This is a genomic window from Falsiroseomonas sp. E2-1-a4 (genome assembly GCF_051433165.1).
GTDB lineage: Bacteria > Pseudomonadota > Alphaproteobacteria > Acetobacterales > Acetobacteraceae > Falsiroseomonas.
In genome coordinates this window covers 1-111,160 of the sequence record NZ_JBHMFS010000009.1, presented here as the reverse complement: position 1 = coordinate 111,160, position 111,160 = coordinate 1, and the positions used below count along the sequence as shown (strand labels likewise).

Genomic DNA, 111,160 nt, shown 5'->3' with positions numbered 1-111,160 from the left:
TGGTGAAATGGTCCCGTCGGTCATCGGGGATGTGCTTCGGAATCGCCAGGTTCCACGCCTGGAGCTCCTTCAGCCCCATCGAGACGTTGGAGCGGGAGACGCCGAGGGCGTCCACGATCTGCTCCGCATTCAATGGCTCGGGCGAGACATACAGCAGGGCGTAGATCTGCCCGACGGTGCGGTTGATGCCCCAGCGACTGCCCATCTCACCGAAGTGCAGCACGAAGGCCTGGACGAGGGGTGGGAGTTTCATGGCCATCCGACATTTCAGGAATTTCTGAAATATCGGATGGCGCAGGATTACGTCAATGGATTCCGATGCGGTGAGGCTTACGGCGGGCAGGCGCCCGCCGGGGATTCAGCCCTGCCGCCGGGCGGTTCAGCCCTGCCGCCTGGGCGGCTCAGCCCTTGTGCAGCGCCCGCATATTGGCCGCCACGCGGCGCCGGGCCGGGCGCAGGGCGGCCGCGGCCACGACATCCGACCGGGCACCCTGCATCACGGCGCGGCCGGCGGCGAAGGCGCCATCGGTGAACGCCTTCTGCTTTTCCGCCACCATTTCCGCCAACGCCGCGCTGGCGCCGGCCGGGTCGGTTCCCAGCTGCATGCTGCGCAGCGCGAACACCCAGCCGGACTGCCAGGCGAATAGCGCGTAGGCGGCGGGATTATTCACAGCGCGGCCAGGACCGCTTCGGCCTTGGAGACCTCGAAGGCGCCAGGCGCCTCGACCGCTACATGCGTCACCTTGCCGTCCTTCGCCACCAGCACGAAGCGCTGGCAACGCAGGCCCAGGCCGCGGCCCATCAGGTCCAGCTCCAGCCCCAGCGCTTTGGTCAGCACGGCCGATCCATCGGCCAGCATCACCACCTGGTCCGTGATGCCCTGGTCCTTGGCCCAGGCACCCATGACGAAGGCATCGTTGACGGACATGCAGGCGATGGTGTCCACGCCCTTGGCCATCAGCGCCTGGGCGTTGGTAACGAAGCCCGGCAGATGCTTGGCGGAGCAGGTGGGGGTGAAGGCGCCGGGCACGCCGAACAGCACCACGGTCTTGCCCTTGAACAGCTCCTCCGTCCCGATTTCCTTCGGCCCCTCGGCGCCGGCCTGGGTGACCTTCACGGACGGGATCGCATCGCCAACCTGGATCGTCATTACCCAATCTCTCCTCAGCCAATGTGGCTGCTTAGTGCAGATCGGCCCGATCCGTCCATGCAACAGAGCCGTGCGACAGGCCATGCAACGCCAAGCGCTGCTTGCGGGGGCGGGGGCGTGTCGCCATGTTCAACGGCATCATGGCCCAGCGCGATCCCTCTCCCCCGAAAGAAATCCTCGCCACGGATGCGGGCGAGGACGGCTACCTGACCGGCCAGTTGCTGGTGGCCATGCCCGGCATGTCCGACCCGCGCTTCGCCCGCAGCGTGATCTGCCTGTGTGCCCATTCGGCGGAGGGCGCCATGGGCATCGTGCTGAACCAGCCCTTGGCGAAGCTGACCTTCGATGACCTGCTCGCCCAGCTCAAGCTGGACCCGGTGCCCCCCGCCCGGCGCATCCGCCTGACCCAGGGCGGCCCGGTGGAGGGCGGTCGCGGCTTCGTGCTGCACACGGCGGATTGGGAGACGGAGGGCAGCCTGAAGGTCGCCGCCGACCTGGCGCTGACCGCCAGCGTCGAGATCCTGAAGGCCATCGCCGAGGGCGGTGGGCCGCGCGAAGGCGTACTGGCGCTCGGCTATGCCGGCTGGGGCCCGGGCCAGTTGGATGACGAGATCCACGGCAATGCCTGGCTGAACGTGCCGGCGGATGAGGCGCTGCTGTTCGCCGAACAGCCGGAACAGCTGTGGCGCGCGGCGATGGCCCGGCTGGGCATCGACCCCTCCGCCTTGTCGGGCAGCGCCGGGCACGCGTAGATGCATGCCCTCAGGCGGCGGGCGGCCGCTACGCGGCCTTGCCTGCGCGCCTGGCACTGACGCGCCCGGCGTCGTGGCTGGTCCGGGCGCGGGCCGCCTTCGCGGCCTCGGCTCGCCAAGTGGCGAGCCGCCTGCGCTGGACTTCACCAGCCTGACGCCGCACACCTTGCCCATGGCCCCCGCGCCCCGGATTCGTCTGCTGCCCGAGACCACCGCCAACCGCATCGCGGCCGGCGAAGTGGTCGAACGCCCGGCGGCGGCGGTGAAGGAGCTGGTCGAAAACGCGCTGGATGCCGGCGCGCGCCGCATCACCGTCACACTGGAAGACGGCGGCATCGGCCGCATCCTGGTGGAGGATGACGGGCACGGCATGGGCGAGGCCGACCTCGCCATGGCCCTCGAACGCCACGCCACCTCCAAGCTGGCCGAGGAAGCGATGCTGTTCCGCATCGCAACCCTGGGCTTCCGGGGGGAGGCGCTGCCCTCGATCGGCGCCGTCTCCCGCCTCACCCTCACCTCCCGCCTGATGGACGGCGCGGCGCATGTCATCAGCGTGGAGGGCGGGCGCAAATCCGCGGTCGGGCCGGCGGCCGGCGCGCCCGGCACGCGGGTGGAGGTGCGGGACCTGTTCTTCGCCACCCCGGCCCGCCGCGCCTTCCTCCGCACCCCGCGCCATGAGGCCGAACAGGCGGTGGAGGCGGTGCGGCGCCTGGCCATGGCCTGGCCGGAGGTGGCCTTCCGGGTGGAGGTGGAGGGGCGCATCGCCCTGTCCCTGCCGCCCACGGACCGGGACGGCCGCGTCGCCGCCCTGCTCGGCGCGGAGTTCGCCGCCGCCGCGGTGCCGGTCGAATCCGAGCGGCACGGCCTGCGCCTGTCCGGCCTCGCCGGCCTGCCGACGCACCACACCGCCACCGGCGCCGCGCAGCATTTGGTGGTCAACCGCCGCCCGGTGCGGGACCCGCTGCTGCGGACGGCGCTGCGCGTGGCCTATCGGGACATGGTGCCCGCCAAGCGCTTCCCCGTCGCCGCGCTGTTCCTGGAGGTGCCGGCGGAGGCGGTGGATGTGAATGTCCACCCGATGAAGACGGAGCTGCGCTTCCGCGACCCCGCCGCGGTGCGCGGCCTGATGATCTCGGCGCTCGGCCGGGCGCTGGCCGTGGGCGCGGGCGGCGCGGCGCCGGAGGATGTGGCGGTACCGGCCTGGGATTCGGGGGCCTGGAACGCCCCCGGCTTTGCGGAGGCTCTGGCGCCCGGCCCCGGCAGCTTCCCCGGCTGGACGCCCCCCACCGGCCCGCTGCCGCAGCGCCCGCGAACAGCCCACCTGCCGCTCGGCTTCGCCCCCGCCCAGCCGGCGCCGGCGCCCGAGGCGTTCGGCCCAGATTTTGGCACAGAAGGCCCGCTCGGCCGGCCGCTCGGCCAGATTCTCGAGACCTATGTGCTGGCCGAGGCGCCGGACGGGTCCCTGGTGCTGGTGGACCAGCACGCCGCCCATGAACGCCTGACGCATGAGGCGCTGCGCGCGCAATTGGTGGAAGGCGGCGTGCGCGCCCAGCCGCTGCTGCTGCCCGCGGTGGTGGAACTGCCCGCCGCGGATGCCGCGCGGCTGCTGGACCAGGCGCCGGCGCTCGCCCGCCTCGGCCTGGAGATCGAGGGGTTTGGCGGCCCCGGCGCGCTGCTGGTGCGCGCCATGCCGGCACTGCTCGGCGCGCCCGACCCGGCACCGCTGCTGCGCGACCTGGCCGAGGAGCTGGCCGAGATGGATGAGGCCCTGGCGCTGGAGGCGCGGCTGGATGCGGCGGTGGCGCGGCTGGCCTGCCACGGATCGATCCGCGCCGGGCGGCGGCTGGGGGGCGCGGAGATGGCGGCGCTGCTGCGCCAGATGGAGGCGACGCCGCGCGCCGCCACCTGTTCCCACGGCCGCCCCACCGTGCTGCGCTTCGGGAAGGCGGAGCTGGAGAGGCTGTTCGGACGGCGCTGATTGCGGGCAGGATGGGCGCAACGACTACGGGAGACGTGCCGATGACCGATTCCGCCCCGCTGATGCAGCTGATCTATGCCTCCCGCCCCTTCGGCTTCTCCGGCGACATGCTGGACGACATCCTGATGGCGGCGCGCCGCCACAACCGGCGGGACGGGCTGACCGGCGCCCTGATCTGCCGCGCCGACCTGTTCCTGCAGATGCTGGAAGGCCCGCGCGACAAGGTGACCGCCACCTTCGGCCGCATCCTGCGGGATGACCGGCACCTGGAAGTCTCCCTGGTCTGGTCCGGCGACGCGCCGGCCCGGCTGTTCGGGGAATGGGACATGCTGGACGACCCGGCGCGGAGCTGGATGTGGAGCCGGGAGGATGTGCGGGGCGGGGCGGTGGTGCGCGCCTCGGCGGCGGAGGCGCGGGCGGTGTTTCAGAGGGTGGCGGGGGAGGTTGGATAGGCAGACGTTGAAGATCTGACATCAATTTCCACAATCAGCCGTCTAGACTCGAACATCAGAGATCTTCGAAATAGAGAGGCTTATCTCAGACAGACTTCGCAAAGGAGGAAAACAAGAACGTGGCGAAGATAGTTGACGAGGTTTTACGCGGCACCCACCTCAGACAGCACCCAAATGAGCGACCCATACTAGTGCCATTTCTGCACAATTTTGACGTCACCTGGGCGCATGCATCTAACTCCCACAATACTAAAATATCGGCATATTTTTGCGTCCTGATGATTTGGTTCAGCAACAATTCGGTATCGATGGCGAGGTACTTCTAGTCGTTTGCAGTTTTCCCACTACACAGCCAAGAACCCTTCAGGCAATTGAGCGGATCATGGAGACCGAGCCGGCGCGCGGTCGGGTCGATCCTACGCTATTTCTCCTGGCCACGCCGGATAGAACCGCGCCAGATTTTCTAAAGCGACACGCCTCGTTAAATTCGCAGGCTCGTGTCCCGGTTGTTCTTAACTCCGACGACCTCCAAGCTGGCGCGAGCGATATCTGGCTGGTCCGCCGAGCAATCAGCGCTCAGCTTTACTCCAGAGATTTATTCAATGAACAACTTCCACTTCGCAGTGATTTGTATTTCGTCGGTCGCGATAAAATGGTCGCCGACCTTCTGACATCCATTAAGCAGAGCCGCAATCGCGGGCTTTTTGGTCTTCGAAAGACCGGCAAGACTTCCGCGCTTTTTAAGGTTAGGCGGCTCGCCGAGAGAGATCGCATCGTCACCTTATACTACGACTGCAAAGATCCAGAAATTCGATCGATGCGCTGGAACGAATTTCTCGTTAGGATAATGTCAGATCTTAGGTCCAGAGGCTTCAGTACAAGACGAGCTCACTCTGGACGCGAGCATGTTTCGGGCCAATTTAAACGACTCATTGCTGCGAATTCATCGCGCGGGCATGTCTGCATCATCTTTGATGAAATCGAATACGTGTCTCCGCTAGCAAAGCTCGACATTCATTGGCACAAGGACTTTGTGCCGTTCTGGCAAACATTGTGGACAACACAAAGCGAAAGCCGCACTCTCTCATTTTTGATTTCAGGAGTGAACCCGACAGTTGTTGAGCTCGACGAAGTTGATGGAGTTCAAAATCCCGTTTTTGGCATCGTTTCAGCTGACTACCTCACTGGCCTCTCGTCTTCTGAGGTTAAAATGATGCTGGAACAAATAGGTAAGCGTATGGGGTTGGTGTTCGGCAATGAGGCTGTAAGCTACATAGTAGGCCGTTACGGCGGCCACCCTCTTCTTACGCGAATGGCGTGCTCATATATGCACACGTTTGTTCAGGGACGGGGGCAGGGCAGGCCGGCTAACATCACGGAGGCTCTACTTAAAAGCACCGAGCAAGATCGCGAGGATGAAATTTCATTTTATTGCAGGCATGTCATTTCCGAACTTCGCCAGTTTTATCCTGACGAGTATCAAGTCTTGGAAATGCTTTCGTCGGGCAACGTAGCTGGATTTTTGGAAACCTCTAAGGGAGCCGACCACGTAAAGCACATCGTGGGCTATGGGCTGATTGATGGGTCTCAAAAGCAGAAGCCAACCATTAAGCTGCCTGTGGTAAGTCGCTTTATCAATATTGAGCGCGCACGCAGATCGGGCACATCGGCCGAGCCTTATATTGTACCTGAAGCGTCCCGCGCCGCGTGGCTTCAAACCCGAATTGCACGTATTACCGCTGATATGCGTCAGATGGAGCGCCTAGCTAGCACCAGAGGCTATCCTTTTCTCTATGGGGAGAATGGATTCCCGGAGGCCGAGCGCTTTAACTCAGCCAAAGTTGTTTCTAGCCGCACCGATTTCGAAAGCTTCGTGAATATCTGCAACCGCTGCTTTGTTGATCCCATCGAGCGGCACTGGTCCTCTAAAGGTATTAAACAATATTTTTGGAACGATGTCAAAACCGCTTATCCCGAGCTTTGGCATGCGCTTCTAAGAATAAAACTTTACCGCAACGACAATATGCACCTTGAGCTTACTCAGGTCGTAGAACAGAGGCTTCGGGATATGCTTGCTCAAGATTTCTTGGGGACGGTGCCAAACAGGTTGGACGGCACGTATTTTGCGCTGCAACAATTCGTTCTCAACGGACTTTTTGTGGGTGCCCAAATAGAGCTAGACAAGCTGATCTAAGTCTTTTGCTTTGCGCAACAATTACCTGACTGGCCGCAGGAGGACGCACGGCACGCGTGACCGCTTATTGACGCGCTTCGGTGCCGAAGACGATGCCGTCGCGGCCTTCGACTTAAAGAGTTCCGCAATGAGGCCCGGCCGCAGCTAGCCTCCGGCTTGGAGGCATCATGGTCTAGCGATGGCGCCAGCGTGGAGGTTGACTTATGCCGCTCCGCCCCCCCACCACTTCCCCATGCCCAAGCTCCAAGCCGCCCAAATCCCCGTTACCCCCTTCCAGCAGAACTGCGCCCTGATCTGGGATGCCGAGACCCAGCGCGGCACGGTCATCGACCCGGGTGGCGATGTGCCGCGCATCCTGGCCGCCATCGCCAAGGCGGGCATTGCCATCGACAATATCCTGCTCACCCATGGCCATCTGGACCATGCCGGCGGGGCGGATGCGCTGCGGGCGGCCCTCACGGAAAGCCAGGGCGCGCCGGTGCCGCTGGTCGGGCCGCACCGGGATGATGCCTTCCTGCTGTCCGGCATCGCCGCCCAGGCCCGCCAATACGGCATCCCGGACCTCCAGAACGCCACGCCGGACCGCTTCCTGGAGGAAGGGGAGACGGTCCAAATCGCCGGCCAGGATTTCGGCGTGCTGCATTGCCCGGGCCATGCGCCGGGGCATGTGGTCTTCGTCAACCAGGCGCTCGGCTTCGCGGTGGTGGGGGATGTGCTGTTCCGCGGCTCCATCGGCCGCACGGATTTCCCCTATGGGGACCATGATGCGCTGATCCACGCCATCGTCACCAAGCTGCTGCCGCTGGGGGATGAGATGCGGTTTCTCTGCGGGCATGGGCCGGGCTCCACCTTCGGCGAGGAACGGCGGACCAACCCCTTCCTGCCGCGGTAGGGCGGGGAGCCCCCACCCGTTGCGGCAGCGCCGCAACCCCCCGCAGCGCGGGGGAGGGCTTTAACGGTCACCGCCGGGCGGCGGCGCGTTCGCTCATGATGCAGGCGAAGACCACCACGGCGGCGCCGGCCAGCATGGCCAGCACCGGGATGCGGCCCCAGAAGGCAAAGTCCCAGGTCAGGCTCCAGACCAGGCCGGAATAGCCGAAGGGCGCCAGGCGGCTCGCCGTGGCGTGCCGGAAGGCTTCCGCCAGGCACACCGTCGCCGCGCCGACGATCAACCCGTTGCCCACCATCTGCGCCAGGCTCAGCGCGGTGGGGGTGGACCAGTGGCTCAGCCCCAGCGGCAGCATCACCGCGAAGCCGAGCACGGAGGGCCAGATCAGCACCCGCCCGATCCCCGGCTCCGTCCGCAATTGCCGGTTCAGCACGAACACCGCCGAGTAACAGAAGGTGCCGCCCAGCGCGTAGAGGTAGCCCAGCACGGGCGCGCCACCGGCCATCCCCGCCAGCCCCGGCGCCAGCCCGATCGCGACCCCCGCAAATCCCACCGCGCACCAGGCCCAGGCCACCGCCGGCGGCCGTTCCTGCAGCAGCCAGGCGGACAGCGCCAGCACCAGGAAGGGGGAGGTGAAGAACACCAGATAGCCCTCCGCCAGCGGCAGCAGGCTGAAGGCCTGGAAGAAGCAGATGGCGCTGCCCAGCATCACCAGCGCCCGCGCCGCATGCAGCCGCGGAAAGCGCGTGCTCAGCACCCCGCCCCAGCCGGGGATAAGCGCGCGGGCGCACAGCACCACCAGCAGCAGCGTGGCGAAGCGCACCAGCAGCACCTGCCACACCTCATGCCCGTCCGACAGCAGCTTGCTGTTGGCATCGAGCAACCCGAACAGCCCGATGCCCGCCAGCATCAGCACCGGACCGCGCACGTCGTTCTCCCCCTGGATCGTGCGCGGGTATGCCCTCGGCGCGGGGCGCAAGTCCACCAGCGCCGCCGCGCATGGCAGGGCTGCACCCCATCCGCGCATGCCACCTTCCCACCGCCGCCGAGACAGGGCACAAGCCGCGGCGCCATGACCCCCCAACTCGCCTCCGTCCTCATGCCGCTGATGCGCGGCATCGACCCTGAACGCGCGCATGACCTGGCGCTCCGAGGGCTGCGCTTTGGCCTCGCCGGGGCGGATCGCAGCGCGGATGACCCGGTGCTGGCGACGCGCGCGCTGGGTCTCCATTTCCGCAACCCGATCGGCCTGGCCGCCGGCTTCGACAAATCGGCGGTGGCCATCGCGCCGCTGATGCGGCTGGGCTTCGGCTTCGTGGAGGCCGGGTCCGTCACGCCCAAGCCGCAGATCGGCAACCCGAAGCCGCGCCTGTTCCGCCTGGCGGAGGATCGGGCGGTGATCAACCGCATGGGCATGAACAATGGCGGCCTGCCCGCCTTCCTGGCCCGGCTGGCGCATCTGCCGGCCAACCGCCCGGCCGTGCTCGGCGTGAACATCGCCATCAACAAGGATGGCGCGGCGCCGCTGCGGGATTATCCGGCGCTGTACGCGGCCGTGGCGCCGTATGCGGGCTACGTCGCCATCAACGTCTCCTCCCCCAACACCCCCGGCCTGCGGGACCTGCAGGGGGAGGCGATGCTGCGGGACATCCTGGCCGCGGTGGTGGCGGCGCGGGATGCGCTGACGGGTCCGCGCCCGCCCATCCTGGTGAAGATCGCGCCGGATTTGTCCCCGGCGGCGGTGGAGCCGATTGTTGAGGCCGCGGTGGCGCATGGCATCGCCGGCCTCATCGTCTCCAACACCACCATCGCCCGCCCGGCGCCGCTGCGATCCGCGCTGAAATCCCAGGCCGGCGGCCTGTCCGGCCCGCCGTTGCGCGCGGCATCCACCGAATTGCTGCGCCGGGTGGCGCGGCTCGCGGCCGGGCGGGACCTGACGCTGATCGGCTGCGGCGGGGTTTCCAGCGGGGCGGATGCGTTGGAAAAGATCAAGGCCGGCGCCGCGCTGGTGCAACTCTATGCCGCCTTCGCCTATGACGGTCCGGCGCTGATCCCGCGCATCAAGCGGGACCTCGCCGCGGCCTTGCGGCGGGAGGGGTTCAAGAATGTGGCCGAGGCCATCGGGGTGGATGCACGATGATCATGCTGGACGGGGTGGCGGCCCTGGCGGACCGCTACGATGGCTTCATCCTGGACCTTTGGGGCGTGGTGCATGACGGCCGCAAGCCCTATCCGGGCGTGGCGGATGCGCTGGGCAAGCTGAAGGCGCGCGGCAAGCGCATCGCCTTCCTCTCCAACGCACCGCGCCGGTCCTTCGTGGTGGATGACTTGCTGACCGGCATGGGGCTCGACCGCGCGCTGTGGGACGGCACCATGACCTCCGGCGAGCTGGCCTGGCGGCACCTGAAGCACCGGGACCGCGCGGATTTCGCCGCACTCGGCACCAAGGCGCTGCATATCGGGCCGGAGCGGGATTTGTCGGTGCCGGCGGAAACCGGCGTGGAGCTGGTGGGGTCGGCGGAGGAAGCCGATTTCGTGCTGAACACCGGCCCGGAACCCGCCCGCGGCAACCATGACATCGAGCCCTATCGCGCCACGCTGGCCGCCTGCGCCGCGCGCCGCCTGCCGATGCTCTGCGTCAATCCGGACCGGCATGTGATGGTGGGCGAAGACCGGGTGATCTGCGCGGGCGCGCTGGCGGATCTGTACGCGGAACTTGGCGGGCCGGCCGCCATCGAGATCGGCAAGCCGGACCCGGCCTGCTACCCGCCGGTGCTGGAATTGCTGGGCATCACGGACCGCGCCCGCGTGGTCGCCATCGGCGACAGCCCGCATACGGACTTGGCCGGCGCGCAATCGGCGGGTATCGATGCCGTCTGGGCGCTGACCGGCCTCGCCGCCCACGCGCATGGCACGAAGCCGGACCCCGCGTTATTGGCCCAGGTCGCGGCCAGTGAAGGCGTGCGCCCGGTCGCCGCGCTGATGGGGCTGCGCTGGTAGCCTGAGCAGGGGTGGGTTGCGCCGGCTGGGTGTGGGCCGGTGCAGCGGGCGGGCCTACACTCCCGCGCTGTAAACCCTCCCCAGGCTGCTACCCCCCCTCGCCCACCGATCTGGCTGCTGGTCGCGATCATTGGCATCGGGCCCTTCACCATGCAGGTGCTGGTGCCGTCCCTGCCGGCGATGGGGCGCGACCTCGGCGCCAGCACGGCGACCGTGCAGCTCACCGTCACGCTGTATCTGCTGGGGGTCGGCGCCGGGCAGCTGATCTATGGTCCGCTGTCGGATCGCTTCGGCCGCCGGCCGCTGCTGATGGGCGGCCTGGCGCTGTATGCGGTGGCGAGCCTGGCGGCGGCACTCGCCCCGGGGATCGAGGAATTGCTGGTGGCACGCGTCGCCCAGGCCGTGGGTGCCTGTGCCGGGGTGGTGCTGGTGCGCGCCGTGATCCGCGATGTCTGGTCGCGGGACGAGGCGGCGAGCGTGCTCGGCTACGTGACGATGGGCATGACCATCGCGCCAATGATCGCCCCGATCCTCGGCAGCCTGCTGGAGCAGAGTTTCGGCTGGCGCGCCAGCATGGTCGCCTGCCTCGGCTTCGGCCTGCCGCTGGCGCTGGTCGCCTGGCTGCGGCTGGAGGAGACGCTGCCGGCGCCGCAGCCGCTGCCCGGGCTGGGCGCCATATTGCGCGCCTATCGCAGCCTGTGGGCGATTCCATCTTTTCGCGCCTACACGGCACTCACAGCCTGCGCCACCGGGATCTTCTTCGCCTTCCTGGGCGGCGCACCCTATGTGGTGGTGCAGGGCATGGGCTATTCGCCGGTGCAGTTCGCTCTGGCCTTCGCCGCGATTTCCATCTTCTTCGCCGCCGGCAATTGGCTCGCCGGGCGGCTTTCGCGGCGGCTCGGCATTCTGCGCATGCTGGGCGTGGGCACCATGATCGCCACGGTCGGCGCGGTGAGTGCGGCCATCGCCATGGTGGTGCTGCCGCCGCATATCCTGGTGTTCTTCGTGCCGATGGCCATCGTGGCGGTGGGCAATGGCATGACCCAGCCCAACGCCATCGCCGGGGCGCTGAGTGCCCGCCCGCAGCTTGCCGGCACTGCATCCGCCCTGGTCGGCGCCTTGCAGATGGGCTTCGGTGCGCTGATGACCTTCGTGGTCGGGCTGGTGGAGTTCGGCAGCGGCATCGGCACCTCGCTGACCATGGCGGCAACCGGCGTGGCCTGCCTGATGGCACTGCGCGGGGCGCGCCGGGCCGGCGGCTGAACAGGGGAGAAGGCGGCGATGGGCGACAGCTACATGCGGGAACAGGCCGAGGCGCTGGCACAGCATCTGCGGCTGACAGATGGCAAGTCCGGCTATGTCGAGGCCACGGCCGATGGCTTCCAGGTGTTCCTGCGCCGCAAATGGCCGGGCAAGCAGTTGCCGACCTGGGACGGGCTGCCGGTGGAGTGGATCGAGAATCTCGGCACCCACAAGACCCGCGGGCGCTGAACCTACCGGGCGGGCGCCGCCTCCGCGGCCAGCATCTCCGTCACCGCAGCGCCAAAACCTTCCAGCGGGATCGGCACCGCCACCGTCTGCCGCTGCGCCGCGGCGACGAAGCTCAGCCGCAGCGTGGTCGCCGCCCGCAGCGTCGCCAACACCTCATCCGTGACCACCGTCGCGGCATAGACGCCGGAGGCATTGCTGCTCTGGAAGGGCAGGCGCTGCGGCGCGGCCTCATCCGTCTGCCAGGCGATGCCGCCCTGCAGCCAGGTGCCGTGCGGTAACTGGAAGATCAGCGCCAGGGACCGTGATTCGCGCTGCCGGGTCAGCAGGATCTGCGCGAGCGGCGTGTTCTGCGGCCGCAGCAGCACGGTGGTGGACACGCGGCAGGCGCGCGGCCCCTCCGCCGCCGCCTCGTTGCAGGCCATCGCCCAGCTTGGCACCGCCTCCGCGGCGGGAAGAGGCGGGGCGGGTGGCGGCGGCAGGGGCGGCGGCGCGCCCCGCTGGGCCCAGGCGGGCTGAGCCAGGGCAGGCTGGGCCAGCAACAAGGCGGCCAGGAAGGCCCAGGCTGCCCCGGCCACTGTCAGGGCCGCGTGCGGCGGGTGGTGCGGGCCGCGGCCGCCGGCGGCGTCGCGCCGGCCGGGCGCCCGGCATCGAAGCCCAGGAAGCCGATATCCGGCTGCGCCGTGCCGCCATTGCCGGCCCATAGCTGCGCCCCCACCGGCTGCGCCCCCACCGGCTGCGCGGCCAGCGCCGGCGGCGTGTTCATGGGCGCGCGGACCGTGGCGCCAGGCGGCGGCGCCGCGCCGAGGCGGGCGGCGATGGCCGCGGCGGGGGAAGGCTGGCCCGGCACCGAAGGCGGCGGCGGGGCGGACATGCGGGTGCGGTCACGGGCGGAGAGCAGGTAGAAGGCAATCTCGTTGCGCCCCTGGTCCACCGCGGCATCCAGCGGCGACAGGCCCAGTGCATTACGCGATTCGATATTCGCACCGCGCGCCACCGCGTCGCGTGCCGCGGGCAGGTCGCCGCGGGCGACGGCATCGAACAGTGCCTCATTCGGCGAAAGCCCCGCCGCCGCCGCACCGGCCGGGATCGGCGCCGGGGTGGTCCGCGCCGCCAGGCCCGGCAAGGCCGGAGCGGCCGCGCTGGGCGCCCGCTGTGTTTCGGCCGGCCGGATCATGCCTTGCGCCAGCGCGGCAGGCACCAGGGGGGGCAAGATCAGGGGGGCCATCAGCGTGGCCAGCAGGGGAAGGCGGAGGGATGCGCGCATGGCGGTGAAACTAGGCAGTTTCAGGCCCGCGAGGAAGGGCATGCGGCCCTCCTCACCCGCTTTTGGCCTGCATAGGGCACCGGCAGCCCAAATCAGCCGCAACCCTGGCCGCGATAGCTGAAGGTTTCCACCCGCGCATCGCGCAGCGTGAAGGTCAGCTCGCACCCCACCTGCACAATGGCGGGCGGGGCGGGCCAGTAGCCGTAGCGCGGCCCCCAGGGGCCGAAGGCGGGGCCGTAGAAGGTTGGCGGCGGCGCCACCGCCACGGCACGACGCTGCTCGAACTGCAGGAAGCGCCGCCCCTCCGCCTCATGCACCCGCACCGGCACGCCGAGGGCGGCAACCAGATCGGCCTCCCCCCGCCCGACGAAGGTGGACAGGCGCTGATCCAGCGTCGGACCCTGGGCGCAGGCGGCGAGGAGCAGAAGGGCGGGCAGCATTCGCATGTCGCCCATATGGGCGCAGCCGGCGGCGGCGCCCAATCATCAGGCTGCGAGGCTCAGCGCCCTTCGCGACGCCAGGCGAGCAAGGCCAGCCCCAGCACCAGGGGCAGTGCCAGCCAGGGCGGCAGCAGCGGCAGGGCGGTGATGCCGGTGACGCTGTGGTCGCCATTGCGCCGCAGCCCGATCCAGCCTGCCCCGGTGCCACCGACCCCTGCGCCGCCTTGCGCGTCGCGCCCGATCGCGACGCGACGCAGCTCCGGCACCAGCGGCGCCGCGCCCGTGCCGAGCCAGCGCGTGGCGCCGCCCGTGGCGGCGACCAGCGCGGCAAGCGGCGTGGCATCGGCGCGGAGGTCGGCGACCTCCATCGGGTTCGGCGCCTCGGCGGCGGCGAAGGCGGTGCGGCGGCCATCGCCGGCCTGCCAGACGCCGGCCTGCATCGCCGGCCGTTCCATCACCGAACGCCCGGCGCCGCGCAGCTCCGCCGGGTGGCGGGTGATGCTGCCGTCGGGAGCGGTGACGGTGATCTCCGGCGCGGCGGCGGGATCGAGGCTGCGGCGGGTGACGGTCAGCGTGCCCCGGTCGATCCGCGCCGTCAGATCCTCCTCCTCCAGCTCCGGCTCCTTCATCGTCCAATGGGCGATGCGGCGCAGCAATTCGCCCTGCGGGCCGCCGCCATCATGGCCGCGCGACCACAGCCAGATATGGTCCGACAGCACCAGTGCCACGCGGCCCTCCCCCACCCGGTCCAGCACCATCAGCGGCGAGTCGCCCGGCCCCTGCATCACGGTGCTGCCGGCCCGCGCATCGGCGCGCAGCGCGCGGTACCAGCGGCCCCAGGTGGCCTCCGCCAGATTGGCGCCCTCGGGCGTGAAGCTGTTGGCGCCCGGCAGGTTTTCCGTCACCGGATGCCGCGCGCCCAACTCCGTGACAAATGGCCGGAAAGGCTGTTCCAGCAGCGCCGCCTGCGCCGAGCCCAGGCCCACCTGCGGCCGCGCCGGCAGGATCTGGCCGAGCGGCGTGGCAGCCAGGCTGGTGGGCCCGGCGAATTCCGGCCCGACGGACAGCAGCAGCGCGCCGCCGCCGCGGACGTAATCGGCGATGTTGCGCAGGTACACGGGTGGCAGCAGGCCCCGATTGCCGAAGCGGTCAAAGACGATCAGGTCGAACTCGCGCAGCTTCACCTGGAACAGCTCGCGCACCGGAAAGGCGATCAGCGCCAGCTCGTGCAGCGGGGTCAAATCGTCCTTTTCCGGCGGGCGCAGGATGGTGAAGTGGACCAGGTCCACATTCGGGTCCGCCTTCAGCAGCCGCCGCCAGGTGCGCTGCCCGGCATGTGGTTCGCCGGAGACCAGCAGCACCCGCAGCCGGTCGCGCACGCCGTTGATGGCGATGACGGTGCGGTTGTTGAGGTCGCTGACCTCGCCGGCGCGGGTTTCCGCCGTCAGCTCCACCACGGTCTGCCCGCCGCGCTCGATCGGCACGGAGATACGGTGCTCGCGCCCGACCGGCACGGATTCGACGCGTGGCGGCTGGCCATCGCGGCGGATGGACAGCCGCGCGGCGCCGGCAAAACGGCCCGCATCGGGTCGCGCGCCGAGATCCTCCACCACCACGCGCAACTCCACCGGGCGGCCGACGATGCCGAAGCCCGGCGCCTCGATCACCCGGATGCGGCGATCCACCTCGCCGGGCTGGCCGGGCAGGATCTGGTGGAAGGGCGCATCCAGCGCCGGGGCGGGGGGCACGTCGTGCACCTGGCCATCGGTCAGCGCCATCACCCCGGCCAGGCGGGCGCGGGGAATGTCGGCAAGCGCGCGTTCCATCGCGGTGAACAGCCGCGTGCCCTGGTTGCCGCCCTCCGGCACCTCCACCGTGCGGAGTTCGAGGTCCGGCAGGCGACGGGCACGCGCCTCGATCTCGTCGCGGGCGGCGGTGATCTGTTCGGGGCGCGCATTCAGGCCGGCGCTGGCGCTGCGGTCCACCAGCAGCAGCGCGATATCGGGGCGCATCTGCCGCGTCTCCTCGACCAGCCTTGGATTGGCCAGTGCCAGCAGCAGCGCGGCGAAGGCCAGCGCCCGCAGCCAGGCGCCCCGCGCCGGCTGCCAGCGCCGCGCCCCGGCCGCATCCCGCGACAGCCGCAGCAGCGCCGGGGCCAGCGCCAGCAGCGCCAACACAGCAAGACCGGCGAGCAGCCAGAGCGGAATGACGGGCGCGAAGTCGATGCCGGCGAGGGCCTGATCCATCGGTTAATTCCCCAGCCGTTCCAGGATGGCCGGCACATGCACCTGGTCGCCCTTGTAGTTGCCGGTCAGCGCGTACATCACGAGGTTGGTGCCGAAGCGATAGGCCAGGATGCGCTGCCGGTTGCCGCCCGGGATCGCGGCATAGGGGTTGTTGCCCCGCGCATCGATCGCCCAGGCGGAGGCCCAGTCATGCCCGCCGATGATGACCGGGCTGACGCTGTCATTCGCCCGGTCCTGGTCCCGCGCCACCCAGACCGTGCCGCCGGCGAAGCGGCCGGGCAGGTCCTGCAACAGGTAGAAGGCGCGCTTCAGCACATGATCCTCCGGCACCGGGGCCAGCGGCGGCACGGTCAAATACCGCGTCAGCCGGCGCAAGGCGGCGGCAGCACCGGGCGTGAAGCCAACGCCCGAGCCTTCATCGCGCGTGTCGAACAGGATAATGCCGCCATTGCGCATGAAGCCGTTCAGCGCCGCCACGCCCGCCGGATCCGGCTGCGCCGCATCGCCGGTGACCGGCCAGTACAGCAATGGGTAGAGGGACAGATCATCCCGCCCCGGCACGATCGGCGCCGGTTCCGCCAGCGCGGCCGCGGTGCGGCGATTGACGAAGTCGGACAGGCCAAGGAGGCCGGCGCGGCTGATCTCATCCACCTGCGAATCGCCGGTGACGACATAGGCCAGCCGCGTCGCCAGCGCCGCATCCCCCTCCTGCGCCTGGGCAGGCCCGGCCAGCAGCCCGAGCGCCAGCAGCGCCCCCGCCACCACCCGTCCGGGCCGGGCCAGCACCCCGCGCAGGCCGAGCGAGACCAGCAGATCCGCCACCAGCAACAGCATCGCCGCCGCCAGCAGCCAGGGGCCGAGGTCGCGTTCCACCGGCACCCCGCCGATCGCCCGCATGGTGGTTCCCGCGGGCGCCGCAGCCGCCAGCCGTGGCGCCTGCACGCCCGCGCCGAGGTTCAGCGCACGGCGATGCGCGCCGTCGCCGCTGGTGCCGGAGCCGTACCAGCCCGGTGGGTGCCGCGGCGAAGGTGCCTCATTCTCCACCCGCGCGGCCGGAATCGGCTGCGCGCCCGGCGAGGGCGGGCCGAGTTGGCCGAAGCCGTCCAGGGTTTCCATCGGTGCCAGCGGCGCCTCCCCATCCGCGCCGCCAATGCCGGCGGACAGCGCCACCAGCCGGCGCAGCATGTCCACGAACAGACCGGATAGCGGCAGGGACGACCATTCGGCATTGGCCGTCACATGGAACATCACGATCCGCCCGGCGCCGCGAGTGTCCCAGGTGACCAGCGGCGTGCCATCCGCAAGCCGCGCCCAGGTGTGCCCGGACAGCCGGGCGGAGGGTTCGGCCAGCACCTGGCGTTCCACCGTCACCTCCGGCGTCGGCTCCAGCCCCTGGAAGGGTGAGCCTTCCGGGAAGGGCGCCAGCGCCTGTGGCCGGTCCCAGGACAGGGCACCACCCAACTGCCGTTCCCCGGCGCGCAGCGGCACCGGCAACAACCCGTCCGGGTTCTCCGCCAGCCGCGGCCCGGCGAACCGCACCAGCGTACCGCCGGCCTCGATCCAGGCGGTGAGTTCATCGCGTTCGCGCCCCGCCGCCACCGGGCGATCGGCCAGCACCAACACCGAGAGCTGTCGCGCCAGCAATTCCGGCACGCTGCCGCGGCGCAGCTCGGCATGCGGGGCCAGGGCGCGGTCCAGGTAGAACAGCTCCCCGATCAGCGGCACATCGGCCGCCGTCGCCTCGCCGCCCGCGATCAGCCCGACCGGGCGGCGCCGAAAGCGTTCATCCAGCAGCACCGTGGCATTGGCCCCGGCGATGCCATCCAGATCCAGCCGCACCACCTGGTTGCGGATTTCCAGTGGCAGCGGCAGCGCGGCCTCGGCCCGGGTCGCGCCGGCCAGCACGGTGATCTCGGCGCGCGCCAGGGTGCGGCCATCGCCGGTGCGGGCCAGCACGGCCGCCTGGCTCGGCACCGGCAGCGGCGTGGTCAGCACGGTCAGCGCCAACTGGTCGGCCTCGGCGCGCGGGGGCGGCAGCAGGCGGGTCGGGCGACCTTCGCTGCGGGCCACCACCAGGGCGCCACCCTCAGCCAGCGCGGTGGCGAGCGGGGTGAAGGCATCGCCCTCCGCCGCATGTTCGATGCCATCGGCCACATACAGCGCGGCAAAGCTGCCTTGATGCTTCGACCACCAGCCAGCCAGGGCCGCCAGCGCGGCGGCGCGGTCCGGTGCCCAGGGTTTCGGGCGCAGCGCCACCAGCCGGCCGCGCAACTCCTCCGCCGGCATCAGCGCCGTGATGCGGGGCGTCTCCGCCAAGGCGGGAGGCGCGGTCAGCAGCAGGGTGGTGCGGCGGCCTTCGCGGGCGGCGACGTCGAGCTCCGCCTCGGCGGCGGCCATGCGGTCCGGCCAATCGGCGGCGGCGGCCCAGCCATCATCGACCACCACCAGCAGCGGTCCCTGCCCGCCGCCCCCCGCCGTCGGCCCCCAGATCGGCCGCGCCAGGCCCAGGATCATCAGCGCCGCAGCCGCCAGCCGCAGCGCCAGCAGCCACCAGGGGGTGCGGGCGGGCGTCTCCTCCGGCGCCGGCAACTCCTGCAACAGGCGCAGCGCGGGAAATTCCTGGCGTTTCGGCGCCGGCGGCGTGACGCGCAGCAGCCACCACAGCACCGGCAGCGCCGGCAGGGCGAGCAGCAGCCACGGGGCGGCGAAGGTGATCGGCCCGAGGCTCAACATGGTCCGAGGCTCAGCATTCTGGTGTCCTCATCCCGGAGCCAGCCGCTGGTGCAAAGCCAACAAGGCGGCTTCCGGCGGATGGTCGGTGCGGTGCGTGGCGACGGTCCAGCCCGCGGCGGCGGCCAGCGCGGCCAGGCCCTGCCGGTGGCGGGCGACGCGTTCGGCATAGATCGCGCGCACCGATTCCACCCGCGGCACCAGCGTGCCGGGGGCGCCGGGCAGCACGGATTCGAAGCGGACCCGCCCGGCATAGGGCAGGGTCTCTTCCGCCGGGTCGATCACCTGCAGCAGATGGCCGCGCACGCCCTGGCCGGCCAGGCGCGAGATCAGGCGGCGCGTCTCCTCCAGCGGGTCCCAGAAATCGCCCAGCAGCACCGCCCTGGCATGGCGCGCCAGCCGCGCATCCTCCGGCCTTGGCGCCATGCTGCTCAGCCCATCGGCAATCTGCGGCAGCGCGCCGCGGCCGGCATAGGGGCGTGGCAGGCCAAACAGCCGCACCCGTTCCCCTCCGCGCAGCAGCAGCGCCGCCAGCGCCAGCAGCAGCAGGTCTGCGCGGTCCGCCTTGGTCGGCAATTCGCGGCCGCTGCGCCAGGCCATGCCGGGATCGGCGGCGCGCCACAGCGCCACGGTCTGCGCCGATTCCCATTCGGTCTCGCGGATGAACAGACGGTCCGACTTGCCGGATTGCCGCCAGTCGATCCGGCTGGCCTGGTCGCCCGCGACATAGGGCCGGAACTGCCAGAAGGCCTCCCCGGGGCCGGAACGCCGGCGTCCGTGCACGCCGGGCATGACGGTGGCGGCCACGCGCTCCGCCTGCACCAGCAGCGGCGGCAGCCTGGCGCCGAGCTGTTCCGCCCAGGGTACGTTGAGGCGGGCCGGGTTAACCAAGCTGCGCCTTCAGCGTATCCAGCACCTCACCCAGATGCACGCCATCCGCGCGGGCGGCGAAATTCAGTGCCATGCGATGGCGCAGCACCGGCTCCACCAGCGCCTCCACATCCTCCAGGCTCGGCGAGAGCCGGCCTTGCAGCACCGCCCGCGCACGGGTGGCCAGCATCAGCGCCTGCGCCGCGCGGGGCCCGGGGCCATAGGCCAGGTGGCGGCGCACCGCTTCGATCTCGGTGGTCTCGGGCCGGGCGCTGCGGACCAGGCGCAGGATGGCCTCCAGCACCTGTTCGCCGACCGGAAGGCGGCGGATCAGCAATTGCGCGGCGGACAGCTCCGCCCCGGTCATCGCCGGCACCGCCTTCGCCTCCTTCGCGCCCGTCGTCGCCAGCAGCATGGCGCGCTCGGCGGCGAGGTCGGGGTAGCTGACGTCGATCTCCAGCAGGAAGCGGTCGAGCTGGGCTTCCGGCAGCGGATAGGTGCCTTCCTGCTCGATCGGGTTCTGCGTCGCCAGTACATGGAAGGGTGCCGGCAGGGCATGCACTTCGCCGGCGATGGCCACCTTCTGCTCCTGCATCGCCTGCAGCAGCGCGGATTGCGTGCGCGGGCTGGCGCGGTTGATCTCATCCGCCATCAGCAACTGGCAGAAGACCGGGCCCTTGATGAAGCGGAAGGATCGCCGGCCATGCACATCCTCCTCCAGCACCTCGCTGCCCAGGATGTCGGAGGGCATGAGGTCCGGCGTGAACTGCACCCGCCGCGCATCGAGGCCGAGCACCGTGCCCAGCGTCTCCACCAGCTTGGTCTTGCCTAAGCCCGGCACGCCGACCAGCAGCAGATGGCCGCCGGAAAGCAGCGTGATGAGCGTGCGCTCCACCACCTGTTCCTGGCCGAAGATGACACGGCCGACACCTTCGCGGACCCGCGCCAGCCGCAAGGCCAAAGAATCGGCCTCCTGCAGCAGAGATTCCGCCTCGGCAGCGTCAACCACTTCCACCATGCGGGTCAGGCTCCCTATATGCGTCAGGTCCGATATGGGTCGAGTATCCACTCCACCCATCCCGGATGCCACATCGCAGTGCATCAATCGCAAGATCATGGTGTCGCGGGCGGCGGAGACGGGAACCGGGGCGAGTTGGTCGTCAGCCCCGGGGCCGAGGCTTTTTGCCCACGGTCACAGGCGCGGAATATATTGATGAGCGAAGCACGATCCGGAGCGACTGAGGCGGCGCAAGGGCATTCCCCGGCGCGCCTTGTCAGCACCGCCAAACCGGGCGTCGGCCGCATGCCGCCGCTGCGGACCGAATGTGGCGATTTTTCCATGCGAATCGCGCGCGATGGAAGCTGGCACTACAAGGGCAGCCTGATCGGCCGGAAGGAACTGGTCTGCCTGTTCGCCTCCGTCCTGAAGCGGGAGGAGGATGGCAGCTTCTGGCTGGAAACCCCGGTCGAGCGTGGCCGGATCGAGGTGGAGGACGCGCCCTTCGTGGCGGTGGAGATGTGGTGGCGCAGCTGTGCCGACCCCTTCGTGCCCGCCGGCGTCCCCGCCGCCGAACCGCGCCAGTGCCTGACCTTCCGCACCAACCTCGATGAGATGGTCACCGCCGATTCGGATCACCCGATCCGCGTCACCATCGACCCCCGCACGCGGGAGCCACGCCCCTACATCACCGTCCGCCCGGGCCTTGAGGCCCGCATCAACCGCGCCGTGTTCTACGAGCTGGTGGCGCTGGCGGAGCAGGAGGAGGTGGATGGCCGCGCCAAGCTCGGCGTGTGGTCACAAGGCGTGTTCTTCCCGATCGATGATGTGCCGGTGCTGGCCGCGGACCCGCCGCCTGCCCGCCGTGGCCGAACTTCCCCTCCACGCAACGCGGCCCGCAACGCCGGGATGCCGGCGGCCGAGTGACATTGCTGCTGCCCTCGCGCCAACACATCACGGCGCGGCTCTCCGACCCCGCGTTTCTGTCCCGCGCCGGCGCCACCGCCTTCGACGATGCGGAGGATGCGGCCGGTCGCCCCGGCGGCCCGGTCCCGGCGGCCGTGCTGGTGCCGATCATCTGGCACGCGACGGGTCCGGGCGTGTTGCTGACCCTGCGTTCCACCCGTCTCGCCGCCCATGCCGGGCAGGTCGCTTTTCCCGGCGGCCGGATCGAGCTTGGCGAAACGGCCGAGCAGGCGGCCCTGCGGGAAGCGGCGGAGGAGGTCGGGCTCGACCCGCGCCTGCCGGTGGTCGCCGCCACGCTGCCCGATCACATGACGGGCACCGGCTACCGCGTGACCCCGATCGTCGCCTTCATCGATCCGCCGGTGGTGCTGACGCCAGACCCCTCCGAGGTGCAAACAGTGTTCGAACTGCCCCTGGCGCTGCTGTTCGACCCCACGGCGCCCACCCGGCGCCGCACCGAATGGCGCGGGCGGATGCGGGAATACTGGGTCTGGCCGCATGCGGAACATCTGGTCTGGGGCGCCACCGCCACCATCCTGATGAATCTGTCGCGGGTGCTGCGGCAGGACTGATCCGGTCCTGCCCTGCACGGCGCATGCGGGGTATGAGGCTTCATGGCCATTCTTCTTCTGTTGCTGCCGCTGGTTGCCTGGCTGCTCTGGCTGTGGCTCGGCCCCACCGGGCGCAGGCCGCCTCGGGCGGTGCTGGTGGCGCTCGGCATCACGGTACTGGTGGGCGCCGGGGTGGGGCTCTGGGTGCGGCTGAACGAGCAGGACATCACGCGCGGCGTCTATACCCCGCCCAGCCTCGGCCCGGATGGGCGGGTGCTGCCCAGCCGGCTTGACCCCGTACGTTGAACGACGCGCCGCACCACCGCATCCCGCCCCCCGCCTTCCTGGCCGAAGCCGCGCCGGCCGCCGTGCTGGCGGCGCTGCCCGGGGCGCGGGCGGTAGGCGGTTGCGTGCGGGATTCGCTCGCGGGCCGGCCGGTGCAGGATGTGGATGTCGCCGCTCCCCTGCCGCCGGAGGCGATCGCGGAGAAGCTGCGCGCGGCCGGGCTGAAGGTGTTCGAGACCGGCCTCGCGCACGGCACCGTCACCGCCGTGCTGCACCGCCAGCCCGTGGAGGTCACCGCGCTGCGCCGCGACCTGGTGACGGACGGCCGCCATGCAGAGGTCGCCTGGACCACCGATTGGCGGGAAGATGCGGCGCGGCGCGACTTTTCCTTCAATGCCATGTCGATGGATGCCGAGGGCCGCATCTGGGACTATTTCGGCGGCCGCGAGGATTTGGCGGCCGGCCGGGTGCGCTTTGTCGGCGATGCGGCGACCAGGCTGGCGGAAGATTATCTGCGCGCGCTGCGCTTCTTCCGCTTCTGGGCCCGCTACGGGCAAGGGGCGCCGGACCCGGCCGCGCTGGCCGCCATTGCCGATGCCGTGCCGGGGTTTCGCACCCGCATCGCGCCGGAACGCATCTGGATGGAGTTGAAGCGACTGCTGCCGGCGCCCGATCCCTCCCGCGCGCTGGCGCTGATGGCGGAATGCGGGCTGCTGGATGCGGTGCTGCCGGAGGGCACGGTGCCGGACCGGCTGCGGCGGATGATCCCGCTCGGCCTGCCTGCGGACGCGCTGCTGCGCCTCGCAGTCCTGCTGGCGGAGGATGCGGATAGCGGCGCGCTCGCCACCCGCCTGCGCCTGTCGGGTGAGGAACGAGCGAGGTTGGCGGTGCTGCACCGCCCGCCCGCCCCGCCCATACCGGCCACCGCCGCCGGCTTCCCGCTGCGCGCCTGGCGGGCACGATTGCAGGCGGCCGCGCGCCAGGTAGCGCCGGCGGAGCCGCTCTGGGTGGCGCAGGCCCGCCTGGGTGGGGAAGGCTGGGACGCGCTGCGGCAGCTTGTTGCGCCCGGCGATGCGGAGCCGGAATTTCCGCTGCTCGGCCGCGACCTGATGGCGCTGGGCCTGCCACCCGGCCCCGGCCTGGGCAGCCTGCTCGGCACGCTGCGGGCCTGGTGGCTGGCCGGGGATTGCCGGGCGGATCGGGATGCGCTGCTGGCCGAAGCCGCGCGGCGCCTGGGGGAGCCCGGCACGGGGTCCTGACGGCCAACCCCCTCGCCCTCCGCCCATCCCTGCTCTACACGGCCCGCATGGCCCGCCCCGCCTTCGATGCTGCCTCCCTGCCGCTGATCCGCCGCCTGTGGCGCGAGCATGTGCGCCATCATCCGCGCGCCCTGGCGCTGGCCGCGATCTGCACGGTTGGCGTCGCCGCCACCACGGCGCTGTATCCGCTGGTGATCCAGCGCGCCTTCAACCTGTTTGCGGCCGGCGAGTCCGGCGTGGTCTGGATTCTGCCGCCGCTGATCATCGCGGTCACGCTGGCCCGGGCGCTGACGATGTATGGCAAGGCGCTGGCCACCCAGTCCGTGGTGCTGGGCGTCATCGCCGGGTTGCAGCGGCAATTGTTCACCGCGCTGACCCGCGCGGACCTCGCCGCCGTCGCCCGCGACGCACCCGCCCGCCACGCCGCCCGCTTCACCACCGATGCGGCGCTGATCCGGGAGGCCTTGTCGAAATCCCTAAGCGGCATCGCGGATGTGCTGACGGTGCTGGGCTTGGTTGGCTCCATGCTGTGGATCGACTGGCAGATGGCGCTGCTGGCCTCGCTGCTGTACCCGATCGCCGCCGTACCGATTCTCCGCATCGGCAAGCGCATCCGCCGGGCCTCGTCGGGCATGCAGGATCGGGTGGGGGAGACATCCGCCTTGCTGGTGGAGAGCTTCGCCGCCGCCCGCGTGGTCCGCGCCTACCGGCTGGAGGAGGCCGAGGAAATTCGCGCCTCCCAGGCCTTCGAGCGGCTGCGCGATAGCCAACTTGCCATCGCCCGGTCCCGCGCCCGGCTGGACCCGGTGCTGGAGGCGATGGGCGGGATCGCGGTAGCCGCCGTGCTCGGCTTCGTCGGCTGGCGCGTCTCGACCGGCCTCGGCACCATCGGCGATTTTACGGGATTCGTCGCGGCGCTGCTGATCGCCGCGCAACCGGCCCGAGCGCTGGGCAACCTGAACGCGGCGTTGCAGGAGGGGCTGGCCGGCCTGTCCCGCAGCTTTGCAAGCATCGACGAGGCGCCCCGCATCACCGACCGCCCCGGTGCCGCGACCCTGCCGCCGGGTGAGGGCAGCGTGGCCTTCGAGGCTGTGGGCTTCGCCTATGACGGCGTGCCGGATGCGGCGCTCACCGGCCTCAGCTTCGCCGCCGCGCCCGGCCGCACCGTGGCGCTGGTTGGCCCCTCCGGCGCCGGGAAGTCCACCGCACTGGCGCTGGTGCCGCGGCTGTATGAGGTGACGGCGGGGCGCATCGTGATTGACGGCGCCGATATCCGCGACGTGACGCTGTCCAGCCTGCGTGATGCCATCGCCTATGTCGGCCAGGACGCCACGCTGTTTGACGACACCGCCTTCGCCAACATCGCCTGCGGCCGCCCCGGCGCGACCCCCGAACAGGTGGAGGATGCCGCGCGCGCGGCGGCGGCACATGATTTCCTGGCGGCGCTGCCGCAGGGCTATGCGACGCCGCTCGGCACCCAGGGATCGCGGCTTTCGGGCGGGCAGCGGCAACGCGTTTCGCTGGCGCGCGCCCTGCTGCGAAACCCCCGCGTGCTGCTGCTGGATGAGGCGACCAGCGCGCTGGATGCGGAGAATGAGGCGCTGGTGCAGCAGGCGCTCGCCCGTCTGCGGCAGGGCCGCACCACGCTGGTCATCGCGCATCGCCTGTCCACGGTGCGGGATGCCGACCTGATCGTGGTGATGGAGGGCGGGCGCGCCGTGGAACAGGGCACGCATGCGGCGCTGATGGCGGAAGATGGCCTCTACGCCCGGCTGGTCCGCACCCAGGCCTTCGCGGCATGAGGTCGAAAGCGGAAGCCGCCGCGATGCCGGATCCGGATGCGCTGCACCCGGTGCCGAACAAGCCGCGCATCGTCTTCCTGAAGCCGCTGCTGGCCACCATGCCCGGAATCACCAACTGCGCGGTGGGTGACTTGACCTATTACGACGACCCGCTGCACGCGAAGGACTTCTTCCGCCGCAACGTGATCTACAATTTCCAGGCCAGCGGCGCGCGGCTGGAGATCGGCAAGTTCTGCGCCCTGGCCAGCGGCGTGCGCTTCATGATGCCCGATGCGATGCACGCCATGGCCGGCCCCAGCACCTACCCCTTCGGCATCATGGGCGGCGCCTTCGCCAGCGCCCTGCCGCTGGCGGAATATCCCTGGCGTCCATCCGGGGACACGGTGCTCGGCCACGACATCTGGGTGGGGATGGAGGCGCTGGTGATGCCCGGCGTGCGCATCGGGCATGGCGCCGTGATCGGCGCGCGGGCGGTGGTGACGCGGGACGTGCCGGATTACGCGGTGGTCGCCGGCAACCCGGCCCGCGTGGTGCGCCGCCGCTACACCGAGGAAGATGCTGTGCGGCTGGTGGCGCTCGCCTGGTGGGACTGGCCCGCCGCGCGGGTGGCGCGGGCCATCCCGATCCTGGCCAAGGGCGGCGTCGCGGCGCTGGAGGATTTCGCCGCGGCCGAGAGGTAGCCTACCCTGCCACATCGGCCTCCGGCCGGTCACCGGCGGCGGAGAACTCCGTGTGCCATTCGCCCTTGGCATCCTGGTATTCGATGATCGCCCCCGAATTGCCCGGCACATGCTGCTGCCGCGCCACGTCCCGCGCACGCTGCAGGGCCGCGTCATGGGTGGGGAAGGGCTCGGAGAAGACGTCGCCGAGCTTGTAGGCCCAGCCGCCATCATGTTCGACGACGCGATAATGGATGCGGTCCATGGTAACGCTCCCGCCTCTGTTGCACCGGGCGAACGTGGCCGGGCGCGCACGGGTTCCCTATTCCCGCCGCAACACCCCATCCACCAGCCGGTCGGCCCAGGGGCGGCTCTGGAAATCGGCGCGCAGCGCGCCCTCGTCGTAATTCTGGCGCAGCCAGTCGAGGAAGGGCTTCGGGCCGTGCTGCGCCTGGAAGGCGGCATAGGTCTTGAAGAAGGCGTCCAGGATTCCGGTCCGGCTGGCCGAGACATGGCCGAAGCGCCAATGCAGCTGGTCCAGCGCCGCCTCCACCGGGCGGCCCTGCAGCAACAGCCAGACGCCCGCGATCAGGCCGGTGCGGTCGGCGCCGGATTTGCAATGGATCAGCAGCGGCTCCGGCACCTCCGCCAGCAGATCCACCAGGCGCAGGATGCGGTCCTTGTGGGGGGCGCCGCGGCTTTCGAAAGGTGCATCGGCATGCACCAGGCCAAGCTCCCCGGCCCGCGCCCGGCCCAGCGCATCGCTGCCGCAATTTTGGCGGTGGCCGCGCAGGTTGATGACCGAACGCAGCCCGAAGCGGCGCTTGGCTTCATCAAGCTGCCAGGGCAGTGGGTGGTTGGACCGGTACAGCCGGCCAGGCTCCACCACCCCCCAATTCCGCCAGGGAATGCGCAGCGCGGCGTGGTCGACCAGCAGGCTGTTGATCCAGGCGGCGCGGCGCCCGGTGGAGGAGGAAAGGTTCACCGCCTCGATATGGCCGCTGCGCGCCCGGATGGCCAGACGCCCCGCTATTGCGGCGCCGTCGCCCGGTTCCAGTAGGCGCGCAGCCCCCACCAGACGGCGAGCACGGCGACGACCAGGCCCACCAGCAGCAGCGTGTCGCCCCGGTCATCCAGTACCGCCGCCACATAGCCGGCCAGCGTGCCCGGCAACAGCAGCACGGGCGCCCAGATAAGGGCGGAGGTCACATTCGCCACCTGGAACCGCCATTCCCGCATGCGCGACACGCCGGCGATGATCGGCGCGACGGCGCGCAGCGGGCTGATGAAGCGGGCGATGAACACCGCCCAGATGCCCCATTTGCGGAAGGCGAGCACGCCGCGCCCATACATGCGCCGGTGCCGGCGCGGCAGATGGGTCCGCACGAAGCCCGGCCCCAGCCAGCGCGAAAGCCAGAAGCCCAGCGCATCCCCCACCACCGCGCCCAGGATGGTGGCCAGCAGCACCGGCCAAACCGGCACCACCCCGGTGCCGATCAGCAGGCCGAGGCCCAGCAGCAGCGCCGAGCCGGGCAGGAAGATGCCGATCAGCGGCAGGGATTCGATGAAGGCGATGCCGAAGGCGATCAGCGGCGCCCAGGCCGCATGCGCCTCCGCCCACGCGATCACCGATGCCGTGAAGGCTTCCATCTGCCGGTTTATGCCCCCGCCGGCGGGTTGTTGGCCTCGGTCCGGCGCAGCGCCGCGGCAACGCTGCGGCCGCGGATCGTGGCATAGATGGCATAGATTAGCAGCACCGCGGTCACGCTCAAGAAGCCGGCGCTGATCGGCCGCTCCATGAACACGGCCAGGTCGCCGCGCGACAGCAGCATGGCGCGCCGCAGATGTTCTTCCATCAGCGGACCCAGGATGAAGCCGAGCAGCAGGGGCGCCGGCTCAAATTTCAGCTTGATCATGATGTAGCCGACGACGCCGAAGAACATCACCACCAGCACGTCGAAGTGGCTGTTGTTGATGCTGAACACGCCGATGCAGATGAACAGCAGGATGGCCGGGTACAGAATGGAATAGGGGATCCGCAGCATCGCCACCCACAGGCCGATCAGCGGGATGTTCAGCACCAGCAGCATGATGTTGCCGAGCCAGAAGCTGGCGATCAGGCCCCAGAACAGTTCCGGATATTCCGTCATCAGCCGCGGCCCGGGCTGGATGCCCTGGATGATCAGCGCACCGAGCATCAGCGCCATCACCGAGTCACCCGGGATGCCGAGCGTCAGGGTCGGGATGAAGGCGGTCTGGGCGGCGGCGTTATTGGCCGATTCCGGTGCGGCGATACCCTCGATCGCGCCCTTGCCGAAGCGGGACGGATCCTTCGCGACCTTCTTCTCCACTGCGTAGGACATGAAGGAGGCGATGGTGCCGCCCGCGCCCGGCAGTGCGCCGAAGAAGCTGCCGACGCCGGTGCCGCGCAGCATCGGCTTCCAGGAGGCCTTCCAATCGGCCTTGGTCGGCATCATCGACCGCATGGTGATCTTCTGCGACGTGACTTCCCGGTTGGTGACCCGGCCGATGGAGCCGATTACCTCCGCCACGCCGAACAGGCCCATGGCGATGGCCACCAGGCTGACGCCGTCCGACAGGTAGGGGATGTCGAAGGTGAAGCGCTGCTGGCCGGTCTGCACATCGGTGCCGACCATGCCGAGGCAGAGGCCGAACAGCACCATGGCGATGCCCTTGGCCGGCGAGCCCTGCGCCAGCGTCGCCGCAGCCACCAGGCCGAGCAGCATCATGGCGAAGTAGTCCGCCGGGCCGAAGGACAGCGCCACCTCCGCCAGGCGCGGCGCGAACAGCGTCAGGATGACGATGCCAAGGCTGGCGCCGACGAAGGAGGCGATGGTGGTCATGAACAGCGCGACACCGGCGCGGCCCTGCTTGGCCATCGGGTAGCCATCGAGACAGGCCACCGCAGCGGATGGCGTCCCCGGCAAGTTCAGCAGGATCGAGGCGGTGGAGCCACCATAGGAGGCACCATAATAGATGCCCGCCAGCATGATGATCGCCGTGGTCGCCGGCACATGGAAGGTCAACGGCAGCAGCATGGAGATGGTGGCGAGCGAGCCGATGCCCGGCAGCACCCCGATGAAGGTGCCAAGGAAGACGCCAAGGAAGCAGTAGAACAGGTTTTCAGGCGACAGGGCGACGAGGAACCCCATCCCGAGCATGCCGAGGGTTTCCATGCTCAGTAGCTCCCCCAACGGAAGGCGGGCACGGGAATGCCAAGGCCCTTCGAGAAGACGGTAACGGCCATGACGGCGAGCGCCGCGGCCAGGATGAGGGTGCGGACCGGCCGCAGCTCACGCTCCGCGAAGGAAGAAATGACGACCACCGCGAAGGTCGCGGGCACCAGGCCGAAGGGCTCGACCACAAGGGCGAAACCCAGGCCGGCCCCGATGATGCAGATCAGCGGACGGAAGGACGGAACCGGGAGATCACCCGGACGAAACCAGGCGGGGACCATGATCAGCAAACCGAACACAGCCATCAGTACCCCAAGGCCGGCCGGAAAGGCCCCCGGACCCATGCGGCGCATTTCGCCCAGATTGTAATGAGTCTGCGCATGCCAGAGGAACCACAGTCCGAAGACCAGGAGCAGCAGCCCCCCGATGATATCTGTCCAGTCACGCCGATGCATTCCAGGTCCTCACGCATTGCTTGCCCGGAAGGCGGGACTTCCGAGGAAGATTGTCCCTGCCACATGGGCAACGCATTGCAAAGTGGAAAGTGTCGAGGTTGTCCCGCGACCGGTCATGTCTGCGCGGCGCCCCCTGACCGCATCGGGCATAAAAAAAGGCGCGCTGCCGATCGGCAGCGCGCCCAGCCGCAAGGCCGTGGAGAAGGGTGCTATTCCAGGCGGGCGCCGGAAAGCTGCACCACCTCGCGCCACATCGGCCGCTCCCGCGCCGCGCGGGCGGCGGCTTCCTCGGGCGTGCCGTACAGGGCGCGGGCGCCGGTGCGCAGGAAGCGCTCCTGCATCGCCGGGGTCTCCGACACTTCCTTGATGGCCGCGGCCGCGCGCTGCGTGATGGCGGCCGGCACGCCAGCCGGGAAGGCCATGGCGCACCACGAGGTGACGACGAAATCCGGCACGCCGGCTTCCGCCATGGTCGGCACATCCGGCAGCGTCGGCCAGCGTTCCGCGCTGGTCACCGCCAGCGCCCGCATCTGGCCGCCGGCAATGACCGGGACATAGGAGGCCAGGTTGTCGAGCGCGAAGTCGATATCACCGCCCAGCAGCGCCGGAATGGTCTGCGCCGCGCCGCGGAACGGCACATGCACGGCGTTGATCCCCAGGCGGCTGGTGAACATGGCGCCCGAGAGATGCGGCGTGGTGCCGACACCCGGCGAACCATAATTCACGCCGCCCTGCTTCGCCTTGGCCCAGGTCACGAAGTCCCGCAGATTGGTCGCCGGGATATGCGCCGCCGGCACCGCCAGCACATTGGGCAGTTCCCAATGCATGGAGATCGGCTGGATGTCCTTCTCCGGATCATAGGGCAGACGGGCATACAGGTACTGGTTGATCGACCAGCCACCCACCGTCACCGGACCCATTGTGTGGCCATCGGGGTTGCTCTTGGCGATGGCATCATGGCCGATATTGCCGCCCGCGCCGGGCCGGTTCTCCACCACGAAGGGCTGGCCGAGCTTCTGGGTGAGCTGCTCCGCGAGCAGCCGCGCGAGCACGTCGGTAGACCCACCCGGCGGCCACGGCACGATCACGCGAACCGGCCGGCTGGGCCATTGCGCCTGCGCCAGCGCGGGGCTTGCCAGCGGCAGCAGGGTGGCGGCGAAGGGCGCGCCGAGCGTCGTGCCCAAAAGGGCGCGGCGGCTGATGGTCATTATTGGTTTCTCCTGGACGTGATAGGCGAGGCACAGGATACCGGCAGCAGGCCGCCGCCGCTACCACTCACCCGTCGACGTGCCTGGTTGTTCCGGGTGCCCTGCGAAATGCTGCCGATAGCGCGCGGGTCCGGGCCAGGATGCACTTCGGTATGGCTGGTGTCGCGCATGCCCTTGCCGGCATGGCGGCCCGCCTGCGGGTGGTGCGGGCGCGCCGCCCGCCTGCGCTCCAGCGCCTGGCGCAGGCCCTGCGCGGCGCCCTTCGGCTTGCGGGCATCCCCGGCACGCTTGAACTGGGCGTTCACCCGGCGCAGCGCGGCGGCGAAGACTTGCTTCTTCTCGGACAGCCGCTCCGCCGAGGTGGTGGCGCTGCGTGCCTCTCCCTTGCCGCGGCGCGCGCGGGTTGCTTCGCGCACCAGATCGCGGGCGCGGCGTTGCTGGGTACGAATACGCTCCGCCAGGGCCCGCAGATCCTCGGCCGAAAGCTGGCCCAGCTCCGGATGGTGGCTCGGCGCCACCAGCGTCGCCTCATCATGCGACAAAAGGCGCTGTTCTTCCCTGCGGGTGATGGCCATGCGTGTCGATCCTCCAGTTAGATGGAAGATTGGTAACGTCCGCCTCCGCATCAAGGTTGCCGGAACGTAATCCGGCAACCTTCTCGGCCGGCTCACTCAGGGCCAGCCGGTCTCCGGTGGCAGGGACATCAGGATGGCCTCGACATTGCCGCCGGTCTTCAGCCCGAAGATGGTGCCGCGGTCATACAGCAGGTTGAATTCCACATAGCGCCCGCGGCGCATCAACTGGTGGGCGCGCTCCGCCTCGGTCCAGGGCTCATGCATGCGGTGGCGGACGATGCCGGGATAGGCTTCCAGGAAGGCCAGGCCGACATCCTTGGTAAAGGCGAAATCCGCCTCCACCCCTTTGCCTGGCGTGCGGTCGCCCAGCCAGTCGTAGAAGATGCCGCCCAGGCCGCGCGGCTCGTTCCGGTGCGGCAGGAAGAAGTACTCGTCGCACCATTGCTTGAAGCGCGGGTAGTAGGTGGGGTCGTGGCGGTCGCAGGCGGCCTTGTAGGCGGCGTGGAAGCGGGCGCCATCCTCCACGCTGTGCGGCGCCGCATGGTCCATCGGCGTGATGTCGCCGCCACCGCCGAACCAGGCCTTGGTGGTCAGGATGAAGCGGGTGTTCATGTGCACGGCCGGCACGCGCGGGCTGCGCTGATGCGCCACCAGGCTGATGCCGGTGGCGAGGAAGCGCGGGTCTTCCTCCGCCCCCGGGATCTGCTTGCGGAAATCCGGCGAGAATTCGCCGAAGACGGTGGAGACATTCACGCCCACCTTCTCGAACACCCGCCCCTTCATCACCGCCATGGTGCCGCCGCCACCTTCCGGGCGGGTCCAGGGCGTGCGGACGAAGCGGCCGGCGGGCAGGCCGGCATGCGGGCCTTCGGCCAGTTCGTCCTCGATCGCCTCGAACGCCGCGCAGATCCGGTCCCGCAGGCTTTCGAACCAGGCGCGGGCAGGCTCGACCATCGGATGGCTGGGGGGCTGGGCGGGCGTTTCAGGCATGGCAGGACTTTCCTCGGATGGACGCCCCTTGGCGGGGCGCGCGCCTCCGCCAGATTGGCAGCGGCTTAACCGGATGGCGACCCTTCCGGCTCCAGGATGCTGGCCGGGGGGCGGCGCCCAAGAATTCAGGCACGACAGCGGATGGACACCGCCACAACCCACCCTTTATATGCGGCGCAGCGTCAATTCCGGCAGTGCAGGTTCCCGGCACCCATCGCGCAAGCGAGGAGCCACTCGACCGGCCGGTTTGGTGCACATGTTTCGCGGCGATGCGGGTCGCCCGGCGGGTCCCGAGGAGTGGACCGGCATGGTGCCCTGGACAGCGGGTCAGGCCGATCGGGGTCCAGCCGGTCGGCAGGCCCAAAGGCGGCAGGCGGAGAAGGACGACGAGATGGCCGAAACAATGGTGTCCCCTGGTGGGCCCTCCGGCGCGCCCCACGGGACGCCGCAAGGCGAGACGCGGCGCGATTTCCTGACGCTTACGACAGCCGCCTTCGCGGCGGTTGGCGTGGGCGCCGTGGTGTGGCCCTTCATCAGCTCGATGAACCCGGCGCGCGACGTGCTCGCGCTGGCGTCGACGGAAGTGGACCTCTCGCCGATCGCGGTCGGCCAGGCGGTCACCGTGGTGTGGCGTGGCAAGCCGGTCTTCGTGCGCCATCGCACGGCGGAGGATATCCAGGCCGCCCGCGCCACGCCGCTTTCCGAGCTGAAGGATCCGGCAACGGACCAGACCCGGGTGCAGCAGGACCAGTGGCTGGTGGTGGTTGGCGTCTGCACCCATCTCGGTTGCGTGCCGCTCGGCCAGAAGCCGACCGATGTGAAGGGTGACTACAATGGCTGGTTCTGCCCCTGCCATGGCAGCCACTACGACACCTCCGGGCGAATTCGCGTCGGTCCCGCCCCGCTGAACCTTCCGGTTCCGGACTACAGCTTTACATCTGACACGCAAATCCGGATCGGCTGAAGGCGCCTGGGCGCGGTATCCTCCGCGTCCGCCCTTCGGCATCCACTGGGGAGCCAGGCAAGATGGCCATCGGCCTTCACGACAGCACCATCCAGAACCCCGTGCTTCGCTGGGTCGACCAGCGTCTGCCGGTGTTCACCATGATGCAGAAGGAATACGGGACGTTCCCGACGCCCCGGAACTTCAACTATTTCTGGAATTTCGGCGCGCTCGCCATGGTCACGCTGATGATCATGATCGCGACCGGCGTATTCCTTTCGATGAACTACACGCCGCACACGGCCTACGCCTTCGACAGCGTCGAGCGCATCATGCGCGACGTGAACTACGGCTGGCTGATCCGCTACGTGCACATGAACGGCGCCTCGATGTTCTTCATCGTGGTGTTCATCCATATCTGGCGCGGCATGTATTACGGGTCCTACAAGGCCCCGCGTGAGCTTCTGTGGATCCTCGGCGTCACCATCTTCCTGCTGATGATGGCCACGGCGTTCATGGGCTACGTGCTGCCCTGGGGCCAGATGTCCTTCTGGGGCGCCACCGTCATCACCAACCTGTTCTCCGCCATCCCGCTGGTGGGCGAGAGCATCGTGATCTGGCTGTGGGGCGGCTTCTCGGTGGACAACCCGACGCTGAACCGCTTCTTCAGCCTGCACTACCTGCTGCCCTTCATGATCGCCGGCGTGGTGTTCCTGCATGTGGCGGCGCTGCACATCACCGGCTCCAACAACCCGCTGGGCATTGACCCGAAGGGCCCGCAGGATACCCTGCCCTTCCACCCGTACTACACGGCGAAGGACAGCGTCGGCCTGATCGTGTACTTCATCGTCTTCGCCTTCCTGGTGTTCTTCATGCCGAACTACCTCGGCCATGCGGACAACTACATCCCGGCAAACCCGCTGGTGACGCCTGCGCACATCGTGCCGGAATGGTACTTCCTGCCCTTCTACGCGATCCTGCGCGCGGTGCCGGACAAGCTGGGCGGCGTTTTGCTGATGTTCGGCTCCATCGCCGTGCTGTTCGTGCTGCCCTGGCTGGACACCTCGCCGGTGCGGTCCATGCGGTTCCGCCCGGTGGCAAAGTGGGCGCTGTATCTGTGGCTGGTGTCCTTCTTCGTGCTGATGTGGGCAGGCGCCAAGCCGGCGGAGGAGCCGTATGTGACGATCTCCCGCATCGCCACCGCCTACTACTTCGCCTACTTCCTGGTGATCCTGCCCCTGCTTGGCCGCCTTGAACGGCCGTTGTCGCTGCCCGAGAGCATCGCCATGCCTGTCCTCCGCGGTGGTGGACCGGTGTTTGCGGGCGCCGCGGCGAAGCCGATGGAGAAGGCCTGATGCGCGGCTTCCGCAACCTGATCGGCGCCCTGGTACTGGGCGCCGCCACCACCTTGGGCGCGGCGCTGCCCACCCCGGCCCATGCGGCCGGGGAGGCGATCGTGCTGCCCAATGCCGGCTTCAGCTTCGCCGGCTTCTTCGGCACCTTCGACCGTGGCTCCACCCAGCGCGGCCTGCAGGTGTACAAGGAAGTCTGCGCTGCCTGCCACGGCATGTACCAGCTCTCCTACCGCAACCTGCTGGAGATCGGGCTGAGCGAAGACCAGGCCCGCGCCGTTGCCGCCAGCGTGGAAGTGCGGGACGGCCCGAACGACATGGGCGAGATGTTCGACCGCCCGGCCCGCCTGTCGGACCGCTTCCGCCGCCCCTTCGCCAATGAGCTGGCGGCGCGTGCGTCGAACAACGGCGCCTACCCGCCGGACCTGTCGACCATCACCAAGGCGCGCGCGAACGGCGCCAACTACCTGCATGCGCTGCTGACCGGCTATGTCGACCCGCCCGCTGGCTTCACCGTGGCGGATGGCATGTACTACAACGCCTACTACCCCGGTCATCAGATCGCCATGCCGAACGTCCTGAACCCGGACCAGGTCGAATACGCCGATGGCACCGCGGCGACGGTGGACCAGATGGCCCGCGACGTGACCACCTTCCTGGCCTGGGCGGCGGAGCCGGAGACGGAGCAGCGGCGCGCCATGGGCATCAAGATGATGCTGTTCCTGATCGTCCTCGGGGGCCTGACCTATGCCGTGAAGCGGAAGGTCTGGGCCGACGTGAAGCACTGAAGCCAGCCTCCCGGTTGGTTTTCAGAAGGCTGGTTTGCGCAAGGGCCGCTCCCGCAGGGGGGCGGCCCTTTTCGCTGTTTGCGACAGCGCTTCAAGCCGCGCGCATCCCATTGTAGAAGCCCCGCGCACCGAGGAGCCCTGCCCCCATGTCCGAACCTGTTGCCGAAACCATCTTCCCCGTCATCGGCCTGATCGGCGGCTCTGGCCTGTATGACATTCCGGGCCTTGAGGGCCGCGAATGGAAGCGCATCGCCAGCCCCTGGGGCGAACCCTCAGACGCCATCCTGCACGGCACCCTGGCCGGCGTGCCGGTGCGCTTCCTGCCGCGCCATGGCCGCGGCCACCCGACCCCGCCATCCCGCCTGAACTACCGCGCCAATATCGATGCGATGAAGCGCGCCGGCTGCACCGAGATCATCTCCCTCTCGGCCGTGGGGTCGTTGAAGGAGGAGCTGCCGCCGGGGCATTTCGTCATCGTCGACCAGTTCATCGACCGCACCTTCGCACGCGAGAAATCCTTCTTCGAGACCGGCTGCGTCGGCCATGTCTCCGTCGCCCACCCGGTCTGCCCGCGGCTCGGCGATGCGTTGCAGGCCTCGGCCGAAAAGCTCGGCCTGCCGGTGACGCGGGGCGGCACCTACCTGGTCATGGAAGGCCCGCAATTCTCCACCAAGGCGGAAAGCCTGCTGTACCGGAGCTGGGGCTGCAGCGTGATCGGCATGACCAACATGCCGGAGGCCAAGTTGGCGCGGGAGGCCGAGCTTTGCTACGCGACCGTCGCCATGGTGACGGATTTCGACTGCTGGCACCCGGACCATGAGGCGGTGACGGTGGACCAGGTGGTCAAGGTGCTTTTCGGCAATGCCGACAAGGCGCGCGGCCTGATCGCGGATGTGGTGCCCAGCCTCGGCGCCCCGCGCGGCCCCTGCGCGGCCGGCTGCGACCGGGCGCTGGAACATGCGCTGATCACGGCACCCGACATGCGGGACCCGGCGCTGCTGGCGAAGCTGGATGCGGTGGCCGGGCGCGTGCTGCGGGGCTGAAGGCCCCGCCTACATATCCGGATCGAGCAGGCTGGAATGCACCCAGCCGGCCGGCGTGGTCGCATCGCCGATCAGCACCCAGCCGCCGGGCGCGTGGCCATGCACGGTGAAGACCCGGCCACGTTCCGCGACCCACAGGATCTCCGACTGGCCGCTCGGCCCCGACCGTACCCGCACCGGGCTGAGCACCGTGACGTTTCCGCCGCCGCTTGCCGAATCGACCGTGGCTGGCCTGGGGTCTTCGAAAGGGATGCCGGGCAGCGGGTTTGCCGCAGGCGGTTCGGCGACCGGCGCCGGCCCCGCGATGGCAGGCTGCGCAGCCCCGCAATAGCGCTGCCGCGGCAGCCCCGGCGCGCCGCCGCGCCAGAGGCCTGGCCCATCCTCCATCACCACCATGCTGCGGGAGTTGCGGGCCAGGTCTGGCACCGACTGGCGCCCATCCGGCCCGGCCAGGATGCCCAGCGCCGGGATCACCCGCGCCACCACATCCGCCCCGGCCGGCCCGCCCATCCGGGCGCAAACGGCGAAGGCCCCTGGCTCCTCCAGCGGATAGGTCTCGATGTTGGTCAGTGTCTCGCCGCCCTGGCCGCGCAGATGCGCGCGCAACGCGGCCACCGCGGCCTCCTCCGCCGTGCGGGCTACCTGCTCCGGTTGCGCGGCCTCCGGCGTCACGCCCGGGCCGGTGTTCCAGTCGAGGGAGAGTACGGCCACGGCGCCGAGGGCCAGGAGTGCGAGGGCCGAAATGGCCGGAATGGCCTTATGCATGCTGGCTGGGTCGTTCCTGGCTGGTGCTGCTGCCAAAGACGCACCGTTACGCGAAAGGTTCCGTGCGAAGTCCGCCTGGTTGCCGCGCCGCGCGCCGGCACGTTAGTCTGGCCGCCTCACGGCACGGCGTAGCGTTTCATGTCCCCCGCGACACATTCGGCGCGGCAGAGGCCGGCAGCGGGCTGATGCGGGTTCGTTTTCTGCGTCCGATCGCCCCCGCCATCCTGCTCGCCCACCGCCTCGTGGCGCGTCAGCGCAGCGAGAATGGGGACCGCGGCCTGGCACTGGCGCTGGCTTTCATCGCCGGCGCCATCAATGCCGGCGGGTTCTCCGCCGTCGGGCACTACACCTCCCACATGTCGGGCATCGTCTCCGCCATCGCAGATTTTGCCGCGCTCGGCGCCTGGGTGCTGGTGGGGGCCGGGCTGGTGGCGCTGGTCAGTTTCACCGCCGGCGCCGCAACCTCCGCCTGGCTGATCAACTGGGGAAGGCGGAACGACAGGCGCCGGCAATACGCAATGCCGCTGCTGCTGGAGGGGGTGCTGCTGGCCGGGCTGGGCGCGGCGGGCATGATGGTGGGGCTGAGCCCCTTTGCCGCGGTGGTCGGGGTGCCGGTGCTGTGCTTCATCATGGGGCTGCAGAACGCGACCATCACCAAGGTCTCCGGCGCCCGGCTGCGGACCACGCATGTGACCGGCATCGTCACGGATATCGGCATCGAGCTGGGCAAGCTGGCCTATTGGAACCGGAGCGATGGGCCGGCGGTCAGGGCAGACCGTGCCAAGCTGCGGCTGCTGGGCGCGATGCTCGGCGCCTTCATGGGCGGCGGTGTGCTGGGCGCGCTTGGCTTCAGCCATGTCGGCGCCGCGGCCGCGCTACCGCTGGCGCTGCTGCTCGGCCTGCTCGGCACCGCACCGGGCGCCGCCGCCGCGGTGCTGCGACGGCGGGCACCGTGACCGGCGGGGTTCAGTCCTTCACTTCCTCCAGCCGCACGGCCAGCTCGCCGGCCTGGGCGGCGCCCTCCCGCTTGCGGCGGCGCAGCACGATCGGGACGATGAGGACGATCAGCGCCAGCAGCAGGATCATCCAGAACGGGTAGGACGGCTGCGCCCCGTCCGGGCTCCAGATCGGGATCATGACGAGCAGGGCCAGGCAGATGCCCGAGGTGATGTAATAACCGAGCATGGCGTCAGCCCCCCAGATGCTTGGCGAAGAAGGCCAGTGTCCGCGCCTGCGCGACATCGGCATCGGCCGGCTTGTAGGACCCGCGCTCCTCGCATCCGAAGCCGTGGCCGGCGCCCTTGTAGACGAAGACCTCGACGCCCGGCTGCGCCGTGCGGATCAGATCGACATCCGCCATCGGGATGGAGGCATCGACCTCGCCGAAATGCAGCTGCACGGGGCAGGAGGGGGTTTCGGTGCGGGTGCCGGCGATGCCGCCGCCATACCAGCCGCAGGCCGCCTTGAAGCTGGTGCTGCGCGTGGCGCCCCACCAGGCGATGGTGCCGCCCCAGCAATAGCCGACAATGCCGTGGGCTGCGGTGCCCGGCAGGGCGGCGGCGGCGGCCTCGATGTCCAGCATCGTGCCGCGCTCATCGACCTTGGCGCGCAGGTCGCGGCCGCGGGCCACATCCTCCGCGGCATAGCCGAGTTCCACGCCACGCTCGACGCGGTCGAACAGCGCCGGGCAGATCACCGCATAGCCCTGCGCCGCGAAGGCGTCGCAGACATGGCGCATGTGGCGGTTCACGCCGAAAATCTCCTGCACCACCACCAGGGCGCGCCTGGCGTCCGGCGGGCCGGCGCGATAGGCGTTCAGGCGGTGGCCATCGGCGGCATTCAGCTCGATCTGCATGACGTTTCCCGCGCAGGTTTCGCGCGTTAGTGTTCCTGTATGGGCAAGCTCGTCAACCTCAACCATGCGCGCAAGGCGCAGGCGAAGCGACAGGCGGAGGCGGAGGCCGCCGCCAACCGGGTGAAGCACGGCCGCACCAAGGCGGAGAAGCTGGCGGACGCCCAGGCGGAGGCGCGGCGGGACGCGCTGCTGGATGGCGCGAAGCGGGAATCCGCGGAAGACTGAGCCGATGCAGAACCCCGATTTCGACCCGGCCGCCCATGGCTGGAACATCGTCACCCCCTCCGGCCTGCCGGAGACCGCCAACCCGCTGTGGCAGCGCGGCGCCGAATACGGCTTCCAGGCCCGGTCGGACCACGCCAATGGTCGCGGCGTGATCCATGGCGGGATCCTCGCCACCTTCATGGACCACAGCCTGGGGCTGATGGTGCGCGCGGCGACCGGCGGCGGGATGAACCTCGCCACCATCCAGCTCGACCTGCACTACCTGGCCGCCGCCATGCCGGGGATGTTCCTGGTGGGCTCCGGCGAGATCACCCGGCAGACCCGCAGCGTGGTCTTCGTGCGCGGCACGCTGCGCGCGGGCGATACGGCGGTGATCGCGGCCACCGGCATCTGGAAGCTGCTCGCCCCGCGGTGACGTAGGAGGCCCGGCTGGGCTAGAACCCGCGCAGCGACAGACGGAGAATACGATGAAAATCACCTGGTTCGGGCATTCGGCCTATCGCCTGGAGTTCGGCAACTCGGTCGTGCTGATCGACCCCTTCCTGACCGGCAACCCGGTGTTCAAGGGCGATGTCGAAGCGGCGAGTGCGGGCGCCACCCATGTGCTGCTGACGCATGGCCATAGCGACCATGTCGGCGACACCATGGCGATCCACCAGCGCACCGGCGCCAAGGTGGTGGCGAATTTCGAGATCTGCATGTGGCTCGCCCGCCAGGGGCTGAAGGCCATGGACCCGATGAACACCGGCGGCACCACGCAGCAGGACGATTTTTCGGTGACTCTGACCATCGCTTTCCATTCCTCGGCCGTCATGGACGAGAATGGCGTGACGCAGGATCTCGGCCTGCCGGGCGGGGTGGTGATCACGCCGAAGATGGCCGGGGAGCCGGTGGTCTATCACATGGGCGATACCGAGGTGTTCGGCGACATGGCGCTGATCGGCGAGCTGCACAGCCCGACGGTGGCGATGGTGCCGGTGGGCGACCGCTTCACCATGGACGGCAAGCGCGGTGCCCTGGCGGTGAAGCGCTTCCTGCCCAGCGTCACCACCGCCATTCCGTGCCATTTCGGCACCTTCCCGATGATCGCGCCGGATGCCTCCGCGTTCGAGCGGGAGATGGCGGGCGCCAAGGCAAAGGTGCTGGTGCCGGAGATTGGCGTGGCGTTTACGCTGTAGGGACCAGCGCCATCACCTCCTCCGCCACGGCGAGGGAGGCGGTGAGGCCGGGGCTCTCGATCCCGAACAGGTTCACCAGCCCCGGCACGCCATGCACCGCCGGCCCCTGGATGACGAAATCCTGGCCCGGCGCACCCTTCGGCACGGTCTTGGGGCGGATGCCGGAATAGCCGGGCGCCAGCGCGCCATCCGGCAGGCCGGGCCACCAGCGGCGGATGGAGTCGTAGAACAGCTCCCCCCGCCGCGGGTCCACATTGTAGTCGATCCGGTCGATCCACTCGACATCCGGCCCGAACCGCGCCTGGCCGCCGAGATCGATGGTCAGGTGCGTCCCCAACCCGCCCGGCACCGGCACCGGGTAGATCAACCGGCTGAACGGGGATTTGGTGGTCAGGCTGAAATAGTTGCCCTTGGCGTAGAAAGCACCGGGGATGTGCGCCTCCGGCACCCCCTCGATCCGCCGCGCCAGGCCCGGCGCGTGCAGGCCGGCGGAGTTCACCAGCAGGTTGCAGGACAGCGCCATCGGCTCCGCGCCACCCACCTGTAATTCGATTTGCTGCCCCACGACGCGGCCCCGCAGCACCGGGGCGTGGAAGGCGAACATCGCGCCGGCATCCTCGGCATCGCCCTGCAAGGCGAGCATGTAGGCGTGGCTGTCGATGATGCCGGTGGAAGGGGAGACCAGCGCCGCGGTGCAGGACAGCGAAGGCTCGATCGCGCGGGCTTCCTCGCCCGAGATGAAGCGAAGGTCGTCCACCCCATTGGCGGCGGCACGCTGGCGGATACCTTCCAACTGCTCGGCCTCCGCTTGGCTGGTCGCGACGATCAGCTTGCCGCAGCGGCGATGCGGCACGCCGTGGCTTTCGCAGTAATCGTACAGCTTCCATTTGCCGGCGACGCAGGTCTTCGCCATGAGGCTGCCGGCCTTGTAGTAGATGCCGGCGTGAATGACCTCGGAATTGCGCGAGGAGGTCTCGGTGCCAATACCCTCCGCGGCATCCAGCACCAGCACTTCCCGCCCCGCCTGGGCCAGCGCCCGGGCCACGGCGAGGCCGACAACGCCTGCCCCCACCACCACGCAATCCACCTGGTCCATTGTTGTCCCCCGATCCGTTGGAGGATGGGTATGGCAATTCGGGCCGGAAGGGGAGGGCTCGGGACCAGATGCAGGTTCGATGGCCTTGCACGCACCACCCGCCGAGGCCTAGCGTCAGCGGACCGATCCGAAATCGTTCCATCAGGCTTCACCCACGGGCGCGTGAAGGATTCCCGGATATGACAGCCACCGCCGCAACCCACACCGCCACCATCCTGGCGGCCTGTGAATCGAAATGGGAGGCGAACAAGGCGGATTGCAGCGGTTTCGTGCGCGCTGTTGCCCGGGCTTGCGGCTTGGAACTCACCGGCCAGGCCAATACGATCATCCAGCATGTGCGTACCAACTGGCACAAGGTGACCGACGGCGCGGATGCCTGTGCCAAAGCGACGGCAGGCAATTTCGTGATCGGGGGGCTGGAGGCGACGCCGAACGGCCATGTGGTCGTGGTCGTTCCAGGCCCCCTCAACCGCGGAAAATATCCCACGGCCTATTGGGGCAGTATCGCTGGCGTCGGCAAGAAGAACACGACCATCAATTGGAGCTGGGGGGTGACCGACCGCGACAAGGTCGAATACCGCTCCATAGCACTGGCCGCTGATGTGGTTGCGGGCGGGCTGCCGATGCGGATCATCGGCTGGCGTGCGCCGAAACTGCCAAGGATCGGCTTCTCCTGATGCTGCGGACCCTCGTCCTGGCCGGCCTGCTGGTCGTGGCAGCCGAGGCGCGGTCCGATTCCTGCCACCCCCTGCCGATGCGCCCGACTGCCGACCCCTCCACCTTCGAGGTGGGTGCGTATCGGGTGCGGCTCGACCACCCCGACACGCCGAGCGCCCCGACGATGTGGGAGGGGCCGATCCTTTTCACCGGGCCGGATGCCGCGGTGCCCTGCCAGATTGACCCGCAGACCCTGCTGCTGGCCCCGCTGGCGGCCTTTCAGGGGGGGCTGCTGGTCCTGCCAACCTTCAGCGGCAGCAACATGCGTATTCTCACGCTTGATATGGGGCTTTGCGTCATCCGCCACGTCAGCGCACCGATGACCGGACCTGTGACATGGCAGGATGGCGCGATCCGCGCCGCCGGTCGCCCGGTGCCGCATCTTCCCTGCAGCCGGGCTATCCCTTCAGACGCCGCCACGCCGTGACCTGCAAGGCGGAGGCGTGCACATGCACCACTGCCGGCACGCTGCGCGGCGCCAGGGCTGCGTCCAGGACAGGGGCGATGTCGGCCTCCGTCCGGATGGCGAAACCTTCTGCCCCGAAGGCGCGTCCCCAGGCGGCGAAATCCGGATTCACCAGATCGGCCGCATCGGCGTAGTTGCGGCCGGGGTAGCGGTTGGCGTGGTGCATGCCGATGGAGCCGTAAGTGCGGTTGTCTGACACCAGCAGCACCGGCGCGGCGCCGTGGCGCATCGCCGTGGCAATCTCGTTGCCCGTCATCAGCGCGCCGCCATCGCCGGTGACGGCAATCACCTGGCGCCCGGGATGCCGGATGCTGGCGGCGACCGCCATCGGCAATCCTGCCCCCATGCCACCCACGGCGGACCCAAGGAACATCTGGCCCGGCCGGAAGGGGATGTGGCGGTGCACGAAGCTGGTGAAATTGCCGGCATCGGTGGTCAGCACCGCATCCGCCGTCATCCGCTCCGCCACCGCGACGCAGACGGCGGCGAAATTCACCCCATCCGGCGCGGGGTCCCAGCGCGGCGCTGTCAGGTCGCGATGCAGCCCATGCAGCCGGGCGATCCAGGCGGCGCGGCCGGGTGGGGTCGGCGGCGCGCGCCGGGCCAGCAGCGCCTCGACCAGCTGGGCCGGATCGCAGGCCATGGGCAGGTCGGCGCGGAAGACGCGGTTGAGCTCGGAGGGGTCGGGCCAGACATGCACCAGCGGCATCTGCGGGTCCGGCGCGGTGGGCCAGGTGTAGGATTGGCTGACGACATCGGTCATGCGCTCACCCAGCGCCACCAGCAGATCCGCCTCCCGCAACGCCGCCATCAGCGGCGGCTGCACGCGGTTGCCGATATAGCCGGCGTAGTTGGGGTGGTGGCTGTCGAACAGATGCGGGCGCCGATGCGTCGGCGCGATGGGCAGCGACCACTCCTCCGCAAGGCGCTGCAGCGCGGCGAGGGCCGCCGGCGGGCCATCCATGGCGCCGCCGACCAGCATCACCGGGCGCTGCGCGGCGGCGAGCCGCTTGGCCAATTCCTCCACCTGCGCCGGCGCCGGGCCGGGGGTGGCGCGGATGCGCGGCTTGGCGAGGGGGATGTCGTTGGCCGGCTCGTCCAGCACATCCTCCGGCAGCACCACCGCCACCGGGCCGGGCGTGCCGGATTCGGCCAAATGGAAGGCGCGCGCGATCGCCTCGCTGGCCTGGATGGGCAGATCCACCGGGATCACGGCCTTCACCGTATCCGCCAGGTATTTGCCGTAGTCCTGTTCCTGCAACGCGCCGCGGCCGCGGTCGCGGCGTTCGACCTGGCCGATGATCAGCACCATCGGGATGGCGTCATGGAACGCCGTGTGCAGGCCGATCATGGCGTTGGAGACGCCGGGACCGCGGGAGACCATGCACACCCCCGCGCGCCCGGCCCGCATGCGGCCATCAGCGGCGGCCATATAGGCGGCGCCACCTTCATGCCGGCACACCACCAGCTTGAGCGCGGGCACATCCACCAGCGCATCCGTCAGGCCGAGAAAGCTTTCGCCCGGGACGCAGAACAGCAAATCCACGCCATGCGCGGCGAGGCTTTCGGCGACCAGCCTTCCGACGCTGCGCGTCATTCCGCGGCCGCCTTCGTGGCGTTGCTGCGCCAGACCGGCGTCAGCCAGTGCCGGTACTTCTCGAGTTTTCCGCGCACCGCATCGTTGTAGAGCGTTTGCAGCTTGCGGGTGACGGCGCCCGGCGTGCCGTCACCGATGTCGTAGTGGTCGATCGAGACCATCGGCAGCACCTCCGCGCCGCTGCCGCAGAAGAAGGCCTCGTCGGCGACGTAAAGCTCGGAGCGATCCACATCGCGCTCCACCACATCCATGCCGAGTTCCTCCCGCGCCAATTCCATCAGCGTCTCGCGCGTGATGGATTCCAGGATGTCGGCGGTGACGGGCGGCGTGATCAGCTTGCCGTGGCGGACGATCATCACGCAGGCGCCGGGGCCTTCGGCCACCTTGCCGGCAGCGTTCAGCATGACGGGCGGGCCCATGCCGTTCATCCGCGCCTCGATATAGGCGAGCCGCGAATTGTGATAATTCGCGCCGGACTTGATGCGCGATGGGGAGGCGAGATCGCTGTTGCGGCGCCAGGTGCTGATGGCGCTTTTCACGCCGGTTTCCTGCACCTTCTTCGACGGCATGGCGAAGGCGAGAATGAAGAAGCCGGTGCGGATTTCGCTGGGCAGGTAATGCGTCAGCTCGCCTTCCGCGAAATACACCACGGGGCGGTAGTGGATGGTTTCGCGGTAGTTGCAGGCGCGGATGAGTTCGAGGCTCGCCGCCTCGATCTCCGCATCGGTGTAGGGGATGGTCATGCGCATGATGCGCGCGCCCTGCCGCAGCCGCGCGATGTGGTCGGCGTGGCGGAAGGTGTAAAGCTCCTGCTGCTCCTCGTTCCAGTAGGCGCGGATGCCCTCGAACACATTCTCGCCGCGCAAAACGCATTCGGTGGAGATGTGCATGGTGGCATTGGCCCAGGGCACCAGTTTGCCGTCGAGCCAGGCGTAGTCCGCCGCTTTGCTCATGGGGTTGTCTCCTCCGGATAGGTGATGTCGATCAGCAGATTGCCGTGGACGTCGCGGGTGATGTGCGCGTCGGGGCCGATGACGACAGTGGATTCGCGTTCCTCGACCACCGCGGGGCCGGCGATGCGTTGGCCCACGGGCAGGCGGTAGCGGTCATAGACGGCGCAGGGGGCGAGGCCGGTGGACGCGAACCAGACATTGCGGTGGCCCTTCAGGGCGGGGCCTTCGCCCTTTGGCGGCGTGAAGCCTTCCGGCACCGCGGGGCGGCTGGCCGTGGCGTGCAGGCGCCAGGACAGCACCTCCATCGCCACGCCTTTGATGCGGCGGTCGAACAGGCCGAAGTAGGTTTCGCGGAAGGCGGCCTCCACCGCGGCGGCGTCCGCCGCGCCGGGGATCGGCACGCTGATATCGAAGCCCTGGCCGGCGTAACGCATATCCACGCTGCGGCGGAACTGCACGTCGCCGGGTGCCGCGCCGGCATCGAGCAACATGGCGCGCGCCTCCGCCTCCATCTCTGAAAATTTTGCCGCCACGCCGTCCCAATCCACCGCGGTCAGCCGCTGCACGCCGGAGCGCACCAGGTCGATGGCCGGCGCGGCAACCAGGAAGCCAAGCGCCGAGGCCACGCCGGCGCCCTGCGGCACGATGACACGAGACAGCTTCAGCAGTTTCGCCAATCCATAGGCATGCACCGGCCCGGCGCCGCCGAAGGCGAGCATCGCGTAGCGGCGCGGATCGCGGCCCTTCTCGGCCACATACATGCGCGTGGCGGCGGCCATGTTCTCGTTGACGATGCTGTGGATTCCAGCCGCGGCTTCCAGCGCGCTCATGCCAAGTTTCTGGGCCAGATGCTCCTGCATCGCGCCTTCCACCGCCGCGAGGTCCAGCGCCATCTCGCCGCCCAAAAAATACTCGGGCGAGAGATAGCCCAGCAGCAGGTCGGCATCCGTCACCGTGGGCCGCGTGCCGCCGCGCCCATAGCAGACCGGGCCCGGCACAGAGCCCGCGGATTCTGGCCCGACATTCAGCAGTCCCATCGCATTCACATGCGCGATGGAGCCACCGCCGGCACCGATCTCGATGAGGTCGATCACCGGCACCTTCAACGGCAGGCCGGACCCCTTGCGGAAGCGCCGCACCCGCGCGGCCTCGAAGGTCGAGGCATGTTCCGCCTCCCCCTTCTCGATCAGGCACATCTTCGCGGTTGTGCCGCCCATGTCGAAGGAGATCATGTCCGACACACCTGCGATGCGGCCATAATGCATCGCGGCGGTGGCACCCGCGGCCGGGCCACTCTCGATCAACTGCACCGGGTTGGCCCGCGCATAGCCCACGGAGGCGATGCCACCCGCCGACAGCATCAGATGCAGCGGCCCGCCCAATCCGCGCCGCTGCAACTCCGCTTCCAGCCTCGCCAAATAGCGATCCATCAGCGGCAGCACATAGGCGTTCACGCAGGCGGTGTTGGCGCGTTCGTATTCGCGAATTTCCGGCGCCACATCGGAGGACAGCGTGACGGGCACGCCCGGCAATTCCTCCGCCAGGATCGCGCCGACACGCCGTTCATGCGAGGCGTCGAGGTAGCTGTGCAGCAGGCACACTGCCACCGCCTCTACCGCATCGGCGCGCAACGCACGCGCTGCATCGCGCACCTCGGCTTCCACCAGTGGCACCAATTCGCGCCCCCGCGCATCATGGCGTTGCGTCACCGCATGGCGGCGCGGGCGCGGCACCAGCGGCTCCGGCTTGTCGAGGAACAGGTCGTACAAATCGTAGCGCATCTCCCGCCCCATCTCGAGGCTGTCGCGGAAGCCGCGCGTAGTCACCAGGCCGATGCGCGCGCCCTTGCGCTCGATCACGGTGTTGGTCACCAGTGTCGTGCCATGGACCACCTGGCGCACATCGCCGATCGCGGCGCCCGCCTCTGACAGAATTCGGGAAATGCCCTCCAGGATGGCGCGGCCCGGATCGTCCGGTGTGGTCAGTCGCTTGCCAGTCAGCACACGACCGGTGGCGTCATCCACCAGCACGAAATCCGTGAAAGTGCCGCCGACATCGACCCCGATGCGGTAGGGGCGCGAAACATCCGTCATCCTGATGCCCTCATGCGCCGGGCGGCCGCATCCACGGCCTTGGCTGCGCGGCATATGCCGCGGCGGCCGTTCGGCCGCTCAGCCGGTGCGAAGTGCACCGGCTGCATGGCAAACCTCCCACAGGTCGCTCTCATTCAGGCTTGATCCCCGCCGTCTGCACCACGTCGCGCCAGCGCGCCGTCTCGCTCACCAGCATCGTCCGGAAGCCGTCCGGGCCGAGTTGCAGGCGTTCCAGACCCAGCGCCGGCAGTCGCGCCTGCACCGACTCGCTCGCCATCGCCTTGTCGATCGCCTGCTGGAGCCGCGCCACGATGGGGGCCGGGATGCCGGCCGGGCCGAGCACGCCCCACCAGAAGCCGGCCACCAGATCCACGCCCTGCTCGCGCAGCGTCGGCACATCCGGCATCGCCGGCAGGCGCTGTTCCGCCGCCACGCCGATGACGCGCATCTGCCCGGCGGCGACCAGCGGCGCGGCGGTGGCCATCGCCTGGATCATCGCCTGCACCGTGCCGTTCAACACATCGGGCAAGGCTGCGCCGGTGCCGCGATAGGGCACATGCGTCACCTTCACGCCGCTGCGCATCTGCAACAATTCGATCATCAGATGCGTGCTGGTGGCGGTGCCGCCGGAGGCGATGTTCACCGCCTCCGGCCGCGCCCGCGCCGCCTCCAGCAGATCCCGCGTGGTGCGGAAGGGGGAGGATGTGGCCACCACCAGCAGCGCAGGTGCCACGCCGAGCGTGGCAATCGCGGTAAAGTCGCGCGCCGTGTCGAAGGCCACGGCCTGGCCGGCGGCGGCCTGCACCGCCGGGATCGTCGCCAGCGGCGTATCGCCCAGCAGCAGCGTCAGGCCATCCGGCGCGCTGCGCATCACCGCCTCCGCGCCGATCTGGCTGCCGGCGCCGGCGCGGTTCTCCACCACCACGGGCTGGCCCAGCTCCGCGCCCAGCGGCGTCGCCAGCAGCCGGCCGAGCGTGTCCGATCCGCCACCCGGCGCGAAGGGCACGATCATCCGCAGCGGGCGCGTCGGCCAGTTCGTTTGCGCGTGGGCCGCCAAGGGCGCAGCCGCGAAGGCGGCCGACAGGGCACGACGGGTGAGCTTGATGGTCATTGTTTTTTCCTCCCGTAATCGCGTTGCGCCCCTTCGGGCGTGACGTAGCCATCCGCAACATCGCGCCGCACCGCATCCGGGTCGCGCGAAGCCGGGTCGCCATAACCGCCGCCGCCGCCGAGATGCAGGGTCAGCCGGTCCCCCGGCGCCAGCATGGTGCGGGATTTCGGATGCGGTTTGCGACCATCCTGCAACTGCACCAGCGCCGGAGCACCCGCCCCCGCGCCATCCAGCCCGCCGGCCGGGTGCTTCATCCGGTCCGAGATCAGCGAAAGCCGCACCGGCTGGTCGGTCATCACCTCCAGCTCGATCTCCTGGCCCAGCCCGCCGCGGAACTGGCCCGGCCCGCCACTGTCCACCAGCAGGTCCTTGCGCCAGACCAGGATGGGGGCCGAGGCTTCGAAAGCCTCGATCGAACCCGAGCCGCTATTGGTCGGGAAGGCCGTGGTGTTCAGCCCGTCGCGCGCCTGCGTCGCGCCCATGCCGCCGCTGCCGAACAGCACCTGGCTGAAGCGGTCGCCGCGATCATCCTGCCCGGTATAGACCGGCCGCGGCGCCGGGGAGGCGCTGTCCGCCACCACCAGCTGCGGCGCGATCTGCGCCAGGCATTTGTACAGTGCGCCCGAGAGGAACAGCCCCGTCAGGTGCCGCGCATTCACCGCAGCCGGCCAGCGCGGGTTGAGGATGCTGCCCTCCGGCGCCGTCACGTCGATGGCGCGATAGCTGCCCTCGTTGCGTGGCGTCATCGGGTCCAGCGCGCATTTCAGCGGATAGACGGTGTAGGCGTAGGTGTAGTTCATCACGCTGTTCAGCCCGCGCGCGATCTGCGGCGAGGTGCCGGCGTAATCCACGCTCAGGATGTCGCCCGCGATGGTCAGCGCGCATTGGATGCGCGTCTCCGCATCCTCATAGCCATCGGCGAAGACCGTGCCGTGCCAGGTGCCATCCGGCAGCGCCGCGATCGCCTGGCGCATCGCGCCATCGGCACGCGCCTGGAGCGTCGCCGACAACGCCGTAAGGTCGGCTAGGCCGGTATCGCCCAGAAACTCCACCACGCGCCGGGCGCAGACGGTGATGGCCGTGATCTGCGCCTGGATGTCGCCCATCACCTGGTCCGGCACCCGCACATTGCCGCGGATGAAGCGCACCACCTCCCGGTTCTCCTGGCCTTGAACCAGGAACTTCGTCGGCGGAATCCGCAGCCCTTCTTCGAACACCTCCGTGCAATCCGCCGACCACAGCGTGCCGCCGATATCCGGCATGTGCGAGGTGGCGCCGGCGAAGGCCACCAGCCGGCCCTGGTGGAACACCGGCATCGCCGTGGTGATGTCCAGCAGATGCCCCGTGCCCATCCACGGGTCGTTGGTCATCAGCACATCGCCCGGCCGCAATTCCTCCAGCGGATATTCCGCCAGCATGTGCTTCAGCGTGCGCGGCAGCAGGCCGACGAAGCTCGGGATGCCAATGGAATTCTCCGCCAGGCTGTTGCCCTCCGCATCCATCAGCACCGTCGCGAAATCATTGGATTCGCGCACGATGGTGGAAAACGAGGTCCGCAGCAGCGCCGCCGCCGCCTCATCGGCGATCGAGATCAGCCGGCTCCACAGGATCTGCAGCGTGACGGGGTCGAAATGCATTTTTTCGAAAAGCTCCAGCCAAGGCTGGCAGTCTGACCCCGGCTTGGCGCCCCCGGTAGCAACCCATTAAGGTGCCGAGCCATGAGCCTACCTCAAGGCGTGTCCGGCCTGCCCCTGCAAGCGCTGCGAGTCTTCGACTCCGCCGCCCGCCACCTCAACATGGCCCGCGCGGCGGAAGAACTCGGCGTGACGCAGGGCGCCATCAGCCGCCAAGTGAAGTCGCTGGAGGACCAGCTTGCCGAACCCCTGTTCCTGCGCGGCCCGCGCGGCCTGAAGCTGACGGAGGCCGGGGACCTGCTGGCCGATTACGTGCGGCGCGGGCTGGAGCAGTTGGAGGCCGGGCTGTTCCGCATCGGCCAGCCCCGCTCCCGCACCACCCTGGTGGTCAACGCCGCCCGCACCTTCGCCATGCGGGTGCTGGCGCCGCGCATCGCCGGCTTCACACGGGCGCATCCCTGGATCGAGCTTCGCCTGGAAACCCATCGCTATTTCGCGCAGTTGCACGGCGCCGATGTCGATGTGGCCATCCGCGCCGGTACCGGCGACTGGCCCGGCCATGTGGTGCGCCCGCTGACGCGGGAGGTGCTGTTCCCGGTCTGCGCCCCCGGATACCTGCCCGAGGCCCTGCCGCCGGCGGAGACCATCGCCCAATCCACCCTGCTGCACTACGCCGAGCGCCCGCATTGGCGCGACTGGCTGCTGGCCGCCGGGCTGAACCCGGCGCTGGCCACCCCCGGGCCCCGCTTCGACGAAACCGCCCTGGCGCTGGCCGCCGCCGAGGCCGGGCAAGGCCTGGCCGTTGGCTGGGGCGTGCTGGTCGCGGATGCGCTGGCCGCCGGCCGGCTGGTGCGGCCCTTTGCCGGCACGCTGGATGACGGCACCGGCTACCATCTGGTGATGACCGAAATGGCCTCCCGCCGCTCCACCGTGCAGGCCTTCGGCACCTGGCTGCAGGCGGCGCTGGCGCCGGATCAGCCGGCCGCGTAGCCGCGATAGATGCGCGCCGCCGTGCCATCCGCCTCCAGCCGCGCCATCGCGGTGCGCAGGGCGGCAATCGGCAGGTCACGCGGGTCGGGGTGGGCGGCGAGCCAGGCGGCGGCGGTCTGCAAGGCGGGGCCGGTGCGAACGCCGCCGGAGCGGCCGATGGACACGAACTGCTGGATGATCTCGGGCTCCGTCGCGTACCAGGCCTCGATGCGGCCTTCCGCCAGGGCCAGCGCCAAGTCGCGGCCGGTTTCCAACACCAGCAGGCTGTCGAAGCCGTTCTGCCGCAGGAACACCTCCTGCAGCCCGTTCCGCACCACGCCGATCCGCGCCAGGGCGCGCGCGGCGGCCAGATCCACCACGGGGCGGTCCGCCAGGGTGCCCATGGCCTGCGGCACGTCGATGACCTTCGCCACCCAGGTGAATTGTGCCTCCCGCGTCGCGGTGCGGCCGATCGGGCAGAGCAGCGTGCCAGGGACCTCGCGGGCGCGTTCCACCGAATCGCCGAAGCGCAGGAAGGTGAAGCGCGGCGTGCGGCCGATGGCGATGATCGCCTCCGCCAGGATATCGAGGGTGATGCCGTACCGGTCCGTGCCGGGAAAGGACAGCGGGCGGATGTCGGAGGTGATGACCTCCAGCGGCGCCGCCGCCCGCGCCAGGCGGGGCATCGCCAGCAAGCCGGTGGCGACCAGGCCTCGGCGGGAAAGGCGCAGCATTGCAGCTCCCCTACTGCACAGGCGCCGCCGGGCCGAACACGACCCGGGCGCCGTTGCGGATTTCGCTGGGCAGGCACAGCGCGGCCAGCGCCGGGGCCACCTCCGCCGGCTGGGTCAATTTCGACGAATCCTCGCCCGGCATCGCCTGGGCGCGCAGCTTGGTGGCGACGATGTCGGGGTCGAACAGGTTCACCCGCAGGCGCGTGGTCGCAACCTCCTGCGCCCAGGTCAGCACCAGATGCTCCATGCCCGCCTTGGTGGCGCCGTACATGCCCCAATAGGCCTTGGGCCGCGGTACACGCCCGGTGGTGACGAAGACGGCGCGGCCGGCCTCCGCCGCGCGCAGGGGCGGGTCGCAGGTGCGGATCAGGCGCCAGGCGGCGGTCAGGTTCACGCCCACCGTCTGCGCCCAATCCTTCGGCTCGATATGCGCCACCGGCGTCAGCTTGTTCAGCACGCCGGCATTGTGGACCAAAATATCCAGCCGCCCGAACCGCTCCATGATCGAAGGCCCGATCAGGTCGAGCTGCTTCTCCGCATCCTTGTGCAGGTCCAGCGGCAACAGCGTGGCGCCGCGACCGGAGACGGCGCGGATCGCGTCATCCGTCTCCTCCAGCCCGCCCTGGGTGCGGGCGATGAGGACAAGCTGCGCCCCCATCCGCGCCAGTTCCACCGCCAGCGCGGCCCCGATGCCGCGGGAGGCGCCGGTGACCAGCGCGACACGATTTTCAAGCGGAAGGCTCACGGGATTGTCCTGGCTGGGCGTCAGCGGTTCGCGACCTGCAGCAGCGGCAGCGGACGCTCGGAAGGGTCCTGCTGGTCGAGCAGCGGGATGGCGTAGTCGCCGGTGAAGCAGGCGTCGCAATAGGCCGGTGCCGCCGCATCGCGGCCATCGCGGCCGAGTGCGCGATACAGCCCATCCAGCGAGATGAAGGCCAGGCTGTCGGCGCCGATGATCTTGGCCATTTCCGCGACGTCGTGGTTGGCCGCCAGCAGCTTGGCGCGTTCCGGCGTATCGATGCCGTAGAAGCAGGAATGCGTGGTGGGGGGGGAGGAGATGCGCATATGCACCTCCGTCGCCCCGGCCTGGCGCACCATTTCCACGATCTTGCGGCTGGTGGTGCCGCGGACGATGCTGTCGTCCACCAGTACCACGCGCTTGCCCTCGATCATGCTGCGATTGGCGCTGTGCTTCAGCTTCACGCCGAGGTTGCGGATCTGGTCCGTCGGCTCGATGAAGGTGCGGCCGACATAATGGTTGCGGATGATACCGAGTTCGAAGGGTATGCCGGCTTCCGTCGCAAAGCCCATCGCCGCCGGCACGCCGCTATCTGGCACAGGGACGATCACATCCGCCGTCACGCCGGATTCGCGCGCCAGTTCGGCGCCGATGCGCTTGCGCGTGTCATAGACCGGCGTGCCCTCCACGATGGAATCGGGGCGCGCGAAATAGATGTATTCGAAGATGCAGAAGCGCGGGCTGGACGGCCGCGCGAAGGGGCGGATGGAGCGCACGCCGGAATCGTCGATCAGCACGATCTCGCCCGGCTCCACATCCCGCACGAATTCGGCGCCGACGATATCCAGGCCGCAGGTCTCGCTCGACAGCACGAAGCCGCCGGTGGCCAGCTTGCCCAGCACCAGCGGCCGCACGCCGAGCGGGTCCCGCGCCCCCAGCAGCGCGCCGTTGTGCAAGGCAACCAGGCTGTAGGCGCCCTGCACCTGCTTCAACGCATCGATCAGCCGGTCCATCACGGTGGAGTAGAGCGAGATGGCGATGAGATGAATGAACACCTCGGAATCCGTGGTCGACTGGAACAGGCAGCCACGGCGGACCAGGGCGCGCTTCAGCACATGGGCGTTGGTCAGGTTGCCGTTATGCGCCACGGCGAAGCCGCCGAATTCGAAATCGGCATAAAGCGGCTGCACGTTGCGCAGCGCCGTCTCCCCGGTGGTGGCGTAGCGGTTGTGGCCGAGGGCCGCGTGCCCCGGCAGGCCGGCGATGACCGCCGCATTGCTGAAATTGTCGCCCACCAGGCCGCGGCCCTTATGGGCATGGAACTGGCCCTGCGCGGCCAGGGAGACGATGCCCGCCGCTTCCTGCCCCCGGTGCTGCAGCGCGTGCAGGCCGAGCGCCGTGAGGGCGGCCGCATCGGGGCTGCCCCAGACTCCGACCACACCGCATTCCTCATGCGGATGGTCGTCGTCGCCGATATCCCACTGGCTGGCCTGGGTCATGCGCTTCCTTCAGATCCGGCTGCGCGCGGGGGGGCGAAGCAGCTGGTCCATGCTCGGTTCCTGGCGGCCCGTGCCATCCGGCAAGCGCGGGCGGAAATCATCCGGCAGCTTTGCCACCACCCAGGCCGCGCCCTGTGCCGCGAACGGCAGGGAACGTGCCTGGCGGACCGGCTCCGGCCATTGATCCCGGTCCGGCAGCACCAGCCCAGCCACGATATAGGCGATCACGACTATGAAAGCACCCCGCGCGAGGCCGAAGACCAACCCAAGCACGCGATCCACGCCACCCAGGGCGGAGCGCTGCACATGGCCCGCGAGCCAGGCGGTCAGCAGCTTGAGGATGATCAGCACAACCAGGAACACCGCGCCGACGGCAACGCCGGTGGCCAGCCAGGGCGGTTCCACATATTGCGCGACCAGCGGCGTGACCGCCGGTTCGGCCATGATGCCGGCGATGATCGCGCCCGCCCAGGCACCAACGCCCAGAACCTCGCGCACCAGGCCACGGAAATAGGCGAGCCCCGCAGAAAGCAGGCACACCGCGAGGATGACAGCATCAACCCAGGTCATTGCGGCAGCCTATAGCGGGCAAGCGGGCGGGTGTCATCGTGGCGTGGGAAGGGATACGCCGAGTCGCTTGCGTGTAGCGTCAATTGTAGCTACGGTCGCTTACTGCCGCATCCCGGCAGGTGATCCGCAGGAGTTGGGGATGTTCTTCTCACACATGGTCAGCGGCAGTCTGCCGATGGCACGCCCATGCGGAGCACCCGATGATCCTCGAATGGCACGAAAAGAAGCGCGAACAGAACCTTGCTCAGCACAAGCTCGATTTTCTTGATTGCAGCCTCCTGTTCGAAGGTGACCACTGCATCGCCGAGACTGCACCCGGCAACGATACTGTCCGCTTCCTCGCGATCGGACTGATCCATGGCCGCTACTGTGTTGTGATCTATACGCCGCGGGGTGATGCCTTGCGCATCATCTCCCTGAGGAGAGCCCGAGATGGGGAAAAACGCCGACATCAGGCGCTATTCGGCTGACGAGCTTCGTGCGCTGCGCGCGCGTGGCGAAAGCCGCAGCGACTGGGCCAGGGTCGATGCGACGAGCGAGGCGGAACTCGAACACGCCATCGCCCAGGACGCGGATTGGAAGGACGTGCCCGCCAACTGGCATGAGGCGGCGCGGCCAGCCTCCCCCGTCGCCAAGAAGCTGCTGTCGCTGCGGATCGACGCCGACATCATCGAATATTTCCGCAGCCAGGGCCCCGGCTACCAGACCTGGATGAACGCCGTCCTTCGCGCCTATGTTACGGCGCGGGGCGATGATCCGAAGGGCTGACCGTCACACCCCGTGCCAGTCACGGAACCAGGCGACGAACTTCGGAATACCCTCCGCCAGCGTCGTGGTCGGCGCAAAGCCGACAAGGGCCTGGATGGCGGAGATGTCCGCGAAGGTCTCCTCCACATCCGCCACCGGCCGCGGCGCGTCCTGGATGATGGCGCGGCGGCCGAGGCCTTCTTCCAGCAGCCGCACCAGGGTCAGCACCCGCTCCGCCCGGTTGTTGCCGATGTTCAGCAGCCGCGCGCGTTCGCCATGGCCGGGGGGGTGCGCCAGGCAGCCCAGCACGCCCTGCACGATGTCGTCGATATAGGTGAAGTCGCGCTTCAGCTCCCCGCCCTCATACAGCGTGATGGGCTCCCCGGCCGCGATCGCCTGGGCGAAGCTGTAGTAGGCCATGTCAGGCCGGCCCCAGGGGCCATAGACGGTGAAGAAGCGCAGGCCCGTCTGCGGCAGGCCGTAGATGTGGCTGTAGGCCTGGCCGATCAGCTCATCCGCCCGCTTGGTCGCGGCATAAAGCGAGACGGGCAGTTCCACAGGATCCGTCTCCCGGAACGGCAGGCGCGTATTGCCGCCATAGACGGAGGAGGAGGAGGCATAGACGAGGTGCCGCAGCTTCGGCATGCGCCGCGCTGCCTCCAGCATCACCACATGACCCATGACGTTGGAGGCCACATAGGCGTAGGGGTCGATCATGGAGAACCGCACCCCGGCCTGTGCGGCCAGGTGGATGACCTCCGTGATGTTTTCCATCTCCGGCGCCAGCCCGGCGAAGACGGCATCGCGGTCCGCCAGGTCCAGCCGCAGGAAGGAAAAGCCGGGCAGCGGCTTCAGCCGGGCCAGGCGCGCCTCCTTCAGGGACACGTCATAGTAGCTGTTCACATTGTCCAGGCCGATGACGCGCTCACCCCGCGCCAGCAAAGTGGCGGCGACATGCGAGCCGACGAAACCGGCCACGCCCGTGACGAGAATCGCCATCCGGTCTTCATTCCCTCAAACATGATGGCCAAAAAAGCCGAGCGATCCCGAAAATGATGCCGCGCCGGCGTGCGGCGCAGTAGCGCCGTCAGCGCAGGCTCCGCGTCAAGCCTTGCCGGCGGCCGGCTGATCAACATTCCTGCGCTTGACCGTCTGCGCCGCGAAAACGGCGACAAGATCGGCCAGATGCCCGGTCTCCGACAATTTCAGCCCAGGCAGCGCGGCCGGCGTGCCGCTGCCGCGCGCCACGCGGCGCGGCAGGGTGGCGGCTGTGAAGCCCAGCTTCTGAGCCTCCCGCAGCCGGGTTTCAGCCTGGCTGACCTGGCGTACCTCGCCGGACAATCCGACCTCGCCGAAATAGACCGCGCCCGGGTCGGTCGGCCGGTCGGTGGCCGCCGAGATCAGCGCGGCCGCCACGGCCAGGTCGGCCGCCGGCTCCGCAATCCGCAGCCCGCCGGCGATGTTGAGATAGACGTCGTTCTGGCCGACGCCGAGGCCGCAGCGCGTCTCCAGCACCGCCAGCAGCATCGCCAGCCGCCCGGAATCCCAGCCCACCACCTGACGGCGCGGGCTGCCGCCCGCACTCGGCGAGAGCAGGCACTGCACCTCCACCAACACCGGGCGCGTGCCCTCGATGCCCGCGAAGACCGCGCTGCCGGAAACATTGCCGCGGCGTTCCGCCAGGAACAGGGCGGAGGGGTTGGCCACTTCGACCAGCCCGCGCTCCGTCATCTCGAACACGCCGATTTCGTCCGTGGCGCCGTAGCGGTTCTTGACGGCGCGCAGGATGCGGAACTGGTGGCCACGGTCGCCTTCGAAATACAGCGTGGCGTCCACCATGTGCTCCAGCACGCGGGGGCCGGCCAGCGTGCCTTCCTTGGTGACGTGACCGACGAGGACGATGGCGAAGCCGCGCGCCTTGGCCAGGCGGATCAACTCCGCCGCGCAGGCGCGCACCTGGCTGACGGTGCCCGGGGCCGAATCCAGCGCATCGAGCCAGACGGTTTGGATCGAGTCGATGATGACCAACGCCACATCGCCCTCCCCTTCCAGGCTGGCCACGATGTCGCGCAGGCTGGTGGCGGCGGCCAGGCCCATGGGGCTGTCGGTCAGGCCGAGGCGGGCGGCGCGCAGCCGCACCTGCTCCACCGCCTCCTCGCCCGATATGTACAGGCTGCGGCGGCCGGTACTGGCGATGCGGGCGGCGGCCTGCAGCAGGATGGTGGATTTACCGATGCCTGGATCACCGCCCACCAGCACGGCGGAGGCCGGAACCAAGCCACCACCTAGCACCCGGTCCAGCTCCGCAATGCCGGTCAGGATGCGGGCGGGTGGGGCCGACTTACCCTTGAGGCCAACGAATTCCACCCGCCGCCCGCCGGCCGCCTTGGCGGCAGGACCGGGGCCGCGGGACTCGGTAACTTCCTCGGACAGCGTGTTCCACTCGCCGCAGGCATCGCAACGGCCCTGCCATTTCGTATGGGGGGCGCCGCAGGCCTGGCAGACATAGCGGGTGGTGGGCTTGGCCATGGGGTGTCCGGTACGAGGGGAAACGTCTGATCAGTCGTGGAACGCGCTACCGCCGCAGCTCCATCTGGATCGGCCCTTCCCGTTCCCCGCGCGCGAACTGGTCCACCATGGCGTTGCCCGTGTCGCCCAGGCTTTGCGCCCCGCCACGCCAGACGATCTGGCCCTTGTGGATCATCGCCGCGTCATCGCCGATCCGCCGTGCGCTCGCCATGTCATGGGTGATGGACACCGCCGTGGCGCCCAGCCGCTTCACCACATCGACGATCAGCCCATCGATCACCGCGCCCATGATCGGGTCGAGTCCCGTGGTGGGTTCGTCGAAGAAGATGATGTCCGGCTCCGCCGCGATGGCGCGCGCCAGGCCGACGCGCTTCTGCATGCCGCCCGACAATTCACTGGGCGAAAGGTCGCCGACGCTGGGCGCCAGCCCGACCTGGGCCAGCACCTCCGCCGCCTTGTCGCGCGCCTTGGCCCGGCTGAGGCGGCGCTGGGCGAGCAGCTTGAAGCACACATTCTCCCAGACCGGCAGGCTGTCGAACAGCGCGCCGTTCTGGAACAGCATGCCGATGCGGTCGTTCACCGCCTCCCGCTCCGCCCGCGACAGGGCGGAGACATCCCGGCCATCGATCTCGATCAGCCCGGAATCCGGCCGGATCAGGCCCAGGATGCATTTCAGCATGACGGATTTGCCGGAGCCCGACCCGCCCAGGATCACCATGGAATGCCCGGCGCGGATATCGAGGTCCACGCCGTCCAGCACCGTCTTCGAGCCGAAGGATTTCCGCAGCCCGGCCAACCGGATTTTCGGCACTTCGCTCATCGGCTGAACAGCGCCGCGGTCAGCACGTAGTCCACCGCCAGGATCAGGATGGAGGAGGAGACGACGGCCGAGGTGGTGGCCCGCCCCACGCCCTGCGCGCCGCCGCCGGAATTGTAGCCGGACCAGCAGCCCATCAGCGTGATGATGAAGCCGAACACCGCCGCCTTGATCAGGCCGGACAGCACATCCCACATCTCCAAGAAGTCGAAGGTCGCCTTCAGATAGGCGCCGGATCCGAAGCCCAGCTGCTGCGTGCCGATCAGCCAGCCGCCCATCACGCCCAGCGTATCCGCCACGATCACCAGCAGCGGCAGCGCCAGCGTGCCGGCCAGCAGCCGCGGGGCGACCAGGTATTTCATCGGGTTGGTGGAAAGCGTGGAGAGCGCGTCGATCTGGTCGGTCACCCGCATGGTGCCGATCTCGGCGGCAAAGGCCGCGCCGATGCGGCCGGCCACCATCAGCCCGGCCAGCACTGGCCCCAGTTCACGGGTGATGGACAGCACCACCACATTCGCCACCGCCCCTTCCGCATTGAAGCGGGCGAAGCCGGTGTAGGATTGCAGGGCCAGCACCATGCCGGTGAACAGCGCCGTCAGCGCCACGACGGGCAGGCTGAACCAGGCGATCTCGATGAAGGCCTTGAGGAACAGGCGCCCATAGAAGGGCGGGCGCACCAGATGGCTGATCGCCTCCGCCGCGAACAGGGCGATGGCGCCGGTGCCGCGCAGCAGGCCGATGACGGCACGGCCAATGGCCGCGACCGGATCCAGAATGCGGTTCAAGACTTCAGACGCCGCCAATGTATCGGCGCTGGTAGCGATGGCCGAGCGAGGTCAGCACCTCATAGCCGATGGTGTCGCAACGGGCGGCGATGTCGTCCGGCGTGTTTCCCGGCCCGCCGACCAGCATCAGACGGCAGCCAGGGCGCAGTTCCGGGAAATCGGTCGCATCGAACGTCGTCAAATCCATCGAGACCCGGCCTATGAGCGGCACGGCGCGGCCCTGGAACAGCGCCAGGGATCGGCCGGACAAGCCCCGTAAGTAGCCATCGGCATAGCCCGCCGCAACGGTGGCCACGCGCACATTGCGTGGCGCGGTGTAACCGGCGCCGTAGCCCACCGTGTCGCCGGCCGGAATTTCCCGCACCTGCAGCACCGGCACCTCCAGCACCACCACCTGGCGCATCGGGTTCGCCGCGCCCGGCGTCGGGTTGATCCCGTACAGCGCACAGCCCGGGCGGGCGAGGTCGGAGGCGTAGTCCGGGCCGAGGAAGATGCCGGAGGAATTGGCGAAGCTGCGCTTCACGCCTGGCGCAATGGCCGCCGCGGCGGCGGCGAAACGCTGCGCCTGGCGGGCATTGAGGGGATGCGTCGGGTAATCCGCGCAGGCCAGATGCGTCATCACGAAGTGCAGGTCGAGCCCCGCGAGCCGGGCGCGATCCGCCGCCAGCGCCGCCTGTTCCCCGGCATCCAGGCCAAGGCGGGACATGCCGGTATCCAGGTGCAGCAGCGCCGGGCGCGGCAGCCCATCCGCCCGGCCGGCGGTAGCATGGGCCTCGACATCGCCCAGGCTGTTGAGCACCGGCCAGAGCCCGGCCTGCCCATCCGCCCCCGGCGCGAAGCCGTTCAGCACGATGATGGCGGGGCCGGCGCCAAGCGCGTCGCGCAGCGCCATGCCCTCAATCAGATGCGCCACGAAGAAGGTCCGGCAGCCGGCCGCATGCAGGGCGCGGCCCACCGGCGCGGCACCCAGCCCGTAGCCATCCGCCTTCAACACCCCCGCGCAGGGCGCGCCATGCCGGGCGGACAGATCCCGCCAATTGGCGACAACCGCATCGAGGTCAACGGTCAGCACGCCCTGTCCGGCGTCAGTCACCATAGCCGCCATCATGATGCGTATCGAGGTCGCCGAAGCGGGTGAACTCAGCCTCGAAGAACAGGCGGATGGTGCCGGTCGGGCCGTGGCGCTGCTTGGAGACGATGAGCTCCGCCTTGTTGTGCGCGTCCTCCATGTCCTTCTGCCACTTCTCCACCGCCTCGCTGAATTTCTGCGGGTTGTCGAAGGTCAGCTCCTTCGGCTGGCGCTGCTGGAGGTAGTATTCATCGCGGTAGATGAACATGACAACGTCCGCGTCCTGCTCGATGGAGCCGGATTCGCGAAGATCCGAAAGCTGCGGCCGCTTGTCCTCCCGCTGCTCCACCGCGCGGGAGAGCTGGGATAGCGCAATCACCGGCACCGACAATTCCTTGGCGATCGCCTTCAGCCCCTGGGTGATCTGGCTGATTTCCTGCACCCGGTTCTCCGGCTTGCTGCCCGCCGCGGGGCGCATGAGCTGGAGGTAGTCCACGATGATCAGGTTCAGCCCCTTGGTCCGCTGCAACCGCCGGCAGCGGGTGCGGAGCGCCGAGATGGTAATGGCCGGCGTGTCATCGATGAACAGCGGCAGCGCCTGCAATTCGCGGCTGACTTCCAGAAACTTGTCGAAGTCGCGCTGGCTGATCTCGCCGCGGCGGATGCGGTCACCGGAGATCCGACTTTCCTCGGACAGCAGGCGGGTGGCCAACTGGTCGCAGGACATTTCGAGGGAAAAGATGGCAACGCCACCGCGCGGGATGGCGTTGGGGTCCTTCTCCCGCGCCGCGCGCAGCGTGGCCCGTGCCGCGCCGAACGCCACCTTCACCGCCAGCGCCGTCTTACCCATGCCGGGGCGGCCGGCCATGATCAAAAGGTCCGATGGGTGCAGGCCGCCAAGCTTGGCATCCAGGTCGCGCAGCCCGGTCGAAAGCCCCGCCACGCCGCCGGGATTGGAGAAGGCCTTCTCCGCATGTTGCACCGCCGTAGCCAGCGCGCGCTCAAAGGAAACGAAGCCGCCGCCTGATTCGCCGGCCTTGGATAGGTCGAACAGCGCCTGCTCGGCGCTTTCCATTTGCAGCTTGCCGTCCAGCTCCGGCTCCGCGCCGAAGGCGCGGTTCACCATCACCTCGCCCAGATCGACCAACTGGCGGCGCAGCCAGGCGTCGTGGATGACGCGGCCATACTCGCCGGCATTGATCACGCCCACCATGGCGGTCAGCAACTGACCCAGGTAGGCGGAGCCGCCCACCTCATCCAACAGGCCAGAATGTTCGAATTCCGCGCGCAGGGTCACCGCATCGGCCAGGTGCCCGGCCTCGATACGGCGCTGGATGGCGGTGAAGATGCGGCCATGCACGGCATCGGCGAAATGATCGGCGGCCAGGAACTCCGAAACCCGCTCATAGGCCTTGTTGTTGGCCAGCAGCGCGCCGAGCAGCGCCTGCTCGGCCTCCAGATTGGCCGGCGGCAGACGCTGGGACAGACCGAGCAACCCATCCCCCCCGCCAAAGCCGGCAGAAGGGGGGGCGGACGTAGAGCCGAAATTGTTCATCACCCCACCCTAGCCCACCCACCGAGTCGCGCGCGCCCCACCCAGCCTGTGGATCACTGTGGATAACGGGGGTGAATTTTGGCCAGGGGCGGCGCTGGTGGTTCGCAGGAGGGGCTCTGCCCCTCCCGCACCCTCCCCGCCAGGAGGCAGTGGCCTCCTGGACCTCAGGACCTTGAGTAGAAATGGAGAGGGGCCGGCGGCCCCGCTTGACATGCGGTTCCTCCAGCCCCTGTCTATTTCTACTCATGAATCAATGGGTTTCAAGGGACCACTGTCCCTTGGCGGGTGGGTGCAGGGAGCGTGGAGCCCCCTTCACCGAACTCGCATTCGGTAAGGTCCTCACCCTTGCCAAGGTTGGGGTCGAGGGTTCGAATCCCTTCGCCCGCTCCAATTTTTCCCAACCAAATCATGCATTTAAGGCCTACCTGATGGGGCCGCCGACCCGGAACGTTTGTTCTTGGGGGCCGGATAGGGTGCCGTTTTTCAGTGGCTGTAGGCGGTTTTGGGCGAACTTCGGCGAACAGCTGGGCCGTTCAGCTCGGCCCACACCTTTACGCAACCAGCCTGCTCTCTTGGGGCATCGCTGACGAATAATCTCGTCAGCAATCCGTACCCGGCCGCTTCAGCAGCGGCACGCGGATCATCGCATTTAGCCCGGCGGGCATGAAGTCGAGCGAGACGGAGGAACCTGGCCCAAGGTCCTGTGGGACCGCCCGCTTGAGAAGCCGCGTGCCGAAGCCTTGTCGCACGGGGGCCCCTTCCAGGCGCGGGCCTTGCACCTCGCTCCATTTGATGGTGGCTGAATTCTTTCCGGACAGATCACACGTCACGTTGACGCGGCCTTCAGCACGCGACAATGCCCCGTGCTTGGCGGCATTCATGCCCAGCTCATGCAGACCCAGCACTAGCGCCTGTGCCTGACGTGGCGTGACGACTGCGCGCTTGGCGGCCTCTGACATCTGAAGTGCGACACGGGCTGAGCCCATCTCCTCACTCAGCCATAGCGAAAGTGCCGCGCTGGCGACCGCCTCGAGGCGCGTCGCCTCCCAGCTATGCTGAGTGAGCAGATCATGCGCTCGTGCCAGGGCCTGGAGGCGCATCAGGAAGTTCTGCGCGAAACGCTGCAGGTCGCCAGCCGCACCACGAAGCGTCTGTTCCGCAAGCACTTGCACCGTTGCCAGCGCATTCTTCGCACGGTGGTTCAGTTCCGCGACCAACAGCGCAAGGCGCCGTTCCGCCTGCTTGGCTTCGGTGATGTCCTGAACGACCGTCACGGTGCGGATGGCTCGCCCCTCCGCATCGCGCGCTGCAACAGCTGCGCTGACGCGAACCCAGATAACATCACCACCGGGACGGATGTAGCGCTTCTCTGCCTCGTGGCGACCGGCCGCATCCATCGCAGCCAACGCGGCCGCGTTGATCTGGCGGTCATCAGGATGGCTGACATCATCCGGCCCTAGACCGCCGAGGAGATCGGCCTCCTGTCTGTCCACGATTTCACAGAACCGCCGGTTGACACGGAGATAGCGACCGGTACGCCGATCCACCTCGGTGACCCCAGCCGCCGCCGTCTCGAAGATGGCGCGAAACTCGGCAACGCTCTCACGCAGTGCCGCCTCTGCATCGCGCCGCTTGGTCGTGTCCGTGGCCTGGATCACGAAGAACATTAACTCGCCTTCTGCCGTGCGCACCGCAGTTACTGCCGCATCGGCGGTGCGGACCTCGCCGCTGGCGGTCTTGAATCGGTCCGCTGACAGCACCGGTCCAGCCGCTTCCAACGCGGCGGTGAGGCGACGCGGCCAGGCCTCGCGCATCTCGGGCAGCCCTTCCCAGAAGGGCGCGTCCCAGAAGGGGCGCCCGATTACCTGCTCCCGCGCGATGCCTGCAACCAGCAGCGGCAATTCGTTGATCTCCAGCGTCAGACCAGTTGGCGAGAGTACCGCCATGAACTGGAACTGCTGGTCAAAGATCGCGCGGAAGCGCTCCTCGCTCCGGCGCAGCGCCCGCTCCGCAGCGTCACGCGCCGTCTCGTCCCGCAGAGTCAGCACGGCACCGGTCTGCATCCCGTTGGAGTCGAAGACGGGCTTTGCTGATCCGACAGCAAGAACCTCGGAGCCATCGGGGCGACGGATACGCCAGCGCGCCTCCTCCACCCGTTCCTGGCGCAGCACCGCGCGGGCCAGCGGCAGGTCCTCGGACGGGTATGGCAGGCCATCTTCCGTGCGGAGGTCATAGGCGCTGCTGTAGCCGGGTGGGGTTATTTGGAAATGCGCAACACCGTGCATGCGTGCCGCCGCCTCGTTTATGAAGACGATGCTGCCGGCAACGTCAGCCACTATGACGCCCTCCGCAACCTGATGGAGCACCGCGGCGTAATCCGTGAACGCCAAGGCCGTTTCCCGGGGCCATCCAGTGGCCCGCATCTCGGCGATCTGGGCTCGTGCCTGTGTCACTTCCTCCCGCAGTTTAGTGTTCTCACGCTCGAGTTGCCCCGCTCGCTCATCTGCGGCCCGAATGCGGTCTTGTTCGCTCAAGGCTGAGACCAGAAAAATGCTTGTGCGAAACCACCAATAAGGCGGAGCCATGAAAACGGCACCAACTTTTGATTGTGCTGGTTGCGCAGGGCAATGGCGAAGCTATAAATCGTGTCCATTTTAGACTTCAGAATATTTGTGAGCAGCTTCGCCAGCCAGTCATCTTACATGCTCTGTGGAGCAGCAACAGGCTTTTGCCAAGCGAATCAGACAATCAAGCATGCCAGCGCGACCGAAGGCCCTACCAGCCCGCACCTTGGCGTCGCCGCCCTCCATCACTGCTTCAAGTAGCCAAAACTCAGACAGCTTGCGCATCGCGCTGGGGCTGTCCCTGACGGCTGCCCAGCAGGAGCGGCGGCACCCACACGAGTGCCGCCGCCAAGTCTTACGCCTGGCGGGCGCGTAGGCGCCGAACCAGGCCCAATCCAAAGAGACCCGCGCCGAACAGTGCGAGCGACGCGGGTTCTGGTACCGGCACGGCGCGGATTTCGCCGGCCGCTATGGGCAGCACCACCTTGTAGCCCGGGGTGCCATCCGCCTCACCAGGTCCGAATCCCAGCCCGGTCGCAGAATCCAGCAGCCGGCCGTGCAGAACAATTTCGCGCAGGGTCAGCGGGAGCAGGTCCTCCTTGGTGAAATCCGCAGAGAACAGGGCGTTGTTCGAGAGGTCATAGGTCTGCATGAAGTTCACCAGGCCATTTGGCGCAGTCGGGAAGTCGCCCGAGCCTGGGGGGCCATCGAGGTTCAGGATGATGGGCCCATAGGAAGGCAGACCCTCGGCGAGCTCGATGAAGCCGTCGCCATCGGTATCTTGAGCGAGCGTCGGCGTAACGGAGTCCATCGGGTTGCCAGCCGCATCAAATCGGCCATGGATGTGCTGCACGTGAAGCTGGTTCGGGGTCAGGCCGCTCGCCGTGATGCTGACGGTCAGCATGTCGCCGTCCTGGCTGAGCTTCGCGAGACCCGAGACGCCTGAACCGCTCAGCGGCGTCAGGATGGCCTCGTACAGTATGGGTGCGGCTTGAGCCGGAACGGCGAGCAGCATCACGCCGGCCAGGGTCGACGCCAAGGTAAAACTGCGAACTGCCGAGCGAGACGTCTTGGCAGCCGGCGCCGACTTTGTTTTGAATCGCATACGAAGTCCTCCTGAAACCGGGATGCGGGATCGCAGTCCGGCAAGACTGGATGTGCAAATTTCAGGCCGGCCTCAGAAATACTTCGGAATCGGTGCCTTGGGAGCAAGCGTAGGCTCGGGCAATGCTACTGCGTAAGCCAGGACGACACTCCGGATGGCGTAATAATATTGAAAGACCGCGAGGTTACTCATGTGAAGTTCATAATTATATTATGCATCCGGAAGAAATTGCCCAGTTGAGACCAAGTAAGCATCTCGCAGGGTTGACGCTAGGATTAATCTTGCGAGAGCATGAGCCCAAGCTGCAATGCTGTCCGGGTGGAGGGCCTCGCCGCCAGGTTAAGGCCCGTGCTGGCCCTCGTTTTGCTGGCGGGGCTGCCGCTGATCGCAGTCGCTGGGCTACATGCGCCTGCGCTGTTCGAGGCGCCTTGCCGCGCCGGTGGGGCTGGTGTTCCGCGGCGGCACGTCTTGTTGCTGCTGCTGGAAACCAGCTTTGTCTCAGGCTGGATCAGCGCTAGCCCCTTCCTCACCGGATTAGGCGGTGGCGGTGCTCTGAGCTCCACGAAGGGTCGCTGCGCGGCGGCGCGATGATGGCGCTGGTGATCGTAGGCGGAAGCTTGCTCAGGTCTCAACAGCCGCACAGAGAGGGCATGCCTGCCGCCTGAACATCTGCGCGCAGCGAGCACCGGGCGAAGTTAATGCCGATGGCCACAACCATCGGAGCATCAACATGTATGACCACGATGCCCACCAGCACCCTCAAGCTCAAGCGGACGCCGGACTTTTATAGCTCTGCATGCCGTTCCCGGCGGCCTTTCCTAACCGTCGAGGAAAGGCGGCCTACTTGTTGTGACCTCGACCGCGACCTTCGCCGTGCCCGCGACCATTGCCGTGACCGCGACCTCGGTTCTCGTCGTCGCGCCCGCGCGACCAGGACGGACTGCCATCGCGGTCATCCCGTCTTGCACGGTCTTCGTAAGCCCGCCGTTCGTCGGCACGACCGTCACGATAGGCCTCGCGTCGTTCCTGCTCGGCCCGCCGCTCATCGTCGGCGCGACGATGTCCGTCGTTGCGATTAGGGTTGAGTGCGTCCTCGAGCATGTTTCCGATATTGGGCAATTGGAAATTTTGGGCCGACGCGCCGTGAATCTGGGCGAGCATCAGCAAGCCGGCGAGCGGGATGAGTTTGCGCACAATTTTTTCCTTGCTAAAATGCCGAATTCCGTAGAATGCCTGCACTAATATGAAAGAACCTTAAACTAATTGGACTGATAGCGCAAGAAATTCCTGCAGGCTTCGCGGCACGCCCCACGGTTGAAGGCACGTCTCGGCGCAACATTGTCATTTCCCGAAATCACACCCGCCGAAGATGCGGGCGATCACGGTTTCGGTCATGCGGGTCATCATGGTGGGTCGCTCGAACAGATCACCGCGCTGCCTCGCTTAAGCCCGGTCCACATGATCGTTGGAGTCCGCCCTCGCCGCACCGTATCCTTTCCCGAATTCGGCACGAAGCATGCTGTACAAGGAGGTCGCACGCCCATGTCCCGACGCCCACTCACCGTTGCCCTGGCCGCCGCCGCGCTTACGGCGCTCCTCACTACTGCCCCCGGCGCGCAAGCCCAGCCCTCGCCGGAGGCGATTGTCGATGCCTTCGAGGGAGTTCTCGGCCCGATCCGCAGCCATCGCCCCAGCCACGCCAAGGGCACCTGCGCCGCCGGCCACTTCACCGCCACGCCGGAGGGCGCGCGGTTTTCGGTGGCGCCGGTATTCGACGGGCAGCGCGTTCCGACCGTGATCCGCTTCGGCGTGGGCGTCGGCAACCCGGCGGGCCCTGATACTGGGCGCACCACGCGGAGCCTCTCCATCCGCTTCGAGACGGCGGCCGGCGACATCTGGGACATGGCGAATATCTCGGCGCCCATCTTCGGGTCGCCGACACCGCAGGTGATGGTCGATGGTCTGCTGGCGCGCCGCCGCGATCCCGCGACCGGTCAGCCCAATGCAGAGCGGGTGGCGGCCTTCGTCGCGGCCAACCCGGCTACCACCCTCCAGGGCCGCTGGCTTGCCGCAAGCAACCCGCCGGCCAGCTGGGCCTCGACCCCCTATTGGGGCGTCAACGCCTTCCGCTTCCGCGGCGCCGACGGCGAAGTGCGCCACGCGCGCTGGGTGTTCGAGCCGCGGGCCGGCGTGCAGCGCCTTACGGATGAACAGATGCGCACCTTGCCGGCCAACTTTCTCGCCGATGAGCTGCGCCGGCGGGTGGGCACCGGTCCGGTTGAGTTCGACATGGTACTACAATTCGCAGGCCCCGGGGACGATCTCGTCAATCCTACGGTGGCCTGGCCCGATGACCGGCCCCGGGCCACTGTCGGGCGCCTGACTGTAGCCGAGGTGGCGCCTGGTCCGGGCGGCGCCTGCGACCCGATCAGCTTCCTTATCCTCGACCAGGCGCCAGGGATCGAGTTCAGCGACGATCCGACGCTGCAGGCCCGCGCCGGCGCCTATGCAGTGTCGCTGTCCCGGCGGCTACAATAGTACAAAGCCGCATCGGGCAAGATGCCGTCGGGTATTTCGTGATCCCGCCAGGTGCGCGGATGTCCCTACCGGACGTGCCCCAGGCCGCAGCGGTTTCGCAGCCGTCCGCCAGCGGCCGTTGTGGCCCCGGCGCGCAGGATGGTGGCGCGCGGCTCTTTAGCTGCCCTGAATTGAAGGAAGCATCGGCTCCCTGTATCGCTCTTCCAATACAGGGCGTCATCGCCTGAACTCATCCAGCCCCAGCTCACGCCACATCCAGCCGAAGTCGTAGGCCCCCATCGGATCACTGGCGTCCTGCCGCGCCCCGCCGTTCTCCAGCAGCTTCAACCAGGCCACCACCTTGTCGCGGCCCTTCGCGGTCTTCACCGCGGCACGCGGGGTGCGATTGCCCAAGGCCGGGATGGGCTCGTCGAGCACCCGTCGATAATGATCATCCAGCGCCTTGCTGAACACCTCGCGTTCGATCTCGGGCGGTAGGCCGGAGCCTTGCCGAGGCGAGCCCTTGCCCTCGGCGAGCATATGGTCGAGGTCAACACGCTCGAGCAGCGGCGCACGCACCAGGTCGCCCAGCGCACCCGCCAACAGAGCCTGGCCACGTGCCGCCCTCGCCTCGGAGTTGGCGGTCAGGGACAGGCGCCGCGCCTTCAATTCGAGATTGCCCAGCACCACCGCGCCGTCCTCCATCGTGCTGATGAAGCTGTGCGGGCCGGGCTTCGGCCGAGACTTGACCGCCGCCTTCTCCTCTACCCAATTCCAGAAGCCGGCCTTCTCCTGTCGCAGCCCCGGGACTGCCGACAGAGCCGCGCGCACGGCATCAAGGCGGACACCAGCGGCCAGCGGGAAATGAACCGTGACGAACTCAAGGGGCTCGCCGGCACTGTTGACCACCTCCGAGCGTGAAGGGCGAAGGGCAGCCTTCAACGCGGCATCCAGCCAGAAACTGGTGAACAAGAAGCCGGCGCCGGCCAGCACCAGGTTAAGGTCAGCCGCACCGCCCAGCGCCGCTTCATCCACCTCGACACCGAGCTCGCACGCAAGCTTCGCGGCCTCGGCCGGCGCATTCGCCAGGGTGCGCCGGATCGCCTTCAGCAGTGAGTCACTGGTATCCATGTCGAAAACCATCAGCGCGCCGCTGATGATCGCGCGGTCACCAAGCTGGATCACCCGCGTGGCCAGCCGGTCCCATTGCCGCGCGCCGCGCGAACCGGACTTCTCCATCACCCGCACCGGATCGCCGCCGCGCACCAGGTCGCGCAACATCATGCTCTCACCCGGCACGATGCCGCTCACCTCGAACAGGCTCATCGGCGTGCGGCGGAGCGCGGCGATGTAGTTGCGGGTGGCGACGCTCTCCTTCCAACCGCGACGACGGAGATACTCGTCAGCCAGGTTGCGCCTATCAGGCAGGTCGAGGCCCAGCAGGTCCTCGAACACGGCGCCAAAGACCGTGGACATGGCATGGTCGCCAAGCGCGTCGCCGATGCCGGCAGGTGCGATACTGGCGCCGGCGCAGGCCTTACCGATGTGGCGGTCCAGCAGGGTGCCGAAGGGCTCGCGCCAATGCTCCCGGCGGGACCAGGCCATCAGACCTTCGAGGTTATGGGGTGCAGACACGGTCGATGATCCTCGTCACCGAATGAGGCGGTCCCAAGGTGAACCGCCAGGCGCCGGACGCGCAAGTCGTAGAGCGCTCAGTTAAGGAACAGGGAGTTCACGGCCAGGATTATGGTGCCGCCGCGGGCGATAGGCCTGCGCCACTATCGATGTCCTGCAACCCAGAGGATTGTTGCACCGTGCCTCTCGGGATACATTGGGGTGCGGAACAGCTGCGAAACGGGGAGAGGTCGTGACGAGCTTCGATGTTGACGTTGCTCTTCAGGCAATGGCTCGGGCACGGGACGAGCAAACTGCCAACAACGTTTTGCGTCTGAACAGCGAGCGGTTCCCACGTGACGTTGAAGCGCTACGGTCAGCCTACCTACGCCGTGTAGCGGAACTGCGTAATTCAGACGCATCGCTTGAGCAGGACGTTTGGGCCAGCATGGAACTCGCTTGTCGGGTTCAGGGCGTCAAGTTCAAACCAGACAGCCAGAATCCCCAGCAGATGCCTGCCATGATACGAAAGCACGGTCCCGTCGAGGCGCTGCGGCGCACGATCATCGGCCAAGGTGACAAAGGGACCCGCTTCTTTCAGCGGTCTGTTCTAGCTGGCAACCTCGCTTTCACATCTGAGGCGATATGTCTGCGACACTCCGATCTGTTTGATGAGAAGACGAAAAAAGCCGCAAAAGAACGCCTCTCACGCTATCCGTCCATCCCGAGCTAATTCTGAAGAAGCTGACGATCAGCAGGCCAAGCTCGCGAGACTGCTGCGCGACGCTATAGCCGAACCGTCGCTCCAGGTGGATGGCCCCGACACGCAGATGCCGCTGTGCGGCCCTCTGGACCGCCGCCACCGGAATGGAGCGCGCCATGCTGCCAAGGCTCCGCCGTTGAGACTTTTGCCCCAGCGGCAGGTCCAGCGGCGTGCCGGCGGCCGCGACCTTCACGTTGGATGGAATGACGGCTGCCCCTCCCCCGAGGGCGGCGCGCATCGGCCTGCCAAGGCGCGGATGGAAAACGGGTTCTGGTTCACGGCCAAGCCTACGGCGCGGATCACCGGCCGCTCAGCCTCCGTCCCGAGTTCGGAGCGCACCTCCTCCCGGATCGTGTGCAATCTTCGGATACTGAGCATCGGCCCTCCTCTGGTGCAACAATGCGGTGGTGGTGCGCTTCGACCAGGATGAGGCGTTGGCGGCACGGCGCCGGGATGGCCGGCTGCGGGTGCCTGCCGCCTGAACATCCGCACATCGCGCGCACCGGGTGAAGCTAATGCCGATGGCCACCACCATCGGAGCATCGACATGTATGACCACCATGCCCACTTCGAAGCGCTCCACAGCATGATCTCGGAGAGCAATCCCGATCTCGCCGTCACCTTCAAGCTGAAGCGGGGGATGGATTTCTCCAGCCTGCAATCTTCCTTCGAGCTGTTCATGAACCTCATGCAGCGGGAGGTGGACGGTCGCCAGTGGTCGAGCATGCCGGAGGGCGACCGACCAGCGGCAATCGGCTTGGTCCAAATCCCGATCCCCAACCCGCATATGCTCGTGTCGTTCTATGCGCCGCAGCGGTATGTGGATTTCCTGATGAGCCCGGCGGCGCGGGTCTTCTGGAAAAGCTGCCATCCGCGGTGCGGCCAGTTGGATGCCGGTGCGTTCAAGGACGCGAGGCGCTTTACTGCGTTTCAACTTCGCAAAGCGTCGGGTGTCGATGGCCAGAATAGCATGGTCGTCTACCTTCCGGAGGTCCTTCTGCGGGAGCCGGCGCCGAAAACCGACCAGCGACCGGAGCTGGCGCCGAAACTTGTGTCATTCCGCGCTCGCGGCGCGGTGCCCGCCGGCCGTGCACTCCGGTAAAGCGATGTAGGCGACGCACGATGCGCGCCACCCCCAGAGTGCGGAGCCCCCCAATGTTTGACCGACGCCTCCACCACGATGCGCTGCATCAGTTCATCGCAGATCGTAAGCCAGACCTCGCCGTCACCTTCAACCTGAAGCGCGCCCTCGACTTCTACACGCTGCAAGCCACCATAAAGCTCTTCATGAACCTCATGCAGCGCGAGATCGACGGTGGCCGGTGGTATCGAAAGCCGCCTGCCGACCGGCCAATCGCCGTCGGCATGTTCGAGAACGCGGACACCAACCCGCATGTGCACGCCTCGATCTACGCGCCGACACGCTTTGTCGAATTCCTGTCGACCAATGCGGCGGAAGAACTTTGGCGGAGTTGCCATCCCCGCTGCGGGCAACTTGACGTCTCGAAGCCGAAATCGATAGCACGATGGGCAGGGTATCAGATCAAGAAGGCCTATGGCCCCGAGGCGCTGGATCGCATGATCCTCTACGTGCCGGAGGTGCGTGCGGAGAAGCCGACTTCGACCAACGGGAACCCACCTCGTAGAGCCGTTAAGCGGCCGTTTCGACGCGTGACCAGCGAGGTTCGGCGGGACAGTAATGTAGGTGCAGCCCGACGATGTGTGCTGCGCCAATGCGCGGGCACGGAGGATCACCCCGGACTCGCACCCGACGATGTGTTCTGCGCCAATGCGCGGGCACGGAGGAAGAGCCGGATTACATCGGGTAGCTGCGCCTGGAGCGTGGTTCGGCGACGATGAAGACGGCCGTTGAGGCGGATAACACGGGGTTCAAGTCGTCAGCGTGGTGACACCCCCATACAGGGCTGTATGCCCCGCCCCTACACGTGCTGTAGGCCGTGGTGGTGCAGATGCATCGGGGTGGCCGGGCTGCACCACGTTGGGCAATCGAAGTGCTGGATTTCACGGCATGTGACGCCCCAGCTTGATGGACATGATTGTGGTGGTGAGTGTGGTGTTGCTGGTAGTGGATCGACGCCATGCCGCTGGTAGTGCTCGTGCTTCTCCCTTGTTGATGATCGGGTGAAGCTGTCGCCGGTTTGCTGATATGCAAGACGCAGATCGCGGGCTTGCTGGCCGTGCCTCGCCGATGGATTCGCTGCCCCGCGTGCCTGCCGGAGATGCTCCAACATTTGCCGCCGTGCCGTGCGGATCAAATCGGGCAATGGTCACTTGCCAGGCTGGCGACTTGACACGCGCTCCGCATCGCGGGCGGGATGCAAGCATCGGACGCGACAGCTCGGCGCCGAATGCCGATGCTGCTCAGCGCCGCAACGGAGAAGCCCAACATGCCCATGATCACAGGCTTCCTGCCAGCGCAGACAAACCCCGTGACACGCCGCGGTGCCATCGCCGGCGCCGGTGCCCTGATCTCTGCCCTTGGAGCGGCACCAGCAGCAGCACAGGCCTTCCCCAGCCGCACGGTCCGCATCATCGTGCCCTTCACGCCGGGCGGCCCGGTCGACATCCTGGGGCGCACGCTCGGCGAGGCGCTTCAGGGCCCCTGGGGCCAGTCTGTGGTGGTCGAGAACAGGCCGGGTGGCGGTGGCACCATTGGCGCGAACGCGGTGGCGCGGGCGGCGCCGGATGGGCATACGCTGCTGCTGGTCGCGGTGTCCCACGTCATGAACCCGCCCTTCATGCCAACCCTGCCCTATGACCCGGTGAAGGACTTCACGCCGATCATGCAGGTCGCCTACCTGCCCTACCTCCTGGCAGTGCACCCCTCCGTGCCCGCACGTTCGCTGGCAGAGTTGATTGCCATCGCCAAGGCAGACCCGGGTGGCGTTTCCGTCGGCACCGCCGGCTTCGGCACCGGTGGGCACCTGGCCTCGGCGCTGCTTGGCAGCATGGCGGGGGTGCAGTTCAACCACATTCACTTCCAGGGCGCCGCACCCCTCCAGGCCGCGGTCATGGGTGGCCAGATCAAGGCTGCCTTCCTCAACATCGCGACGGCACTGCCGGCAGTGCAGTCGGACGGCGTCCGGCCTTTGGCCACCACAGGGTTGAGCCGCTGGCGCCAGTTGCCGGATGTGCCCACGGGCGCTGAGCAGGGCTACCCCGGCTACGAGACGATCTCGTGGTTCGGCGTCATGGGCCCGGCTGGGTTGCCGGCGCCGATACTGGCCAAGCTGCACGCGGATATCGCCGCTGCGCTCAAAACGCCGACGGTGCAGAGGCAGCTGAGCAACAACGGCCTCGATCCGCTCGACACCGGCCCGGCAGCTTTTGCCGAGCTCATCCCCGTGGAGATCGCCCGGTGGACGCGCGTTGTGCGCGAAGCCGGCATCCGCACCGACTGACGCCACGGCACGGGCGCCCGACGATGTCGGCTTCATCACCGAGGGATTGCGCATGGCGATGACGTTGCGGCTTCAGGAACCCTTTCGCACGGTCTTCTACGTGCCGTTTTACGCCGCCTTGGCGCGCAGGGCCTTCGAGGCGGAGGGGCTGCATGTGGAGCTACTGCCCGGCACCTCCGCACGCGGTGGCGGCGAACGCGTGCTGGCAGCGGTGATGCCTGGTGCAGCTGACGTGGGCTGGGGTGGGCCGATCCGCGTGCTGATTGAGCACGACCGCGATGCCGCCAGCCCCCTGCGTTGCTTCGGCGCGGCCGTGCTCGCCGATCCCTTCTTCATCGTGGGCCGCACGCCGCAAACGGATTTCAAGCTCGCCGATCTGGCTGGCTTGACGCTCGGGGTGGTGTCGGAAGTGCCGACGCCGTGGTGGATGCTCGCCTATGACCTGAAGCAGGCCGGGGTCGACCCCACCGCAATCCGCCTGGTGAACGGCCCAGGCATGGCGGAGAACGCGGCGGCGCTTGCCGCGGGCAGGCTTGATGCCGTCCAGCTATTGGAACCCTTCGTGACCGAGCTGGTGCAGGGCGGGGATGGCCATGCGTGGGAGGCGGCATCGTCGCGTGGCCCGACCGCCTACTCGACCTTCTACGCGACGGCGCCGCGGATCGCCGCCAAACAGGATGCCATCGCCGCGCTGCTTCGCGGCATGGCATCGACGCTCGCCTGGGTGCGCCAGGCGTCACCGCCCGAGCTCGCCGACACCGTCGGTGACTACCTGCCCGACCTCGCGCCAGGCGTCCTACTGAACGTGGTTGCCCGCTACAAAGTCGGCGGGATCTGGCCGGCCACGCCTGATATCACGGTGGAGGCGTTCGAGCGCTTGCGGGCGGCGATGCTGCATGCGGGGGCCATCACGCGCCCCTCGACGTTTGAGGCGTGCGTGTTCACGGAGACGTAGTGGCTCCTGTGCGGCGTGTGTCGCCTGAAGCTAGTGGACTGCCCCATTCAGAGGATTCCCTGAACGGGTAGGCCGGTTCAAGCTCTTGGAATGAGAGCAGGCATCGTCGTCTTGGTCACGCCGCAAGATCGCATTCGCCTCGAAGCGATTGTCGCTGATCGCAACACACGGCAAAAGCACGCGGCCCGCGCCCGGGTTATCGTAGCCACCGCCGACGGCTGTGGCACCGCCGAGATCATGCGCCGCTCGGGCCTGTCCAAGCCGGTGGTCTGGCGGTGGCAGGAACGCTTCATGCAGGAGGGCGTCGAGGGGCTGCTGCGCGACAAGACGCGCAAGCCCGGCAAGCCGCCGCTGCCCGCTGAGGTCGTCCAGCGCGTGATCGACCTGACGCTCGCCGACCCGCCCGGCGAAACCACGCACTGGAGCGTCCGCGCGATGGCCAAGGCGGCCGGCATCGGCGCCGTCAGCGTGCAGCGCATCTGGCAGGCCCACGGCCTGACGCCGCACCGGATGAAGACGTTCAAGCTCTCCAACGACCCGAAGTTCGCCGAGAAGTTCAGCGATGTCGTGGGCCTTTACGTCGATCCGCCTGCCCATGCTGTCGTGCTGTCGATCGACGAAAAGAACCAGATCCAGGCGCTGGACCGCACGCAACCCGGCCTGCCGATGAAGAAGGGCCGGGCCGGGACGATGACCCACGACTACGTCCGCCACGGCACCACCACCCTGTTCGCCGCGATGAACGTGCTGGATGGCACAGTGATCGGCCGCAACATGCAGCGCCACCGGCATCAGGAGTTCATCCGCTTCCTCAACCAAGTCGAGGCCGCGGTGCCGGCCGGCAAGACGGTTCACGCCGTGGTCGACAACTACGCGACCCACAAGCACCCCAAGGTGCGCGCCTGGCTGGTCCGCCATCCCCGCTGGACCTTCCACTTCACCCCCACCAGCGCCTCGTGGCTCAACGCCGTGGAGGGCTTCTTCTCGGCGCTCACCCGGCGCCGGCTCAAGCGTGGCGTGTTCTGCTCGCTCGTCGACCTCCAGGCCGCCATCAACCGGTACGTCGCCGAGCATAACAAACATCCCAAGCCCTTCACCTGGACTACCGACCCCGAGCGCGTCCTCGCCGCCATCAACCGCGGGAAGCAAGTGTTGGAGTCACTCCACTAGGGACCGGCGGGTTGTGTCCCCTGCCAACTGCCTTCGACCTTGCCGATGCCGCGAGCCCGACCGAGGTCCATCAAATAGGCACCGCCAATATCCCGCGTTGAACGGCTTGGGGCGGGGCTAAAAGGCGGAACTGGCCATCGGGGCATGCCGGAGCGGCACGCTCGACATTCGCTGTCATCGTCAATTGCGGAGCGCTGCCTCGACAACCGATCCAACGAAGCTGCGGATATCTAGGCCAAGGGCTTCCAAGTGCGGCGCGGTCTGATGACCTGCGCGGCGTGTGCCGGCTGAGGTAGGGTTTCGGCGCCGGGGTTACGCCCCTTCCCATCCGGCTGCCGCCAGGCCGATGCAGAAGCCAGACGCAGCGCCTGGGCCGGAGGGTGCCAACCCCCCGCCGTCGATAGTCAGCTTCAGCGCGCCTAGGGCGGGCCCACGGGGCGGAACCGCCCGCTGGGCAGGGGCTTAACCGCGCCTCGCCCGGCGCCCGCCTGCGGCCCTGGCAACCCGCATCAACCGCACTCGCCAGCCTCGGCGGTGCACGCGATGCAACAGCACCGCTCGGGAGATCGGGTGGCGGCCAGCCTGCCATCAGCGCCGGGCGCGGCGGCCCGTTTTGCATTTGGCCGGCGCCTTGGACACCTTTGCGCCGGCCTTTGACGGCTCGGCCGCGACCCGGGATCGCTTTGCCAGCTGGGTGAGAAGGATGGGTTCGGCGGCGGGCATTCCCTCCATCCCCACATAACGCTGGAGCGTCGCCTCGGCGGCGAGGTGCGGGTAGGCCTCGGGTCCTTTCGGCCAGGTCTTGGCGAAGGCGGCGACTTCGGCGTGGTCGTGCCGGCGGATTGTCTGAACCAGGAACGAAGCCGCCTGGACAGGCCGCAACCGATGCTCGCGCAGCAGGCGAAGATTCCATTCACGCGCCCGCAGCGAGCACCAGTCCACCAGGGCTTCTTGAAGCGCGCGCCGCACCTCGACCGGCAGGTCGTCATACGCCTGGTAGGGATCGCCCTTCAGCTTGCTGAACGGCTTGGTGGCGGTGCTGTTGTCCATCGCCGGCTTCTACCGAAGGGCAGGCATTGGGGAAACCGTCGTGACGAATGCCTGGTGCTCGGCGTCAATGCCGGGAGGCGAACCAGCGGCGAGGCGCCCCCGCGCGCGGCTTGCAGGCGGCGACGTGATCAGGTCCGCCGTACTTTATCACGCAAAGCCGGCGCGTTGTGGCAATCCAAGCTTCTTCAACAGACGGACCACAGGGCACATCCCGGTAAATGATGCTTGGACAAGATGGAGGCCCATCAGGCCGGTGACCCAGAACCAATTTTGGCTATGGTAGATCCCAAGCAACAGGCTCCCGATCACAACCACGCCGACCACGAGAAGGATCGCTCGCTCTACGGACATCTCGATCTCTCCCCATTGTTTTGAGGTACGCTAAGAGGCGAGTCTGCGGCGCGCAACAGCAATTTGACGATTGCCGCCTCCCAGAGTGTCAAGCGGCGTCGTCGGTCATGATGTGATCCACACCGCCGAATTATAGCAATCGCATAGCGCGGCATCTTGCCTGGCTCGTGCGCGGCGCAGCGCGAATGGTCCGTCACACGCAGGGCACCCCGCCCTGCACCACGACGGAGACCACGATGACCGCCCGCGCCGCCCGCGCCGCCCGCAACCGGGAGAACAGCTTGGCCGCCTTCCTCGCGAAGAAGGCGGAATTCGACGCCCTCCTCACGGAATTAGCCCAGGCCAACGACGACCATTTCGGCGCGGAACCGGAAACGGTGCTTAGGGCGAGCGGCATGGCTTTCGGATGCCACCGCGAAGCTGAATGACATCGCGGACCCGCACTTCCGCCGCGGACAATATTCGCCGCAGCGAAAACGCGAAGTGGGTGAAGCCAACCGCCGAGGCCGGTATCCGTGCCGACCGATCCAGCGGGGTCGGCTATTGCAGCAGGGGCACCTTGTTTCAGGCCGCTGCCCGTCGCACCAGCATCCCTGCACGTTGCCGCATCAGCAGCGCGCCGATCAGCGCCACCTGCGCCAGGCCGAAGGCAATCCCAACCCACCAGGCCGCAGCGTAGAAGCCCACGCCGTCATAGATCGCTCCCGCCAGCCAGGCGCCGAACGCCATGCCGGCAAGGCTGCACATCAGCAGCGCCGGCACGCGCCAGCTGGCCTCTACCGCGGGAAACAGTTCCCGCACCGCAAGCACATAGGCCGGCACGATGCCGCCGAAGCCGAGACCATAGGCGGCTGCCGCGAAAAACAGCCCCGCCTCGTCCTGCGTCGCCAGGAAGCCCAGCATCCCCACCGTCTGCGCGAGCCCGCCGATGAACACGGTCCACAACCCGCCAACGCGGTCCGAGAGCCAGCCCCAGAATTGCCGCGCCACAAAGGCCGAAAGCAGCAGCACGGACAGCATCGCAGCGCCCACCGAGGTGCGGATGCCGAGGTCGCCGCAGAACGCGACGAGATGCGCCGCCGGCATGGCCATGGGCACGCAGCAGAGGAAGCTGCCGAGCGCCAGCAGCGCCAGCGCCCGGTTCGGCGGCATACCCAGCACCGGCGCCCCGGGTCGCAACCGGATCGCGCCTGGCCCGCTCAGCGGCACCGGAGGTGGCCGCAGCACCACCGCCGCCAGCGTGACGATGACGGCCGAGGCCGTGACGCCATAGACCAGCATGGTCCATTGCCAGCCGAAGGCCGCGATGCTCCGCTCGAACACGGAAGGCCAGACGAAGCCCGCGACGTATTGCCCCGAGGAAACAAGGGCCAGCGCCGTCCCGCGCCGCCGGTCGAACCAAAGCGACACGTAGGCCAGCATCGGCGGGAACAGCGCGCCATTGCCGAACAGCCCGACGCCGAGGCCGATACCCACCAGCAGGGACCATGGCTCGGCGAGCGAAGCGATGACCAGCCCCGCCAGGATCGAAAGCCCGCCAAGCATGGCGACGGCACGCTGCCCGAACCGTCCGGCCAGCAGCCCGCAGATGACGCCACCGATGCCGGTGCCGAGATAGGCCAGTGAGGTGGCCAGTGAGGGAAGCGAACGCCCGCCGCCCAGCGTCTCGGAGATCGGCACGAGGCCAACGACTACAGTCAGCGGCGCGCCCGCGGCGAACGAGAGCATGGTCAGCGCGGCGGCGGCGATGATCCAGGAGTGGCGTGACTCGATGCTTCGCGTCCCGCCCGCGCCGATGCTGCCTGCTCCTCCCATTGCGGAAGTCTCCATGCGCCCGGCGCCAGAGACAAGCCCCGCAGGCACGCGACGGCGGTCTTCTGCCCTCGGCCCGCAAGCCGCTCGGCGGCCCTGCCGAGGGCGTAGGCGGCGGAACAGGCTTGCGGGCCGGGTGACCTCGGATCATGTCGCAGCGACCGCTCAGCGCCCGCCAGCGGCCTCGGCAGCGCCACCATAGGCGCTGGCCGGGCGCGATGACCGGCAGCAGGTCACCGCGCCCGCACGCCACTCAGGATCAGCCGGGGCGGTAGCCGTCGATCAGCAGCCTGGAGCCGGGCCCCTTGGGGCGGGCTCGCGTCCCGACCTTCGGTAGCAGCAGCATCGGCCCCTCGCTCGTCATCGGAACTTCCAGGCTCGGCCCCCAAAGCTTCGAGAAGGGGCCGGTGTCGACCAGCTGGACGCCCATGTCGGTGCGGTCGAGCGCGATAAAGCTGTCTCTCCTGCTGATCAGGACTTCGCTGTCCGAGTCTGGCAACCAGGCGAACAGGTCGATGAGGAACTCTGCGTTACGGGGATCACGCAACGCCGCTCGCGCCCGCTTCAGCCGCGACTGCTGCCACTGCCAGACCCATTGGCAGGCGGCGAGCTTGACGGGCGACTCGCCCAGCCCGCCGGCACCCAGCGCTTCCTCCATGGACCAATCCGCCATGAAGTTCGCCGCGAGGAGGTTGACCTCAGCGAAGAGCTCGTCGCCGACGCCGGTCCACCCCCGCGGCGCCTTGCCCAGCACAGAGCCCAGGCAAATCGACAGCGCCACCTGCGAGCTGCGAACCGGCGGCTTGCGCGATGCGCCGCGGATAACGTCGATCAACGCGTGCCGATGCTTCGACCGCCGGATCACACGGAACAGCGCGAGGGCGACGGCCAACCGCTCCGTGTAGGTCAGGAACGGGATGCGTTGGTCACCGATGGGGAGGTTGGCGGCGGCGCAGGTGGCCAGGAGGCCGAGGAAGGCCTGCCCGACGCCTGCCTGGTTCGGATCGATGCCCGCGCCGGCCAGCCACCAACGCAAGACGGCAGCCTCGTCCATCAGCGGATCACCGCCCGGCGCTTCGCGGGTCGGGATATGGACCTGCCGCAAAGCCGCAGCGAGCACCGCTTCCTCCTTGGCAGTGATCGGTCGACCTGCGGCCAACGGCTTCGCCGGCAGCCCGCGCGGGCCATGGCGGAGATGATCCTGCCCGGCCTCAAAACGCCCCCGGCATGTGGTGGAGATCAGGGGCCAGTCGTAGTCGTCATCGTCATTCTGGGTCATGCACGCGCCCTCCTTGTGAAGCGCACGTACTGGTTACTGTTCCGCAGTTGGACGCTGTTCAGGTTGCCTGTGCTGCTCAACATGGATGTTGCGCGTGTCAACGCGGGGCCGGGGCGGATCGCGCTGAGCGTGCTGGTGGCGGCGCTAGTCGCTGAACCAAGCCGCCGCGCTGCTCCGCTGCGGACCTTGATGCTCGCCTGGCTTTGGCACGGGATTGCCGGCGGAAATCACCATGGCCGCAGTGGCGCATGCAACCCGCCGCCAGATCCGCTGCGGGCTGGTATCGAACACCAGGAAGCGGCGGGCATCTGGCCCGCCACGCCCAACATCACCGTCGAAGCTCTCGACCGGCTCTGCGCGGCGAGGTTAAGTGTGCGTCGTGGCGAACCCGCGTGACGTCGACGATGTCGCTTGAAGCGAGAACGGGCGGACGCATTCCGAGGACGATCAGGGAGTGGGGTGCAGACAGGTGTCGATCCTCGTGCGGCAGGGCCCCGCGACGGTGCCCTGGCAGGGACCAGATGCGCAAGCCGAAGCTTCACGGACTGCGTATCGCAATGAGGTCAGTGCCGCTGGTCTCAGCTGCCGAATAGAGAGGGAATGCCCGCCGCCCGAACATCAGCGCGCCGCGCGCACCGGGTGAAGCTAATGCCGATGGCCACCACCATCGGAGCATCACCATGTATGACCACCATACCCACTTCGAAGCACTCCACAGCATGATCTCGGTGCGCAACCCCGATCTCGCCGTCACCTTCAAGCTGAAGCGGGGGATGGATTTCTCCGGCCTGCAATCTGCCTTCGAGCTGTTCATGAACCTCATGCAGCGGGAGGTGGACGGTCGCCGGTGGTCGAGCATGCCGGCGGGCGACCGACCAACGGCAATTGGTCTGGTTCAGAAGCCGATCACCAACCCACATGTCCACGCGTCGTTCTATGCGCCGCAGCGGTATGTGGATTTTCTGATGAGCCCGGCGGCGCAGATCTTCTGGAAAAGCTGCCATCCGCAATGCGGCCAGCTGGCTGCCGGTGCGCTCAAGGATGCGAGGCGATGGACGGCGTATTATTTCCGACAATCGTCGGGGGTCGATGGCCAAGACAACATGGTCATCCACCTGCCGGAGGTTCTTCTGCGGGAGGCAGCGCCAAGCACGGATCGACGGCCGGAGCTGGCGCCGAAACTCGTGTCATTCCGCGCTCGCGGCGCGGTGCAAGCAACCTGCTGACCACCAAACACTTCAGATAACCGGGCTGCGCCAATGCGCTGGTGCGTCGGGGGCGACAGGTCGGGCGCCGACGACATAGGTGAATTGGGCATGGAACGCTGCGAACAGGCTGTAGGACGGCCATGTGGGCCGATACGGCAGGTGTCAGCTGTCAGGGTGGCGGGCACCGTCATGCACGGCAGTATGGCCTGCCCAGGCTCTTGCGGCAGGCCGCATTCATGCACGGGCATCGGGTGGCTAGGTTGCGCAAGCCAGGCAAGCGAAACACGGGCCGACGTGCGAAGATTCACATCGGCCCGTCACGGTTACCAACGGGCGACGCGGCGGCGCAGTCTCGCGTCGCTGCTGTAGATGAGTTGCCCGACCGGCCGCGGATTGAGCCAAAGCAGAAGCTCGGCCAGCTGGCGCGGCCGGAGTCGATGTTCCCGCTGAACCGGCGCCGGATTCCGCGGCGACCACCGCCGATAGCGCATCGGCCACTGGTGCTTCAGCAAGCGGGTGATGGCGGCGGTCCGGTCATCCCTGTGCAACCGAACGACGTCGACCGGCTTCTTGACGTAGATGTTTGCCCGGTAGGCATCGTGCCCGCTCAACCGGCTGTCGAGCAGCTTCCCGGTCGCGGCCGTGGTGATCGCGTTCAGATGCAGCTGGAAAACGCCCAACGTCCCGTCGAACTCTCCGGCCACGGCGGCCATCAGGGGGCCATCCAGAGGCATCGCGCCAACCTGGCTCAGTTGTGCCCGAAAACCGCGCAGCTTCGACGCTAGCGGGAAGGTGGCGAGCTCGCCTGCCCTCACTGCCCAGCCGGGCGGCTTGATGGTAACGAAGCACATGTCGTCGTCATTGAACTGGTAATGGCACAGCCCGCCCATCGCGTGCACAAACTGTTCCTGGATCACCCGACCGTAGCGGGCACTCGCGAGGGTCCTCGGAAAGTGAGACGGAGCCCTGCTCGGCTCGATGATTGAGGCTAGCCGCGCCGCGCCGGGCAAGCCCGAGCGGTACAGCGCCATCGCGCCCTCCAGATCCAACGCAATCGACTGCTCCTGAGTCTGGAGGCCCTCCAGCGATGCAACCGGTAGGTCGGGCCAAGCCGGTTGGTGGTAGTAGCCGTCAATGTCGATGTCCATGTCAGCGTCCTCTCACATGCGCCGCGAGTGCATCGCAGCACGGGATGAATATGGCCGTTCAGATTGTTGACCGGCCCGTCTTTGAGATCGGCAAGCGCCGTCATCTCCAGTTGCGAAATGGCGATACATCCGCCGAGCGGCGTGCGTCCGGCATCACCGCCGGCGCTACGGCCGCGCCACTGGCCTATGCCCTACCCCATGCGGTAAACCTCCAAACTCTCCGGATAGGCTGCCTGGTTGAGGCGCAGCGCGATCACGCGCTCGGAACGCCCACCACGGATCAACGTGCGATGCACCGCGAGGTGGACCTTGCCGTTCGCATCCGGGCCTTCGACGGTCAGAACGCCACAGGCGCGAAGCTTCGCCAGCAGGTCGTCGGCGATGGAGCCGAAAAGGGCGTTGAACTGCTCTCGCCTGAACAGCAGTTCGAGCCCCCCATTCGGTGTCCGACGCAGCCACCCGGCTGGCTCTCCACCGTCCGGAGCGGCGTGCGATCCGACTTCGGCGAGGCGACGCCGCACCTTGGCCAAGGCCAACTCAAGGCGCGCGACCGGATCAGCGTGGGCACCAGCACGAAGCGACGCGCTCGCCATCCGGAACAGCTGAAGGGTGCCGATGCCGGGCTGTTCCCAATCATCCGGGAAGATGCCCCAGCGACGCGCCAGGACACCCGCAGCGAAAGCCAGGCCGAAGCGGCCAACAATGCGTCCTTCCTCCGGCGACGAGGGGCCTTGCTTCTGGGCCCTCTCCTTGAACCGCCGAACTGCGGAGGCCACCTCCTGCCGAAGACGCTCGGGGCTGTCGTTCATCTCCTGCGTGAGGTGCGTTATGAAGGCGTGCATCGGAGCACCTCCGCACTGCTCTGCGCCGCAGTTCAGCGCGTCGATGATCGCACCCGCGCTCCCATCGGGCGCATGATCGAGAACACCATGCTCCCGCCCGACCAGATCGATGACTGACATCCGGACGCTGAGGGCCGGATCATTCGCTGCTGCGTTCTGCGCGTTGGTCGAGTTGATCGTGTTCGCGCTGCTGAGAAGCACGAACCGCGCGGGCGCCATTTCTTCCTGCCCCATCCGGACCTTGCCTCGGCCGCTAGCCAGGGTCATGGTCGCGAAGGTCAGGAGCTCAGAGCGAGCGCGCGGGCCCGTGCCGGCTGCCAACACCTCGTCCAGCAGCAGGATACCGTCGGCACAGCGTTTGACCAACACCTCGAGCCCGTTGACCGTGATCAGCCATGTGCCCATCGTGCCGACGCCCTGAAGCGATCCGACGATGCGGAGCAGGGTCGTTTTGCCGCAAGTCGTGCGCCCCACGAACACCATCAACGGGTTGTCGCGGACACCAGCCTCGACTCCGAACAGTTGGATCAGGGGTGCCTGCAGCGCGAAGCAAAGGGTTCCCTGAAGCAGCGTCTGCTTCCGGATCAGCGGCCCGAAGCGCGCCTTCCACGCCTGCAGGTCGCTCTGCATGGCGAATGCCGGATCAGGCGTGAAGTTGCACATCACGTCGGTCGTCTGCTCGCGGCCGGCGACGATAAAGGTTCCGTCGGGGCGGACGTAGGCGACGTTCGTAACCCAACCAGCCCGGTCTGCAACCAGCAGGAGGCGGGTCGCCTCAGAGCGCTCGGCAACGAGGCTCCGCAGGCGGCGCTGCTTCTCGGGCTCGATGATCTCGATCCTGCAGTCAGCGAGGAACTCGAGTGCCTTCACCAACGGGCCGACGAAAAGCCTGCGCGGAACGACGGCCACGTTTCCGTCCTGGGTCACCAGCACGTAACGCCGCCCGTGCTGGTCCTCTGCGCACTCGACGATGATGTCATCGCCGCTGCCGCCGACGGCATCAGGACGATCAACCATGGTGCCCCCCGTTTTCCCACTCTTCCCACCAAGTGCACACCCCGGCACGCCGTCGGCCGCTGGCCGCACCACGCGCCACGCAGTGTTGCTGAGCACACCCCCTCAACTTGGACGCTTGAGCCGTCAGCAAGGTGTCCTGAGCCGTCTTCACGGGACCTGACCCCGCATTACGTGTCGTGCTCATCGTCAGCCCCCGCTGCCCAAGCCCATGCGCAGGCGCATGCCGCTGATGGATTGCCGGTCGAGCCAGACGAGGTAGGTGCTGTGATGAGGCTCGGGGATGCGGCCCTTGGCACGCACCCGCTTCCAGCCGCGGTCCGTCCAGACGATGGGTCGCGCCGGCCACCAGCTCTGCAACACGTAGGACACTTGGCGTGGCGGGTCGACGAGCTTGGACACCTTCAGCACCACCCGCACCTTGGGGGCTGTGGGGTTAGTGGGGAGGGTGTTGCTCTGGACGTCGAGCAAGGCCTTCAGCAGATCCCTCAACTCCTCGCGCACCGGACCATCCAGCGCGGCGAGGTAGTCGCCGGCGGCGATGCCGTGAAAGTGGATGATGAAGGTGTTCGACTTGGCCTCGTATTCCCCGTGCAGCTGCACGTAGATCCAGCCGCTCGCGTTCGGGGGCAGATGCTTCAGGATCACCCGGCGCAGCCATTCGGTCCGACGCTTCGGCTTCAGGCCAAGCAGCGCGTCAGCCTTCTCGGCATGCTCCGGCCACACCAGCGTGAACGCCTTCACCTCCATGCCCGCGGCAAGCGCCTGGTTGGTGCGCCCAAGCAGCTGGCTGGCTGTCACGCGCTGGAACAGGCGCGTGTAGCAGGGGTCAGCCAGCGATGCCGGCGGCTCCTCGCCGTCGTCGCAGGTCAACTTCGCCGCAAGCTTTCGTGCGGCCGGGATCACTGACGACGACAACAGGCGGACACGCTCGTCGCGTTCGTCTACCGCCTCGGCCGTTGTCGGGAAGCCGGCCTTCTTCTCGGTCGGCAGGAGCAGCTTGGCGAGATCGAGCTCGATGTGCTGCGTCCCGAGTCTGGCGTAGCTGGCGTTGTGGGTGCGCCCGACCATTACCGTTCGCCTTGCGCGCAGCTGCGCCACCAACGCTCGGCCTCATCGGCATCGACGTAGGTGCGACGACCGATCTTATGGATGCTGATGTCGCCGCGGTTCACCAGTTCGTAGAACGTGGTGTTGGAGATGCCGCCGTAGATCTTGCGGAACTCATGCGCCGGAATCGCACGCCGACGCGGCGCCGCGCCCTGCGCCATCTGCGCGACAGCAGCAGCCCCGGCCATGAGCGACGCGGCGCGATTGCCGTTGTGGTCGGTCGACGGCGCGCGATACGCATTGAGAGCGACAGCCGGAAGCGAGGCCTCGACTGTGCGGGCAATAGATGTAGAAGGTGCAGTCGCGTGCGACTGCGCAGAACGCCCTGAGCCCATAGCAATCCCCTCAGACCTTTCGGTCCGTTGACGAGTGGACACAGGCCCTGTTCACCGGCGCGCTTTTGGCGACTTACCAATGAAAGTCACTGTGCAGACCACGAGTGGCCGTTACGTCATAGGTTGGATTGCTTCTGCCTCAGTAGGCTGGCAGGGCATTTGCCGAGAGGCGCTTGGTAGCGCGAATCGCTCAGCGGGTTCGCCGGCGTGCGGTGTTAGCGCACGTTGTTCGGCAACAACGAGATGGCATGGCGGGGGCGTCGAGCCAAGAGGCGGGCGCATTTTTTTTTTGCAATGATCGCAAATTGGCTTCGTCAGCGCCTGCTACTGGAGCGAAGCCAACGTGATCGCCGTGCTAACGCCGCAGTGGTGCCGTCTGGTTCACGTCAACCCAGGCGAAGCACACCCGGATGAAGCCCTCCAGGTAGCTGCTGCCGCGCGCCCGGCCTTCCGCCTCAGCCCATGCCCGGTTGTCGATGTTGCGGCCGATACACGCGAGGTCGACCGCAGCACCATCGGCGGAATCCCTTGCCAAGCGGCACTGCACGGCGGTGCGGGCGATAGTCACGCAATCCCGCTCGGCTGAGCTGCGCGGCGGCGGCGCGTTGCTCAGTGCCCGTTCGATGTAGCCCAGCCATGGTCGGCCATAGAAGCTTGCCATGGCCCCCGGGCTAGGCTGGGCGGCCCTTGGTGGCGGCGGCGGTGCGGCACCACCCTGCTGTGCGTCACGCCGCCGCAGCGCATCCTCGATGGCCGACCTGTTGCCCTCCCGCCCGCCGAAGGCGTCGCCCTGCGGCGCACGGAAGAAGTTGCCGTTCGGTGGCATGATTTCCCGCGGCGTCTGGGCACAGGCAGGTGTGGTGACGGCAGCCGCAAGCAGAACCGCGGCGATGGCGCGATGCATGGTGGTCTCCATTGGTCGTGGGGGAGGTTGATGGCGGCAAGCCGTGTCAGTCCGGGGCGGGCGTGTTTGTCCGCAGCCCAACGGCGCACGGTGTCGGCAGGGCGGATTAAGGCGGGCCGTTCACGCGCCCCGACCCGCTCCTGGCCAGACGGTGTTGGGGTTCAGCGCATGCCGTCGTTGGGCAGGATGGCGACCCGGTGCAGTGGCTTGGTGAACTCGGCATAGTCGGGGAAGTCGCACCACTTCAGTCGCAGCGTCGTGCCGTTCTGCTCCACCTTCAGCACCTGCGCCTCCCACCACCCATCCTCCTTGCTCTCACTGGCCAGGACGATGCTGCCGGGCTTGAGCGCGGCGTAGGGGTCCGGCCGCTCCGGTGCCGCCGGCAGGGGCGGCGCGGCCGGTGGTGGCACGCTGAGCGCGAACAGCCGGTCGTAGGTCGCGCGCTTGATTGGGGTGAGTGTCGGCTTGCCGGCGGAAGCCAGCTTGCCCTGCGGGAAGTCGGCGTCAACCTGGTCGAGCTTCGGCCCGTCGACCATGAAGATCAGGGCGGCGGTGCCGGCAAGAGCCTTGGCGATGGCGTCGCGGGCGGCGGGGTCGAAACTCGCGCCGCGGGTCAGGCCGTTCGGGTCGGCCTCGATCACCACGAGCCGCTGGGGCGTCGCGTTCATGTAGGGGGTGCTCCTTGATGGGTGGGTTCGGGGCGCAAGCCGCCCCATTATGATGTATAAGCCATTGTTTTGGCGTCTAAAAGCACTCTTTGTGCGCCGTTTGGCGGATGAAAAGGCGCGCCGTTATTGACTCGCGAGCTTCCTTGGCGCGTCGGCAAAGTTGAACTCGGTGACGCCTGATCGTGTCGGCCGTTGGCGGGAAGCCACGGCGATGCGGCGGGAAGACGCCAGGGCCAGTTGCGCGATGTTCTCGATCAGGGCCAGGATGCGGAATGAACGATTCATTCCGGGTGAGTGCATAACTCAGGTTGCGTATTTGCGAGAAGCTTCCGGCCCGGTGTCGTTGGCAATGGCGGAGCAGCCTCGCCTGCCGCCAGCACACGGCACACAAGACACTGCACCTAGCGCCGAGCATCCGGGATGAAGCTAAAGCCAATTCTGCTGAGCGCCGCCGTTCGGCACCAGCGCACCAACCATGCACCGTCCTCGATGTTCAGGAGCATAAGTCTTTTGCTGCCACTCGCCACTCGGCGCGCGCCCGGCGCTATTTGCGTGTGATCCGAGTGACCCTTGAACTGCAAAACCTATTACGCTTTCGGTCAAGATAAGCCCCGATCCGGCAGATAAGGACACGAAAAGATGTGTAAATATTATGTTTTGTTTCGCAAAACATTTTCTAACCTCCCGGCCGATGATATCGGCGTCAACGAAGAGACTTTATGAAATACTCCCTCTTACATTCGCTGCTTCAGTTGGCTCACGCAACTTCTCAGAACCTTGCCTTCGCGCACGGCCACGGAGTTAATATCAGTTATGGTGAAGAGACAATAACCGAGACTAATTTGCTCGAACTGCGCCGCCGCCATCCGGTCTCGATCCGCCTTCACACCTTTGGTAAGAAGCGAGAGGCGTTAAATGGTGCGGACTGGGAATGGCATATTATTGGGCGCGCTAGAAAATTACGTATGCGCGTCCAAGCCAAACGTCTTCAGAAAGACAATAAACTAAAGATACCGCATGAGATAGCCTCCTCAAAGAAGCAACAAATCGATTTGCTTATCAAGGACGCCAAAAAAAACAAACTGAAACCCGTCTATTGCATTTATGGATCGGAAGCGCAGAGGAATCTGTGGCAAAAAAGGAGCCCGCCGACTCCCGGATTTAAGGAATATGAGTATGGCTGCCTTTTGGTAAGCGCCCATCAAGTGAAAAGCAGTATGCCTCAGACGCTTTCCACAATTGAGGCCAACTGCATACCATGGCACTTTCTTGTTGAGCCTCATCGATATTCAGCACTTCCAATCTTCTCAGACATCGATGATATTCCTGCGCTGTATTCTGTAAGTCTCGGCATGACGACGCCTGTCGCAGAGGCGGGGAAGGATGGCACGAAAGCAGTCCGTGAATTTCCTACCGTCGACGACCTTAATGCTGCTGATAAACCCAGAATTAATCTAGAGGGTGTTGCAGAAGCAACATCATCCGAGTTTAGTTCTCCTATTGTCGACGGTCATTATTCCGAGCGTGGAGTCAAGCGGCTCGTTGAAATTGATGTGCGCGATATCAGTCCTGGGCCTGAAGCGTTGGAGTGATCTAGCTTCTCGCCCAATCTGGGTTGGCTTCTTATGCGCCTTCGTCGGCCTGGTCGCGTTCGGCGAAAAACGCTAAGCCGCGTTGCGGAGCCCAGGGCGCTTTTCGCCAGCCACTTCATCTGCCCAAAGCTGCAACGCGGCCAGCTTCTCCGGCAGGAAGTTGTAGCGGCGGTAGGTGCCGGCGACGCCTTTCAGGACGTGGCCCAGGCAGGCCTCGATCACGTGCGGCGCCACCCCCAGCCGCTCCATGTGCGTTGCCATCGACCGCCGCAGGTCGTGCACCACCCAGGGCTGCATCGGTCCGCCGAAATACCGCCCCGCCAGGCCGTCGATGACCTTCTTCGCGTCGCTGAAGCCGGCAATCGCCGTGTGCCCGCCATCCGACGAGAACAGGTGCGCCCCGGTGATCGGCGCCGGCAGGCCGGCCACAATGCTGCGCGCCACGGTGCTGAGCGGTGCGATGTGCGGCCGGCCCGTCTTGTAGTGCTCGGCCGGAATCTCAAGCTGCGACCAGCCAGCGTCGAGCCAGTCCCACCGCGCCACCGCCCATTCGCCCCGGCGGTCGCCCGTCAGCAGCAGCAGCTGGAAGAACGGCCCCCAGGGGTAGCCCATATGACACGCCGCATTCCACACCGCCGCGAGCTCGGGCATGGACAGCACGCGGTCGCGCGGCTGCGCCCGGTCGCGGTTCCGCACCCCGGTGAAGGGGTTGTCGGGCCGCAACTCCGCCTCGAGGGCATACTGGAACATCGCCCGCACCCATTTGCGGACCTCGGTCGCGGCGCCGGTGCCGCCCCGCATGCTGGTGAAGGTGCCCCGCCCCCGCGTCGTGACCTCCACTTCGCGGGGCGTGCGCACTTCTTCAAGCAGCTTCAGCAGATCGCCGCGGGTCAGGTCAGCAACGGGGCGGTCGCCCCAGGCTGGGACAACGTGGCGGGTCAGCAGGGCCTCCACAACGGGCGCCGAGCGGAGATTACGGCGCAGGTGGCCGACGGCGTAGCGGTCAACCAAGTCGGCGACGGTCACCAGGGCCTCGCCCGGGGCCGCCAGGGCGCGCTGGGCGGCGCCGGGGTCAATGCCCTGCCGCGCAGCCCGCCGCGCCGCCAGGGCCGCGCCACGGGCCTCGCCGAGGGTCATGTCCGGGTAGGCGCCAAGGGTCATGCGGCACTTGGGGCCGGCGAGGCGCGCCGCACGGAGGGTGCCGGCCTCGCCGATGCCGGCGACCCGATAAGTCAGCGTCCAGGTCATGGAGCCCTTCGTGCCGACCCGCAGCACCAGGCCGTCGCGGTCGGGCAGGTCGAAACGCTCCCCGGTAGGCCGCACCGCGCGGAGCTTGGTGTCGGAAAGCGGCCCTTTGGGTCGGGCGGCGGGTTGGTCGGGATCGAGCGGGCGCGCGCCGGTGGATGGCACCGCGCGAGGCTTGGTGTCGGTGAGGGACATGAACCGATGGGGCGCCGCGAAGGGCTGGAGAGAAGGGCGCGGCAGCGAGCGGCAGCCTACCGGCAGGGGCAGCATAGCGCATCTATCACATTGTAATCAAACAATTCTAATGAACGCCGGCGGGCCTCGGCGTATCTCGGCGAACGGTCGGCCCTACAGACCTCTGGAGCAATGTAGAGAGCTTCCGAAATTGTTGATGATGGGGGCGCCGCCAGCCTTTCGTCACATCTCCCCCACATACCCGCTGCCAAGGGGCCAAGCTGCCCCGTAACGCCAGGGTCCGACCTAGAGCCTGCGGGCGTAGGCCTCCGCCGCCTCAATCGCCTGCGGCAGCCCGCGAGCTTCTCGGTGGCCGATTTGGAAACCCAGCACGATTGCGGCTGCCCTTTCGTCCGGTGTTCCATGATGATCAGGATTGTCGAGCATGCTGTCCCCGAGACTATGCTTGGTCGTTGCGAATACCGCAGCGGGGAAATTTGGACGCTCACGCTTGCGCACACCCGCAAAGTAGCCCGCAAAAAAGTCGGCTTGTAGTTCCGCTGGGCGCACGCGCCCATTCAGTATCAAAGACCTATGAAGCCCATGCTTGAACTGAAGGATATGACCAAATTCGTGGGCGCACACGGCGGCAACTGCAACATCCGGATGTTCGGGCTGCCTAAGCAAATAGGAGAGCATATTTTGACCAAAAAGAACAGTACCGTCCTGCCCCTCACCGCGCACTGCAGTCGTGGCATACGCGTTTTTACTTCGGCCGTCGTTAAAATACGCGAATCCGGGAAGGACCTCGAACAGGCGGGAGAGCCGACCCAGCGTCTGCGCCAAAGAAAAGTCAAATTCCCGGTCACCAGAGTGCGCTATCATTGGTTCATTGCCAGATACAAAAAGGCGCGTCTCGGACGCGTAACGGAATACCCGGCCCGCGTGTTCAGGCGGCACCGCGCAGCCGAGGAAAATTGGCAAGCCCTGCGCGTGTGCACCACAGCAACCCTCTGCCGCCCAAATCAACGATAGCGCACCCCCGGCAACAACTTCACGGCGACCAAGCATAACAGCGTACTCCTTAACAAAGGTTGGGAAAGCGCCGGCAGGCATCGGACTGTGATGTCGGCAGCATGGGCGGTGGAGTAGGCGCTGGATTGCCACCTTGATCTGGTGAGGGGGATGGGTTGCCGAAGGGCGCAGTGTTTTGAGTGTCTGGTTGGGAAAGCCCACCGCGCGGCAAAAATTGCGCTTCAGCATACTCGATACGAGGCACCCAACGGCCAATAGAAAGCAACCAGTTACTTACTCCATTTGTGTGCTGCGCCGAAAATATATATACTGTCCCAGCGGGCAGTTCGTTTAGATTTAACAAAACGATATTCTGAACTGGTCCAAGTAAGTTGAGCATGGGATACACCATCGTATTTGATGTCTGCGCAGCAAAAATCTGCCAAAGCTGTGGACTGTACCAGCTTGGGTCGGGGCGACCCGCCTGAAACTGAACAATCACTTGCTGAAGAACAAAACGGGGGTCGATCTGGGCTCGCGCAGTAGTCCCCGAGCATACTAGTGCGGCGGCCAGTATTGCCCCGAATATCCATCGCATTTCTTTTCTCCTGGATGCGCTACTGGGCTAGGTACACGTCGAACACGTTGCGCGCGTTAACTTGGATAACATATCGATTGCCGGCTCGAAGATCGTAGACCAAGCGCTGGCCCGCCGTCGTAACCTCAATCTCGAAAACACCACCGCATGGGTTGCAGGAAAAAATCTCAGTCTGACCCGGCGCTAACCGGTGCTGCGCCCAGGTGCCGTTCTTCGGGCGTAAGCGTATCACGACCGGGTTGCGGCTATCGTTACCGATACCAACGTTGAAACTTAATGCGCCGGTTCCGCCCTTAGGAATGATCGTAGAAGGCCCGTCTCGACTTGGCGTCTGCGCTCCGGCCGAAGCCAAAGGCACCACAACCAGGGGTACCGCAGCCACCATCATAGAAATAAGACGCCCGTTCACAAATCGGGTCCAGGCGGCTTGGCTGGCGCGAGCGGCGTAGACGCTGCTGTGCCCCCGCTCGGAGCATCTCCGATCTGAGCAGCGCGGTTGCGCATCCGCTCATCAGACTTGCCGAGCAGATAGCCCAGGATGGTGCCGAAAAGCCCGAGAGCAGGTGCGATCTGTTGGCTCGAATAGCCAACAGCGATGAGCGACATAGTTCCAATGATAATTGTTGTTACAGTGAAGAGACGCAGTACATCGTCGGCCGCAGCCTCAACGCGTCGCAGAAGCACGAACTGCATGCCCAGGACTACCAAGCCGAACACAATAATCGCGGCGGCAAGCCAAAGCTCAACGCTGGTGAGGGCGCTTACCATCCGCACACTGCCTGCAACTGCTACCGGAGTTGGGTTGTCGGTCTGAGCCAACGCGATGGTCGTAAGCAACGACCAGGCCGAAGCGGCAGCTACTGTGCGAAAGAACATCCAGCTAGCCCCCAGCACGATCACCATCATTACCTTAGCAGCTTGCCGGCGGCACGGCGAGCAAATGCTGTGAAACTCGAGCGCGAGAGTTTGCGCCGGTAGGGAGGCTGGCGTGATCGGCTCGGCGAAAGAGCATGTGTCCTGCTCCGACGGCCTCGGCGAAGTCGAGGAACCGCCGCTCCATGCCGAAATAGTCGCGCGGGAGCCGGACCTCCTGTTCGAACAGGCCGATCAGCTGGCCCGCACGAATGACATGGATGTCGAGGATCGCCACTGACGCCGCGCCTAGCCAGTTTCGGGCAATCCAGGACGCGGTCGTGGGACCAATGCCATTGAGGCGCATGGCGGAGCGTTTCCGCCTGTCGATCTACGACGCGACCTATCTCGAATTGGCACAGCGAAAGCGCCTGCCGATTGCGACGCTGGATCGTGACCTGAAAGCCGCAGCAGCGGCGGTTGGCGTGGAGGGGCTGGGGTAGGAGCCGCATCATCCTGGTGGGGGTGAGGCAGGCTGGTGGCAATTGAGGTTTACGGGCCCTCGGCACCGCCACCTACCCAGAGAGCAATGGCAACCGCCTCCCGGACATGCGGCATGGGCAGCGCGGGGCAGTAGGCCAAAGCAGCATCATGGACCCGGAGCGCCACTGCGGCCGGAGGACATCCAGCGGCGACCTCGACTGCCGCGAGCCTTGCGAGGGTGCTGATCAGCGTCCCATCCAGCCAGGCGGGAATTGAGCCTCGCGAAGGTGTGGTCGCCCCGTCCATAGGGGCATTCTATGCATGAGAACAATTCGCGAACAAGGCCGATGACGCGTTGGGGGTATCGGATCCCCCCCCTAGTCATGCCAACCCCACGCCGACAGCCCGATAGGGCGCCGCTATTGCTCGAGCCTAGTGGAGGAATTGCAAGACCACGCGCCAGGCCGGTTGCAAAGGCCGGGCTTGGCCCAATGGCTGCGTTTGCAGAGCGCCGGACTCGCTCGCTTGACATGTTCCTGTCGCTGAAGCCCAGGCGAGATCTGACCATGGAAGTGGATTTCTACCACCAAATAGACTTCCAATCCCTCCGAGTTGACTTCCATCGCAGCTGTCGGGTAGGTTTACCCTTCATCAGGGGCGCTTTTCCATGGACGGTAACACCTTAGATTTCACCGCGATCCGCGGCGTTCAGGCGGGCAGCGCCTACTACGTCATCATGGTGCCGCTGAAGGTGGTCCCCCGCCTGTTCAAGTTCGACGACGAGGCCATGCCGGCTGAACTTCGCGCTCAACGCGTGCTGAACAAGGCGCGCGTCCCGGCCATCGCAAACTACATCACCGGCAATGCGAGCGAGTATATCCTGTCCTCGCTCTGCGCCTCGATCGATGGCGAGATCGAATTTGAGCCGGCCGCGGCCGACGGCCCGTTGCGCAAGGTGGGGCAGCTTCGGATCGACATGGGGGCGACGATCCTAATCAACGATGGCCAGCATCGCCGTGCGGCAATCGAGGAAGCCATCTGCGAGCGGCCAACCCTCGGCGACGAGACGATCTCGGTCGTCGTATTTGTCGACAAGGGCCTGCACCGGTCGCAACAGATGTTTGCCGACTTAAACATCCATGCGGTCCGGCCGACAAAATCGATCAAGATCCTCTACAATCATCGCGACGCGCTATCGGTGCTGTCACGCGACGTAGTGAAGGAAATCCCTCTGCTGCGTGATTTCACCTGCTATGATGGAACTAGTATCTCAAACCGATCGATCAAGTTTTTTACGCTGAGCAGCTTTCATCAGGCAATCGGCGAACTGGTGGGCAAATCTAGCTCGGGGACGATTGACGCAAGCGACAAGGTTTTGGCAATTGCCTTCTGGAATGCCGTGATCGAGCAGATGCCGGATTGGCAGCGGGTCGGGACGCGGGAAGTTTCCTCCTTCGAGCTGCGTCGCGACTATATCCATGCGCACGGGGTGGCGGTGCTCGCGATCGCTAAAGCTGGCGCGCAGCTCATCAGAGCATATCCTAAGGATTGGGCAAACCGGCTGGCAAAGTTGCGGACGATTGACTGGGCGCGCGCCAACCGCGCTCTGTGGGACAATCGTGCCCTAGTTGCCGGTAAGGTCAACAAGTCGAAGAACAATGTCACCTTGGTGACCAACGTGATTGTGCGCGCACTTGGCCTGCCGCTCGACGAGGAAGGGAAGCGCGTTGAGGATCTCTACGCACCGGGGGAGAATGTTCCGTTGAAGGCGGTCGGCTGATGGCGCGTACATCACTGCTCGACGGTAACGGCCTCGAGGCGCGCTACCGCGAGATCCAGCAGGTCTATCTCTCGGATAGCCGCCCCTGGGTAGTCGGCTATTCCGGCGGGAAGGACTCGACCTGCGCCTTGCAGATGGTTTGGAAGGCACTGCTCGGCCTGCCGCTAGAGCAGCGCCAGAAGCCAGTCTATGTGATCAGCTCGGATACGCTGGTCGAGACGCCAGTGATCGTCCGCTATATTGACGTGACACTCGAGCGGATCGAGAAGGCGGCCGTCGAACAGGGGCTGCCGATCAAGACCGAAAAGGTCATGCCAACGGTTGATCGCAGCTTCTGGGTAAATATGATTGGCCGGGGCTACCCTGCGCCATCGCGACGTTTCCGCTGGTGCACTGAACGCCTTAAGATCGAACCGGCCAACGACTTCATTAAGTCCAAGGTGGCCGACTTCGGTGAAGTGGTGATGATCCTGGGGGTCCGCTCGTCCGAGAGCGCGACCCGCGCCCAGGTCATGTCGTTCCACCGGATCAAGGGATCGCCACTCTCGCGGCATTCCTCGCTGCTGAACGCCTTTGTATACGGCCCGATCGAGGCGCTAACCACCGACGACGTCTGGACTTACCTGCTCCAGAACCCATCGCCGTGGGGAAATGACAATCGCGATCTTGTCGCAATGTATCGTAATGCACAAGCCGGCGAATGTCCGCTGGTGGTAGATACAACGACACCAAGCTGCGGCAATTCGCGCTTCGGCTGCTGGGTCTGTACGGTTGTCGAGCGTGATCGCTCGATGGAAGCGATGATTGATTCGGGCGAAGACTGGCTCGAGCCATTGCTCGAATTTCGCGATTTGCTGGCTGAGACGCAGACGCCCGACAAAAAGAAGCTCTATCGCGACTTCAGGCGGCGCAGCGGCCAGGTCGCCTTCATCAAAGGAACCGATACGCCGGTTCCGGGGCCCTACACGCTGGATTTCTGCAAGACGCTGCTTCGCCGGCTGCTCGAGACGCAGATCCGGGTCCAACGTGAAGCCCCGCCCGGCAATGAGACCCTTCTCGTCCACGATGCCGAGCTGCACGAGATCAGGCGGATCTGGCGTGCGGAGCGCGGCGACTGGGCAGACTCAGTGCCGCCGATCGTGCACGATATCCTTGGCCGCGACCTCAAGTGGATCGCCGAAGACGCCGTCACCTTCACAGCTGATGATGGCCGGCTGCTAGCCTCGATCTGTGCCGCCCATGAAGTACCGACCGAACTCGTCATCAAGCTTCTCGATGTCGAGCGTGCCGCGCATGGGCTAAAGCGCCGGCATGCGGTTCATACAAAGATCGAGGATCTGTTCCGGCAGGAGTGGCGCGGACTCAATATGGTACTTGCGGAGCGGCTTGCCGGTCGCCCCTCCGTTGAAGTGGAGAGTACCGAACTCGACGACGACGAGGGAGCACTTGCCTCGGCGGCCAGCGGCGAAGGTGCTGCCGAATGATATTGCGCAACGTCATCCTTAAAGATTTCGGCCTCTACGCCGGAACGACGGAAATTGATCTCGTGCCCCGCAGCCGGCGTGGCGATGCCTGCCCGATTGTTCTGGTTGGTGGCAAGAACGGGTCGGGCAAGACGACCCTGCTCGAGGCCGTTCGTTTGGCATTGTACGGGCGCCGCGCATTGGGCGCACGCGTCGCTCAGTCCGACTACGAAGCCTATCTACGCGGTCGCATCAATCGGACGGCTACCACAATGGCTGCGGCGGTTGGCCTTGAGTTCGATTATGCGGAAGCCGGCATAGTGCATCGGTACCGGGTGCGTCGGGAATGGGCTGTGCGGGGAAAGGCCTTGGCTGAGACCTTGCTGCTTGAAATGGACGGCGCGGTCGTCAAGTCGGTTCCGCGTGATGAATGGCATCATTTCCTTCAGGAGCTGATACCGCCCGGTGTCTCACAGTTTTTCTTCTTCGATGGCGAAAAGATTAGTGAGATCGCTGACGGCGAAACCGAGAACGAACATCTCGCCGAAGCGATGCGCGGATTGCTGGGGATCGAGCTCGTCGGTCGCCTGCGCGCTGACCTGGGCCTCTATCTTGCGCGTCACCTGCGCGACGACGATGGCGCGTCGGCTGCACAGCTTGAGACGGTAAGCCGCAATATCGCCGCCTCAGCGCGTCGTGCCGAGGAGATTGGCGATGCGGTGGCCGAGCTCGTGACTGCACGGGACTCTCAAGCTCGCCAGGCTGAGCGTGTCCGGCGGCAGTTCGTGGCGGAAGGCGGCGACATAGCCTTGCACCGCGCGCGCACGGAAGCGGAGCGGGACGAGGCCAAGCGGAGCATCACGCGCTGCGAGCAGGAGATGAGGGACCTAGCCAACAGGCTCCTACCCTTCACCTTGGCGCCGAGGCTGGTCGGCAGCTTTCGAACAGCGCTGGCACAGGCCGATGGGCCTGAGCGCCAACAAGGCTCGCTGACGATGGTGCGCAGTCTGCTGGTTGCATGGCGTGGCGATAAGGCCGCGAAGCGGCAAGCCAAATGGGACGCCGTGCATTGGACTGACCTGCAACAATTTTTTGAAGAGCAGACCCGTCCGCATTCAGAAGTGCTTAGTCATTCGGCGTTCCGGGAGGTAGGCGATGGCGCTGCGACATTGGGCCGCCTCGCAGAAATAGAAACGGACGTTCGTCCCCGCGCCCACGCCTTGCTGAAGAAACTCGACGCGCTGACCGCGAAGGTGCGAGCCCTAGATACTGCACTTGCCCGAGCAGATAATGCGGCGGCGGGTGTCCTGCTCGACGAGCTCAGACTGGCCGAACAGAAGGTCGGCGCCACCGAGGCGGCTCTGAGCGGTCGGCAGGAGGAGCTCAAATTGCTGCGCGGCCAGATGGTCACTTTGGACCGGGAGCGGCGTCGCCTCGAGGATGAACAGGCGGGTTCGGTCAAGGCTAGGCAACGTGCGGAACTCGCCGTGCGGACCGCACAGGCGCTCAGCGATTATGAGCGTCGGCTGCTCGAACATAAGTTGGGTCAGCTGCGCACCGAGTTCGTCAGCTGCTTCAACCGGCTGGCACGCAAGGCCGATCTGATCGCGGACATTCGGATTGATCCTGAGACCTTCGCCACCACCCTGATCGATCAGCAGCGCCGGGAAAATCCGAAGACGGCCCTTTCGGCGGGCGAAAAGCAGATCTATGCCATCGCCATGCTGTGGGCGCTCGCACGCACCAGCGGTCGACCGCTGCCTATGATTATCGATACGCCGCTTGCCCGCCTGGACTCGGAACATCGCGCCAAGCTAACCGGCCAGTATTTCCCGGCCGCATCACATCAGGTGATCCTATTGTCCACCGACACTGAGATCGACGAAGCCTTGATGCACGATCTAGCGCCGAACGTCTCTCATGCCTTCAGGTTGGATTATGATCATGTGGCCGGCCGCACGGTGGTGTCGAACGGCTATTTCGTGGCCGAGCCTACCGGGAGGATCCATGCACTACAGCAAGCTTAAGATCTCCAGCGACGCGACCAGCAAGCTTCGCTCGCTGCGCCAGCGGACCGGGATCACGCCAAATCTCCTTTGCCGCATGGCAATCATGATTTCTCTGGAGGAAGGACCGCTCGGCGGCGCTGCGATCCCGGATGAGGATGGGTCCGAGTTCAACGCCTACACGCTGACCGGTGAATATGGCGCGCTGATTGCGGCCTTGCTGCGCTGGGTCGAAGAAGGTCACTTGGGTGATGAGCAGCTCGACGATGAGACGCTGCTCGACCGCCTGCGGGGCCATATTCATCGCGGTGTCGGCACGCTCGCGGTGCGTGCCAAGTCGCCTGCGGACCTCCTCCGGCTCGTTCCGATGGCGGCCTAACGCCTAATGGCCCGTATTTATCTGGACCACAACGCGACCACCCCGATCGATCCCATCGTGCTGCAAGCGATGGAGCCCTATCTCCGGGAGCTATTCGGCAATCCGTCGAGCGTGGAGCATGAGGATGGTAATGCGGCAGCGCGTGCGGTCGGCGCCGCTCGCGCTCTGGTCGCCGAGGCCATCGGTGCCCGTGAGAACGAGATCATCTTCACCGGAAGCTGTACCGAAGCGGACAATCTGGCCCTCTTCGGGGTTGCGCGCGCCAACCCTCAGAAGAAGCATCTCATCACTACCGTTATCGAGCATCCCGCGATCCTAGAGCCGGCACGCGCGCTCGAGCGCGACGGTTGGCGCGTCACCTATCTGCCGGTTGATGCCGACGGACGGGTGTCCGTGAACGCTCTTTCCCGGAGCCTTTGCGATGACACCGCCTTGGTTTCTGTCATGGCAGCCAACAACGAGGTCGGCTCGCTTCAGCCGATCGGCGAAATCGGCGCTGTCTGCGCCGCGCGCGGCATTATCTTCCACACCGATCTGGCGCAGGTCGCTGCCTGCGGCGACATCGATGTCGAGCGCGACAACATCCACCTTGCCAGTCTGTCCGCGCACAAGGTCTATGGACCCAAAGGGATCGGAGCGCTGTACGTCCGTTCGCGGCGCCCGCGGGTGAAACTCGCCCCCATGCTCTTCGGTGGCGGTCAGGAACGCGGCCTTCGGCCCGGGACCCTCAATACCGCGGGCATCGTCGGCATGGGCGCTGCCATGGCGGTCGCCAAAAAATCGGCCAAGGCCGAAGCGGCGCGGTTGTCAGCGATGTGTACCGAGTTCCGGGATCTATTGCTTGCGCAAGTGCCTGGCGCTGTACTCAATGGGCATCCAACCGAGCGGCTACCGAACAACTTATCCTTCTCTATTCCAGCGCTTGAGCCGCTCGCGCTGATACGGAGTCTTCGCGAGCAGCTGAGCTTCTCGGCATCGAGCGCCTGCACAACGGACAAGATCGAGACTTCGCATGTCCTCTTGGCCATGTACGGCAATACCGAGCGGGCTCGCGGCGCATTCCGCATCGCTCCCGGCCGGTTTACAACAGAGGCGCAGATGAGGGATGCAGCTGCGCTGATCATCGACGAGTGCGCCCGGCTGCGGCGCTCATCGCCGGCGCCGGCGATTGTCTAGGCGGCAGACGCCTTTTCCACCGCTTCCTCAATCAGAGCGGTGTAGCCCTGGATGAACTCTTCGACCGTATACGGCTTCATGTCGCGCTTCTCGGCAAGGTATTCGTATCCACCGCTCGCATAGGCGTTGAGCCGGCGCATGCCCATCTCTGTCAGGCTGTTGGGGCTTTCAGAGTCGACCAGCCGCTTGAAGAGCGCACGAACCTGCGCCTTCTCACTAACATCAATGCCGTTTTTCTTGAGCTCCGCAGTCACCAGCAATCCAATAATCAGGCGGCTTGCCGGCCGATAATCTTCGACGAACTTCTCCACGAGATCGGTGGCCGGGTTACCGGCGCCGGAAAGCTCCGCGGCGCGACCGCTCGCCAACCCGGCCAGTAGGCACAGATAGTAGACGTCGAACTTGGTTTTGAAAGGCGGCGCATCGGCGATCTCGGAAAACCAGCTCTGCGCGTCGGTGCGGAGACGGAAATAGGCCAAGCTATTGGTCCTCTTCGTCTTCGGTGACGTCGAACTTCACGAAATAATCATTACCCTCGACTACTACCGAGTGATCGTTCTGGGTGACGCCTGTCGCGGGCAGTGCCGGGAGCAGGCGCGCGGTTCCAGGCGTTTTTCGGAACATCGTCAGATAGCGGATCTCTTTGGTTGCTCCAGCGAGCGCCGGCACGAAGCCCGGCAGCTCAGTGTTGATGGTGAACGCCACGAATTGGCTGCACAGTTCCGGGATAAGGCCACCCACGCGCCGCCGCCGGCCCAAGTCCATTGGGTTTGCCGGACTGTCGACCACAAGAGGGAAGTCGTTGTTGCCGCGCCTAAGCGCACTCATGAGGAAGACATAGCCGGCAGCCAGCACCTGTGCGGTGCTGCCGGTCCCTTGACCTTCCAGCCGGATCGAACGGTCGATCCGGGCAATCGTCAGCGGATCATTGGCAAGCACTTTGGCAAGTCGTTCGTTACTGAGGGCAATGAGCTCGGTCTTGATCTTCTGGCGGGCGAGCTCCTTGGTCCGCGCCATGATCCCCCTGACGACATCGGTCTGCTTGCGAAGCGTCACGGTTTGAGTGATTTCGGAGATCTTTGAGCCGAAATCCTTGATTTTCTTGTCGATCAGCTTCAGCGAGCAAGGCTCGGACGCGCCGTCCTTCTCGTCGTCGGCATCAATTTCTTGAAGCAGGCGGGCGCATTCGGTATTGAGCTCGGTCTGCCTTTGTAGCTGCCGCTGCCAAGCCAGAAGCTCGTCATCGCCTTCATCGATCAGCTTCTGCTGCAGCGCGAGTACCGTTTGCCGCGCCATCTTCTGGTCGCGGCGGGCGGCCCCGAGCTCGGCCATCGCCGCAGCAAGGGACTCGGACGGTGACTGGGTCTCCGAAGCGGCGGTGAAATCGCCAATATCCTGCTTGATCGCATTGATGACGCCCGCCTCGGAAGCGTCGAGGTAGCGTAGCGAGCGGATGCCGATTTCATGCTTGGCGCCTGCGGTCATCTCCCGACCACAGATGCATTCATCCTCCTCGAGTAGCTCGTTGAAGAATTGTGCTGACGTGTTTTCAGGGAGGCGCAGATTATCGAGATTGTCCTTTAGCGCGATGAGCGAGCCGGCGAAGGAAGGATGGATCGCCAGCGGCTGTCGCAGCGTCTGCATCGCGTTGCCGGCTGCGGCGACGAGTGCGCCTTCTGCCCGCGTCATCTCGATTTTGGCCTCGTTAAACTGTTCGCGTGTCGATCGCCCCGTTCCGAGCCGTTCCTCAATTCTTGCCTGTAAGTTCTCGATCTGGGCCACGGTGTCTCGGACCTGACCTTCGGCCTTAACCCGCGCCTGGGCGATGACCACGCGCCTGGCGGTCATGCTGGCGAGCTGCGTGCGCAGGCGGATAAGTGCGCCGTCGCTTTTAGCACCGGTCTGCTTGGTTCGCCGCGACCATTCCTGCTCGACGAAATCCTCGACCTCATCGAGCAGATAGAGCTGACACAGCGCGTCGATCGCGTCGTCGGCCGCAGTTTCGCGAGAATCAAGCAAACGCGCGGCGAACTCGCCGTTGAACACGAAAAGCCCGAGGAAATCCTTTGCGAGAAACCGGCGCACGGGCGGCGGCGGTGACCAGGATTGCACCACGCCTCCGCTTCCGGGGTTCGTCGTGCGATAGCGTGCCGTGCCCATCTCGAAGTCGAGAACAAGCTCGATCGAGAGCGGTCGTCCATCGACGAGCAGCGATACGACAAAAGTCCCGAGGTCGCGGTCGTCGCCCTTGCGGCGATAGCTGCGGACCGTCTTCTCGTCCCATGAGGTCGCAACGCCGCTCAATGTGGCGATCAGCATTTCGAGCGTGGTCGTCTTGCCAGTGCCGTTGGGCATCTGGAGAAGAGTGACCTTGGGAGGGGTTGGTGACGGGCCGAGCAGATCGATGACGACGTCGGGGCAGCGCAGTCCAGCAGTCGACCAGCCGGCAAAATCAATGCGCATTCGGTTGACGTTCCAACTGAACGGCTTCCCTGACATCCTCGTAACGCTGGGCCTGATCCTCCTGGGCATCGTCGCCTTCGATCATCGCCTGAAGCCACGCCTCAAGCCGAAGCGACAGCGCGCGTGGCTGCCCGCTTTCCTCCACGGCTTCACGCAGCGCCGCCGCCAGCGCAGTATCAAGCGCCATCGTCGTCCCCCTTTTTTACCGTCGCCAGATTAGCAAGCCAGGCGTGCCGTTCCTGATCCGCATTCGGAATCGAGTCAGCTTCACCTCCCGGCCGCACGAAGTCCACCACCAGCGCGCGCTTTCTCGCATTGGTCGGGTCGATCCGAAGGCAGCGTCCAATGCGCTGGATTGTCTCGAGCTTAGCCCGTGCCGATGCGAACAGGATCACCGTGTTGAGCGACCGGATGTCGATCCCTTGCGAGATGCGGTGGCAGGTGATGAGGCAGTCGATATCGCCGCGCGCGAACGCAATCAGGTGGTCGCGATCGTCGTCGGCATAATAGGTGCGGTAGCGGTGCGTGCGGCGGTGAATGGATGCGAGGATCCGCTCGCCATATTCGATCGTCTCGACGAAAACGATGCTGCGATTTAGGATCTCCGGCGCCACCCGAAGATGCTCTTCGAAGATTTCGGGCTTAGCTTCGGCAGTCTTGTAGACCTTGGCGATCTCCGTCCAGAGTTCCTCATTCCCCATCGGCCGGCCCTCGCGCAGCCGCGCCGCCTTCTTAGCATAGATCATGCGCAGCCGCTCGCGGTCGCCATCGGTGAGATCATATTCGAGCGGCCGGTAATCAAACTCGCTGAGGACGCCCCGCGCGATCGCCTTTCCCAGCGGGAACCGATAGAGCGTCGGTCCCAGCTCGCTCGTGATAAAGTCGTTGCCTTTGGCGTCATAAGCGCGGTCGGGGGTGGCGCTGAGCCCGACCCGCCAGCCGAACGCTTCATGTTGTTCGGCCAGGCTCTCGACCAGACGGGGCGTGCCAAGGCCGTGGACTTCATCATGGATGATGAGCGCCTTCGCCTTAACATGATCCGGCAGCCGCGGGAGCAGTCGAGATAGCTGGCCACGTGCGACGACGATCAGCGCGCGCCCAGGGTCGACAAGAAAGTCTCCCATCTCGTGATGGCGGCCGAAATGGCGATAGATCAGCCATTTCGGCCCATCGTCCAGGTTCCAGGCGTCAAGCTCGCCTGCCCATTGCTCAAGCAGGTCTGTGCCCTCCATAGTGACGATTGCGCAACTGATGGCACCGTTGGAAACAAGACGGGTTAGGATTTTTATCGCAGTCCGCGTCTTGCCGGTGCCGGTTGCCATTTCTAGGATACCGGCAGGACTCTCCAAGAAAGCCGCGACCGCTTCATCCTGATGTCTCCAACGCGGGTCGGTCGTAGGCAGAGCTTCGGCGTCTTCTTCGGACTCTGGCTTTACGAAGGGCCAGTCAGCAGTCTGACAAAGCCTGCTCAGTATCTTGATCGAAGGATCGACGACCGCGAGTCCCGAGGCCTTACCAGCCCATGTTTCGTCGAATTGCTCTGCCTTGGTCGCGACGCGGTCCATCTCGCCGGGTAGCCAGTCGCAATAAACATCGATGCTCTCGTAGTTCCTGCTGTGGCCTCCGCTCGTTTCGTTTGCCGAGCCGGTGAAGGCGATCCTGCCTCCGCCTTCCAGGTCGAAGATCCCGAACTTCTCATGGAAGATACCCGGTTCGTCGAGATGTTCGGGGAATGCGAATTTCAGCTGCAGACGATCATTGGCAATTAACCAGGCAAAGATGCGCGCGCGAATGGCGGTGTCGTTCGGAGAGTGCGCCAGCTCCGCGATCTCCTCTAGGATGCGGTCGACAACAATGGATCGGTAGGCTGCGCGGGCTTGGTCGTCTTCCATCGAGGTAAGCGTCTGACGATCCGCTTCTGAGATTATCGGTGACGATATGAGCTGGATCGAAAGCATCTTCAGGGCAGCACGCGGCAAGCCGTCGATCCAGGCAAGGAGCGCTGTGCTGGAGAAGTATCCGGCAGCCCTCCGGTAGAGCGTTGCTACGCGAATGCAGGGCGCGAAAAAGTCTTCGGCCAAGCTGTCGCGGCCGCTTCTGTAATGGCTTTTTGGATGAAACGTCGAATGTCTGGCTGCTCTAGCCATTTATGCCCCGATGCTGCATCATTCTTCGAGTAACCATCGTAAGAGGTCCTCGCGCTTTTGCCTGTCCAACAACTGGCGTCTCTCTGCCATGATCGCATCGAGCGGATCGACGATCCGGCCTTCTTCGGACGCTGAATTATCGGACTCAGCGTCAAACATCGCGGCCAGGCGGTCGGCATCCGGCCAGCCCTCAATCTCCGGTGCGGCAGCGAGGATATCCCCCGCCAGGCGAAGGCCGATCCCGCGCTCCCAGGACGCGACACCGGTCGATGACAGCTCGTCGCTCATCTCGTCACGCAATGTGATCGAACGATCCGTCGCCTCATGGGATCTCTGCCAGGCGGCTGGATCAGCGTCCGCGATGCGGACCGCACCCAGTCCCAGCAAGATCGCGATGGTCGAGGCACCAACCTGACTGTCGATACGTCGTCCAGCCATCCGATTGACGGACATCCAGTTCAGTTTGCCCGTGTTGGCCAGCTCGATGCAGGCCGCAAGGAGGCGATCCAGGTCCGGGCGAACATAAGCATCGGGACGCAAAGGCTCGGCAAGTTCAAAGCGCCCTTCGCGCCGAGCCACGTCCCGCCAATGGCTCCGCTCCGACGCCGAGATGGGCCAGGCATCGATGTCGGCAACGGCCAGCAACGAACGAAGGCTATCGGGAGCGCCGTGTTTGTATCCCCACCGGGCGAGTGCGAACTCGCCTTGGAGCGACCACAGTGGAAACACTTCACGACGCTCGCCTGCTCGCCGCGCAAGCGCCATCAACCGCAGCTGCATATTATCGAGCAGATAAAGTGGCGGGTCGGAAAGCAGGTCGGCGGCTGAAGGCACCTGATGAGGCAGCCCATAAATGCCGGGGAGTAGCCGGCTGAAGATATGGGCATTGGTCAGCAGCGTTGGGCCGACGCTGTTGGGCGAGCGGCCTGCGGGAAGGATGTCCTTTGCATTTTGATAGAGGGTGACCAGACGCTCGGGGCCGCGGCGTTCCAAAGCGGCCATCAGCGATGCTGCGCAGGTCTCTTCGTCGCTATCGGTATCACTTTGCTCGAAAGGAGACCGGATACCTCCCTCAACGGCGCAGGGTGCGTCCAGAACCGGGGGCGAGCCGCAGACGCCAATTCCAAACCAAACTTGGTCGTAGGTTTCGATGAAGAGGTGCGGTGCCGCCAGCATGACGATCTCTGCGTCGCGCGGTGAGCACAAGTCGGATGGGCAGAGCCGATGATATTGTGGGATCAGTCGATCTGCCGGCAGCGGGCTCGACGCCGAAACGAGAAGCCGGTGCAGGCCAAGCGCCCGGCGCATCCGGACGCCTGGCTTCGATTGAACGACATACCCTTGCTCGAGCTCGAGACCGAGATGGACCCGAAGCGCTGCTTCGACCTCGGCCGGAGCATCAGCACAGGGTGCGCCACGGACGGAGCGGGGCAACGGCAGCTTAAGGATTGAGGCAAGCTCGGCTGCGGCCGACTTGACCGGGTCGGGATCCAGGGGCGATCCAATCCAGCCATGCACCGACCGCTCAGCAACCTCAGACAGCCATGCGTGCGGCGATATTCGGAGAAGTTCGAGGGCAAGTTGAAGTTTGCCCTCAAGCTTGCGCAGAGCCACATCTGACCGTCGGTCCGTGATCCATCCACGGCCTTCGCAGATCTCGAGCCATGCGCCTTTGGACGCTGCTTTCACATGATCCGCGATCGGCACGCGGCGCATCCGAACCCGCATCCGGCCAAGCGCTCGTTTCTCGATCTGGCGTATGCGCTCGCGCGTCACGCCAAAGTCGGCACCAATCTCCTCGAGCGTTTCGATGTCCGCCCGCTCGATACTGAATCTGCGGCGCACGACTTCGCGATCTCGATCCTTGCACTGGCTGAGCAGCCAGTCGAGACACTCCGCCAGTGTCTCATGCATCGGCACATCATCTGCCGAGCAAAGTGCCTCTGCATCCATGTGGCCGAATAACGTAGAGCAGGTGCGCACGATTTGGTCGTGCGCAACGCCATTTTGGGCGAGTAACCTTGGTACCAGCCGGTGCATAAGCTGGGTAAGCTCACGCGCCGAGATGCGTCCGACATTGGGCAGACGCCTGAACTGAGTCAGGAAAGTTTCTAGGTTGAGCGCGACAGTACTGACGCGCATCGACTGAATCTCCGGCGCAGCCAATCCATTCTCAAGCCGCACCGAGAGAATTTCTCCCTCCGTCGCTTGACGTATGGAAATGTGGCCGATGAATTCGAGGACCTCCTCCGGGCTGGAACCGTCTTTCACGGTTGTGGCTATTTTGTTCGATCGGGTCCATGTCTCGGCGCTGGCCTTGAGCATGGCATCGAGCTCGCGGGCGGTCTTGGCCCCAAAATTCGGGACCTTTCGCATCATGTTCGGGATCGCCATTGCACCCGCCGCAATATACTCCGCCACGGTGAGGTAGGGCAAAATTCCGGTTTCGGCTGCTGCCGTCACCGAGTTGCGCAAGCGGACCGTGGTGCCCTCGGTGAGCACGAACTCAGCCAGACGGGGCGAGTCATCGGCCTGCGCAGCTTCGACGGGTTCCGCGGCAGCGCCAGGTAGCAGTTCAACGTTGCCAGCACCTGGCCTGACCGATGCTCCGATCCTGGCGAACCAAGTGCGAGGTAAGGCGCTGGTCATCGCACGGGCAACAAGCTCATGCGGCGTTTCGCTCGCCGCTCTTCAGGCTCTCCATGAAACGATCGTACAGGCGGGCGATATAGAATATCCGGGCTGGACGTCCCTTGCCCCGCTCGGAAGGATGGCGGTCGAAGAAGGCACCTGCAACTTTGTGCAGCACGGCCACCGTCAGCACGTCGGCGGAAGCCGGATTTAGGCCATATTCGGCGCCGTCGACAGACATGAGGTAGCGATTGAACGCCTCGATGCGCTTCGAGGCGACCTCCGGACTGAGCGCCTCGTCACCCAGACTCCCCTTGAGCGCGACGACGGAGTTAAGCCCCAGTTCGGTGATCGCATCGAAGGCTTGGCCGGCATTCACCGATAGATCGGCCTCGGGGAAGAAGGGGCGGAGTCGAGCTACAAAATCGTGAACGTCGACGAAGTCTCCGACATTCTCCTGCATCCGCGCGGCATTGGCCGCTAGCAGGCGCGTAATCGCAGCATCTCCGGAGCGGGTGAGGTGCCCGAGCGCCTCCAGAAGACCCTTCTCCGCATCGCCGGGGCCCCCGCCTTCTGGCTTATATCCGATGTCGTGTTCAATTTCGTTCCAGACGTGCGCCATCATCGAGCACACCTGGATCTCGCAGCCCGTGCCGCGGAGATTCTCGTAGTGTCCGACTAGGTCCTCTTCGCGCAGGAAAACCTGGCAGTGGGTGGCTCGGTAGAATTGGTAGCTATTCACGGCGAGTTTGTCCTTCTTGTCGACTAACACCTCCCTGCTGCTTTCCCCTTCGAACAAATTCTTGATCTCGTCGGTGACTCGGCGCTCATCCTCAGGCCGGTAGGTTGCGATCCGAACGCCAGCGAAGTCTCCAACGCCGGCGAACACCTCGTCGACGCTGGCATAGTCCCTGTCCGGCCGGCGGGCGAACCGCTTGAGCTTGCCCTCGAAGCTACGGACGGTTTTCGTGCGGAACGTGACCTGCGCGCGGATCGCATTGTCCTCCACGATGCTGGAGCGGCAGATGTCGGATACACGGGCAGCAAGCTTCAGATAGCGGTCGCGTTCACGATCATAGCGCGCGACCGCGTCGCGAATGACATTATCTGCAATTGGCATCGACCGCCCCCTCACCGCCTTGGTGCCTCAAACAGTCCAAAAAGTCGAGATGATCTATGTCCTTGCCGGCAGGGAGAACACGACCGACAACATCCCCGTCCAAGTTGACCGCCCGCTGCTTTGGAACGGCAATTCGCCCGGCGGTGGGCTGGATGGGCGGGCTGCATCATCGGTCGACTAGGTTGCGACACCTCGGACGAACGACGCGATGTGGATCGCCGGCCACCCGGCGGCACCATGGCCGCGCGGGCCTGCGCTATGCGAGTGACATGACCGACGCCGATGGAGGATGCTGGAGCTGCTGTTGCCTGCCGCACCTTGACGAGGACGACGGCGAGCCTGGCCGCTGCGCGAGATCGCCAACGCCATCTTCTACGTGCTGCGGGAAGGTTGCGCCTGACCGCGGCACCTGTGCCTGGCCACGTGCTGAAACAGCAGTGTATCGAGGGGCCTGGCTTAAGGAATTTTGCTGGGGCACAACCTCCTCCCGGGCAGGAGTTGCGGCGTCGCGGGGGCCGTTTAGGGTGCCGTTTTCGAGTGGCTGGGGCCGGCTCAAGGCGAACATCAGCGAACCAGCGCGGCCGCAAGCCATTGATTCGATTTGACCCGCCGAACGTCGGCGAACACCCACAAACAGGCCCGCTGCACTTGCCAAGGTTGGGGTCGAGGGTTCGAATCCCTTCGCCAGCTCCAGTCGGCTTCCTAACCTCAGGCTTTTCAATCGTGTATAGCGCCGTGAACCGCAGGTTTCCTGGGGTTTTGCCGCGACGGCTTGAGCGACTGTGTTGGTCGTCAAGTGTTTTGGGCGAGCCATGGCCTTCCGCTCCGTATGATGGCGTTGAGGATGGTGAGCAGTTTTCGCGCCACGGCGACGAGGGCGACCATCTTGGGCTTACCGGCGGCGAGGAGGCGGTCGCGGAAGGCCTTGAGCGCCACCAAGCGCGCCACGTTGATCAGGCACTCGCACCGCGAAGCTCATCGGGGCCCGCGGCCATACCGGCCGCATTCGAGGCCGGACACATGACCGCACCCGTGCTCTCGGTACCGCCGCCACGCTCAAACACCTTGACCCGCAGGGGGCATCCACACATGATGATGTGGCCCTCCTCTCGACCCGATCGGTAACATCCCTCCGCCGAGGCCGAGGCGCGTTTACTGCGCCGCATAGCAGACCCACGCCCTGGCAGCGTGACTCACAACAAACAGCCTCCGGAAAATCCAGCGCGGTTCACGTCAGGGCCGCGCTCTCAGTGGCCTGCAGCAGCTCCTGCAGGGAGCCGAGGAAGCCGAGGGCGCCACGGTTGAAAGGCGGGTTCGCGCGGGCGGCAAGTGCGCGCAGGCTGTGCGACATGCGCAACTCGCGCGGCGAAAATCCGAAGGTGCGGCGGAACATGCGGCTGAAGCTCGACGCATCGAACAGCCCGCTCGCCTCGGCGATCCTGCAGATGCTGCGCGCGTCATTCGGGTCTGTCAGCGCACGGTATGCGGCGTTCAGTCGCTCCCGCTGGATGAACAGTGCCACGCCACCATGTGGTTCGAATAGGCGGTAGAGTTGTGAGCGCGTGATGCCGGCTAGCTGGCACAGCCGCGTTGGCCCGAGCCGGGCCGAGCTAAGGTGGATGCGTATCAGGTTTCGCACGCGCGCCGCCTGCGCCGTGCTGAGAGGAGCCGCCGCCTCCCGCCGCGTCGGGCCCTCTGAGACCGCGAGGGCGATCATCGCCTTGGTGACTTCCGCCAGGCGCTCCCCATCCGCGAACGTCATACGGGGAAGCTCATCCGCCAGCAGGCTGAGGTAGTCGCGCAGGAGAAGCTGATTTGGCGTGTCCAGAACTTGGCAACCTGGCTCCGGAGAGAAAACGGCGGAGAGCGGAGCCTCACGCGCTAGATTCAGATCCAGCAAGCCCGAGCGGGTGCGTCCCGCCTCGAATGGCTCTGCCAGCAAGTGCAGCACGAGCTGTCTTAACTGCATCACCTGGG

The 111,160-nt window shown here is 66.8% G+C and carries 110 protein-coding genes and 3 pseudogenes (1 of these 113 cut by a window edge); 47 read left to right on the top strand and 66 right to left on the bottom strand.

Annotated features, from left to right (window positions below):
- The 3 genes from ACFHNC_RS11960 to ACFHNC_RS11950 form a co-directional block, all read right to left on the bottom strand.
- Positions 1-253: the beginning of a GbsR/MarR family transcriptional regulator gene (locus tag ACFHNC_RS11960; protein ID WP_437169449.1), read on the bottom strand. The gene continues 323 nt to the left of window position 1, outside the view; 253 of the gene's 576 nt are visible here — the first part of the coding sequence; its start codon is at positions 251-253; its stop codon lies off the left edge, out of view.
- Between the two features lie 148 nt (positions 254-401).
- Positions 402-671 (bottom strand): hypothetical protein, encoded by a 270-nt coding sequence (locus ACFHNC_RS11955; RefSeq protein WP_437169448.1) that lies wholly within the window; start codon positions 669-671, stop codon positions 402-404.
- Positions 668-1,150, bottom strand: a complete 483-nt coding sequence (locus ACFHNC_RS11950; protein ID WP_437169447.1) for a peroxiredoxin — start codon at positions 1,148-1,150, stop codon at positions 668-670. Before ACFHNC_RS11950 ends, ACFHNC_RS11955 begins: the two co-directional genes overlap by 4 nt.
- Before the next feature lie 125 nt (positions 1,151-1,275).
- Between ACFHNC_RS11950 and ACFHNC_RS11945 the strand changes: the two genes are divergently transcribed.
- The 5 genes from ACFHNC_RS11945 to ACFHNC_RS11925 all read left to right on the top strand — a co-directional run bounded on the left by ACFHNC_RS11945 (position 1,276) and on the right by ACFHNC_RS11925 (position 7,418).
- Positions 1,276-1,902 (top strand): YqgE/AlgH family protein, encoded by a 627-nt coding sequence (locus ACFHNC_RS11945; protein ID WP_437169446.1) that lies wholly within the window; start codon positions 1,276-1,278, stop codon positions 1,900-1,902.
- A gap of 172 nt (positions 1,903-2,074) precedes the next feature.
- Positions 2,075-3,880 carry a DNA mismatch repair endonuclease MutL gene (mutL, locus tag ACFHNC_RS11940; RefSeq protein WP_437169445.1) on the top strand — a complete coding sequence of 602 codons (1,806 nt, stop codon included), beginning with the start codon at positions 2,075-2,077 and terminating at the stop codon, positions 3,878-3,880.
- Between the two features lie 41 nt (positions 3,881-3,921).
- Complete coding sequence (locus ACFHNC_RS11935) at positions 3,922-4,332, top strand: BLUF domain-containing protein (RefSeq protein ID WP_437169444.1); 411 nt, start codon at positions 3,922-3,924, stop codon at positions 4,330-4,332.
- A gap of 382 nt (positions 4,333-4,714) precedes the next feature.
- Positions 4,715-6,526, top strand: a complete 1,812-nt coding sequence (locus ACFHNC_RS11930) for a hypothetical protein (RefSeq protein WP_437169443.1) — start codon at positions 4,715-4,717, stop codon at positions 6,524-6,526.
- 232 nt (positions 6,527-6,758) lie between these two features.
- Positions 6,759-7,418, top strand: a complete 660-nt coding sequence (locus ACFHNC_RS11925; protein ID WP_437169442.1) for an MBL fold metallo-hydrolase — start codon at positions 6,759-6,761, stop codon at positions 7,416-7,418.
- Between the two features lie 67 nt (positions 7,419-7,485).
- Here ACFHNC_RS11925 and ACFHNC_RS11920 read toward each other — a convergent pair whose 3' ends face one another.
- A complete protein-coding gene (locus ACFHNC_RS11920) occupies positions 7,486-8,343 on the bottom strand; it encodes a DMT family transporter (protein ID WP_437169441.1) in 858 nt (285 codons plus the stop codon).
- A gap of 144 nt (positions 8,344-8,487) precedes the next feature.
- Here ACFHNC_RS11920 and ACFHNC_RS11915 point away from each other — a divergent pair, with 144 nt between their 5' ends.
- From ACFHNC_RS11915 to ACFHNC_RS11900, 4 genes are read left to right on the top strand one after another with little or no spacing between them, the layout of a single operon-like run.
- Positions 8,488-9,555: a quinone-dependent dihydroorotate dehydrogenase gene (locus ACFHNC_RS11915; RefSeq protein ID WP_437169440.1), complete on the top strand. Its 1,068-nt coding sequence runs from the start codon at positions 8,488-8,490 to the stop codon at positions 9,553-9,555.
- Positions 9,552-10,415 (top strand): TIGR01459 family HAD-type hydrolase, encoded by an 864-nt coding sequence (locus ACFHNC_RS11910; RefSeq protein WP_437169439.1) that lies wholly within the window; start codon positions 9,552-9,554, stop codon positions 10,413-10,415. Before ACFHNC_RS11915 ends, ACFHNC_RS11910 begins: the two co-directional genes overlap by 4 nt.
- A gap of 39 nt (positions 10,416-10,454) precedes the next feature.
- Positions 10,455-11,678 (top strand): multidrug effflux MFS transporter, encoded by a 1,224-nt coding sequence (locus tag ACFHNC_RS11905; protein ID WP_437169438.1) that lies wholly within the window; start codon positions 10,455-10,457, stop codon positions 11,676-11,678.
- Positions 11,679-11,696: 18 nt separating this feature from the next.
- The gene (locus ACFHNC_RS11900) at positions 11,697-11,906 is read left to right on the top strand and encodes a hypothetical protein (RefSeq protein ID WP_437169437.1); all 210 of its coding nucleotides are present in this window, start codon (positions 11,697-11,699) and stop codon (positions 11,904-11,906) included.
- Positions 11,907-11,908: 2 nt separating this feature from the next.
- On the opposite strand, the gene ACFHNC_RS11895 is transcribed toward ACFHNC_RS11900, so the two are convergent.
- Genes ACFHNC_RS11895 through ACFHNC_RS11865 form a run of 7 tightly spaced genes read right to left on the bottom strand, consistent with a single transcriptional unit; the run spans position 11,909 to position 20,474 of the window.
- Positions 11,909-12,481, bottom strand: a complete 573-nt coding sequence (locus ACFHNC_RS11895) for an invasion associated locus B family protein (RefSeq protein WP_437169436.1) — start codon at positions 12,479-12,481, stop codon at positions 11,909-11,911.
- 2 nt (positions 12,482-12,483) lie between these two features.
- Positions 12,484-13,212 carry a hypothetical protein gene (locus tag ACFHNC_RS11890; RefSeq protein WP_437169435.1) on the bottom strand — a complete coding sequence of 243 codons (729 nt, stop codon included), beginning with the start codon at positions 13,210-13,212 and terminating at the stop codon, positions 12,484-12,486.
- 50 nt (positions 13,213-13,262) lie between these two features.
- Positions 13,263-13,610, bottom strand: coding sequence for a hypothetical protein (locus tag ACFHNC_RS11885; protein ID WP_437169434.1), 348 nt, complete (start codon positions 13,608-13,610; stop codon positions 13,263-13,265).
- A 59-nt stretch (positions 13,611-13,669) separates the two neighbouring features.
- Positions 13,670-15,856 (bottom strand): hypothetical protein, encoded by a 2,187-nt coding sequence (locus ACFHNC_RS11880; RefSeq protein ID WP_437169433.1) that lies wholly within the window; start codon positions 15,854-15,856, stop codon positions 13,670-13,672.
- 3 nt (positions 15,857-15,859) lie between these two features.
- Entirely contained in the window at positions 15,860-18,589 is a 2,730-nt protein-coding gene (locus tag ACFHNC_RS11875) for a DUF4159 domain-containing protein (protein ID WP_437169432.1), read from the bottom strand.
- A 27-nt stretch (positions 18,590-18,616) separates the two neighbouring features.
- A complete protein-coding gene (locus tag ACFHNC_RS11870; protein ID WP_437169431.1) occupies positions 18,617-19,477 on the bottom strand; it encodes a DUF58 domain-containing protein in 861 nt (286 codons plus the stop codon).
- Positions 19,470-20,474 (bottom strand): AAA family ATPase, encoded by a 1,005-nt coding sequence (locus tag ACFHNC_RS11865; RefSeq protein WP_437169430.1) that lies wholly within the window; start codon positions 20,472-20,474, stop codon positions 19,470-19,472. The genes ACFHNC_RS11870 and ACFHNC_RS11865 overlap by 8 nt, the downstream gene beginning before the upstream one ends.
- 195 nt (positions 20,475-20,669) lie before the next feature.
- Between ACFHNC_RS11865 and ACFHNC_RS11860 the strand changes: the two genes are divergently transcribed.
- From ACFHNC_RS11860 to ACFHNC_RS11835, 6 genes are read left to right on the top strand one after another with little or no spacing between them, the layout of a single operon-like run.
- A complete protein-coding gene (locus ACFHNC_RS11860; protein WP_437169429.1) occupies positions 20,670-21,380 on the top strand; it encodes a DUF1285 domain-containing protein in 711 nt (236 codons plus the stop codon).
- On the top strand, positions 21,377-21,991 hold the full coding sequence (locus tag ACFHNC_RS11855) for an NUDIX hydrolase (protein ID WP_437169428.1): 615 nt from the start codon (positions 21,377-21,379) through the stop codon (positions 21,989-21,991). The genes ACFHNC_RS11860 and ACFHNC_RS11855 overlap by 4 nt, the downstream gene beginning before the upstream one ends.
- Positions 21,992-22,033: 42 nt before the next feature.
- Positions 22,034-22,276, top strand: a complete 243-nt coding sequence (locus ACFHNC_RS11850) for a hypothetical protein (RefSeq protein WP_437169427.1) — start codon at positions 22,034-22,036, stop codon at positions 22,274-22,276.
- The gene (locus ACFHNC_RS11845; RefSeq protein ID WP_437169426.1) at positions 22,273-23,514 is read left to right on the top strand and encodes a CCA tRNA nucleotidyltransferase; all 1,242 of its coding nucleotides are present in this window, start codon (positions 22,273-22,275) and stop codon (positions 23,512-23,514) included. The genes ACFHNC_RS11850 and ACFHNC_RS11845 overlap by 4 nt, the downstream gene beginning before the upstream one ends.
- A 47-nt stretch (positions 23,515-23,561) precedes the next feature.
- Complete coding sequence (locus tag ACFHNC_RS11840) at positions 23,562-25,316, top strand: ABC transporter ATP-binding protein (RefSeq protein ID WP_437169425.1); 1,755 nt, start codon at positions 23,562-23,564, stop codon at positions 25,314-25,316.
- On the top strand, positions 25,313-25,996 hold the full coding sequence (locus ACFHNC_RS11835; RefSeq protein WP_437169424.1) for a CatB-related O-acetyltransferase: 684 nt from the start codon (positions 25,313-25,315) through the stop codon (positions 25,994-25,996). Before ACFHNC_RS11840 ends, ACFHNC_RS11835 begins: the two co-directional genes overlap by 4 nt.
- 1 nt (position 25,997) lies before the next feature.
- On the opposite strand, the gene ACFHNC_RS11830 is transcribed toward ACFHNC_RS11835, so the two are convergent.
- From ACFHNC_RS11830 to hemF, 8 genes are all read right to left on the bottom strand, one after another.
- The gene (locus ACFHNC_RS11830; protein WP_437169423.1) at positions 25,998-26,240 is read right to left on the bottom strand and encodes a DUF2188 domain-containing protein; all 243 of its coding nucleotides are present in this window, start codon (positions 26,238-26,240) and stop codon (positions 25,998-26,000) included.
- Positions 26,241-26,297: 57 nt separating this feature from the next.
- A complete protein-coding gene (locus ACFHNC_RS11825; RefSeq protein WP_437169536.1) occupies positions 26,298-26,969 on the bottom strand; it encodes a tyrosine-protein phosphatase in 672 nt (223 codons plus the stop codon).
- Positions 26,970-27,004: 35 nt separating this feature from the next.
- Positions 27,005-27,625, bottom strand: a complete 621-nt coding sequence (locus ACFHNC_RS11820) for a DedA family protein (RefSeq protein WP_437169422.1) — start codon at positions 27,623-27,625, stop codon at positions 27,005-27,007.
- Between the two features lie 8 nt (positions 27,626-27,633).
- Complete coding sequence (locus ACFHNC_RS11815; RefSeq protein ID WP_437169421.1) at positions 27,634-29,172, bottom strand: tripartite tricarboxylate transporter permease; 1,539 nt, start codon at positions 29,170-29,172, stop codon at positions 27,634-27,636.
- A gap of 2 nt (positions 29,173-29,174) precedes the next feature.
- Entirely contained in the window at positions 29,175-29,627 is a 453-nt protein-coding gene (locus ACFHNC_RS11810) for a tripartite tricarboxylate transporter TctB family protein (protein WP_437169420.1), read from the bottom strand.
- A gap of 209 nt (positions 29,628-29,836) precedes the next feature.
- On the bottom strand, positions 29,837-30,835 hold the full coding sequence (locus tag ACFHNC_RS11805; protein ID WP_437169419.1) for a Bug family tripartite tricarboxylate transporter substrate binding protein: 999 nt from the start codon (positions 30,833-30,835) through the stop codon (positions 29,837-29,839).
- Positions 30,835-31,410 (bottom strand): hypothetical protein, encoded by a 576-nt coding sequence (locus ACFHNC_RS11800; RefSeq protein WP_437169418.1) that lies wholly within the window; start codon positions 31,408-31,410, stop codon positions 30,835-30,837. Before ACFHNC_RS11800 ends, ACFHNC_RS11805 begins: the two co-directional genes overlap by 1 nt.
- Before the next feature lie 96 nt (positions 31,411-31,506).
- Complete coding sequence (hemF, locus tag ACFHNC_RS11795) at positions 31,507-32,400, bottom strand: oxygen-dependent coproporphyrinogen oxidase (protein WP_437169417.1); 894 nt, start codon at positions 32,398-32,400, stop codon at positions 31,507-31,509.
- 391 nt (positions 32,401-32,791) lie between these two features.
- Here hemF and petA point away from each other — a divergent pair, with 391 nt between their 5' ends.
- The 4 genes from petA to ACFHNC_RS11775 all read left to right on the top strand — a co-directional run bounded on the left by petA (position 32,792) and on the right by ACFHNC_RS11775 (position 36,526).
- On the top strand, positions 32,792-33,364 hold the full coding sequence (petA, locus tag ACFHNC_RS11790; RefSeq protein WP_437169416.1) for a ubiquinol-cytochrome c reductase iron-sulfur subunit: 573 nt from the start codon (positions 32,792-32,794) through the stop codon (positions 33,362-33,364).
- A 62-nt stretch (positions 33,365-33,426) separates the two neighbouring features.
- Entirely contained in the window at positions 33,427-34,698 is a 1,272-nt protein-coding gene (locus ACFHNC_RS11785; RefSeq protein ID WP_437169415.1) for a cytochrome b, read from the top strand.
- Positions 34,698-35,483 (top strand): cytochrome c1, encoded by a 786-nt coding sequence (locus tag ACFHNC_RS11780; protein WP_437169414.1) that lies wholly within the window; start codon positions 34,698-34,700, stop codon positions 35,481-35,483. Before ACFHNC_RS11785 ends, ACFHNC_RS11780 begins: the two co-directional genes overlap by 1 nt.
- Before the next feature lie 146 nt (positions 35,484-35,629).
- Positions 35,630-36,526, top strand: a complete 897-nt coding sequence (locus ACFHNC_RS11775; RefSeq protein WP_437169413.1) for an S-methyl-5'-thioadenosine phosphorylase — start codon at positions 35,630-35,632, stop codon at positions 36,524-36,526.
- Positions 36,527-36,535: 9 nt separating this feature from the next.
- Here the strand turns inward: ACFHNC_RS11775 and ACFHNC_RS11770 are convergent, their stop codons facing one another.
- Positions 36,536-37,291, bottom strand: coding sequence for an SH3 domain-containing protein (locus ACFHNC_RS11770; protein WP_437169412.1), 756 nt, complete (start codon positions 37,289-37,291; stop codon positions 36,536-36,538).
- A 185-nt stretch (positions 37,292-37,476) separates the two neighbouring features.
- Between ACFHNC_RS11770 and ACFHNC_RS11765 the strand changes: the two genes are divergently transcribed.
- The gene (locus tag ACFHNC_RS11765) at positions 37,477-38,247 is read left to right on the top strand and encodes a YoaK family protein (protein WP_437169411.1); all 771 of its coding nucleotides are present in this window, start codon (positions 37,477-37,479) and stop codon (positions 38,245-38,247) included.
- Positions 38,248-38,257: 10 nt separating this feature from the next.
- On the opposite strand, the gene ACFHNC_RS11760 is transcribed toward ACFHNC_RS11765, so the two are convergent.
- Entirely contained in the window at positions 38,258-38,476 is a 219-nt protein-coding gene (locus ACFHNC_RS11760; protein ID WP_437169410.1) for a hypothetical protein, read from the bottom strand.
- Positions 38,477-38,480: 4 nt separating this feature from the next.
- A complete protein-coding gene (locus tag ACFHNC_RS11755; protein ID WP_437169409.1) occupies positions 38,481-39,146 on the bottom strand; it encodes a dienelactone hydrolase family protein in 666 nt (221 codons plus the stop codon).
- Positions 39,147-39,185: 39 nt separating this feature from the next.
- Between ACFHNC_RS11755 and ACFHNC_RS11750 the strand changes: the two genes are divergently transcribed.
- The 3 genes from ACFHNC_RS11750 to ACFHNC_RS11740 are packed head-to-tail and all read left to right on the top strand — an operon-like array spanning position 39,186 to position 40,549.
- Entirely contained in the window at positions 39,186-39,371 is a 186-nt protein-coding gene (locus ACFHNC_RS11750; protein ID WP_437169408.1) for a DUF4169 family protein, read from the top strand.
- Positions 39,372-39,375: 4 nt separating this feature from the next.
- Positions 39,376-39,786 carry a PaaI family thioesterase gene (locus tag ACFHNC_RS11745; RefSeq protein ID WP_437169407.1) on the top strand — a complete coding sequence of 137 codons (411 nt, stop codon included), beginning with the start codon at positions 39,376-39,378 and terminating at the stop codon, positions 39,784-39,786.
- A gap of 52 nt (positions 39,787-39,838) precedes the next feature.
- Positions 39,839-40,549 carry a metal-dependent hydrolase gene (locus ACFHNC_RS11740; protein ID WP_437169406.1) on the top strand — a complete coding sequence of 237 codons (711 nt, stop codon included), beginning with the start codon at positions 39,839-39,841 and terminating at the stop codon, positions 40,547-40,549.
- Here the strand turns inward: ACFHNC_RS11740 and ACFHNC_RS11735 are convergent.
- The gene (locus ACFHNC_RS11735; RefSeq protein WP_437169405.1) at positions 40,539-41,645 is read right to left on the bottom strand and encodes an NAD(P)/FAD-dependent oxidoreductase; all 1,107 of its coding nucleotides are present in this window, start codon (positions 41,643-41,645) and stop codon (positions 40,539-40,541) included. The genes ACFHNC_RS11740 and ACFHNC_RS11735 overlap by 11 nt on opposite strands.
- Positions 41,646-41,824: 179 nt before the next feature.
- Between ACFHNC_RS11735 and ACFHNC_RS11730 the strand changes: the two genes are divergently transcribed.
- Both ACFHNC_RS11730 and ACFHNC_RS11725 read left to right on the top strand, forming a co-directional pair.
- Positions 41,825-42,322 (top strand): hypothetical protein, encoded by a 498-nt coding sequence (locus ACFHNC_RS11730; protein ID WP_437169404.1) that lies wholly within the window; start codon positions 41,825-41,827, stop codon positions 42,320-42,322.
- A complete protein-coding gene (locus ACFHNC_RS11725; RefSeq protein ID WP_437169403.1) occupies positions 42,322-42,789 on the top strand; it encodes a hypothetical protein in 468 nt (155 codons plus the stop codon). The genes ACFHNC_RS11730 and ACFHNC_RS11725 overlap by 1 nt, the downstream gene beginning before the upstream one ends.
- Here the strand turns inward: ACFHNC_RS11725 and ACFHNC_RS11720 are convergent.
- The 5 genes from ACFHNC_RS11720 to ACFHNC_RS11700 form a co-directional block, all read right to left on the bottom strand.
- Positions 42,761-44,425, bottom strand: coding sequence for a thiamine pyrophosphate-binding protein (locus ACFHNC_RS11720; RefSeq protein ID WP_437169402.1), 1,665 nt, complete (start codon positions 44,423-44,425; stop codon positions 42,761-42,763). The genes ACFHNC_RS11725 and ACFHNC_RS11720 overlap by 29 nt on opposite strands.
- Complete coding sequence (locus ACFHNC_RS11715) at positions 44,422-45,378, bottom strand: branched-chain amino acid transaminase (RefSeq protein WP_437169401.1); 957 nt, start codon at positions 45,376-45,378, stop codon at positions 44,422-44,424. Before ACFHNC_RS11715 ends, ACFHNC_RS11720 begins: the two co-directional genes overlap by 4 nt.
- Complete coding sequence (locus ACFHNC_RS11710) at positions 45,375-47,471, bottom strand: hydantoinase/oxoprolinase family protein (protein ID WP_437169400.1); 2,097 nt, start codon at positions 47,469-47,471, stop codon at positions 45,375-45,377. The genes ACFHNC_RS11715 and ACFHNC_RS11710 overlap by 4 nt, the downstream gene beginning before the upstream one ends.
- Before the next feature lie 130 nt (positions 47,472-47,601).
- Positions 47,602-48,582 carry a Bug family tripartite tricarboxylate transporter substrate binding protein gene (locus ACFHNC_RS11705; protein WP_437169399.1) on the bottom strand — a complete coding sequence of 327 codons (981 nt, stop codon included), beginning with the start codon at positions 48,580-48,582 and terminating at the stop codon, positions 47,602-47,604.
- Positions 48,579-50,219, bottom strand: coding sequence for a hydantoinase B/oxoprolinase family protein (locus tag ACFHNC_RS11700; RefSeq protein WP_437169398.1), 1,641 nt, complete (start codon positions 50,217-50,219; stop codon positions 48,579-48,581). Before ACFHNC_RS11700 ends, ACFHNC_RS11705 begins: the two co-directional genes overlap by 4 nt.
- 81 nt (positions 50,220-50,300) lie before the next feature.
- Here ACFHNC_RS11700 and ACFHNC_RS11695 point away from each other — a divergent pair, with 81 nt between their 5' ends.
- Positions 50,301-51,206 carry a LysR substrate-binding domain-containing protein gene (locus tag ACFHNC_RS11695; protein WP_437169397.1) on the top strand — a complete coding sequence of 302 codons (906 nt, stop codon included), beginning with the start codon at positions 50,301-50,303 and terminating at the stop codon, positions 51,204-51,206.
- Here the strand turns inward: ACFHNC_RS11695 and ACFHNC_RS11690 are convergent.
- Genes ACFHNC_RS11690 through ACFHNC_RS11675 form a run of 4 tightly spaced genes read right to left on the bottom strand, consistent with a single transcriptional unit; the run spans position 51,191 to position 54,727 of the window.
- Positions 51,191-51,919 (bottom strand): substrate-binding periplasmic protein, encoded by a 729-nt coding sequence (locus tag ACFHNC_RS11690; protein ID WP_437169396.1) that lies wholly within the window; start codon positions 51,917-51,919, stop codon positions 51,191-51,193. The genes ACFHNC_RS11695 and ACFHNC_RS11690 overlap by 16 nt on opposite strands.
- 10 nt (positions 51,920-51,929) lie before the next feature.
- Positions 51,930-52,664, bottom strand: a complete 735-nt coding sequence (locus ACFHNC_RS11685) for an SDR family NAD(P)-dependent oxidoreductase (protein ID WP_437169395.1) — start codon at positions 52,662-52,664, stop codon at positions 51,930-51,932.
- A 20-nt stretch (positions 52,665-52,684) separates the two neighbouring features.
- Positions 52,685-54,157, bottom strand: a complete 1,473-nt coding sequence (gene purF, locus ACFHNC_RS11680) for an amidophosphoribosyltransferase (RefSeq protein ID WP_437169394.1) — start codon at positions 54,155-54,157, stop codon at positions 52,685-52,687.
- A 9-nt stretch (positions 54,158-54,166) separates the two neighbouring features.
- The gene (locus ACFHNC_RS11675) at positions 54,167-54,727 is read right to left on the bottom strand and encodes a CvpA family protein (protein WP_437169393.1); all 561 of its coding nucleotides are present in this window, start codon (positions 54,725-54,727) and stop codon (positions 54,167-54,169) included.
- A 200-nt stretch (positions 54,728-54,927) separates the two neighbouring features.
- On the opposite strand from ACFHNC_RS11675, the gene ACFHNC_RS11670 reads away from it, so the two are divergent.
- Together ACFHNC_RS11670 and ACFHNC_RS11665 are read left to right on the top strand one after the other, a co-directional pair.
- Positions 54,928-55,197, top strand: coding sequence for a BrnT family toxin (locus ACFHNC_RS11670; RefSeq protein ID WP_437169392.1), 270 nt, complete (start codon positions 54,928-54,930; stop codon positions 55,195-55,197).
- Entirely contained in the window at positions 55,160-55,495 is a 336-nt protein-coding gene (locus ACFHNC_RS11665; RefSeq protein WP_437169391.1) for a BrnA antitoxin family protein, read from the top strand. Before ACFHNC_RS11670 ends, ACFHNC_RS11665 begins: the two co-directional genes overlap by 38 nt.
- 3 nt (positions 55,496-55,498) lie before the next feature.
- On the opposite strand, the gene ACFHNC_RS11660 is transcribed toward ACFHNC_RS11665, so the two are convergent.
- From ACFHNC_RS11660 to ACFHNC_RS11620, 9 genes are all read right to left on the bottom strand, one after another.
- Positions 55,499-56,473, bottom strand: coding sequence for an NAD-dependent epimerase/dehydratase family protein (locus ACFHNC_RS11660; protein WP_437169390.1), 975 nt, complete (start codon positions 56,471-56,473; stop codon positions 55,499-55,501).
- Between the two features lie 105 nt (positions 56,474-56,578).
- Entirely contained in the window at positions 56,579-58,003 is a 1,425-nt protein-coding gene (gene radA, locus ACFHNC_RS11655; RefSeq protein ID WP_437169389.1) for a DNA repair protein RadA, read from the bottom strand.
- A 46-nt stretch (positions 58,004-58,049) separates the two neighbouring features.
- A complete protein-coding gene (locus ACFHNC_RS11650) occupies positions 58,050-58,823 on the bottom strand; it encodes an ABC transporter ATP-binding protein (protein ID WP_437169388.1) in 774 nt (257 codons plus the stop codon).
- A complete protein-coding gene (locus ACFHNC_RS11645) occupies positions 58,820-59,605 on the bottom strand; it encodes an MlaE family ABC transporter permease (RefSeq protein ID WP_437169387.1) in 786 nt (261 codons plus the stop codon). The genes ACFHNC_RS11650 and ACFHNC_RS11645 overlap by 4 nt, the downstream gene beginning before the upstream one ends.
- Before the next feature lie 4 nt (positions 59,606-59,609).
- A complete protein-coding gene (gene alr, locus ACFHNC_RS11640; protein WP_437169386.1) occupies positions 59,610-60,701 on the bottom strand; it encodes an alanine racemase in 1,092 nt (363 codons plus the stop codon).
- On the bottom strand, positions 60,691-62,229 hold the full coding sequence (locus ACFHNC_RS11635) for a replicative DNA helicase (protein WP_437169385.1): 1,539 nt from the start codon (positions 62,227-62,229) through the stop codon (positions 60,691-60,693). Before ACFHNC_RS11635 ends, alr begins: the two co-directional genes overlap by 11 nt.
- Positions 62,230-62,828: 599 nt before the next feature.
- Positions 62,829-64,619: a PAS domain S-box protein gene (locus tag ACFHNC_RS11630; RefSeq protein WP_437169384.1), complete on the bottom strand. Its 1,791-nt coding sequence runs from the start codon at positions 64,617-64,619 to the stop codon at positions 62,829-62,831.
- Positions 64,620-64,759: 140 nt separating this feature from the next.
- Positions 64,760-64,882 carry a hypothetical protein gene (locus ACFHNC_RS11625; protein WP_437169383.1) on the bottom strand — a complete coding sequence of 41 codons (123 nt, stop codon included), beginning with the start codon at positions 64,880-64,882 and terminating at the stop codon, positions 64,760-64,762.
- A 266-nt stretch (positions 64,883-65,148) separates the two neighbouring features.
- Positions 65,149-65,898: a PEP-CTERM sorting domain-containing protein gene (locus ACFHNC_RS11620; RefSeq protein ID WP_437169382.1), complete on the bottom strand. Its 750-nt coding sequence runs from the start codon at positions 65,896-65,898 to the stop codon at positions 65,149-65,151.
- An 849-nt stretch (positions 65,899-66,747) separates the two neighbouring features.
- Here ACFHNC_RS11620 and ACFHNC_RS11615 point away from each other — a divergent pair.
- Both ACFHNC_RS11615 and ACFHNC_RS11610 read left to right on the top strand, forming a co-directional pair.
- Complete coding sequence (locus ACFHNC_RS11615) at positions 66,748-67,140, top strand: hypothetical protein (RefSeq protein ID WP_437169381.1); 393 nt, start codon at positions 66,748-66,750, stop codon at positions 67,138-67,140.
- Between the two features lie 300 nt (positions 67,141-67,440).
- Positions 67,441-68,436 carry a catalase family peroxidase gene (locus ACFHNC_RS11610; RefSeq protein ID WP_437169380.1) on the top strand — a complete coding sequence of 332 codons (996 nt, stop codon included), beginning with the start codon at positions 67,441-67,443 and terminating at the stop codon, positions 68,434-68,436.
- Positions 68,437-68,652: 216 nt separating this feature from the next.
- Here ACFHNC_RS11610 and ACFHNC_RS11605 read toward each other — a convergent pair whose 3' ends face one another.
- Positions 68,653-70,020: a hypothetical protein gene (locus ACFHNC_RS11605; protein ID WP_437169379.1), complete on the bottom strand. Its 1,368-nt coding sequence runs from the start codon at positions 70,018-70,020 to the stop codon at positions 68,653-68,655.
- 262 nt (positions 70,021-70,282) lie between these two features.
- Here ACFHNC_RS11605 and ACFHNC_RS11600 point away from each other — a divergent pair, with 262 nt between their 5' ends.
- Entirely contained in the window at positions 70,283-70,762 is a 480-nt protein-coding gene (locus ACFHNC_RS11600) for a hypothetical protein (protein WP_437169378.1), read from the top strand.
- Here ACFHNC_RS11600 and ACFHNC_RS11595 read toward each other — a convergent pair.
- A pseudogene (locus ACFHNC_RS11595) lies at positions 70,659-71,045 on the bottom strand (amino acid synthesis family protein); the annotation flags it as partial. The gene ACFHNC_RS11600 and the pseudogene ACFHNC_RS11595 sit on opposite strands and share 104 nt — an antisense overlap.
- A 294-nt stretch (positions 71,046-71,339) precedes the next feature.
- On the opposite strand from ACFHNC_RS11595, the gene ACFHNC_RS11590 reads away from it, so the two are divergent.
- From ACFHNC_RS11590 to ACFHNC_RS11570, 5 genes are all read left to right on the top strand, one after another.
- Positions 71,340-71,894, top strand: a complete 555-nt coding sequence (locus ACFHNC_RS11590; RefSeq protein WP_437169377.1) for a hypothetical protein — start codon at positions 71,340-71,342, stop codon at positions 71,892-71,894.
- Positions 71,895-71,947: 53 nt separating this feature from the next.
- Positions 71,948-72,652, top strand: coding sequence for a hypothetical protein (locus ACFHNC_RS11585; RefSeq protein ID WP_437169376.1), 705 nt, complete (start codon positions 71,948-71,950; stop codon positions 72,650-72,652).
- A 548-nt stretch (positions 72,653-73,200) separates the two neighbouring features.
- The gene (locus ACFHNC_RS11580; protein ID WP_437169375.1) at positions 73,201-74,214 is read left to right on the top strand and encodes a Bug family tripartite tricarboxylate transporter substrate binding protein; all 1,014 of its coding nucleotides are present in this window, start codon (positions 73,201-73,203) and stop codon (positions 74,212-74,214) included.
- Between the two features lie 52 nt (positions 74,215-74,266).
- Positions 74,267-75,169, top strand: coding sequence for an ABC transporter substrate-binding protein (locus tag ACFHNC_RS11575; RefSeq protein ID WP_437169374.1), 903 nt, complete (start codon positions 74,267-74,269; stop codon positions 75,167-75,169).
- Between the two features lie 90 nt (positions 75,170-75,259).
- The gene (locus ACFHNC_RS11570) at positions 75,260-76,339 is read left to right on the top strand and encodes an IS630 family transposase (protein WP_437169373.1); all 1,080 of its coding nucleotides are present in this window, start codon (positions 75,260-75,262) and stop codon (positions 76,337-76,339) included.
- A 588-nt stretch (positions 76,340-76,927) separates the two neighbouring features.
- Here ACFHNC_RS11570 and ACFHNC_RS11565 read toward each other — a convergent pair.
- On the bottom strand, positions 76,928-77,389 hold the full coding sequence (locus ACFHNC_RS11565; protein ID WP_437169372.1) for a DUF6525 family protein: 462 nt from the start codon (positions 77,387-77,389) through the stop codon (positions 76,928-76,930).
- Between the two features lie 147 nt (positions 77,390-77,536).
- The gene (locus ACFHNC_RS11560) at positions 77,537-77,740 is read right to left on the bottom strand and encodes a YgaP-like transmembrane domain (protein WP_437169371.1); all 204 of its coding nucleotides are present in this window, start codon (positions 77,738-77,740) and stop codon (positions 77,537-77,539) included.
- A 236-nt stretch (positions 77,741-77,976) separates the two neighbouring features.
- Here ACFHNC_RS11560 and ACFHNC_RS11555 point away from each other — a divergent pair, with 236 nt between their 5' ends.
- A complete protein-coding gene (locus ACFHNC_RS11555) occupies positions 77,977-78,168 on the top strand; it encodes a hypothetical protein (protein WP_437169370.1) in 192 nt (63 codons plus the stop codon).
- 136 nt (positions 78,169-78,304) lie between these two features.
- Here the strand turns inward: ACFHNC_RS11555 and ACFHNC_RS11550 are convergent, their stop codons facing one another.
- Entirely contained in the window at positions 78,305-79,570 is a 1,266-nt protein-coding gene (locus ACFHNC_RS11550) for an MFS transporter (RefSeq protein ID WP_437169369.1), read from the bottom strand.
- 241 nt (positions 79,571-79,811) lie between these two features.
- Positions 79,812-80,831: a hypothetical protein gene (locus ACFHNC_RS11545; RefSeq protein ID WP_437169368.1), complete on the bottom strand. Its 1,020-nt coding sequence runs from the start codon at positions 80,829-80,831 to the stop codon at positions 79,812-79,814.
- A 15-nt stretch (positions 80,832-80,846) separates the two neighbouring features.
- Between ACFHNC_RS11545 and ACFHNC_RS11540 the strand changes: the two genes are divergently transcribed.
- Both ACFHNC_RS11540 and ACFHNC_RS11535 read left to right on the top strand, forming a co-directional pair.
- The gene (locus ACFHNC_RS11540; RefSeq protein ID WP_437169367.1) at positions 80,847-81,227 is read left to right on the top strand and encodes a hypothetical protein; all 381 of its coding nucleotides are present in this window, start codon (positions 80,847-80,849) and stop codon (positions 81,225-81,227) included.
- Between the two features lie 284 nt (positions 81,228-81,511).
- A complete protein-coding gene (locus tag ACFHNC_RS11535) occupies positions 81,512-82,057 on the top strand; it encodes a hypothetical protein (RefSeq protein WP_437169366.1) in 546 nt (181 codons plus the stop codon).
- Between the two features lie 305 nt (positions 82,058-82,362).
- On the opposite strand, the gene ACFHNC_RS11530 is transcribed toward ACFHNC_RS11535, so the two are convergent.
- The 6 genes from ACFHNC_RS11530 to ACFHNC_RS11505 form a co-directional block, all read right to left on the bottom strand.
- Entirely contained in the window at positions 82,363-83,187 is an 825-nt protein-coding gene (locus tag ACFHNC_RS11530) for a hypothetical protein (RefSeq protein WP_437169365.1), read from the bottom strand.
- A gap of 191 nt (positions 83,188-83,378) precedes the next feature.
- The gene (locus ACFHNC_RS11525) at positions 83,379-85,046 is read right to left on the bottom strand and encodes a DUF927 domain-containing protein (RefSeq protein WP_437169364.1); all 1,668 of its coding nucleotides are present in this window, start codon (positions 85,044-85,046) and stop codon (positions 83,379-83,381) included.
- A gap of 186 nt (positions 85,047-85,232) precedes the next feature.
- A complete protein-coding gene (locus ACFHNC_RS11520; protein WP_437169363.1) occupies positions 85,233-86,114 on the bottom strand; it encodes a hypothetical protein in 882 nt (293 codons plus the stop codon).
- On the bottom strand, positions 86,114-86,488 hold the full coding sequence (locus ACFHNC_RS11515) for a helix-turn-helix domain-containing protein (protein ID WP_437169362.1): 375 nt from the start codon (positions 86,486-86,488) through the stop codon (positions 86,114-86,116). Before ACFHNC_RS11515 ends, ACFHNC_RS11520 begins: the two co-directional genes overlap by 1 nt.
- 355 nt (positions 86,489-86,843) lie before the next feature.
- Positions 86,844-87,392: a hypothetical protein gene (locus ACFHNC_RS11510; RefSeq protein ID WP_437169361.1), complete on the bottom strand. Its 549-nt coding sequence runs from the start codon at positions 87,390-87,392 to the stop codon at positions 86,844-86,846.
- Between the two features lie 161 nt (positions 87,393-87,553).
- On the bottom strand, positions 87,554-88,060 hold the full coding sequence (locus tag ACFHNC_RS11505; RefSeq protein ID WP_437169360.1) for a hypothetical protein: 507 nt from the start codon (positions 88,058-88,060) through the stop codon (positions 87,554-87,556).
- A 719-nt stretch (positions 88,061-88,779) separates the two neighbouring features.
- On the opposite strand from ACFHNC_RS11505, the gene ACFHNC_RS11500 reads away from it, so the two are divergent.
- Complete coding sequence (locus tag ACFHNC_RS11500; RefSeq protein ID WP_437169359.1) at positions 88,780-89,652, top strand: DUF6615 family protein; 873 nt, start codon at positions 88,780-88,782, stop codon at positions 89,650-89,652.
- Positions 89,653-89,724: 72 nt separating this feature from the next.
- Here the strand turns inward: ACFHNC_RS11500 and ACFHNC_RS11495 are convergent, their stop codons facing one another.
- The 5 genes from ACFHNC_RS11495 to ACFHNC_RS11475 all read right to left on the bottom strand — a co-directional run bounded on the left by ACFHNC_RS11495 (position 89,725) and on the right by ACFHNC_RS11475 (position 93,902).
- A complete protein-coding gene (locus ACFHNC_RS11495) occupies positions 89,725-91,167 on the bottom strand; it encodes a tyrosine-type recombinase/integrase (RefSeq protein ID WP_437169358.1) in 1,443 nt (480 codons plus the stop codon).
- A gap of 210 nt (positions 91,168-91,377) precedes the next feature.
- The gene (locus ACFHNC_RS11490; RefSeq protein WP_437169357.1) at positions 91,378-92,142 is read right to left on the bottom strand and encodes an ImmA/IrrE family metallo-endopeptidase; all 765 of its coding nucleotides are present in this window, start codon (positions 92,140-92,142) and stop codon (positions 91,378-91,380) included.
- 13 nt (positions 92,143-92,155) lie between these two features.
- Entirely contained in the window at positions 92,156-92,683 is a 528-nt protein-coding gene (locus ACFHNC_RS11485) for a hypothetical protein (RefSeq protein WP_437169356.1), read from the bottom strand.
- A 405-nt stretch (positions 92,684-93,088) separates the two neighbouring features.
- Entirely contained in the window at positions 93,089-93,589 is a 501-nt protein-coding gene (locus ACFHNC_RS11480; RefSeq protein ID WP_437169355.1) for a hypothetical protein, read from the bottom strand.
- Positions 93,590-93,593: 4 nt separating this feature from the next.
- Positions 93,594-93,902, bottom strand: a complete 309-nt coding sequence (locus ACFHNC_RS11475; RefSeq protein ID WP_437169354.1) for a hypothetical protein — start codon at positions 93,900-93,902, stop codon at positions 93,594-93,596.
- On the opposite strand from ACFHNC_RS11475, the gene ACFHNC_RS11470 reads away from it, so the two are divergent.
- The 6 genes from ACFHNC_RS11470 to ACFHNC_RS11445 all read left to right on the top strand — a co-directional run bounded on the left by ACFHNC_RS11470 (position 93,901) and on the right by ACFHNC_RS11445 (position 100,822).
- A complete protein-coding gene (locus tag ACFHNC_RS11470) occupies positions 93,901-94,038 on the top strand; it encodes a type II toxin-antitoxin system VapC family toxin (RefSeq protein WP_437169353.1) in 138 nt (45 codons plus the stop codon). The two genes, ACFHNC_RS11475 and ACFHNC_RS11470, sit on opposite strands and share 2 nt — an antisense overlap.
- A 647-nt stretch (positions 94,039-94,685) precedes the next feature.
- Positions 94,686-95,798, top strand: a complete 1,113-nt coding sequence (dndB, locus tag ACFHNC_RS11465) for a DNA sulfur modification protein DndB (protein ID WP_437169352.1) — start codon at positions 94,686-94,688, stop codon at positions 95,796-95,798.
- Complete coding sequence (gene dndC / locus ACFHNC_RS11460; RefSeq protein WP_437169351.1) at positions 95,798-97,282, top strand: DNA phosphorothioation system sulfurtransferase DndC; 1,485 nt, start codon at positions 95,798-95,800, stop codon at positions 97,280-97,282. The genes dndB and dndC overlap by 1 nt, the downstream gene beginning before the upstream one ends.
- Entirely contained in the window at positions 97,279-99,288 is a 2,010-nt protein-coding gene (dndD, locus tag ACFHNC_RS11455) for a DNA sulfur modification protein DndD (RefSeq protein ID WP_437169350.1), read from the top strand. Before dndC ends, dndD begins: the two co-directional genes overlap by 4 nt.
- Positions 99,269-99,646 (top strand): DNA sulfur modification protein DndE, encoded by a 378-nt coding sequence (gene dndE, locus ACFHNC_RS11450; RefSeq protein WP_437169349.1) that lies wholly within the window; start codon positions 99,269-99,271, stop codon positions 99,644-99,646. The genes dndD and dndE overlap by 20 nt, the downstream gene beginning before the upstream one ends.
- Positions 99,647-99,652: 6 nt before the next feature.
- Positions 99,653-100,822 carry a cysteine desulfurase family protein gene (locus ACFHNC_RS11445; RefSeq protein WP_437169348.1) on the top strand — a complete coding sequence of 390 codons (1,170 nt, stop codon included), beginning with the start codon at positions 99,653-99,655 and terminating at the stop codon, positions 100,820-100,822.
- Here ACFHNC_RS11445 and ACFHNC_RS11440 read toward each other — a convergent pair.
- The 6 genes from ACFHNC_RS11440 to ACFHNC_RS11415 form a co-directional block, all read right to left on the bottom strand.
- Positions 100,819-101,301, bottom strand: coding sequence for a hypothetical protein (locus tag ACFHNC_RS11440; protein ID WP_437169347.1), 483 nt, complete (start codon positions 101,299-101,301; stop codon positions 100,819-100,821). The two genes, ACFHNC_RS11445 and ACFHNC_RS11440, sit on opposite strands and share 4 nt — an antisense overlap.
- A 1-nt stretch (position 101,302) precedes the next feature.
- Complete coding sequence (locus ACFHNC_RS11435) at positions 101,303-103,285, bottom strand: hypothetical protein (RefSeq protein WP_437169346.1); 1,983 nt, start codon at positions 103,283-103,285, stop codon at positions 101,303-101,305.
- On the bottom strand, positions 103,275-103,472 hold the full coding sequence (locus tag ACFHNC_RS11430; protein ID WP_437169345.1) for a CxC ATPase DNA modification system associated small protein: 198 nt from the start codon (positions 103,470-103,472) through the stop codon (positions 103,275-103,277). The genes ACFHNC_RS11435 and ACFHNC_RS11430 overlap by 11 nt, the downstream gene beginning before the upstream one ends.
- Positions 103,462-105,366, bottom strand: a complete 1,905-nt coding sequence (locus tag ACFHNC_RS11425; RefSeq protein WP_437169344.1) for a DEAD/DEAH box helicase family protein — start codon at positions 105,364-105,366, stop codon at positions 103,462-103,464. Before ACFHNC_RS11425 ends, ACFHNC_RS11430 begins: the two co-directional genes overlap by 11 nt.
- Before the next feature lie 84 nt (positions 105,367-105,450).
- Positions 105,451-107,934 (bottom strand): sigma factor-like helix-turn-helix DNA-binding protein, encoded by a 2,484-nt coding sequence (locus tag ACFHNC_RS11420; RefSeq protein ID WP_437169343.1) that lies wholly within the window; start codon positions 107,932-107,934, stop codon positions 105,451-105,453.
- A 163-nt stretch (positions 107,935-108,097) separates the two neighbouring features.
- Positions 108,098-109,183, bottom strand: coding sequence for a GTP pyrophosphokinase (locus tag ACFHNC_RS11415; RefSeq protein WP_437169342.1), 1,086 nt, complete (start codon positions 109,181-109,183; stop codon positions 108,098-108,100).
- 269 nt (positions 109,184-109,452) lie between these two features.
- Between ACFHNC_RS11415 and ACFHNC_RS11410 the strand changes: the two are divergent.
- Positions 109,453-109,580: pseudogene (locus tag ACFHNC_RS11410) on the top strand (transposase); the annotation flags it as partial.
- 395 nt (positions 109,581-109,975) lie between these two features.
- On the opposite strand, the pseudogene ACFHNC_RS11405 reads toward ACFHNC_RS11410, so the two are convergent.
- Together ACFHNC_RS11405 and ACFHNC_RS11400 are read right to left on the bottom strand one after the other, a co-directional pair.
- Positions 109,976-110,116 (bottom strand): annotated as a pseudogene (locus ACFHNC_RS11405) (IS110 family transposase); the annotation flags it as partial.
- 295 nt (positions 110,117-110,411) lie between these two features.
- Positions 110,412-111,160: helix-turn-helix domain-containing protein (locus ACFHNC_RS11400; protein WP_437169341.1), on the bottom strand; the 749-nt coding region annotated here is incomplete at its 5' end.

Excerpts from the sequence above, each read along its gene's own strand:
- ACFHNC_RS11785 (WP_437169415.1), top strand. The coding sequence starts at position 33,427 with ATGGCCATCGGCCTTCACGACAGCACCATCCAGAACCCCGTGCTTCGC.
- ACFHNC_RS11520 (WP_437169363.1), bottom strand. The coding sequence starts at position 86,114 with ATGGTCGGGCGCACCCACAACGCCAGCTACGCCAGACTCGGGACGCAG.
- ACFHNC_RS11765 (WP_437169411.1), top strand. The coding sequence starts at position 37,477 with ATGCGGGTTCGTTTTCTGCGTCCGATCGCCCCCGCCATCCTGCTCGCC.
- ACFHNC_RS11605 (WP_437169379.1), bottom strand. The coding sequence starts at position 70,020 with ATGGCCTGGTCCCGCCGGGAGCATTGGCGCGAGCCCTTCGGCACCCTG.
- ACFHNC_RS11835 (WP_437169424.1), top strand. The coding sequence starts at position 25,313 with ATGAGGTCGAAAGCGGAAGCCGCCGCGATGCCGGATCCGGATGCGCTG.
- ACFHNC_RS11805 (WP_437169419.1), bottom strand. The coding sequence starts at position 30,835 with ATGACCATCAGCCGCCGCGCCCTTTTGGGCACGACGCTCGGCGCGCCC.
- ACFHNC_RS11750 (WP_437169408.1), top strand. The coding sequence starts at position 39,186 with ATGGGCAAGCTCGTCAACCTCAACCATGCGCGCAAGGCGCAGGCGAAG.
- ACFHNC_RS11525 (WP_437169364.1), bottom strand. The coding sequence starts at position 85,046 with ATGGTTGATCGTCCTGATGCCGTCGGCGGCAGCGGCGATGACATCATC.
- ACFHNC_RS11815 (WP_437169421.1), bottom strand. The coding sequence starts at position 29,172 with ATGGAAACCCTCGGCATGCTCGGGATGGGGTTCCTCGTCGCCCTGTCG.
- purF (WP_437169394.1), bottom strand. The coding sequence starts at position 54,157 with ATGACCCAGGCCAGCCAGTGGGATATCGGCGACGACGACCATCCGCAT.
- ACFHNC_RS11720 (WP_437169402.1), bottom strand. The coding sequence starts at position 44,425 with ATGACGCGCAGCGTCGGAAGGCTGGTCGCCGAAAGCCTCGCCGCGCAT.
- ACFHNC_RS11850 (WP_437169427.1), top strand. The coding sequence starts at position 22,034 with ATGGCCATTCTTCTTCTGTTGCTGCCGCTGGTTGCCTGGCTGCTCTGG.
- ACFHNC_RS11535 (WP_437169366.1), top strand. The coding sequence starts at position 81,512 with ATGTATGACCACCATACCCACTTCGAAGCACTCCACAGCATGATCTCG.
- ACFHNC_RS11910 (WP_437169439.1), top strand. The coding sequence starts at position 9,552 with ATGATCATGCTGGACGGGGTGGCGGCCCTGGCGGACCGCTACGATGGC.
- ACFHNC_RS11775 (WP_437169413.1), top strand. The coding sequence starts at position 35,630 with ATGTCCGAACCTGTTGCCGAAACCATCTTCCCCGTCATCGGCCTGATC.
- ACFHNC_RS11860 (WP_437169429.1), top strand. The coding sequence starts at position 20,670 with ATGAGCGAAGCACGATCCGGAGCGACTGAGGCGGCGCAAGGGCATTCC.
- radA (WP_437169389.1), bottom strand. The coding sequence starts at position 58,003 with ATGGCCAAGCCCACCACCCGCTATGTCTGCCAGGCCTGCGGCGCCCCC.
- ACFHNC_RS11820 (WP_437169422.1), bottom strand. The coding sequence starts at position 27,625 with ATGGAAGCCTTCACGGCATCGGTGATCGCGTGGGCGGAGGCGCATGCG.
- ACFHNC_RS11635 (WP_437169385.1), bottom strand. The coding sequence starts at position 62,229 with ATGAACAATTTCGGCTCTACGTCCGCCCCCCCTTCTGCCGGCTTTGGC.
- ACFHNC_RS11510 (WP_437169361.1), bottom strand. The coding sequence starts at position 87,392 with ATGCATCGCGCCATCGCCGCGGTTCTGCTTGCGGCTGCCGTCACCACA.
- ACFHNC_RS11705 (WP_437169399.1), bottom strand. The coding sequence starts at position 48,582 with ATGACCATCAAGCTCACCCGTCGTGCCCTGTCGGCCGCCTTCGCGGCT.
- ACFHNC_RS11565 (WP_437169372.1), bottom strand. The coding sequence starts at position 77,389 with ATGGACAACAGCACCGCCACCAAGCCGTTCAGCAAGCTGAAGGGCGAT.
- ACFHNC_RS11560 (WP_437169371.1), bottom strand. The coding sequence starts at position 77,740 with ATGTCCGTAGAGCGAGCGATCCTTCTCGTGGTCGGCGTGGTTGTGATC.
- ACFHNC_RS11515 (WP_437169362.1), bottom strand. The coding sequence starts at position 86,488 with ATGGGCTCAGGGCGTTCTGCGCAGTCGCACGCGACTGCACCTTCTACA.
- ACFHNC_RS11505 (WP_437169360.1), bottom strand. The coding sequence starts at position 88,060 with ATGAACGCGACGCCCCAGCGGCTCGTGGTGATCGAGGCCGACCCGAAC.
- ACFHNC_RS11710 (WP_437169400.1), bottom strand. The coding sequence starts at position 47,471 with ATGACGGATGTTTCGCGCCCCTACCGCATCGGGGTCGATGTCGGCGGC.
- ACFHNC_RS11885 (WP_437169434.1), bottom strand. The coding sequence starts at position 13,610 with ATGCTGCCCGCCCTTCTGCTCCTCGCCGCCTGCGCCCAGGGTCCGACG.
- ACFHNC_RS11415 (WP_437169342.1), bottom strand. The coding sequence starts at position 109,183 with ATGCCAATTGCAGATAATGTCATTCGCGACGCGGTCGCGCGCTATGAT.
- ACFHNC_RS11840 (WP_437169425.1), top strand. The coding sequence starts at position 23,562 with ATGGCCCGCCCCGCCTTCGATGCTGCCTCCCTGCCGCTGATCCGCCGC.
- ACFHNC_RS11725 (WP_437169403.1), top strand. The coding sequence starts at position 42,322 with ATGCTGCGGACCCTCGTCCTGGCCGGCCTGCTGGTCGTGGCAGCCGAG.
- ACFHNC_RS11735 (WP_437169405.1), bottom strand. The coding sequence starts at position 41,645 with ATGGACCAGGTGGATTGCGTGGTGGTGGGGGCAGGCGTTGTCGGCCTC.
- ACFHNC_RS11585 (WP_437169376.1), top strand. The coding sequence starts at position 71,948 with ATGTTTGACCGACGCCTCCACCACGATGCGCTGCATCAGTTCATCGCA.
- ACFHNC_RS11610 (WP_437169380.1), top strand. The coding sequence starts at position 67,441 with ATGTCCCGACGCCCACTCACCGTTGCCCTGGCCGCCGCCGCGCTTACG.
- dndE (WP_437169349.1), top strand. The coding sequence starts at position 99,269 with ATGCACTACAGCAAGCTTAAGATCTCCAGCGACGCGACCAGCAAGCTT.
- ACFHNC_RS11570 (WP_437169373.1), top strand. The coding sequence starts at position 75,260 with ATGAGAGCAGGCATCGTCGTCTTGGTCACGCCGCAAGATCGCATTCGC.
- ACFHNC_RS11770 (WP_437169412.1), bottom strand. The coding sequence starts at position 37,291 with ATGCATAAGGCCATTCCGGCCATTTCGGCCCTCGCACTCCTGGCCCTC.
- ACFHNC_RS11665 (WP_437169391.1), top strand. The coding sequence starts at position 55,160 with ATGGGGAAAAACGCCGACATCAGGCGCTATTCGGCTGACGAGCTTCGT.
- ACFHNC_RS11755 (WP_437169409.1), bottom strand. The coding sequence starts at position 39,146 with ATGCAGATCGAGCTGAATGCCGCCGATGGCCACCGCCTGAACGCCTAT.
- ACFHNC_RS11650 (WP_437169388.1), bottom strand. The coding sequence starts at position 58,823 with ATGAGCGAAGTGCCGAAAATCCGGTTGGCCGGGCTGCGGAAATCCTTC.
- ACFHNC_RS11430 (WP_437169345.1), bottom strand. The coding sequence starts at position 103,472 with ATGGCGCTTGATACTGCGCTGGCGGCGGCGCTGCGTGAAGCCGTGGAG.
- ACFHNC_RS11475 (WP_437169354.1), bottom strand. The coding sequence starts at position 93,902 with ATGCGCCTCAATGGCATTGGTCCCACGACCGCGTCCTGGATTGCCCGA.
- ACFHNC_RS11900 (WP_437169437.1), top strand. The coding sequence starts at position 11,697 with ATGGGCGACAGCTACATGCGGGAACAGGCCGAGGCGCTGGCACAGCAT.
- ACFHNC_RS11545 (WP_437169368.1), bottom strand. The coding sequence starts at position 80,831 with ATGACCCAGAATGACGATGACGACTACGACTGGCCCCTGATCTCCACC.
- ACFHNC_RS11800 (WP_437169418.1), bottom strand. The coding sequence starts at position 31,410 with ATGGCCATCACCCGCAGGGAAGAACAGCGCCTTTTGTCGCATGATGAG.
- ACFHNC_RS11660 (WP_437169390.1), bottom strand. The coding sequence starts at position 56,473 with ATGGCGATTCTCGTCACGGGCGTGGCCGGTTTCGTCGGCTCGCATGTC.
- ACFHNC_RS11875 (WP_437169432.1), bottom strand. The coding sequence starts at position 18,589 with ATGTTGAGCCTCGGGCCGATCACCTTCGCCGCCCCGTGGCTGCTGCTC.
- ACFHNC_RS11830 (WP_437169423.1), bottom strand. The coding sequence starts at position 26,240 with ATGGACCGCATCCATTATCGCGTCGTCGAACATGATGGCGGCTGGGCC.
- ACFHNC_RS11445 (WP_437169348.1), top strand. The coding sequence starts at position 99,653 with ATGGCCCGTATTTATCTGGACCACAACGCGACCACCCCGATCGATCCC.
- ACFHNC_RS11915 (WP_437169440.1), top strand. The coding sequence starts at position 8,488 with ATGACCCCCCAACTCGCCTCCGTCCTCATGCCGCTGATGCGCGGCATC.
- ACFHNC_RS11745 (WP_437169407.1), top strand. The coding sequence starts at position 39,376 with ATGCAGAACCCCGATTTCGACCCGGCCGCCCATGGCTGGAACATCGTC.
- ACFHNC_RS11780 (WP_437169414.1), top strand. The coding sequence starts at position 34,698 with ATGCGCGGCTTCCGCAACCTGATCGGCGCCCTGGTACTGGGCGCCGCC.
- dndD (WP_437169350.1), top strand. The coding sequence starts at position 97,279 with ATGATATTGCGCAACGTCATCCTTAAAGATTTCGGCCTCTACGCCGGA.
- alr (WP_437169386.1), bottom strand. The coding sequence starts at position 60,701 with ATGGTGACTGACGCCGGACAGGGCGTGCTGACCGTTGACCTCGATGCG.
- ACFHNC_RS11590 (WP_437169377.1), top strand. The coding sequence starts at position 71,340 with ATGTATGACCACCATGCCCACTTCGAAGCGCTCCACAGCATGATCTCG.
- ACFHNC_RS11490 (WP_437169357.1), bottom strand. The coding sequence starts at position 92,142 with ATGCTTGGTCGCCGTGAAGTTGTTGCCGGGGGTGCGCTATCGTTGATT.
- ACFHNC_RS11435 (WP_437169346.1), bottom strand. The coding sequence starts at position 103,285 with ATGCGCATTGATTTTGCCGGCTGGTCGACTGCTGGACTGCGCTGCCCC.
- ACFHNC_RS11480 (WP_437169355.1), bottom strand. The coding sequence starts at position 93,589 with ATGATGGTGATCGTGCTGGGGGCTAGCTGGATGTTCTTTCGCACAGTA.
- ACFHNC_RS11675 (WP_437169393.1), bottom strand. The coding sequence starts at position 54,727 with ATGACCTGGGTTGATGCTGTCATCCTCGCGGTGTGCCTGCTTTCTGCG.
- petA (WP_437169416.1), top strand. The coding sequence starts at position 32,792 with ATGGCCGAAACAATGGTGTCCCCTGGTGGGCCCTCCGGCGCGCCCCAC.
- ACFHNC_RS11760 (WP_437169410.1), bottom strand. The coding sequence starts at position 38,476 with ATGCTCGGTTATTACATCACCTCGGGCATCTGCCTGGCCCTGCTCGTC.
- ACFHNC_RS11945 (WP_437169446.1), top strand. The coding sequence starts at position 1,276 with ATGTTCAACGGCATCATGGCCCAGCGCGATCCCTCTCCCCCGAAAGAA.
- ACFHNC_RS11495 (WP_437169358.1), bottom strand. The coding sequence starts at position 91,167 with ATGCTGCCCCTGCCGGTAGGCTGCCGCTCGCTGCCGCGCCCTTCTCTC.
- ACFHNC_RS11935 (WP_437169444.1), top strand. The coding sequence starts at position 3,922 with ATGACCGATTCCGCCCCGCTGATGCAGCTGATCTATGCCTCCCGCCCC.
- mutL (WP_437169445.1), top strand. The coding sequence starts at position 2,075 with ATGGCCCCCGCGCCCCGGATTCGTCTGCTGCCCGAGACCACCGCCAAC.
- ACFHNC_RS11925 (WP_437169442.1), top strand. The coding sequence starts at position 6,759 with ATGCCCAAGCTCCAAGCCGCCCAAATCCCCGTTACCCCCTTCCAGCAG.
- ACFHNC_RS11695 (WP_437169397.1), top strand. The coding sequence starts at position 50,301 with ATGAGCCTACCTCAAGGCGTGTCCGGCCTGCCCCTGCAAGCGCTGCGA.
- ACFHNC_RS11715 (WP_437169401.1), bottom strand. The coding sequence starts at position 45,378 with ATGAGCAAAGCGGCGGACTACGCCTGGCTCGACGGCAAACTGGTGCCC.
- ACFHNC_RS11890 (WP_437169435.1), bottom strand. The coding sequence starts at position 13,212 with ATGCCCTTCCTCGCGGGCCTGAAACTGCCTAGTTTCACCGCCATGCGC.
- dndB (WP_437169352.1), top strand. The coding sequence starts at position 94,686 with ATGGACGGTAACACCTTAGATTTCACCGCGATCCGCGGCGTTCAGGCG.
- ACFHNC_RS11625 (WP_437169383.1), bottom strand. The coding sequence starts at position 64,882 with ATGGACACGATTTATAGCTTCGCCATTGCCCTGCGCAACCAGCACAAT.
- ACFHNC_RS11810 (WP_437169420.1), bottom strand. The coding sequence starts at position 29,627 with ATGCATCGGCGTGACTGGACAGATATCATCGGGGGGCTGCTGCTCCTG.
- ACFHNC_RS11740 (WP_437169406.1), top strand. The coding sequence starts at position 39,839 with ATGAAAATCACCTGGTTCGGGCATTCGGCCTATCGCCTGGAGTTCGGC.
- ACFHNC_RS11500 (WP_437169359.1), top strand. The coding sequence starts at position 88,780 with ATGAAATACTCCCTCTTACATTCGCTGCTTCAGTTGGCTCACGCAACT.
- dndC (WP_437169351.1), top strand. The coding sequence starts at position 95,798 with ATGGCGCGTACATCACTGCTCGACGGTAACGGCCTCGAGGCGCGCTAC.
- ACFHNC_RS11880 (WP_437169433.1), bottom strand. The coding sequence starts at position 15,856 with ATGGATCAGGCCCTCGCCGGCATCGACTTCGCGCCCGTCATTCCGCTC.
- ACFHNC_RS11470 (WP_437169353.1), top strand. The coding sequence starts at position 93,901 with ATGGCGGAGCGTTTCCGCCTGTCGATCTACGACGCGACCTATCTCGAA.
- ACFHNC_RS11575 (WP_437169374.1), top strand. The coding sequence starts at position 74,267 with ATGGCGATGACGTTGCGGCTTCAGGAACCCTTTCGCACGGTCTTCTAC.
- ACFHNC_RS11930 (WP_437169443.1), top strand. The coding sequence starts at position 4,715 with ATGGAGACCGAGCCGGCGCGCGGTCGGGTCGATCCTACGCTATTTCTC.
- ACFHNC_RS11580 (WP_437169375.1), top strand. The coding sequence starts at position 73,201 with ATGCCCATGATCACAGGCTTCCTGCCAGCGCAGACAAACCCCGTGACA.
- ACFHNC_RS11865 (WP_437169430.1), bottom strand. The coding sequence starts at position 20,474 with ATGGTGGAAGTGGTTGACGCTGCCGAGGCGGAATCTCTGCTGCAGGAG.
- ACFHNC_RS11530 (WP_437169365.1), bottom strand. The coding sequence starts at position 83,187 with ATGGACATCGACATTGACGGCTACTACCACCAACCGGCTTGGCCCGAC.
- ACFHNC_RS11700 (WP_437169398.1), bottom strand. The coding sequence starts at position 50,219 with ATGCATTTCGACCCCGTCACGCTGCAGATCCTGTGGAGCCGGCTGATC.
- ACFHNC_RS11670 (WP_437169392.1), top strand. The coding sequence starts at position 54,928 with ATGATCCTCGAATGGCACGAAAAGAAGCGCGAACAGAACCTTGCTCAG.
- ACFHNC_RS11950 (WP_437169447.1), bottom strand. The coding sequence starts at position 1,150 with ATGACGATCCAGGTTGGCGATGCGATCCCGTCCGTGAAGGTCACCCAG.
- ACFHNC_RS11730 (WP_437169404.1), top strand. The coding sequence starts at position 41,825 with ATGACAGCCACCGCCGCAACCCACACCGCCACCATCCTGGCGGCCTGT.
- ACFHNC_RS11485 (WP_437169356.1), bottom strand. The coding sequence starts at position 92,683 with ATGCGATGGATATTCGGGGCAATACTGGCCGCCGCACTAGTATGCTCG.
- ACFHNC_RS11550 (WP_437169369.1), bottom strand. The coding sequence starts at position 79,570 with ATGGAGACTTCCGCAATGGGAGGAGCAGGCAGCATCGGCGCGGGCGGG.
- ACFHNC_RS11690 (WP_437169396.1), bottom strand. The coding sequence starts at position 51,919 with ATGCTGCGCCTTTCCCGCCGAGGCCTGGTCGCCACCGGCTTGCTGGCG.
- ACFHNC_RS11555 (WP_437169370.1), top strand. The coding sequence starts at position 77,977 with ATGACCGCCCGCGCCGCCCGCGCCGCCCGCAACCGGGAGAACAGCTTG.
- ACFHNC_RS11620 (WP_437169382.1), bottom strand. The coding sequence starts at position 65,898 with ATGCGATTCAAAACAAAGTCGGCGCCGGCTGCCAAGACGTCTCGCTCG.
- hemF (WP_437169417.1), bottom strand. The coding sequence starts at position 32,400 with ATGCCTGAAACGCCCGCCCAGCCCCCCAGCCATCCGATGGTCGAGCCT.